Source organism: Neisseria blantyrii (assembly GCF_962747855.1).
GTDB lineage: Bacteria > Pseudomonadota > Gammaproteobacteria > Burkholderiales > Neisseriaceae > Neisseria > Neisseria viridiae.
Map to the genome: position 1 here is coordinate 1 of NZ_CAUIZY010000008.1, position 87,760 is coordinate 87,760.

The 87,760-nt window shown below is 52.3% G+C and carries 96 protein-coding genes, 8 tRNA genes and 2 pseudogenes; 34 read left to right on the plus strand and 72 right to left on the minus strand.

Annotated features, from left to right (window positions below; translation table 11 throughout):
• The coding region (locus tag Q9J80_RS07520) for a glycosyltransferase (protein WP_304672808.1) at positions 1 to 395 on the plus strand (395 nt) is incomplete at its 5' end.
• Positions 396 to 1,139: 744 nt separating this feature from the next.
• A complete protein-coding gene (locus tag Q9J80_RS07525; RefSeq protein ID WP_301673893.1) occupies positions 1,140 to 2,354 on the plus strand; it encodes an MFS transporter in 1,215 nt (404 codons plus the stop codon).
• Between the two features lie 310 nt (positions 2,355 to 2,664).
• On the opposite strand, the gene Q9J80_RS07530 is transcribed toward Q9J80_RS07525, so the two are convergent.
• The 5 genes from Q9J80_RS07530 to Q9J80_RS07550 all read right to left on the minus strand — a co-directional run bounded on the left by Q9J80_RS07530 (position 2,665) and on the right by Q9J80_RS07550 (position 5,122).
• Positions 2,665 to 2,741, minus strand: a tRNA-Asp gene (locus Q9J80_RS07530).
• A gap of 32 nt (positions 2,742 to 2,773) precedes the next feature.
• A tRNA-Val gene (locus Q9J80_RS07535) sits at positions 2,774 to 2,849 on the minus strand.
• A 39-nt stretch (positions 2,850 to 2,888) separates the two neighbouring features.
• A tRNA-Asp gene (locus tag Q9J80_RS07540) sits at positions 2,889 to 2,965 on the minus strand.
• Between the two features lie 32 nt (positions 2,966 to 2,997).
• Positions 2,998 to 3,073 (minus strand) — tRNA-Val (locus Q9J80_RS07545).
• A gap of 69 nt (positions 3,074 to 3,142) precedes the next feature.
• The gene (locus Q9J80_RS07550) at positions 3,143 to 5,122 is read right to left on the minus strand and encodes a monovalent cation:proton antiporter family protein (protein WP_304672809.1); all 1,980 of its coding nucleotides are present in this window, start codon (positions 5,120 to 5,122) and stop codon (positions 3,143 to 3,145) included.
• Positions 5,123 to 5,270: 148 nt separating this feature from the next.
• Here Q9J80_RS07550 and Q9J80_RS07555 point away from each other — a divergent pair, with 148 nt between their 5' ends.
• Together Q9J80_RS07555 and gap are read left to right on the plus strand one after the other, a co-directional pair.
• Entirely contained in the window at positions 5,271 to 6,110 is an 840-nt protein-coding gene (locus Q9J80_RS07555) for an RnfABCDGE type electron transport complex subunit B (RefSeq protein WP_301673891.1), read from the plus strand.
• Positions 6,111 to 6,296: 186 nt separating this feature from the next.
• Positions 6,297 to 7,328: a type I glyceraldehyde-3-phosphate dehydrogenase gene (gene gap, locus Q9J80_RS07560; protein ID WP_301673945.1), complete on the plus strand. Its 1,032-nt coding sequence runs from the start codon at positions 6,297 to 6,299 to the stop codon at positions 7,326 to 7,328.
• Between the two features lie 248 nt (positions 7,329 to 7,576).
• On the opposite strand, the gene aat is transcribed toward gap, so the two are convergent.
• Both aat and fur read right to left on the minus strand, forming a co-directional pair.
• Complete coding sequence (gene aat / locus Q9J80_RS07570; RefSeq protein ID WP_304671525.1) at positions 7,577 to 8,302, minus strand: leucyl/phenylalanyl-tRNA--protein transferase; 726 nt, start codon at positions 8,300 to 8,302, stop codon at positions 7,577 to 7,579.
• Between the two features lie 69 nt (positions 8,303 to 8,371).
• On the minus strand, positions 8,372 to 8,806 hold the full coding sequence (fur, locus tag Q9J80_RS07575) for a ferric iron uptake transcriptional regulator (protein WP_002216289.1): 435 nt from the start codon (positions 8,804 to 8,806) through the stop codon (positions 8,372 to 8,374).
• Between the two features lie 226 nt (positions 8,807 to 9,032).
• Here fur and Q9J80_RS07580 point away from each other — a divergent pair, with 226 nt between their 5' ends.
• Together Q9J80_RS07580 and dapB are read left to right on the plus strand one after the other, a co-directional pair.
• Positions 9,033 to 9,410 carry an outer membrane protein assembly factor BamE gene (locus tag Q9J80_RS07580; RefSeq protein ID WP_003675993.1) on the plus strand — a complete coding sequence of 126 codons (378 nt, stop codon included), beginning with the start codon at positions 9,033 to 9,035 and terminating at the stop codon, positions 9,408 to 9,410.
• A 9-nt stretch (positions 9,411 to 9,419) separates the two neighbouring features.
• Complete coding sequence (gene dapB, locus Q9J80_RS07585; protein ID WP_304671526.1) at positions 9,420 to 10,229, plus strand: 4-hydroxy-tetrahydrodipicolinate reductase; 810 nt, start codon at positions 9,420 to 9,422, stop codon at positions 10,227 to 10,229.
• Between the two features lie 248 nt (positions 10,230 to 10,477).
• Here the strand turns inward: dapB and Q9J80_RS07590 are convergent, their stop codons facing one another.
• Positions 10,478 to 10,888, minus strand: coding sequence for a hypothetical protein (locus Q9J80_RS07590; RefSeq protein WP_304671527.1), 411 nt, complete (start codon positions 10,886 to 10,888; stop codon positions 10,478 to 10,480).
• A 222-nt stretch (positions 10,889 to 11,110) separates the two neighbouring features.
• Here Q9J80_RS07590 and Q9J80_RS07595 point away from each other — a divergent pair, with 222 nt between their 5' ends.
• On the plus strand, positions 11,111 to 11,500 hold the full coding sequence (locus tag Q9J80_RS07595; protein ID WP_003709343.1) for a DUF596 domain-containing protein: 390 nt from the start codon (positions 11,111 to 11,113) through the stop codon (positions 11,498 to 11,500).
• Between the two features lie 50 nt (positions 11,501 to 11,550).
• Here the strand turns inward: Q9J80_RS07595 and Q9J80_RS07600 are convergent, their stop codons facing one another.
• From Q9J80_RS07600 to Q9J80_RS07610, 3 genes are read right to left on the minus strand one after another with little or no spacing between them, the layout of a single operon-like run.
• Entirely contained in the window at positions 11,551 to 11,709 is a 159-nt protein-coding gene (locus Q9J80_RS07600) for a hypothetical protein (RefSeq protein ID WP_304671528.1), read from the minus strand.
• A gap of 7 nt (positions 11,710 to 11,716) precedes the next feature.
• Complete coding sequence (gene lpxB, locus Q9J80_RS07605) at positions 11,717 to 12,889, minus strand: lipid-A-disaccharide synthase (protein WP_304672810.1); 1,173 nt, start codon at positions 12,887 to 12,889, stop codon at positions 11,717 to 11,719.
• A gap of 47 nt (positions 12,890 to 12,936) precedes the next feature.
• Positions 12,937 to 13,929, minus strand: a complete 993-nt coding sequence (locus Q9J80_RS07610) for an RluA family pseudouridine synthase (RefSeq protein ID WP_304671530.1) — start codon at positions 13,927 to 13,929, stop codon at positions 12,937 to 12,939.
• Between the two features lie 492 nt (positions 13,930 to 14,421).
• Between Q9J80_RS07610 and Q9J80_RS07615 the strand changes: the two genes are divergently transcribed.
• Complete coding sequence (locus Q9J80_RS07615) at positions 14,422 to 17,181, plus strand: Rne/Rng family ribonuclease (protein WP_304671531.1); 2,760 nt, start codon at positions 14,422 to 14,424, stop codon at positions 17,179 to 17,181.
• Positions 17,182 to 17,585: 404 nt separating this feature from the next.
• On the opposite strand, the gene pdxA is transcribed toward Q9J80_RS07615, so the two are convergent.
• Positions 17,586 to 18,575, minus strand: a complete 990-nt coding sequence (gene pdxA / locus Q9J80_RS07620; RefSeq protein WP_301673886.1) for a 4-hydroxythreonine-4-phosphate dehydrogenase PdxA — start codon at positions 18,573 to 18,575, stop codon at positions 17,586 to 17,588.
• Between the two features lie 158 nt (positions 18,576 to 18,733).
• Between pdxA and Q9J80_RS07625 the strand changes: the two genes are divergently transcribed.
• The 3 genes from Q9J80_RS07625 (at position 18,734) to rnhB (ending at position 22,882) form a co-directional block, all read left to right on the plus strand.
• Positions 18,734 to 20,161 (plus strand): alanine/glycine:cation symporter family protein, encoded by a 1,428-nt coding sequence (locus Q9J80_RS07625; protein ID WP_301673885.1) that lies wholly within the window; start codon positions 18,734 to 18,736, stop codon positions 20,159 to 20,161.
• A 172-nt stretch (positions 20,162 to 20,333) separates the two neighbouring features.
• Complete coding sequence (gene mnmG, locus Q9J80_RS07630; RefSeq protein WP_301673943.1) at positions 20,334 to 22,229, plus strand: tRNA uridine-5-carboxymethylaminomethyl(34) synthesis enzyme MnmG; 1,896 nt, start codon at positions 20,334 to 20,336, stop codon at positions 22,227 to 22,229.
• 68 nt (positions 22,230 to 22,297) lie between these two features.
• On the plus strand, positions 22,298 to 22,882 hold the full coding sequence (gene rnhB, locus Q9J80_RS07635) for a ribonuclease HII (RefSeq protein ID WP_301673884.1): 585 nt from the start codon (positions 22,298 to 22,300) through the stop codon (positions 22,880 to 22,882).
• A 958-nt stretch (positions 22,883 to 23,840) separates the two neighbouring features.
• On the opposite strand, the gene Q9J80_RS07640 is transcribed toward rnhB, so the two are convergent.
• The 3 genes from Q9J80_RS07640 to Q9J80_RS07650 form a co-directional block, all read right to left on the minus strand.
• Positions 23,841 to 24,614: a ParA family protein gene (locus Q9J80_RS07640; RefSeq protein WP_301673883.1), complete on the minus strand. Its 774-nt coding sequence runs from the start codon at positions 24,612 to 24,614 to the stop codon at positions 23,841 to 23,843.
• A 98-nt stretch (positions 24,615 to 24,712) separates the two neighbouring features.
• Positions 24,713 to 25,336, minus strand: a complete 624-nt coding sequence (rsmG, locus tag Q9J80_RS07645; protein ID WP_301673882.1) for a 16S rRNA (guanine(527)-N(7))-methyltransferase RsmG — start codon at positions 25,334 to 25,336, stop codon at positions 24,713 to 24,715.
• Between the two features lie 96 nt (positions 25,337 to 25,432).
• Positions 25,433 to 25,918: a hypothetical protein gene (locus Q9J80_RS07650; RefSeq protein ID WP_304674164.1), complete on the minus strand. Its 486-nt coding sequence runs from the start codon at positions 25,916 to 25,918 to the stop codon at positions 25,433 to 25,435.
• Positions 25,919 to 26,176: 258 nt separating this feature from the next.
• Between Q9J80_RS07650 and Q9J80_RS07655 the strand changes: the two genes are divergently transcribed.
• From Q9J80_RS07655 to Q9J80_RS07725, 15 genes are all read left to right on the plus strand, one after another.
• A tRNA-Thr gene (locus tag Q9J80_RS07655) sits at positions 26,177 to 26,252 on the plus strand.
• Between the two features lie 73 nt (positions 26,253 to 26,325).
• Positions 26,326 to 27,453, plus strand: coding sequence for an FUSC family protein (locus tag Q9J80_RS07660; protein ID WP_304674165.1), 1,128 nt, complete (start codon positions 26,326 to 26,328; stop codon positions 27,451 to 27,453).
• A 180-nt stretch (positions 27,454 to 27,633) separates the two neighbouring features.
• The gene (gene frr / locus Q9J80_RS07665) at positions 27,634 to 28,191 is read left to right on the plus strand and encodes a ribosome recycling factor (protein ID WP_304674166.1); all 558 of its coding nucleotides are present in this window, start codon (positions 27,634 to 27,636) and stop codon (positions 28,189 to 28,191) included.
• Between the two features lie 55 nt (positions 28,192 to 28,246).
• Positions 28,247 to 28,993 (plus strand): undecaprenyl pyrophosphate synthase, encoded by a 747-nt coding sequence (uppS, locus tag Q9J80_RS07670; RefSeq protein WP_304674167.1) that lies wholly within the window; start codon positions 28,247 to 28,249, stop codon positions 28,991 to 28,993.
• Between the two features lie 2 nt (positions 28,994 to 28,995).
• A complete protein-coding gene (locus tag Q9J80_RS07675) occupies positions 28,996 to 29,793 on the plus strand; it encodes a phosphatidate cytidylyltransferase (RefSeq protein ID WP_304672811.1) in 798 nt (265 codons plus the stop codon).
• Positions 29,794 to 29,797: 4 nt separating this feature from the next.
• Positions 29,798 to 31,033 carry a 1-deoxy-D-xylulose-5-phosphate reductoisomerase gene (gene ispC / locus Q9J80_RS07680; RefSeq protein ID WP_301673878.1) on the plus strand — a complete coding sequence of 412 codons (1,236 nt, stop codon included), beginning with the start codon at positions 29,798 to 29,800 and terminating at the stop codon, positions 31,031 to 31,033.
• Positions 31,034 to 31,067: 34 nt separating this feature from the next.
• Positions 31,068 to 32,408 carry an RIP metalloprotease RseP gene (gene rseP / locus Q9J80_RS07685; RefSeq protein ID WP_301673877.1) on the plus strand — a complete coding sequence of 447 codons (1,341 nt, stop codon included), beginning with the start codon at positions 31,068 to 31,070 and terminating at the stop codon, positions 32,406 to 32,408.
• Between the two features lie 56 nt (positions 32,409 to 32,464).
• A complete protein-coding gene (gene bamA, locus Q9J80_RS07690) occupies positions 32,465 to 34,885 on the plus strand; it encodes an outer membrane protein assembly factor BamA (protein WP_304671533.1) in 2,421 nt (806 codons plus the stop codon).
• A gap of 63 nt (positions 34,886 to 34,948) precedes the next feature.
• A complete protein-coding gene (locus Q9J80_RS07695) occupies positions 34,949 to 35,449 on the plus strand; it encodes an OmpH/Skp family outer membrane protein (RefSeq protein WP_301673875.1) in 501 nt (166 codons plus the stop codon).
• A 32-nt stretch (positions 35,450 to 35,481) separates the two neighbouring features.
• Complete coding sequence (gene lpxD / locus Q9J80_RS07700) at positions 35,482 to 36,525, plus strand: UDP-3-O-(3-hydroxymyristoyl)glucosamine N-acyltransferase (protein WP_301673874.1); 1,044 nt, start codon at positions 35,482 to 35,484, stop codon at positions 36,523 to 36,525.
• 33 nt (positions 36,526 to 36,558) lie between these two features.
• Complete coding sequence (gene fabZ, locus Q9J80_RS07705) at positions 36,559 to 37,008, plus strand: 3-hydroxyacyl-ACP dehydratase FabZ (RefSeq protein WP_002231544.1); 450 nt, start codon at positions 36,559 to 36,561, stop codon at positions 37,006 to 37,008.
• A gap of 67 nt (positions 37,009 to 37,075) precedes the next feature.
• Positions 37,076 to 37,852, plus strand: coding sequence for an acyl-ACP--UDP-N-acetylglucosamine O-acyltransferase (gene lpxA, locus Q9J80_RS07710; RefSeq protein ID WP_301911770.1), 777 nt, complete (start codon positions 37,076 to 37,078; stop codon positions 37,850 to 37,852).
• A gap of 100 nt (positions 37,853 to 37,952) precedes the next feature.
• Positions 37,953 to 40,790, plus strand: a complete 2,838-nt coding sequence (locus tag Q9J80_RS07715; protein WP_301911798.1) for a valine--tRNA ligase — start codon at positions 37,953 to 37,955, stop codon at positions 40,788 to 40,790.
• A gap of 250 nt (positions 40,791 to 41,040) precedes the next feature.
• Positions 41,041 to 41,226 carry an enterochelin ABC transporter gene (locus tag Q9J80_RS07720; RefSeq protein WP_301673872.1) on the plus strand — a complete coding sequence of 62 codons (186 nt, stop codon included), beginning with the start codon at positions 41,041 to 41,043 and terminating at the stop codon, positions 41,224 to 41,226.
• A 79-nt stretch (positions 41,227 to 41,305) separates the two neighbouring features.
• Positions 41,306 to 41,770: a hypothetical protein gene (locus tag Q9J80_RS07725; RefSeq protein WP_301673871.1), complete on the plus strand. Its 465-nt coding sequence runs from the start codon at positions 41,306 to 41,308 to the stop codon at positions 41,768 to 41,770.
• 90 nt (positions 41,771 to 41,860) lie between these two features.
• Here the strand turns inward: Q9J80_RS07725 and oxyR are convergent, their stop codons facing one another.
• The 42 genes and pseudogenes from oxyR to Q9J80_RS07935 form a co-directional block, all read right to left on the minus strand.
• Positions 41,861 to 42,781, minus strand: a complete 921-nt coding sequence (gene oxyR / locus Q9J80_RS07730; protein ID WP_003749828.1) for a LysR family transcriptional regulator OxyR — start codon at positions 42,779 to 42,781, stop codon at positions 41,861 to 41,863.
• Positions 42,782 to 42,784: 3 nt separating this feature from the next.
• Positions 42,785 to 43,048 (minus strand): cell division topological specificity factor MinE, encoded by a 264-nt coding sequence (gene minE / locus Q9J80_RS07735; RefSeq protein WP_003749826.1) that lies wholly within the window; start codon positions 43,046 to 43,048, stop codon positions 42,785 to 42,787.
• A 3-nt stretch (positions 43,049 to 43,051) separates the two neighbouring features.
• Positions 43,052 to 43,867 (minus strand): septum site-determining protein MinD, encoded by an 816-nt coding sequence (minD, locus tag Q9J80_RS07740; RefSeq protein ID WP_301673870.1) that lies wholly within the window; start codon positions 43,865 to 43,867, stop codon positions 43,052 to 43,054.
• 28 nt (positions 43,868 to 43,895) lie between these two features.
• Complete coding sequence (gene minC, locus Q9J80_RS07745; RefSeq protein ID WP_118792941.1) at positions 43,896 to 44,609, minus strand: septum site-determining protein MinC; 714 nt, start codon at positions 44,607 to 44,609, stop codon at positions 43,896 to 43,898.
• A gap of 146 nt (positions 44,610 to 44,755) precedes the next feature.
• Positions 44,756 to 45,124, minus strand: coding sequence for a 50S ribosomal protein L17 (rplQ, locus tag Q9J80_RS07750; protein WP_003713265.1), 369 nt, complete (start codon positions 45,122 to 45,124; stop codon positions 44,756 to 44,758).
• Between the two features lie 23 nt (positions 45,125 to 45,147).
• Entirely contained in the window at positions 45,148 to 46,134 is a 987-nt protein-coding gene (locus tag Q9J80_RS07755; RefSeq protein ID WP_301673869.1) for a DNA-directed RNA polymerase subunit alpha, read from the minus strand.
• 25 nt (positions 46,135 to 46,159) lie between these two features.
• Positions 46,160 to 46,780: a 30S ribosomal protein S4 gene (rpsD, locus tag Q9J80_RS07760; protein WP_003749818.1), complete on the minus strand. Its 621-nt coding sequence runs from the start codon at positions 46,778 to 46,780 to the stop codon at positions 46,160 to 46,162.
• A 19-nt stretch (positions 46,781 to 46,799) separates the two neighbouring features.
• Positions 46,800 to 47,195 carry a 30S ribosomal protein S11 gene (gene rpsK / locus Q9J80_RS07765; protein WP_002216249.1) on the minus strand — a complete coding sequence of 132 codons (396 nt, stop codon included), beginning with the start codon at positions 47,193 to 47,195 and terminating at the stop codon, positions 46,800 to 46,802.
• Between the two features lie 19 nt (positions 47,196 to 47,214).
• Positions 47,215 to 47,577 (minus strand): 30S ribosomal protein S13, encoded by a 363-nt coding sequence (gene rpsM, locus Q9J80_RS07770; RefSeq protein WP_002215453.1) that lies wholly within the window; start codon positions 47,575 to 47,577, stop codon positions 47,215 to 47,217.
• Positions 47,578 to 47,642: 65 nt separating this feature from the next.
• On the minus strand, positions 47,643 to 47,756 hold the full coding sequence (gene rpmJ / locus Q9J80_RS07775) for a 50S ribosomal protein L36 (RefSeq protein WP_003697674.1): 114 nt from the start codon (positions 47,754 to 47,756) through the stop codon (positions 47,643 to 47,645).
• Positions 47,757 to 47,776: 20 nt separating this feature from the next.
• Complete coding sequence (gene infA, locus Q9J80_RS07780) at positions 47,777 to 47,995, minus strand: translation initiation factor IF-1 (protein ID WP_002215452.1); 219 nt, start codon at positions 47,993 to 47,995, stop codon at positions 47,777 to 47,779.
• Positions 47,996 to 47,999: 4 nt separating this feature from the next.
• Positions 48,000 to 49,310: a preprotein translocase subunit SecY gene (gene secY / locus Q9J80_RS07785; protein ID WP_301673868.1), complete on the minus strand. Its 1,311-nt coding sequence runs from the start codon at positions 49,308 to 49,310 to the stop codon at positions 48,000 to 48,002.
• An 11-nt stretch (positions 49,311 to 49,321) separates the two neighbouring features.
• Positions 49,322 to 49,756 (minus strand): 50S ribosomal protein L15, encoded by a 435-nt coding sequence (rplO, locus tag Q9J80_RS07790; protein ID WP_301673867.1) that lies wholly within the window; start codon positions 49,754 to 49,756, stop codon positions 49,322 to 49,324.
• 1 nt (position 49,757) lies between these two features.
• Complete coding sequence (gene rpmD / locus Q9J80_RS07795) at positions 49,758 to 49,943, minus strand: 50S ribosomal protein L30 (protein WP_002215447.1); 186 nt, start codon at positions 49,941 to 49,943, stop codon at positions 49,758 to 49,760.
• Complete coding sequence (gene rpsE / locus Q9J80_RS07800; RefSeq protein ID WP_301673866.1) at positions 49,936 to 50,454, minus strand: 30S ribosomal protein S5; 519 nt, start codon at positions 50,452 to 50,454, stop codon at positions 49,936 to 49,938. Before rpsE ends, rpmD begins: the two co-directional genes overlap by 8 nt.
• A gap of 17 nt (positions 50,455 to 50,471) precedes the next feature.
• Positions 50,472 to 50,825, minus strand: a complete 354-nt coding sequence (gene rplR / locus Q9J80_RS07805) for a 50S ribosomal protein L18 (RefSeq protein WP_003749287.1) — start codon at positions 50,823 to 50,825, stop codon at positions 50,472 to 50,474.
• Between the two features lie 13 nt (positions 50,826 to 50,838).
• On the minus strand, positions 50,839 to 51,372 hold the full coding sequence (rplF, locus tag Q9J80_RS07810; protein ID WP_003749285.1) for a 50S ribosomal protein L6: 534 nt from the start codon (positions 51,370 to 51,372) through the stop codon (positions 50,839 to 50,841).
• A gap of 13 nt (positions 51,373 to 51,385) precedes the next feature.
• Positions 51,386 to 51,778, minus strand: a complete 393-nt coding sequence (gene rpsH / locus Q9J80_RS07815; protein ID WP_003749283.1) for a 30S ribosomal protein S8 — start codon at positions 51,776 to 51,778, stop codon at positions 51,386 to 51,388.
• Between the two features lie 14 nt (positions 51,779 to 51,792).
• Positions 51,793 to 52,098, minus strand: a complete 306-nt coding sequence (gene rpsN, locus Q9J80_RS07820) for a 30S ribosomal protein S14 (protein ID WP_003684736.1) — start codon at positions 52,096 to 52,098, stop codon at positions 51,793 to 51,795.
• A gap of 2 nt (positions 52,099 to 52,100) precedes the next feature.
• A complete protein-coding gene (gene rplE / locus Q9J80_RS07825) occupies positions 52,101 to 52,640 on the minus strand; it encodes a 50S ribosomal protein L5 (RefSeq protein WP_003749807.1) in 540 nt (179 codons plus the stop codon).
• Between the two features lie 9 nt (positions 52,641 to 52,649).
• Positions 52,650 to 52,973, minus strand: coding sequence for a 50S ribosomal protein L24 (gene rplX, locus Q9J80_RS07830; RefSeq protein WP_107819966.1), 324 nt, complete (start codon positions 52,971 to 52,973; stop codon positions 52,650 to 52,652).
• Positions 52,974 to 52,984: 11 nt separating this feature from the next.
• A complete protein-coding gene (gene rplN / locus Q9J80_RS07835) occupies positions 52,985 to 53,353 on the minus strand; it encodes a 50S ribosomal protein L14 (RefSeq protein WP_003749804.1) in 369 nt (122 codons plus the stop codon).
• A 221-nt stretch (positions 53,354 to 53,574) separates the two neighbouring features.
• Positions 53,575 to 53,838 carry a 30S ribosomal protein S17 gene (gene rpsQ, locus Q9J80_RS07840; protein ID WP_107819967.1) on the minus strand — a complete coding sequence of 88 codons (264 nt, stop codon included), beginning with the start codon at positions 53,836 to 53,838 and terminating at the stop codon, positions 53,575 to 53,577.
• Positions 53,838 to 54,029 carry a 50S ribosomal protein L29 gene (gene rpmC / locus Q9J80_RS07845; protein WP_002215432.1) on the minus strand — a complete coding sequence of 64 codons (192 nt, stop codon included), beginning with the start codon at positions 54,027 to 54,029 and terminating at the stop codon, positions 53,838 to 53,840. Before rpmC ends, rpsQ begins: the two co-directional genes overlap by 1 nt.
• Positions 54,029 to 54,445 carry a 50S ribosomal protein L16 gene (gene rplP / locus Q9J80_RS07850; RefSeq protein ID WP_003749802.1) on the minus strand — a complete coding sequence of 139 codons (417 nt, stop codon included), beginning with the start codon at positions 54,443 to 54,445 and terminating at the stop codon, positions 54,029 to 54,031. Before rplP ends, rpmC begins: the two co-directional genes overlap by 1 nt.
• Positions 54,429 to 55,121 (minus strand): 30S ribosomal protein S3, encoded by a 693-nt coding sequence (gene rpsC / locus Q9J80_RS07855; RefSeq protein WP_003749800.1) that lies wholly within the window; start codon positions 55,119 to 55,121, stop codon positions 54,429 to 54,431. Before rpsC ends, rplP begins: the two co-directional genes overlap by 17 nt.
• Before the next feature lie 9 nt (positions 55,122 to 55,130).
• A complete protein-coding gene (rplV, locus tag Q9J80_RS07860) occupies positions 55,131 to 55,460 on the minus strand; it encodes a 50S ribosomal protein L22 (protein WP_002215424.1) in 330 nt (109 codons plus the stop codon).
• 8 nt (positions 55,461 to 55,468) lie between these two features.
• Positions 55,469 to 55,747, minus strand: a complete 279-nt coding sequence (gene rpsS, locus Q9J80_RS07865; protein ID WP_002215422.1) for a 30S ribosomal protein S19 — start codon at positions 55,745 to 55,747, stop codon at positions 55,469 to 55,471.
• A 5-nt stretch (positions 55,748 to 55,752) separates the two neighbouring features.
• Complete coding sequence (rplB, locus tag Q9J80_RS07870) at positions 55,753 to 56,586, minus strand: 50S ribosomal protein L2 (RefSeq protein ID WP_301673865.1); 834 nt, start codon at positions 56,584 to 56,586, stop codon at positions 55,753 to 55,755.
• Between the two features lie 5 nt (positions 56,587 to 56,591).
• Entirely contained in the window at positions 56,592 to 56,906 is a 315-nt protein-coding gene (gene rplW, locus Q9J80_RS07875) for a 50S ribosomal protein L23 (protein WP_181874523.1), read from the minus strand.
• Positions 56,903 to 57,523 (minus strand): 50S ribosomal protein L4, encoded by a 621-nt coding sequence (gene rplD / locus Q9J80_RS07880; protein WP_002218573.1) that lies wholly within the window; start codon positions 57,521 to 57,523, stop codon positions 56,903 to 56,905. Before rplD ends, rplW begins: the two co-directional genes overlap by 4 nt.
• The gene (gene rplC / locus Q9J80_RS07885) at positions 57,523 to 58,167 is read right to left on the minus strand and encodes a 50S ribosomal protein L3 (protein WP_301673864.1); all 645 of its coding nucleotides are present in this window, start codon (positions 58,165 to 58,167) and stop codon (positions 57,523 to 57,525) included. Before rplC ends, rplD begins: the two co-directional genes overlap by 1 nt.
• Before the next feature lie 207 nt (positions 58,168 to 58,374).
• The gene (locus tag Q9J80_RS07890) at positions 58,375 to 59,046 is read right to left on the minus strand and encodes a GTPase family protein (RefSeq protein WP_304674168.1); all 672 of its coding nucleotides are present in this window, start codon (positions 59,044 to 59,046) and stop codon (positions 58,375 to 58,377) included.
• 20 nt (positions 59,047 to 59,066) lie between these two features.
• Positions 59,067 to 59,685: pseudogene (locus Q9J80_RS07895) on the minus strand (GTPase family protein); the annotation flags it as partial.
• 233 nt (positions 59,686 to 59,918) lie between these two features.
• The gene (gene rpsJ, locus Q9J80_RS07900) at positions 59,919 to 60,230 is read right to left on the minus strand and encodes a 30S ribosomal protein S10 (RefSeq protein ID WP_003675871.1); all 312 of its coding nucleotides are present in this window, start codon (positions 60,228 to 60,230) and stop codon (positions 59,919 to 59,921) included.
• Positions 60,231 to 60,247: 17 nt separating this feature from the next.
• Positions 60,248 to 61,438, minus strand: a complete 1,191-nt coding sequence (gene tuf, locus Q9J80_RS07905) for an elongation factor Tu (protein ID WP_304674169.1) — start codon at positions 61,436 to 61,438, stop codon at positions 60,248 to 60,250.
• 49 nt (positions 61,439 to 61,487) lie between these two features.
• Positions 61,488 to 61,562: transfer RNA gene (locus tag Q9J80_RS07910), tRNA-Thr, on the minus strand.
• A gap of 8 nt (positions 61,563 to 61,570) precedes the next feature.
• Positions 61,571 to 61,644: transfer RNA gene (locus Q9J80_RS07915), tRNA-Gly, on the minus strand.
• A gap of 30 nt (positions 61,645 to 61,674) precedes the next feature.
• Positions 61,675 to 61,758: transfer RNA gene (locus Q9J80_RS07920), tRNA-Tyr, on the minus strand.
• Between the two features lie 97 nt (positions 61,759 to 61,855).
• Positions 61,856 to 62,107: a YfhL family 4Fe-4S dicluster ferredoxin gene (locus tag Q9J80_RS07925; protein WP_002215364.1), complete on the minus strand. Its 252-nt coding sequence runs from the start codon at positions 62,105 to 62,107 to the stop codon at positions 61,856 to 61,858.
• Positions 62,108 to 62,228: 121 nt separating this feature from the next.
• The gene (gene rsmD, locus Q9J80_RS07930) at positions 62,229 to 62,798 is read right to left on the minus strand and encodes a 16S rRNA (guanine(966)-N(2))-methyltransferase RsmD (RefSeq protein WP_301672977.1); all 570 of its coding nucleotides are present in this window, start codon (positions 62,796 to 62,798) and stop codon (positions 62,229 to 62,231) included.
• Between the two features lie 89 nt (positions 62,799 to 62,887).
• Positions 62,888 to 63,265 carry a helix-turn-helix domain-containing protein gene (locus tag Q9J80_RS07935; RefSeq protein ID WP_301672976.1) on the minus strand — a complete coding sequence of 126 codons (378 nt, stop codon included), beginning with the start codon at positions 63,263 to 63,265 and terminating at the stop codon, positions 62,888 to 62,890.
• A gap of 119 nt (positions 63,266 to 63,384) precedes the next feature.
• On the opposite strand from Q9J80_RS07935, the gene Q9J80_RS07940 reads away from it, so the two are divergent.
• From Q9J80_RS07940 to Q9J80_RS07950, 3 genes are all read left to right on the plus strand, one after another.
• Complete coding sequence (locus tag Q9J80_RS07940; protein ID WP_301672975.1) at positions 63,385 to 63,945, plus strand: HAD family hydrolase; 561 nt, start codon at positions 63,385 to 63,387, stop codon at positions 63,943 to 63,945.
• Positions 63,946 to 63,947: 2 nt separating this feature from the next.
• Entirely contained in the window at positions 63,948 to 64,691 is a 744-nt protein-coding gene (locus Q9J80_RS07945; RefSeq protein WP_301672974.1) for a ComF family protein, read from the plus strand.
• An 89-nt stretch (positions 64,692 to 64,780) separates the two neighbouring features.
• Complete coding sequence (locus Q9J80_RS07950) at positions 64,781 to 65,773, plus strand: DNA-processing protein DprA (RefSeq protein WP_301672973.1); 993 nt, start codon at positions 64,781 to 64,783, stop codon at positions 65,771 to 65,773.
• Between the two features lie 63 nt (positions 65,774 to 65,836).
• Here Q9J80_RS07950 and topA read toward each other — a convergent pair whose 3' ends face one another.
• From topA to def, 9 genes are all read right to left on the minus strand, one after another.
• Positions 65,837 to 68,143 carry a type I DNA topoisomerase gene (topA, locus tag Q9J80_RS07955; RefSeq protein ID WP_301672972.1) on the minus strand — a complete coding sequence of 769 codons (2,307 nt, stop codon included), beginning with the start codon at positions 68,141 to 68,143 and terminating at the stop codon, positions 65,837 to 65,839.
• Positions 68,144 to 68,221: 78 nt separating this feature from the next.
• Complete coding sequence (locus tag Q9J80_RS07960; protein WP_002220142.1) at positions 68,222 to 68,683, minus strand: Smg family protein; 462 nt, start codon at positions 68,681 to 68,683, stop codon at positions 68,222 to 68,224.
• 25 nt (positions 68,684 to 68,708) lie between these two features.
• On the minus strand, positions 68,709 to 69,896 hold the full coding sequence (gene dprA, locus Q9J80_RS07965) for a DNA-processing protein DprA (protein ID WP_301672971.1): 1,188 nt from the start codon (positions 69,894 to 69,896) through the stop codon (positions 68,709 to 68,711).
• A gap of 90 nt (positions 69,897 to 69,986) precedes the next feature.
• The gene (locus Q9J80_RS07970; RefSeq protein WP_301672970.1) at positions 69,987 to 71,264 is read right to left on the minus strand and encodes a sigma-54-dependent transcriptional regulator; all 1,278 of its coding nucleotides are present in this window, start codon (positions 71,262 to 71,264) and stop codon (positions 69,987 to 69,989) included.
• The gene (locus Q9J80_RS07975) at positions 71,257 to 73,374 is read right to left on the minus strand and encodes a sensor histidine kinase (protein ID WP_301672969.1); all 2,118 of its coding nucleotides are present in this window, start codon (positions 73,372 to 73,374) and stop codon (positions 71,257 to 71,259) included. The genes Q9J80_RS07970 and Q9J80_RS07975 overlap by 8 nt, the downstream gene beginning before the upstream one ends.
• Positions 73,374 to 73,970 (minus strand): DUF4390 domain-containing protein, encoded by a 597-nt coding sequence (locus tag Q9J80_RS07980; RefSeq protein ID WP_301672968.1) that lies wholly within the window; start codon positions 73,968 to 73,970, stop codon positions 73,374 to 73,376. Before Q9J80_RS07980 ends, Q9J80_RS07975 begins: the two co-directional genes overlap by 1 nt.
• Positions 73,936 to 75,195 (minus strand): 16S rRNA (cytosine(967)-C(5))-methyltransferase RsmB, encoded by a 1,260-nt coding sequence (gene rsmB / locus Q9J80_RS07985; protein ID WP_301672967.1) that lies wholly within the window; start codon positions 75,193 to 75,195, stop codon positions 73,936 to 73,938. Before rsmB ends, Q9J80_RS07980 begins: the two co-directional genes overlap by 35 nt.
• Positions 75,196 to 75,273: 78 nt before the next feature.
• Positions 75,274 to 76,200 (minus strand): methionyl-tRNA formyltransferase, encoded by a 927-nt coding sequence (gene fmt, locus Q9J80_RS07990; protein ID WP_301672978.1) that lies wholly within the window; start codon positions 76,198 to 76,200, stop codon positions 75,274 to 75,276.
• An 86-nt stretch (positions 76,201 to 76,286) separates the two neighbouring features.
• On the minus strand, positions 76,287 to 76,790 hold the full coding sequence (def, locus tag Q9J80_RS07995) for a peptide deformylase (protein WP_301672966.1): 504 nt from the start codon (positions 76,788 to 76,790) through the stop codon (positions 76,287 to 76,289).
• A gap of 183 nt (positions 76,791 to 76,973) precedes the next feature.
• On the opposite strand from def, the gene Q9J80_RS08000 reads away from it, so the two are divergent.
• Positions 76,974 to 78,197 carry a LysM peptidoglycan-binding domain-containing protein gene (locus Q9J80_RS08000; protein ID WP_304674170.1) on the plus strand — a complete coding sequence of 408 codons (1,224 nt, stop codon included), beginning with the start codon at positions 76,974 to 76,976 and terminating at the stop codon, positions 78,195 to 78,197.
• A gap of 307 nt (positions 78,198 to 78,504) precedes the next feature.
• Here the strand turns inward: Q9J80_RS08000 and Q9J80_RS08005 are convergent, their stop codons facing one another.
• The 3 genes from Q9J80_RS08005 to pyrB form a co-directional block, all read right to left on the minus strand.
• The gene (locus tag Q9J80_RS08005) at positions 78,505 to 79,170 is read right to left on the minus strand and encodes a DUF8453 domain-containing protein (protein ID WP_304674171.1); all 666 of its coding nucleotides are present in this window, start codon (positions 79,168 to 79,170) and stop codon (positions 78,505 to 78,507) included.
• A gap of 64 nt (positions 79,171 to 79,234) precedes the next feature.
• Positions 79,235 to 79,693: an aspartate carbamoyltransferase regulatory subunit gene (gene pyrI / locus Q9J80_RS08010; protein WP_003707093.1), complete on the minus strand. Its 459-nt coding sequence runs from the start codon at positions 79,691 to 79,693 to the stop codon at positions 79,235 to 79,237.
• Between the two features lie 9 nt (positions 79,694 to 79,702).
• Entirely contained in the window at positions 79,703 to 80,623 is a 921-nt protein-coding gene (pyrB, locus tag Q9J80_RS08015; RefSeq protein WP_118787402.1) for an aspartate carbamoyltransferase, read from the minus strand.
• A gap of 229 nt (positions 80,624 to 80,852) precedes the next feature.
• Here pyrB and Q9J80_RS08020 point away from each other — a divergent pair, with 229 nt between their 5' ends.
• Both Q9J80_RS08020 and Q9J80_RS08025 read left to right on the plus strand, forming a co-directional pair.
• A complete protein-coding gene (locus Q9J80_RS08020; RefSeq protein ID WP_118787456.1) occupies positions 80,853 to 81,695 on the plus strand; it encodes a GNAT family N-acetyltransferase in 843 nt (280 codons plus the stop codon).
• Positions 81,692 to 81,817: a hypothetical protein gene (locus Q9J80_RS08025; RefSeq protein WP_258551620.1), complete on the plus strand. Its 126-nt coding sequence runs from the start codon at positions 81,692 to 81,694 to the stop codon at positions 81,815 to 81,817. The genes Q9J80_RS08020 and Q9J80_RS08025 overlap by 4 nt, the downstream gene beginning before the upstream one ends.
• Positions 81,818 to 81,865: 48 nt before the next feature.
• Here Q9J80_RS08025 and Q9J80_RS08030 read toward each other — a convergent pair whose 3' ends face one another.
• Entirely contained in the window at positions 81,866 to 82,417 is a 552-nt protein-coding gene (locus Q9J80_RS08030) for a hypothetical protein (RefSeq protein WP_045750316.1), read from the minus strand.
• Positions 82,418 to 82,759: 342 nt separating this feature from the next.
• Here Q9J80_RS08030 and pyk point away from each other — a divergent pair, with 342 nt between their 5' ends.
• Positions 82,760 to 84,232 carry a pyruvate kinase gene (gene pyk, locus Q9J80_RS08040; RefSeq protein ID WP_002235353.1) on the plus strand — a complete coding sequence of 491 codons (1,473 nt, stop codon included), beginning with the start codon at positions 82,760 to 82,762 and terminating at the stop codon, positions 84,230 to 84,232.
• 176 nt (positions 84,233 to 84,408) lie between these two features.
• On the opposite strand, the pseudogene Q9J80_RS10995 reads toward pyk, so the two are convergent.
• A pseudogene (locus tag Q9J80_RS10995) lies at positions 84,409 to 84,516 on the minus strand (IS5/IS1182 family transposase); the annotation flags it as partial.
• Positions 84,517 to 84,547: 31 nt separating this feature from the next.
• Between Q9J80_RS10995 and Q9J80_RS08050 the strand changes: the two are divergent.
• Positions 84,548 to 85,942, plus strand: a complete 1,395-nt coding sequence (locus Q9J80_RS08050; RefSeq protein ID WP_304672856.1) for an OmpP1/FadL family transporter — start codon at positions 84,548 to 84,550, stop codon at positions 85,940 to 85,942.
• A gap of 82 nt (positions 85,943 to 86,024) precedes the next feature.
• Here Q9J80_RS08050 and Q9J80_RS08055 read toward each other — a convergent pair.
• The coding region (locus Q9J80_RS08055) for a hypothetical protein (protein WP_304672855.1) at positions 86,025 to 87,760 on the minus strand (1,736 nt) is incomplete at its 5' end.

The window sequence follows — 87,760 nt, forward strand, 5'->3', positions numbered from 1 at the left end:
GGGGGGGGGGCGATTTGGAACGCCTTGCCGCCCGCGATATTATCCGTTTCCCCGGTTTTGTAAACAATGTTTCCGAAGTGATAAAGGCGCATCATATATTCGTATTGCCGTCTTATTATAGGGAAGGCGTTCCCCGAAGCACTCAGGAGGCAATGGCCGTCGGCAGGGCAGTGATTACGACGGATGTCCCCGGATGCAGGGAAACGGTCGCCGACAAGGTCAACGGCTTCCTGATCGAACCTTGGAATCCCCGCATCTTGGCCGAAAAAATGATTTATTTTATCGAAAACAGGGAAGCCGTCCGCCTGATGGGGAATGCAAGTTATGCGATTGCCAAAGATAAATTCGATGCCGAAAAAGTCGATTTGAAATTGCTCGATATTTTGAAGGCGTAAACAAGGCTGCCGACTTTTGAGTTTCGGTCATTTCTGATAAACCCCCGTCATTCCCGCCACACCCCCGTCATTCCCGCGCAGGCGGGAATCCGGGTTCGTTGAGTTTCAGATGCGTAGGATGGGCTGTAGGGTGGGCTTCAGCCCACCAAAACCAATCCAAACCACCAAACCACCCCCGCCGTCATTCCCGCTAAATCCCGTCATTCCCGCGCATGCGGGAATCTGGCTCTTTGAGTTTCAGCCGTTTCCGACAAATTGCCGCAGCGTTAAGTTTCCGGATTCCCGCTTTCGCGGGAATGACGGAATATTTTTGCATTTGATAAAAATGCCGCCTGAAATTTTTTCAGCGGTCGTCAGGTGTTGTGTAGGGGAGGACGTAGCAACTGTATTTTTCACCCCGTCGGGCAAAAATATAGTGGATTAACAAAAATCAGGACAAGGCGACGAAGCCGCAGACAGTACAAATAGTACGGAACCGATTCACTTGGTGCTTCAACACCTTAGAGAATCGTTCTCTTTGAGCTAAGGCGAGGCAACGCCGTACCGGTTTTTGTTAATCCACTATACTAACCGGAACTAACAAATACGGCACAAATATTAACCCGAACCGCAAATGCCCATTAAGCCCTTTCAGACGGCATCGGCAGGCATACCGTTGGCTATATCCAAAGAATCAGGAATTATTTAGCCCGAATCATCAGGGTTGTTAAAATCCGCAAACTTAACCGACTCAAAATACACATTATGACGCACACCGCATCGAAAACACCCAAACTCTGGGCGGTCATTGCCGCCGCCGCATTTATCCTGCTGATTACCATCGGGATGAGGATGACGCTCGGACTGTTCGTCCAACCCGTCGTCAACACCACCGAATTGAGCATTGCCCAATTCAGCCTCATCATCGCCGTTTTCCAACTGATGTGGGGCGTATCGCAACCATTGTCCGGCGCGCTTGCCGACCGTTTCGGCGCGTTCAGGGTATTAAGCGGCGGCGCCGTCCTGCTCGTCTGCGCCTGCCTGATTGCCCCCAACATCCCGACTTATTGGGGGCTGATGATTGCCGTCGGGCTGCTGCTCGCATTCGGCACAGGCTCAGGCGGTTTCTCCATCATTATGGGGCAGGTCGCCGCCCAAGTCCCCGCACACAAACGCGGCTTGGCATCCGGACTGGTCAACGCCGGCGGTTCGGCAGGACAATTCCTGTTCGCACCGCTGGTTCAAGGACTCGTCGTCCTGCCCGAAGTCGGCTGGACGGGCACATTTTACGTTTGGGGCGCAATCGCCCTGCTGATTCTGCCCGTCTCATGGTGGCTTGCCGGCGGCAACAACGCCGCCCACACCCAACACGCCCAAGCCACACACGGACAAAGCCTCGGAGAAGCAGTCAAAACCGCCTTCAAAACCCCAAGCTACATCCTGCTGCACCTGAGCTTTTTTGCCTGCGGCTTCCACATCGCCTTTCTCGTAACCCACCTACCCACGGAAGTCGCCCTGTGCGGACTGCCCGCCACCGTCGCCTCTACATCCATCGCCATCATCGGACTGGCAAACATCGCCGGTTGCGTGTTCTCAGGCTGGTGCACCGGACGCTTCAAAGGAAAACACGTCCTGTTCGGACTCTACGCCTCACGCGTCGCCATGGTGCTGATTTACATCTTCTCACCCAAAACCGACTTCAACTTCTACATTTTCGCCGCCGCACTCGGATTCACATGGCTCGCCACCGTCACACCGACCGCCTCCATTACCGGCAAACTCTTCGGCACACGCTACCTCGCCACCCTGTTCGGACTGACGATGCTCAGCCACCAAATCGGCGGATTCCTCGGCTCATACATCGGCGGCATCGTGATTACACAATTCGGCGACTACGGCTGGATGTGGTATGCCGACGCACTGCTGGCCGGAACCGCCGCCCTCCTCAACCTCCCCATCCGCGAACCCGAAACCGCCTGACAAAAATGCCGTCTGAAAACCTTCAGACGGCATTTTCAAAAACATCCGACATATCCGCCGACATTTCAACCCAAAAAATGGCAAGAAGGAAGCCATAAAATCCGCAAGCATCCTCCTGCCCATTGATACGACAGTAAGCAACATCAGAACAGCACGCAACAACTGTCCGAATCCGTATCGAAAATACCATCCAATGATAAAAAACCGGATTAAAACAGCAATATCCGGGCGAAACAGACCCAAAACAGACAAACCCATCAAATCGGGCAGACGAAAAAATACCGACCCTAAGGTCGGTATTTTCAATACTTGGCGCGGCGGACGGGGCTCGAACCCGCGACCCCCGGCGTGACAGGCCGGTACTCTAACCAACTGAGCTACCACCGCGCATCCATTGTTTGCAACAATGAAAGGAAACTTGGTGGGTGATGACGGAGTCGAACCGCCGACATTCTGCTTGTAAGGCAGACGCTCTACCAACTGAGCTAATCACCCGTGTATAAAAAATACCGACAGAGTCAGTATTTTGAAACTTGGCGCGGCGGACGGGGCTCGAACCCGCGACCCCCGGCGTGACAGGCCGGTACTCTAACCAACTGAGCTACCACCGCGCATCCATTGTTTGCAACAATGAAAGGAAACTTGGTGGGTGATGACGGAGTCGAACCGCCGACATTCTGCTTGTAAGGCAGACGCTCTACCAACTGAGCTAATCACCCTTGCGATTTGCGAAAACGCTATTAAACCAAATAACCGGAAATGGCGCAAGCCTTATTTCGGAATTTCATTTATATTCCCTGCAAACTCCAGTTTTCAAACAAAATAATTTCATCCTTTTTGCCGACGACGACCAATATGTCTCCGCCTTCCAAAACGAAGGAAGGAACGGGATTTTCAATCCTCGCGGTACGGCGGCGGACGAACAGCAGTTTGATGCCGTGCCTATCCAAAGGCAGTGCGCCGATTGTTTTTCCGACGGCATAAGCCTCTTGCACCAAAGAAAAAGCATGGCGGCAAACCGTTTTTCCGTTTTCCCCGAATCCCGCTTCGTCGTCGCTGCCGACAAACAGCCCCTCCAACGCGGCATAACGGCTGTGGCGGATATTTGCCATCGTCTGATAGACGTGCCGGTACGACGCGCCGTTGCCCAACATCGCATAGCCTGCCAGCACGAGTCCGGTTTCTTTAGTGTCGGACACAGCCTCTTCCGCGCCCATATCGGTAAACGTTTTCACATAATCGTCGTCGGTGGCGCGCGCATACACAGGCATATTAGGATACATGGACAGCACATTGTCTAAAACGTGTTGCGTTTCGTGCATATTGTTGAGCGTAACCACCACCATTTTCGCCCGTCCCAGACCGGCAGCTTCCAATACTTCCCTGCGTTTCGCATCGCCGAACGACACCGGCTCGCCCGCACTTCTGGCTACCTGCACGCGCGCGATGTCCAAGTCGAGCGCGAAATACGGAATATCCTCTTGGGCGAGGACGCGCCCGACCGTCTGCCCGCCCCTGCCGAAGCCGACAATCAGCACATGGTCGGACTTGCTCATGGTTTCTACCAGCATACTGTGCAGATCGAGCGACTTCATGTCCCAGCTCGACTTGACCAAACGTCCGACCAGCGCATCGCTGCTGCCCAAGAGGAAGGGCGCGATAATCATCGACAGCAGAACCGCCGCCGTCGCCGCCTGTTCCAATTCGGGCGAAACCATATCAAGCTGCCCGGCAATGGCCAGCATCACGAAGCCGAACTCGCCGCCTTGCGCGAGATACAAAGCCGTTTTGAGGCTGTCGCCGACCGAATGTTTCATTTTGAAGGCAATGGCAAACACAACCAGTGCCTTCAACACCAGCAGCATTGCCAACAGCATCAATACCTGCCGCCAGCCGCCGATCAAGGCCTGCACATCCAACTTCATACCAACCGTAATAAAGAAGAAACCGAGCAAGATGTCGCGGAACGGACGGATGTCGTCTTCGACTTGGAAACGGTATTCCGTTTCCGAAAGCAGCATCCCCGCCACAAACGCGCCCAACGCCATCGACAGCCCTTCCAGCTCAGTCAGATAAGCCACACCCAAGGTTACCAGCAGCACATTGATCATAAACAGTTCAGACGACTTGCGTTTGGCAACCAACCTGAACCAGCGCGACATGACTTTGCTGCCGACGAAAAACAGCAGCCCCAGCGTCAGCAGCATTTTTGCAAACGCCAAACCCAAGGCCGCCCAAATATTTCCGTCCCCTCCGCCAGCCAGCGCGGGAATCAGAATCATCAGCGGCACGACGGCGATGTCCTGCATCAGCAGCACGCCCATCGCCATCTGACCGTGCGGCTGCCCCAATTCCGTCTTTTCCGACAAAATCCGGCTCACAATCGCCGTGGACGACATCGCCAACGAGCCCGACACGGCAAACGCCCAATTGAACGGCACGCCCGTCAGCATCAGTATGCCCATTACCGACAGCATCGTAATGCCGACCTGCAAACCGCCCAGACCGAACACCAGCCGCCTCATCGCCCTCAATTTGGGCAATGAAAACTCCAAACCGATGCTGAACATCAGAAACACAATCCCGATTTCGCCTAAATAATCCGTCGCATGGCTTTTCGGAATCAGGCTGAGCATACCGGGCCCCGCCAAAAAGCCCACCAGCAGGTAGCCCAGCATGGAGGGAATGTTGAACTTGCGGCACAGGATCACCGTAATGACCGACACCAGCAAAACAATCACAATAGGGGCAAGAGAAAATTCGTTCATAGGCCGTCCGAACAGGAAAAACAGACAAAATGCCGTCTGAAACGGCACACGCCGCCGCATTATAACAAAACACTACACATCGTCCGAAACAGTTGCGGCATACAATTCTGCTAAAATACGCCCTTTCGATTTTGAGCCGCACACCGACATGACCGCCACAGCCGCCGCCATAGACCGCCTGCTTCCCCAAACCCAATGCCGCGAATGCGGCTACGACGGCTGCCTGCCCTACGCACAGGCAGTCGCAACAGGCGAAGCGTACAACCTCTGCGCCCCGGGCGGTGAGGCCGTCGTCCGCGACCTTGCCGCCCTGCTCGGCAAACCCCTTGTCGCACCCGCCAAAACCCAAGCCAAAGCACTCGCCCGGATAGACGAAACCGCCTGCATCGGCTGCACCGCCTGCATCCGCGCCTGCCCTGCCGATGCCATTATGGGCGCGGGCAAACTTATGCACACCGTCATCGCCGACGAATGCACCGGCTGCGGACTCTGCGTCGCCCCCTGCCCCGTGGACTGCATCCATATGCAGCCCGTTGCCGACACCGTCCTGCCGCGCGCACGCCGTTTCAGCCTGTCCGCCGACAGCCGTTTTGCCGCCGCCGAACACGCGCGTGCGCGCTACCTCAAACGCAACGAACGCAAACAGCGCGAAGCCGACGAACGCAAAGCCATGCTTGCCGAACGCGAAGCCGCCGTCCGCAACGCGCGTCCGCAAACGCCCGACACACCGGAAAAACCGTCGTTCAACCCCGCCGACCTCATCGCCAAAGCCATGGCAAAAGCGCAAACCCAACAAGAACGCCTCGTTGCCGCCGACAACCGCCAAGGCTATCAGGCGAAACAGATAGCCGAAGCCCGCGAACGCGCCGAGTTGCGCCGCGCCCAACGCGATATGAAATACGGCAGCGACAGCGAAAAAGCCGCCGCCCTCGAATACCTCAAACAATACAAAGCCAAGCAGGAAACCGCACAAAACACCGCCTCCTGACCCTTCCCCGAAATGCCGTCTGAAAACCGTTTCAGACGGCATTTTATCAAGCTCTCCGTCCGCCGCACCCGTGCCGCCCACCCTTCCGGCCGCGCCGTTTTCAATAAAATATTAATTACACGCCACTACAAATTTGCTATAATCCGCCCCGAAAATCTACCCAACCCCTCAACAAAGGAACAAACCATGGGCATCAAAGTCGCCATCAACGGCTACGGACGCATCGGCCGCCAGGTTTTGCGCGCCATCTACGACTACCAGATTCAAGACCAGCTCCAAATCGTCGCCGTCAACGCCAGCGGCAGCCTTGAAACCAACGCCCATCTGACCAAATTCGACACCGTACACGGACGTTTCGATGCCGACGTATCCCACGACGGCGGCCACCTCATCGTCAACGGCGACAAAATCCCCTTCTTCTCGACCCGCAACCCTGCCGAACTGCCGTGGAAAGAACTCGGTGTCGATTTGGTTATGGAATGCACCGGCGCGTTCACCAGCAAAGAAAAAGCCAAAATCCACCTCGAAAGCGGCGCGAAAAAAGTCCTCATTTCCGCACCGGGCGGCGACGATGTCGATGCAACCGTCGTGTACGGCGTGAACGACAGCGTCCTGACCGCCGACATGACTGTCGTTTCCAACGCCTCCTGCACCACCAACTGCCTCTCGCCGGTTGCCAAAGTGTTGAGCGAAAGCGTCGGCATCGTCAAAGGCGCGATGACCACCATCCACGCGCTGACCAACGACCAAACCGTTACCGACGTGCGCCACAAAGACCTGCGCCGCGCCCGCAGCGGCGTGGAAAACATGATTCCGACCAAAACCGGCGCGGCAAAAGCCGTCGGTTTGGTTCTGCCCGAATTGAAAGGCAGACTCGACGGACTCGCCATCCGCGTGCCGACCGTCAACGTATCCTTGGTAGATTTGAGCTTCCAAGCCGCGCGCGACACCACAGTCGAAGAAATCAACGCACTGATGAAAGCCGCCTCGGAAGCAGGCGCGCTCAAAGGCGTTTTGGGCTACAACACCCTGCCATTGGTTTCCATGGACTTCAACCACACCACAGAAGCCAGCCACTTCGACGCAACGCTGACCAAAGTCATCGACGGCAACATGGTCAAAGTCTTCGCGTGGTACGACAACGAATGGGGCTTCAGCTGCCAAATGCTGAACACCGCACGCCGCATGTTCGGACTTGAAGTGCGCCCGCTCAAATAAGCAATAAACCGTCAAACAAAATGCCGTCTGAAACCCGATGTTTTCAAGTTTCAGACGGCATTTTTCACCGTGATTTTACCCGGCTGTCGTCATTTCCAATTTTATAGTGAATTAAATTTAAACCAGTACGGCGTTGCCTCGCCTTGCCGTACTATCTGTACTGTCTGCGGCTTCGTCGCCTTGTCCTGATTTAAATTTAATCCACTATAATCCACTATATTTAAACCTGACCGGAGCATAAGCCGCCATCAAAGCCCCCTGCACGCCACTTCGCGCCGCCCGATTTCCTCTTTCAACGGCACGGCGTTCAACATCCGCAGACGTTCGGCAAAATCCGCAAACGGCAGCAGCTCCGAACCGAAACGGCGCATATGTTCCGTGTCCTGCTGGCAGTCTATCAGTCCCACGCCCAAATCCGCCAAAAACGGCACGGCGCAGGCAAACGCGATTTTCGACGCATCCGGCTGCAACGCAAACATCGACTCGCCATAAAACACGCTACCGATCTGCACGCCGTAAAACCCGCCCGCCAACCTCGTTTCACCGCTTTCATCGGGATAATGGCACTCGAACGAATGCGCGTGTCCCATTTCGTGCAGCTTCAAATATGCCGTCTGAAACTCGGGCGCAATCCAAGTTCCGTCCTGATTCGGGCGCGCCGCTGCCGCACAATGCGCGACCACTTCCGCAAAACAGCCGTTGACCGCAACCCGATAGCTGCCGTTGCGCAGCGTTTTCGCCAGCGAGCGCGGAACGTGCAGACGTTCGGGAACAATCACCGCACGCGGGCCGACCGCATACCAAAAAAACCAACCGTCCCGAGAAAACCACGGAAACACGCCGTTCCGATACGCCTCGAGCAGCCGCCCCGCATCCAAATCGCCGCTCACGCCGACCAGCCCGTCGCACCGGGCCAAAGCATAGGCAGGATCGGGAAAGGCATAATTGTCAGGGGCAAGCAGCGGAATACGCATGGCAGTTCTCCAAAAACACAGACGGCATCCAAAATCATGAATGCCGTCTGAACAACAAACCGTCCGGATTTAACGTTTGCCCTTGGCCTGACAGTCGCTGCACACGCCGTACATATACAGCGCGTGATCGACAATGCGGTAGCCGTTTTCTTCCGCGATTTTGTCTTGCAGGGCTTCGATTTCGGGATTGTGGAATTCCGTTACCTCGCCGCATTTCACACAGACGATATGGTCATGGTGGTCGCCCTTGTCCAACTCATAAACCGCCTTGCCCGTTTCAAAATGATGGCGTTGCAGAATACCCGCCTGCTCAAACTGGGTCAGCACGCGGTAAATCGTTGCCACACCGATTTCCACACCCTCTTCCAACAAAATACGGTACACATCCTCGGCACTCAAATGCTCTTCCGCATGAGTCTCGAACAAATCCAAAATCTTCAAACGCGGGCCGGTAACTTTCAGTCCACTGTCTTTCAGTTGCGCAATGTTGCTGAATTTTTCCATAATATTCAATATCCCTGTAAAATAATAGACGCTATAATACGCAATTTCAGCCTGCTTGCCCACTATCACACCATAGCAGTTTGCAATAGCAAAACCGCAACGGCGGACGGGCAGTCGGACACAGACAGGGTGAAATACCGCTTAAGCGTATGATTATCGTTCGCTTTTATAAAATATTCAAGCAGTGCTACACTAGACATCCCGATTTGCACAGAAAGGTTCTCTCGTGAACAAAACCCTCATACTCGTCCTTTCCGCCCTGTTCAGCCTGACCGCGTGCAGCGTCGAACGCGTCTCGCTGTTTCCCTCCTACAAACTCAAAATCATCCAAGGCAACGAACTCGAACCCCGCGCCGTCGCCTCCCTCCGCGCCGGCATGACCAAAGACCAAGTCCTACTACTGCTCGGCAGCCCCATGTTGCACAACGCATTCCATACCGACCGCTGGGACTATACCTTCAACACCTCCCGCAACGGCATTATCAAAGAACGCAGCAATCTGACCGTCTATTTTGAAAACGGCGTGCTCGTCCGCGCCGAAGGCGACGCCCTCCAAAATGCCGCCGAAGCCCTCCGCGCGAAACAAAACGCAGACAAACAATAAGGAACACACATGACACCGCTCAAAATCGCTATCGCCGGCGTCAACGGCCGCATGGGGCGCGTATTGGTTGAAGCCGTCAACAACCATCCCGACACCGTCCTTTCCGGCGCGCTCGAACACTCAGGCTCAGAAGCCCTCGGGCTGGACGCAGGCTACGCCGTCGGACTCAAAACCGGCATCGCCATTTCAGACGACGTTGACGCCGTTCTCGCACAAAGCGACGTACTCATCGACTTTACCCGCCCCGAGCCGACCCTCAAACACCTGCAAAAATGCGTTGAAAAAGGTGTCTGCATCATCATCGGCACAACAGGCTTCGACGATGCGGGCAAAGCCGCCATCCGGGCCGCCGGCGAAAAAACCGGCGTTGTCTTCGCCGCCAACTTCAGCGTCGGCGTGAACCTCACCTTCCGCATCCTCGACACCGTCGCCCGCGTATTAAACGAAGGCTACGACATCGAAATCATCGAAGCCCACCACCGCCACAAAGTCGATGCCCCCAGCGGCACCGCCCTGCGTATGGGCGAAGTCATCGCCGGCGCGCTCGGCCGCGACCTCAAACAATGCGCCGTTTACGGCCGCGAAGGCCACACCGGCCCGCGCGATCCGTCTGCCATCGGCTTTGCCACCGTCCGCGCAGGCGACATCGTCGGCGACCACACCGCCCTCTTCGCCACCGACGGCGAACGCGTGGAAATCACCCACAAGGCAAGCAGCCGCATGACCTTTGCCGCCGGCGCCGTCCGCGCCGCAGTTTGGGTAAACGGCAAAACGGGTTTGTACGATATGCAGGACGTACTCGGGCTGAACAACCGTTAACCCCCATACAAAATGCCGTCTGAAAAGATATTGTTCAGACGGCATTTTGCCGACAGGCTCCGTATCGGCATATCAATGTTTCAACACACAGGACGACACATAAAGCGTCGCCCTATGTGTTGCCCTGATTCGGAAGGGGTTACGCCCCTCCCAAATAAAGTCTGATTCTACCGCCCTAAAGGGCGGGGTTTCAACCGAAAAGGAAATACGATAAAGTTGCCTGCGCAGCATAACAAGCTACGGCTTGTTTAATTAAAACTCTCCTGATCTAAAAATTCTAACTCTATTTCCCGGCAAACTATATCTATGCTAAAACCGGTCGGAAGATCATACCTACCGCCTATCAATTCCAGCGTACCTCCATAATCCAAGATTTCATCATCCTGCTTTAATTCTCCAAGCTCCAAGGTATTATCGATATTTATATCTTGGCTCTTTGTAGCGTATCCATAGATAAATTTCAGATAGCTGAACTGCTTGAATTTAATTTTTACCCAGTCTGAATAACTGGGGGTAGGAAGCTCTTGAGGTAAATCCGGATAATCCACACAATTGACGATGATATGAAATTCATTGTTTTTCAAAGTATAGCTTAATAGAGACCCCTCAATTATATACAAAAATTGATGATCTTTTCTTGGAATGGTATAAGCTGTCATATTATTTTACCTTTTCAAATACAATGGTTTTAAGCTCGTCTGATACTAATTGTCTTCCATCACTCTTCTGAAATTTCAGTTGCTTAAACTCTTCCTTCATTTTAAGGAATTTTTCAACTAGCCGAGAACAAACTGGAGCAAAATGGACGATTGAGTTTAGGAATCAACCTGATTCAGTACGTGGGCAAAGATTAGAATTAAAATTTAGATAAAGGTTACGTTATGAATGTGAAGATAAAATATAATCTTTTAGAATATTGTGAATATTTAGGTGGTATTTTTGGTGTTTATAAAAATTATTTAAATATGGATATCAAAGATCCAAATTTAAAAATTAGATTTTTTGATTTTTTGGACGAACTTTTATCAGATGGTGTTATTGAATTATGTGATTATCGTGAAAATCCTCCAAAAATATTAACCGGTTCGCCAAAAACACAAGTAGATGAATTAAGAAAAATTTGGCCGGATATGGAAGAGATGTTGCTATATTTTCCAGATAATCCTTGGTTTTATGTAGAACATTTTTGGTGGGGCGCAACTTGCCCTATTGAACTGACACAATTGCCTAAAATAGAAATTTACGAAGAACAAATGAAACAAGGTAAGTAAGCGTATTAGTATTAGTATAAGCTATAATCATAAATCATATATAACAAAAATTAATCAGTTAACAGACCATTATATTTTAACCTTAATCCCATTCGGGCCAGTTCTGCTTCATTTGGAATTCCTCTTAAATACTTATTGTTTGATGTGCCATTAATCACAATTTCTCCCCCTTTTCTTGTAATACGTGCTGCTTCGGGAAAATAATCCATTAACCGCTCAACATCCCGCCTCTTCCAAAACCGCGCGCGCGGCCAAATCCGCCGTATCTTTTTTCAACAGCAGGTGCAACGCCCTGAAATCCTGTTGCAGCGCGGCAACCTTATCGGGGTGTTCGTACCAGTCCACCAACGCCGCCGCCAGTTTTTCCGGTTTTGCTTCAAATTGCAATAATTCCGGCACGGCCTCCTTACCCAACAGGATATTCGGCAGGCCGACATGCGGCACTTTGATTTTGCGTTTCACATAAGCATAGGTCAGCGGCGAAATCTTGTAGCTGATGACCATCGGACGCTTGCACAACGCCACCTCCAAAGTCGCCGTACCGCTCGTTACCAGCACCGCATCCGCCGCCCTGCACACCGTTTCAGACTGTCTGTCGGTTACCGTCAGCGGCAATCCGGCAAACTCCGGACGCTGCAAAACTTCCGCCAAACGCCGCTTCGTCGCCTCAGTTGCGGCAGGCAGCAGGAAGCGTGCGGCGGGATAGCGTTTCAACAACAATAATGCCGTCTGAAAAAACACCGGCGCCATATAGTCGATTTCGCTGACGCGGCTGCCGGGCAGCAGGGCGAATACGGGGATACCGGCATCCACGCCCAAAGTTTGCCGCGCCGTTTCACGGTCGTCTTCCAAGGGCATAAGCTGCGCCATCGGATGACCGACAAACTCCGCACGTCCGCCCGCATCAAGATAAAGCTGCGGCTCCATCGGGAACAGGCACAGCACGCGGTTGACCTGATGCACGATTTTGCCCACGCGTTCCCGCCGCCACGCCCAAACCGAGGGACTGACATAATGCATGGTCGGAATCCCCGACCGTTTGAGCCGCTCCGCCACACCCAGATTAAAATCGGGTGCATCGATGCCGACAAAGACATCAGGTTTCAACGACAGCAAATCCCGTACCAGCCCCCTGCGTATCCGTAAAATTTCCGGCAGCCGCCTGACCACTTCGACAAAGCCGCGCACCGCCAGCCGCTCCTGATCATAAAGGCTCTCGAAACCTTCCGCCTTCATCAGTTCCCCGCCGATACCGGTAAACCGCGCCTGCGGGCAACGCTTTCGGATGGCGCGTATCAGGTGCGCCCCCAACAGGTCGCCCGACGCTTCGCCGACACTGACGGCAATCAAAGGGCTTTTTTTATCAACCATATTCGTCTGTCCCCACATACTTTCACGTCCCGATGCCGTCTGAAGGCTTCAGACGGCATCGAGGTTCACATTTTCGTCCCGTTTTCCAACATCACCGCAAACTGCGCCAAGTCCGGCGGCAGCTCCGCCTTCAACACCAGCGGCTCACCCGTGAGCGGATGGTTCAGGTGCAGCTCGGAGGCATGCAAAAACATCCGCTTCAAACCCAACTTCTGCAAACGCCGGTTCGCCTGATAATCACCGTAGCGTTCGTCGCCCGCAATCGGACAGCCTTGAGATTGCAGATGCACGCGGATTTGGTGCGTGCGACCCGTTTTCAGCGTTGCCCGCACCAAAGTCAGGTGCGACAGCCCGACACCGTGCAAAATGCCGTCTGAAAAACGGCTTAACACACGGAACACCGTATGCGCAGCCTGCCCGTCCTCGCTGACACGCACCATCTTTTCGCCTTGTGCGCCGGTATATTTGAACAGGGGCAGTTTGACATGGAAATTGTCGTCCGGCAGTTTGCCCACCCCCAGCGCAAGGTAGATTTTTTTGGGGTGGTCGTTACGGATGGCTTCGTGCAGTTTGACGAGCGCGCTGCGTTTCTTCGCCACCATCAGCAAACCGCTCGTATCCTTGTCCAAACGGTGAACCAACTCCAAATACTTCGCCTCCGGACGGGCGCGGCGCAACTGTTCGATAACTCCGAAACTCACGCCGCTGCCGCCGTGTACCGCCACGCCGGAAGGCTTATTGACCACCAGCAGCGCGTCGTCTTCGTAAACAACATCGAACGCACGCGCCGGCACGGCGACACGCCTTTCAGACGGCATTTCCTTCTCCGCCACGCGCACAGGCGGAATCCGCACCGTATCTCCCTCCGCAATACGGCTGTCGGGTTTGCAGCGTTTCTTGTTCAACCGCACCTCGCCGGCGCGGATAATGCGGTGGATATGGCTCTTGGGCACGCCCTTGAGGATTTTTATCAGATAGTTATCAAGGCGTTGCCCCGCCTCGTGTTCGGCAACCCCTATCAGGCTGACCGAACCTTTGCTTATTTCGTGCGTTTTCATCTATAATCCGAACATCCGTTTCAGCAGAAAGCGCGCCCGCCGCGCCCCCTGAAACGGTTTACTTTAAAACGGAATTTTATATTAAAAACGCACTCCGCAAAGCATTTTCCCTGCGCCTGTTCCCAGCCGGCAGGCGCAGAACGTAATCAAGTTTGAATTGATTTTGCCGTTTCGGTGCGGAAGTAAGACGGCAGCCAGGACACGGGCCCGAACGCAAACCGCCCGAAAACACAGGCATCACGATAACAAGAAGAAGCCGGCACCCATTTTTCCGACCATACCGCTCGGAACGCGGCAGACAGACCGCCGCATCGATCTTTATTGCCTTCTTTATCCGACCCTTCCGCACACGGTTCCTCGGAACGTGCATCCCTGCGGATTTTCAACTCAAAAACTGATTACCGGTTCCATCCGAAAACATCGGAAAACCCAGCATTCCGGAGTGCCAAACCGGACCGGCGAGCCCGAATGCCGCCCGTCCACGAGGTGATCATGAAAAGAATGTTATTCAACGCAACGCAGGCCGAAGAGCTGCGCGTTGCCATCGTCGACGGACAAAACCTGCTGGATTTGGACATCGAAACGCTGGGCAAAGAACAGCGTAAAGGCAATATCTACAAAGGCATCATTACCCGCATCGAGCCGTCGCTGGAAGCGTGTTTCGTCGATTACGGAACCGACCGCCACGGCTTTTTGCCGTTTAAAGAAGTCTCCCGCTCATACTTCCAAGACTACGAAGGCGGACGCGCGCGCATTCAGGACGTGCTCAAAGAAGGCATGGAAGTCATCGTCCAAGTCGAAAAAGACGAGCGCGGCAACAAAGGCGCGGCGCTGACCACCTTCATCAGCCTCGCAGGACGCTATCTCGTACTGATGCCCAACAATCCGCGCGGCGGCGGCGTATCCCGCCGTATCGAAGGCGAAGAGCGTCAAGAACTCAAAGCCGCGATGGCGGAACTCGACATTCCGAACGGCATGAGCATTATTGCCCGCACCGCAGGCATCGGCCGCAGCGCGGAAGAGTTGGAATGGGACTTGAACTACCTCAAACAACTCTGGCAGGCGATCGAAGAAGCAGGCGAAGCGCACCACGACCCCTACCTGCTCTTTATGGAAAGCTCGCTGCTCATCCGCGCCATCCGCGACTATTTCCGCCCCGACATCGGCGAGATTTTGGTGGACAATCAAGAAGTTTACGACCAAGTTGCCGAGTTCATGAGCTACGTCATGCCGGGCAATATAGGCCGTCTGAAACTCTACGAAGACCACACGCCGCTGTTTTCCCGCTTCCAAATCGAACACCAAATCGAAAGCGCGTTCTCGCGCAGCGTCAGCCTGCCTTCCGGCGGCGCGATTGTGATCGACCACACCGAAGCCCTCGTCTCCATCGATGTGAACTCCGCACGCGCCACACGCGGCGCGGACATCGAAGACACCGCTTTCAAAACCAATATGGAAGCCGCCGAAGAAGTCGCCCGACAAATGCGCCTGCGCGACTTGGGCGGTTTGGTCGTTATCGACTTCATCGACATGGAAAACCCCAAACACCAGCGCGATGTGGAAAACGTCCTGCGCGACGCGCTCAAAAAAGACCGCGCCCGCGTGCAAATGGGCAAACTGTCCCGCTTCGGCCTTTTGGAATTGAGCCGCCAACGTTTGAAACCGGCTTTGGGCGAAAGCAGCCACGTCGCCTGTCCGCGCTGCGCCGGCACCGGCGTGATTCGCGGCATCGAATCCACCGCCCTGCACGTTTTGCGCATCATTCAAGAAGAAGCGATGAAGGACAACACCGGCGAAGTACACGCACAAGTGCCCGTCGATGTCGCCACCTTCCTGCTGAACGAAAAACGCGCCGAGCTGTTTGCAATGGAAGAGCGTTTGGATGTCAACGTCGTCCTGATTCCGAACATCCACCTCGAAAACCCGCACTACGAAATCAACCGCATCCGCACCGACGACGTAGAAGAAGACGGCGAACCGAGCTACAAGCGCGTTGCCGAGCCGGAAGAAGACGAATCCGCCAAACCGTTCGGCGGCGAAAAAGCCAAAGCCGCCCGTCCCGAACCCGCCGTCAAAGGCGTGCGCCACACCAGCCCCGCCCCGACTGCCGCCCCCGAGAAAAAAACCTCCTGGTGGGACAGCTTCAAAGCATGGCTCAAACGCATTTTCGGCGGCAGCGAAACCCAAGCCGCGCCCGCTGCCGAAACCTCCGAAAAACGCAGCACGGCAAACCGCAGCGGCAGCCGCTCCAACAACCGCCGCCAAAACCCGCGCCGCAGCAAACGCGAAGGCAGCAAAGTAGAAGTCCGCGAAGTGGCAGGCAAAACTGCCGGGCAGGAAGCGCGCGCCGACAAAGCCGAAACGCGCAACAACGGCAACCGCCGCCGCAACGAACGCGGCGACCGTGCCGCCGAACGCGCCGACGAAGCGGAAATCCAAGGCCGCAACGTACAGCCTGCCGCACCCGTTGCAGATGCCGCACCGTCCGAAACCGAAGTGCAAACCGGAAAACGCCGCCGCAACGGCAACCGCAACGAACGCGGCCAAACCGCGCCGGAAAACGCCGCCGTTGCCGAAACAGCCGTTCAGACAGCGGAAGACATGCCGTCCGAACCGCATACCGCAGAAGACAAAGGCAGCAAGCCCAAATCCGAACGCAACCGCCGCGAACGCGACAGCCGAGATGCCAAAGAACGCCGCGAGCGCAACAATCAGCGCGACCGCCGTCAAAACGGCAAAAAACGCAATATCCCGTCTGCCGCCAAAATCGAGCAGTACCTGAATATTCACGACACTGCCGACAAAGTCCGTTCCGCCGCCGCACACGTTTTCGGAGAAACCGACGCAAACGCGCCGATTACCGTCAGCATTGCCGATCCGCTCATCGCCACACCCGTTCAGACGGCATCTTCCGCCGTTTCAAACGGCGACGCACTGGTTTATGATGCGGCGGAAAAAATCCGCCGTGCCGCCGCCGCCATCCTGCCCGAAGGCGCGGCACCGAAAGCCGCAACACAGGAAATGCCGTCTGAAACCGCAACCTTTACGGCTGCGGCGGAACAGGCACGGGAAACCGCACAAATCGGCGGACTCGTCCTGATCGAAACCGACCCTGCCGCATTGAAGGCATGGGCGGCACAACCCGAAGTCCAAGCCGTACGCGGCATCCGCCGTTCCGAACAACCCAAGCTGGAAGAAGCCGCAACCGTCCCTGCCGAAGAAATGATCCAAGTCGAAACCCGGCAAGGCTGAACCGACGGCGGCAAAAAGAGGTTCTGTTCCGCAGAACCTCTTTTTTACATGGGTTCGGATACCTGCAATGCCGTCTGAAACAATTTCAGACGGCATTTTTTACGGCATACGCGAATGACGGGGCTTTTATCATCTTTAAATATTGCCGCTGCCCGAAGGTCTGGATTCCCGCCTGCGCGGGAATGACGGCGCAAAGGGTGGATGATGCCGTCTAAAGCTTCGCTATTCCCGTGCTTACCGCAACCTTTCGTCATTCCCGTGAAAACGGGAATCTAGAACCTCAAACTTTCAGATAATCTTTAAATATTGCCGCTGCCCGAAGGTCTGGATTCCCGCCTACGCGGGAATGACGGCGGAGGGTGGACGATGCCGTCTGCGCGGGAATGACGGGTCTTTTATCATCTTTAAAGGCTGCCGCGTGCCATCTCGACGGCGGTCTCCACGGCAGTTATCAGGCTGCCGGAGTCCGCCCTGCCGGTCGCCGCCAAATCGAGCGCGGTGCCGTGATCGACGGAGGTGCGGATAAAGGGCAGCCCCAGCGTGATGTTCACGCCCTGTCCGAAGCTGTGGTATTTCAACACGGGCAGCCCTTGGTCGTGGTACATCGCCAATACGGCATCCGCACCTTCGAGTATAAACGGTTGGAACAATGTGTCCGCCGGATACGGGCCGGCAAGGTTTATCCCTTCGTGACGCAGGTTTTCGAGCGCGGGGATAATGGTGTCGGTTTCTTCGTGTCCGAGGTGTCCGCCCTCGCCGGCGTGGGGGTTGAGTCCGGCGACTAGGATTTTGGGATTTTTGATGCCGAATTTGTGTTTTAAGTCGTGATGCAGAATGCGTGCGACGCTTTCAATCAGCGGCCGCGTAATGGCGGCGGCAACGTCTTTCAGCGGCAGGTGGGTCGTTACGAGGGCGACGCGCAGGCCTTTGCCGGCAAGCATCATCACGACCTGCCCCGTGCCGCTTTTTTCCGCCAGATATTCGGTGTGTCCACTGAAAAAACCTGTGCTTGCGCGCGCGTCGTTGATGATGCCTTTGTGCAGCGGCGCGGTAACGATGCCGTCGAAAATGCCGTCTGAAATGCCTGCGAGCGCGGTGTCTAGAAGTTGCAGCACATAGGCGGCGTTGGCGGGATTGAGTTTGCCCGCCTCAACCGCTTCGGCGGTCGGGATGTGCAGCACTTCCAGCTCTCCGTATGCCGCGCCGTCCCCGACCGGATCGAAATCGCGCAGGACGACGCTTTTGCCCAAGGCTTCGGCGCGCGCGCGCAATAGGTTTTTGTCGCCCAATACCGCGCAGCGGCAAGGCAGGCGTGCAAATGCCAAGTCCAAACAAATATCGGGACCGATGCCGGCAGGCTCGCCGGAAGTAACGGCAAAAACAGGCTGTTTCATCGTGTTTGCTCCAAACAAAATGCGATTCTAACGCCGCAGCCGCGCGGCGATGTAAATTTTTCTGATTTTGTTGACAATCTGCTAGAATAGGCGTTTACAAAATTTAAAGCCTGCTTACATACTGCCATATGTGCGGGTTTCAACTTTAAGGAAGCAATATGAACGGAAACTTTACCGAATGGCTGCACGGCTGGGTCGGCGCCATCAACGATCCGATGTGGTCGTACTTGGTCTATATGCTTTTGGGCACGGGGATTTTCTTCACCGTCGCCACGGGCTTTGTCCAATTCCGCCTGCTCGGACGCAGCATCAAAGAAATGCTCGGCGGCCGCAAACGGGGGGACGACCCTCACGGCATCACGCCGTTTCAGGCATTTGTAACCGGCCTTGCCAGCCGCGTGGGCGTGGGCAATATCGCGGGCGTGGCAATCGCCATCAAAGTCGGCGGGCCGGGCGCGGTGTTTTGGATGTGGATAACCGCCTTAATCGGTATGAGTTCGGCGTTTGTCGAATCTTCGCTGGCGCAGCTCTTTAAAGTCCGCGACTACGACAACCACCATTTCCGGGGCGGCCCCGCCTACTACATCACTCAAGGGCTGGGACAGAAATGGCTGGGCGTGTTGTTCGCCCTGAGTCTGATTTTCTGTTTCGGCTTTGTGTTTGAAGCGGTTCAGACCAATACCATTGCCGATACCGTCAAAGCGGCGTGGGGCTGGGAGCCTCATTATGTCGGCGTCGCCCTGGTGATTTTAACCGCGCCGATTATCTTCGGCGGCATCAGGCGCGTATCTAAAGCGGCGGAAATCGTCGTCCCCCTGATGGCGGTTTTGTACCTCTTTATCGCGCTTTTCATCATTTTGACCAATATTCCGATGATTCCGGACGTGTTCGGTCAGATTTTTTCGGGCGCGTTCAAATTCGACGCGGCAGCAGGCGGCTTACTCGGCGGTCTGATTTCGCAAACGATGATGATGGGCATCAAACGCGGCCTGTATTCCAACGAGGCGGGTATGGGTTCCGCGCCGAACGCCGCCGCCGCCGCCGAAGTGAAACACCCTGTTTCGCAAGGTATGATTCAAATGCTGGGCGTGTTTGTCGATACCATCATCGTTTGTTCTTGCACCGCCTTCATCATCTTGATTTACCAACAGCCTTACGGCGATTTGAGCGGTGCGGCGCTGACGCAGGCGGCGATTGTCAGCCAAGTGGGGCAATGGGGCGCGGGCTTCCTCGCCGTCATTCTGTTTATGTTTGCCTTTTCCACCGTTATCGGCAACTATGCCTATGCCGAGTCCAACGTCCAATTCATCAAAAGCCATTGGCTGATTACCGCCGTCTTCCGTATGCTGGTTTTGGCGTGGGTCTATTTCGGTGCGGTTGCCAATGTGCCTTTGGTCTGGGATATGGCGGATATGGCAATGGGCATTATGGCGTGGATCAACCTTGTCGCCATCCTGCTGCTCTCGCCATTGGCATTTATGCTGCTGCGCGATTACACCGCCAAGCTGAAAATGGGCAAAGACCCCGAGTTCAAACTTTCCGAACATCCGGGCCTGAAACGCCGTATCAAATCCGACGTTTGGTAAATCCCGCCCTTACCGGAGCCGCTTCCCCGCGAAGCGGCTTTTCCCTTTCCGCGCACTGTAAAAACAGGGCGAACAAGCGTACAATCCCAACCCTTTACTTTTGAATCCATTTCGTTTTTCAGACGGCATCCTGCTTGGAATGCCGTCTGAAACACCGTCAGGCAATACACACATGACCCACATGATTTACCCCAAAACCTACGATGTCATCGTCGTCGGCGGCGGCCATGCCGGTACCGAAGCCGCGCTTGCCGCCGCCCGTATGGGCGCGCAGACGCTTTTGCTCTCACACAACATCGAAACGCTCGGCCAAATGTCGTGCAACCCTTCCATCGGCGGCATCGGCAAAGGCCATCTTGTACGCGAACTCGACGCGCTCGGCGGCGCAATGGCGTTGGCAACCGACAAATCAGGCATCCAGTTCCGCCGTCTGAACGCCAGCAAAGGCGCGGCAGTGCGAGCCACGCGCGCGCAGGCGGACCGCATTTTGTATAAAGCCGCCATTCGCGAAATGTTGGAAAACCAAGAAAACCTCGACCTTTTCCAACAAGCCGTCGAAGACGTAACGCTCGACGGCGAACGCATCAGCGGCGTAATCACCGCGATGGGCGTGGAGTTTAAAGCACGCGCCGTGGTGTTGACCGCAGGCACGTTTTTGTCCGGCAAAATCCACATCGGTTTGGAAAACTACGAAGGCGGCCGCGCCGGCGACCCCTCCGCCAAATCCTTGGGCGGCCGTTTGCGCGAATTGAAGCTGCCGCAAGGCCGTCTGAAAACCGGCACGCCGCCGCGCATCGACGGGCGCACGATTGACTTTTCCCAACTGACCGAACAGCCCGGCGACACGCCCGTTCCCGTCATGTCCGTGCGCGGTAGCACCGATATGCACCCGCGCCAAGTGTCCTGCTGGATTACGCATACCAATTTGAAAACACACGACATTATCCGCAGCGGCTTTGACCGCAGCCCGATGTTTACCGGCAAAATCGAAGGCGTGGGCCCGCGTTATTGTCCGTCTATCGAAGACAAAATCAACCGCTTCGCCGACAAAGACAGCCACCAGATTTTCCTCGAACCCGAAGGTCTGACCACGCACGAATACTACCCCAACGGTATCTCCACCAGCCTGCCCTTCGACATCCAAATCGCGCTCGTCCGCAGTATGAAAGGTTTGGAAAACGCCCATATCCTGCGCCCCGGCTACGCCATCGAATACGACTACTTCGATCCGCGCAACCTCAAAGCCAGCCTCGAAACCAAAACCATCCAAGGCCTCTTCTTCGCCGGGCAAATCAACGGCACGACCGGCTACGAAGAAGCCGCCGCGCAAGGTTTATTGGCAGGCGCGAACGCCGTGCAATACGTCCGCGAACAAGACCCGCTCCTGCTGCGCCGCGAACAAGCCTATCTCGGCGTATTGGTGGACGACCTCATCACCAAAGGCGTGAACGAACCTTACCGAATGTTCACCAGCCGCGCCGAATACCGCCTGCAACTCAGGGAAGACAACGCCGACATGCGCCTGACCGAAGACGGCTACAAAATCGGCTTGGTGGGCGAAGCGCAATGGCGTATGTTCAACGAAAAACGCGAAGCCGTCGAACGCGAAATCCAACGTTTGAAAACAACGTGGTACACACCACAGAAACTCGCCGAAAGCGAACAAATCCGCGTATTCGGACAAAAGCTCAGCCGCGAAGCCAACCTGCACGACCTCCTGCGCCGCCCGAACCTCGACTACGCCGCACTGATGACGCTCGAAGGCGCGATGCCGTCTGAAAATCTCTCCGCCGAAGTCATCGAACAAGTCGAAATCCAAGTCAAATACCAAGGCTATATCGACCGCCAAAACGAAGAAATCGACAGCCGCCGCGACATCGAAACCTTAAAACTGCCCGACGGCATCGATTACGGCAAAGTCAAAGGCTTGTCGGCAGAAGTGCAGCAAAAGCTCAACCAGCACAAACCCGAAACCGTCGGGCAGGCAAGCCGCATTTCCGGCGTAACCCCTGCGGCAGTGGCATTGCTGATGGTGCATTTGAAGCGCGGGTTTAAAGACGCAAAATAAACACATCGGTACGATGCCGTCTGAAACCCTTTTCAGACGGCATTCCCACCATCCCGACAGGAAACATCATGCACATACTGACCGCCGGCGTGGACGAGGCAGGACGCGGACCTTTAGTCGGCAGCGTTTTTGCCGCCGCCGTCATCCTTCCCGAAACATTCGACCTGCCCGGACTGACCGACTCCAAAAAACTCAGCGAGAAAAAACGCGACGCGCTTGCCGAAATGATAAGAAATCAGGCGGTTGCGTGGCACGTCGCCGCCGCCTCGCCCGAAGAAATCGCCAGCCTCAACATCCTGCACGCCACCATGCTCGCCATGAAACGCGCCGTTGACGGTTTGGCTGTGCATCCCGAAAAAATATTCATCGACGGCAACCGCATTCCCGAACATTTGAACATCCCCGCCGAAGCCGTCGTCAAAGGCGACAGCAAAATCATCGAAATATCCGCCGCATCCGTTTTGGCAAAAACCGCACGCGATGCGGAAATGTACGCACTGGCGCAACGCCATCCCCAATACGGTTTTGACAAACACAAAGGTTACGGCACGAAGCAGCATTTGGAAGCCCTCAAACAATACGGTGTGCTGCCTGAACACCGCCGCGACTTCGCCCCCGTCAGAAACCTGCTCGCGCAACAGGCCTTGTTTTAAACCGGCACAAAAATGCCGTCTGAAGCCTTCAGACGGCATTTCCAGCATCGCAACTTCAAAGAGAAAGAACCCAAACCGTCATTCCTGCGAAAAACAGAAAATCAAAAAAGAAACCTAAAATCCGTCATTCCCGAGCAGACGGGAATCCAATCCGTCCGGTTTCCGTTTTTTTTTTTTGAATTTCAGGTAACTTCCCAACCGCCATTCCCGCGAAAAACAGAAAATCAAAAAAGAAACCTAAAATCCGTCATTCCCGAGCAGACGGGAATCCAATCCATCCGGTTTCCGTTTTTTTTTGAATTTCAGGTAACTTCCCAACCGTCATTCCCGAGAAAAATAGAAAATCAAAAAAAAACCTAAAATCCGTCATTCCCGTGAAAACGGGAATCCAGTCCGTCCGGTTTCCGTTTTTTTTTTGAATTTCGGGAAACTTCCAAACCGTCATTCCCACAAAAACAAAAAATCAAAAACTGAAATTTCGTCATTCCCGCAAAAGCGGGAATCTAGAAACTCAAAGCTGCAAGAATTTATCAAAAATGACTGAAACTCAAAAAACCGGATTCCCGCCGAAAACAGGAATCCGGAGTCTCAGGGTTGGAAAAACCGTTTTTCCCGATAAGTTTCCGTACCGACAGACCTAGATTCCCGCCTGCGCGGGAATGACGATATTTCAGTTTTCTGTTTTGATTTTTTGTTTTTGCGGGAATGACGATATAGTGGATTAACAAAAATCAGGACAAGGCGACGAAGCCACAGACAGTACAAATAGTACGGAACCGATTCACTTGGTGCTTCAGCACCTTAGAGAATCGTTCTCTTTGAGCTAAGGCGAGGCAACGCCGTACTGGTTTTTGTTAATCCACTATAAATGACGATATAAGTATTTTTATTTTAATCCGCCATATTAACGCACCCGGCCAAACAGCATAAAGGCACGGGCAGCCCGATTTAGATTGACCTATTTCCCCGACTCCCTCGCCGCCAGCTCGTCCGCCAAGGCAAGATACGCCTTGGTACCCTTTGCCTGCGCGTCGTAAGCCATCACCGGCATACCGTGGCTCGGCGCTTCCGCAAGGCGGATATTGCGCGGGATGACGGTTTCAAAAAGCAAATCCCCGAAATGGCTGCGCAACTGTTCGCTGACTTCGGCAACCAGCCTGCTGCGGCTGTCGTACATCGTACGCACGATGCCCGTGATGTCCAAATCGGGATTGACCGCCTGACGGATTTTGCGCACGGTCGCAATCAAATCGGAAATCCCTTCCAGCGCGTAATATTCGCACAACATCGGCACAATCACGCCGCCCGCCGCCACCAGCCCGTTAAGCGTCAAAAGCGTCAGCGAAGGCGGGCAGTCTATCAGGATAAAGTCGTAATCTTCCGCCACTGCCTTGAGCGCGTTTTTCAAACGCACTTCCCGGGCGATTTCCTGCACCAGCTCGATTTCCGCGCCGGCCAGCGCGCGGTTCGCACCCAACACAGCGTATCCGCCCTCTTTGCTGCGTACCGCCGCCGATTTCACGTCCGCATCGCCCAATAAGACCTGATAAACGCCGGACTGCAAACTCGCCTTGTCGATACCGCTGCCCGTCGTCGCATTACCCTGCGGATCCAAATCGACCACCAGCACGCGTTTGCCGCGCGATGCCAGCGAAGCCGCCAAATTTACCGTCGTCGTCGTTTTGCCCACACCGCCCTTCTGATTGGCGATGGCAAGGATGTTCACACTCATGTCCCGCCCGTGTCCCGTCTGATGTTGAAAAAAGAAAAACAGTGCGGAATTTTACCTTTATCCGCACAAAAAAGGTATTCATGTCGTCTGAAGCGCGCTCAACGCTTGCTCAGGATAACGATATGGCGTTCCGCATCCAAGCCCGGCACGTCGAGCCTTTGGACTTTTTCGACGCACACATCCTGCGGCAGGCGGTCAATTTCTTCCTGCGGATACACGCCCTTCATCGCCGCCCAGTAGCCGCAGTCTTTCAACAGATGCGCCGTCCAAGACACAAAATCCGCCAGTTCTGCAAACGCACGGCTGGTAACCACATCGGCACGCACGTCCGAAACCGCCTCCACGCGCCCCGACACCACGCGCACATTGTCCAATCCCAACTCGATAACCGCCTGCTGTAAAAAAGCTGTTTTCTTCGTATTCGCATCCAAAAGGGTTATCTGCACATCCGGACGGCACACTGCTGCCGGAATGCCGGGTTGTCCGCCGCCCGAACCGACATCCAGCATCGTCTGCACACCCTCGATATGGGGCAGCAGCGTCAGGCTGTCCAAAAGATGATGGACAATCATTTTTTCCTCGTCGCGCAGGGCGGTCAGATTGTAGGTTTTGTTCCACTTTTTCAACAAATCCACATAGGCCAAAAGCCTGTCCTGTGCCGTTTCCGAAATATCCAGCCCCATCGCGGCAATGCCTGCACGCAGGCGTTCTTTGCGTTCCATATCCCTATCCTGTCCATGTTCAGGCGTAATGTTAACGGAAAAACATGCCGTCTGAAACCGCGTATCGGCGTTTCAGACGGCATTTCCCGTTCCAACCTATTTTTTTCTGTGAAACACCACCGGCTGCACCGGCGCGCGCGTCAAGCGTTTGGGCAGCGTCAGCATAGACACCAGCCACACGGCAAACGCATATTCCAACACCGCCTCCCCGCGCAGCCCGCCCAAGGCGGCACTGCCCAACAACAGTTCGAAAATCCAAGCCACTGCCGCCGCCGCGCAAGCCGCCACGCCCGACAGGAACAGCGCGTAACGCGAATGCCGCCGCATCATCTTTTTGTACGCCAGTTTCGTCAGGCCCGCCGACACGACCAGGTTCAAAAACGCAAACACGCCATACACAAACCACACCACGCCGTCCCAGCCTCCTCGCCAGCCGAATCCGCCGTCCGACACCGACACCAGCAGCCCCGTCCGTCCGAACACAAATGCCAAGGCATCATGCACCGACAGTGCGAACGGCAGCGTCAAAAACACCAATCCCGCAAACAAAGCCGCATAAGGATATTTCTCGTTCACAAACATCGCCGTCCCCCTCTTCCGAAACAGACCGAATTATATAGTGGATTAACAAAAATCAGGATAAGGCGACGAAGCCGCAGACAGTACAGATAGTACGGAACCGATTCACTTGGTGCTTCAGCACCTTAGAGAATCGTTCTCTTTGAGCTAAGGCAAGGCAACGCTGTACTGGTTTTTGTTAATCCACTATACCGCGCACTGCCTTGCCGCCCGCCCGAAAAGTTGCACAAACAACCGTTCATATATATCATAACGAAAAAAGCCGGTGTAGCTCAGTCGGTAGAGCAGCGCATTCGTAACGCGAAGGTCGGGGGTTCGATTCCCTTCTCCGGCACCAATACCAAGCACAGACCCTCCCTACCCCGGGAAGCCTGTGCTTTTTCACATTTCCGCTTCAGACGGCAACCGATATGAACTCCTCGCAACGCAACCGCCTCGTCAGCCGCTGGCTCAACTCCTACGAACGCTACCGCCACCGCCGCCTCATACACGCCGTGCGGCTCGGCGGGGCCGTCCTGTTCGCCACCGCATTCGCCCGGCTGCTCCATCTCCAACACGGCGAATGGATAGGCATGACCGTCTTCGTCGTCCTCGGCATGCTCCAGTTTCAAGGGGCGATTTACTCCAAGGCGGTGGAACGTATGCTCGGCACGGTCATCGGACTGGGCGCGGGTTTGGGTGTTTTATGGCTGAACCAGCATTATTTCCACGACAACCTCCTCTTCTACCTTACCGTCGGCACGGCAAGCGCACTGGCCGGTTGGGCGGCGGTCGGCAAAAACGGTTACGTCCCCATGCTGGCGGGGCTGACGATGTGCATGCTCATCGGCGACAACGGCAGCGAATGGCTCGACAGCGGACTCATGCGCGCCATGAACGTCCTCATCGGCGCGGCCATCGCCATTGCCGCCGCCAAACTGCTGCCGCTGAAATCCACACTGATGTGGCGTTTCATGCTTGCCGACAACCTGACCGACTGCAGCAAAATGATTGCCGAAATCAGCAACGGCAGGCGCATGACCCGCGAACGCCTCGAAGAGAACATGGCGAAAATGCGCCAAATCAACGCACGCATGGTCAAAAGCCGCAGCCACCTCGCCGCCACATCGGGCGAAAGCCGCATCAGCCCCGCCATGATGGAAGCCATGCAGCACGCCCACCGCAAAATCGTCAACACCACCGAGCTGCTCCTGACCACCGCCGCCAAGCTGCAATCTCCCAAACTCAACGGCAGCGAAATCCGGCTGCTCGACCGCCACTTCACACTGCTCCAAACCGACCTGCAACAAACCGTCGCCCTTATCAACGGCAGACACGCCCGCCGCATCCGCATCGACACCGCCATCAACCCCGAACTGGAAGCCCTCGCCGAGCACCTCCACTACCAATGGCAGGGCTTCCTCTGGCTCAGCACCAATATGCGTCAGGAAATTTCCGCCCTCGTCATCCTGCTGCAACGCACCCGCCGCAAATGGCTGGATGCCCACGAACGCCAACACCTGCGCCAAAGCCTGCTTGAAACACGGGAACACAGTTGACGGTCAAACACGATGCCGTCTGAAACGCCTGCCGCTTCAGACGGCATCCCCAATCCGCCTACCTTGTCGTCATGCCCGAATAACGGTACTATTCGCAGTTAACAGTTTTCATGCCGTCTGAAAAGTTTGAAGCGCGTTTCAGACGGCTGCCCGCTTACCTTATCTTACCGAAAGAACAATATGATCAACGATATTCAAAAAACAGCCGAAAGCAAGATGCAGCGTTCGGTCGAAGTACTGAAAGAAAATCTGGCGAAAGTGCGTACCGGCCGCGCGCATACCGGTCTGCTCGACCAAGTGGAAGTCGAATACTGGGGCAGCATGGTCCCCGTCAGCCAGGTTGCCAACGTAACGCTTCTGGACGCGCGCACCATCGGCGTGAAACCGTTTGAAAGCAATATGGCGGCCAAAGTCGAGAAAGCCATCCGCGATTCAAACTTGGGACTGAACCCGGCAGCGGTCGGCGACCTGATCCGCGTGCCTATGCCCATGCTGACCGAAGAACGCCGCAAAGACCTGATTAAAGTCGTGCGCGGCGAAGCGGAAGAAGGCCGCGTCTCCATCCGCAACGTGCGTCGCGATGCCAACGACCACATCAAAAAACTCCTTAAAGACAAAGAAATTTCCGAAGACGAGGCACGTCGCGGCGAAGAAGTGGTTCAAAAACTGACCGACAAATACATTACCGAAGCCGACAAACTCCTGACTGCCAAAGAAGAAGATTTGATGGCAATTTAACCTGCACGGTTCGGCGTTCAGACGGCATTTGAACGCCGAACCGCGAAAGGCAGACATGAAAAGCAGCACGCAGGCCGTTTTAGAACACACCGCCATCCCCAAGCATATCGCCGTGATTATGGACGGCAACGGCCGTTGGGCGAAAAAACGTTTCCTCCCGCGCATAATGGGACACAAACGCGGTTTGGACGCATTGGAAAATATGGTGAAGCATTGCGCCAAACTGGGTGTGCAATATCTGACCGTGTTTGCCTTTTCAACCGAAAACTGGCGCCGCCCCGAAGACGAAGTTTCGTTCCTGATGGGGCTGTTTTTACAGGCTTTGCAAAAGCAGGTGCGCCGCCTGCACGAAAACAATATGCGCCTGAAGATATTGGGCAGCCGCGAACGCTTCAGCCGTCAAATCCTGAAGGGCATCGAAGAAGCGGAGGCGTTGACGGCGGGCAATACCGGCCTGACCCTGAGCATTGCCGCCGATTACGGCGGACGTTGGGACATTTTGCAGGCGGCAAACAAACTGATTGCCGAAGGCGTATCCGAGATTACGGAAGACACGCTGGCGAAACACTTGATGCTGGGCGATGCACCGGAACCGGATTTGTTCATCCGCACCGGCGGCGAAACGCGCATCAGCAATTTCCTGCTCTGGCAAATGGCTTATGCCGAACTGTATTTCACCGATATTTTGTGGCCCGATTTTGACGGCAAGGCTTTGGACGATGCCGTCGCTTCGTTCCAAAAACGCGAACGGCGGTTCGGACGCACCTCCGAGCAACTGCCTATCGAACAGCAAAGGAACTGAATATGCTGAAACAACGGGTAATAACCGCTATGTGGCTGCTGCCGCTGATGCTGGGCATGCTGTTTTACGCGCCGCAATGGTTGTGGGCTGCATTTTGCGGGCTGATTGCCCTGATTGCCTTGTGGGAATATGCCCGTATGGGCGGTTTGTGCAAAATCAAAACCAACCATTACCTCGCCGCAACCTTGGTTTTCGGCGTGGTTGCCTATGCGGGCGGCTGGATGCCGCCTAATTTGGTTTGGTATGTTGTTTTGGCATTTTGGCTCGCCATCATGCCTTTATGGTTGAGATTCAAATGGAGGCTCAACGGCGGTTGGCAGGTTTATGCCGTCGGCTGGCTTCTGGTCATGCCGTTTTGGTTCGCGCTCGTATCCCTGCGCCCGCATCCCGATGATGCCCTGCCGCTGCTCGCCGTCATGGGCCTGGTCTGGGTTGCCGATGTTTGCGCATATTTCTGCGGCAAGGCGTTCGGTAAACACAAAATCGCACCGGCAATCAGCCCTGGCAAAAGCTGGGAAGGCGCAATCGGCGGTGCGGTTTGCGTGGCAGTGTACATGACTGCCGTACGAAGTGCCGGCTGGCTGGCATTCGATACAGGCTGGTTCGATACCGTGTTAATCGGTTTGGTGCTGACCGTTGTCAGCGTATGCGGCGACCTGTTGGAAAGCTGGCTCAAGCGCGCGGCAGGCATCAAAGACAGCAGCAACCTGCTGCCCGGACACGGCGGCGTGTTCGACCGCACCGACAGCCTGATTGCCGTTATCAGCGTTTATGCGGCGATGATGTCGGTTTTAAATTGATTCTATGCCGTCTGAAAACGCTTCAGACGGCATACGGTATAAAGTTATCCTCATTATGACACCACAAGTCCTGACCATATTAGGCAGTACCGGCAGCATAGGCGAAAGCACGCTGGACGTTGTCTCCCGCCACCCCGAAAAATTCCGCGTATTCGCGCTGGCAGGGCATAAGCAGGTCGAGAAACTGGCGGCTCAATGTCAAACGTTCCGCCCCGAATATGCCGTCGTTGCCGATGCAGAACACGCCGCCCGGCTTGAAGCCCTGTTGAAACACGACGGCACGGCGACGCAGGTTTTACACGGCGCGCAGGCATTGGTCGATGTTGCGTCTGCCAATGAAGTCGGCGGTGTCATGTGCGCCATCGTCGGGGCGGCGGGGCTGCCTTCCGCGCTTGCCGCCGCGCAAAAAGGCAAAACCATTTATCTGGCAAACAAAGAGACGCTGGTGGTTTCCGGTGCGTTGTTTATGGAAACCGCCCGCGCAAACGGCGCGGCAGTGTTGCCCGTCGACAGCGAACACAACGCCATTTTCCAAGTTTTGCCGCGCGATTACACAGGCCGTCTGAACGAACACGGCATCCGTTCGATTATCCTGACCGCTTCCGGCGGCCCGTTTTTAACGACCGATTTAGGCACGTTCGACAGCATTACGCCCGAGCAGGCGGTCAAACACCCCAATTGGCGTATGGGGCGCAAAATCTCCGTCGATTCCGCCACCATGATGAACAAAGGTTTGGAGCTGATTGAAGCGCATTGGCTGTTCAACTGTCCGCCCGACAAGCTCGAAGTCGTCATCCATCCGCAGTCCGTGATACACAGCATGGTGCGCTACCGCGACGGCTCCGTGCTGGCGCAACTGGGCAATCCCGATATGCGTACGCCCATCGCTTATTGTTTGGGCTTGCCCGAGCGCATTGATTCGGGTGTCGGCGACCTTGATTTCGACGCATTGTCCGCACTGACTTTCCAAAAGCCCGACTTTGACCGCTTCCCCTGCCTGAAGCTCGCCTATGAAGCCATGAACGCAGGCAGAGCCGCGCCCTGCGTATTGAACGCCGCCAACGAAGCCGCCGTCGCCGCCTTTTTGGACGGACAGATTAAGTTTACCGACATTGCCAAAACCGTCGCCCACTGCCTCGCACAAGACTTTTCAGACGGCATAGGCGATATAGGGGGGCTCTTGGCGCAAGATGCCCGGACACGCGCACAGGCGCGGGCATTTATCGGCACACTGCGCTGATGCCGTCCGAACACCGTTATCAAAGGAAAACCATTTGCACACCCTTCTAGCTTTTATCTTCGCCATCCTGATTTTGGTCAGCCTGCACGAATTCGGACACTACGCCGTTGCAAAATTATACGGCGTAAAAGTGCTGCGTTTTTCCGTCGGCTTCGGCAAACCGTTTTTCACCAAAAAATACGGAGAGACCGAATGGTGTCTCGCCCCGATTCCGTTGGGCGGCTACGTCAAAATGGTCGATACGCGCGAAGGCGAAGTATCAGAAGCCGATTTACCCTACGCTTTTGACAAACAACACCCCGCCAAACGCATCGCCATCGTCGCCGCAGGCCCGCTGACCAACCTCGCGCTGGCGGTTTTGCTGTATGGCCTGAGCTTTTCCTTCGGCGTAACCGAAATCCGCCCCTATGTCGGCACAGTCGAACCGGACACCATTGCCGCCCGCGCCGGTTTCCAAAGCGGCGACAGGATACAATCCGTCAACGGCGTTTCCGTCCAAGACTGGGGCAGTGCGCAAACCGAAATCGCCATCAACCTTGAGGCAGGCAAAGTCGCCGTCGCTGTTCAGACGGCATCAGGTGCGCAGACCGTCCGCACCATCGATGCCGCAGGCACGGAAGAAGCAGGTAAAATTGCGAAAAACCAAGGCTACATCGGCCTGATGCCATTTAAAATCACTACCGTTATCGGCGGAGTAGAAAAAGGCAGCCCTGCCGACAAAGCAGGCTTGAAAACAGGCGACAAACTGACTGCCGCCGACGGCAAACCCATTACCTCATGGCAAGAATGGGCAAGCCTTACCCGCCAAAGCCCGGGCAGGAAAATTGCCTTAACCTACGAACGCGACGGGCAGGCGCGTACTGCCGACATCCGCCCCGATACTGTCGAACAGCCCGACCACACCCTGATCGGGCGCGTCGGCCTCCGTCCGCAGCCGGATAGGGCGTGGGACGCGCAAATCCGCCGCAGCTACCGTCCGTCTGTTGTCCGCGCATTCGGCATGGGTTGGGAAAAAACCGTTTCCCACTCGTGGACAACCCTCAAATTTTTCGGCAAACTAATCAGCGGCAACGCCTCCGTCAGCCATATTTCCGGACCGCTGACCATTGCCGATATTGCCGGACAGTCCGCCGAACTCGGCTTGCAAAGTTATTTGGAATTTTTAGCGTTGGTCAGCATCAGCCTCGGCGTGCTGAACCTGCTGCCCGTCCCCGTTTTGGACGGCGGGCACCTCGTGTTTTATACTGCCGAATGGATACGCGGCAAACCTTTGGGCGAACGCGTCCAAAACATCGGTTTGCGCTTCGGGCTTGCCCTCATGATGCTGATGATGGCGGTCGCCTTCTTCAACGACGTTACCCGGCTGCTCGGTTAGATTTTACGTTTCGGAATGCCGTCTGAAACCGCATTCCGCACCACAAGGAACTTACGATGAAACTGAAACAGATTGCTTCCGCACTGATGATATTGGGCATATCGCCTTTGGCATTTGCCGACTTCACCATCCAAGACATCCGTGTCGAAGGCTTGCAGCGTACCGAGCCGAGCACCGTATTCAACTACCTGCCCGTCAAAGTCGGCGACACCTACAACGACACACACGGCAGTGCCATCATCAAAAGCCTGTACGCCACCGGCTTTTTCGACGACGTGCGCGTCGAAACTGCGGACGGGCAGCTCCTGCTGACCGTCATCGAACGCCCCACCATCGGCTCGCTCAACATCACCGGCGCAAAAATGCTGCAAAACGACGCCATCAAGAAAAACCTCGAATCGTTCGGGCTGGCGCAGTCTCAATACTTTAATCAGGCGACACTCAACCAGGCAGTTGCCGGACTGAAAGAAGAATACCTCGGACGCGGCAAACTCAATATCCAAATCACACCCAAAGTAACCAAACTCGCCCGCAACCGCGTCGACATCGACATCACGATTGACGAGGGCAAATCCGCCAAAATCACCGATATCGAATTTGAAGGCAACCAAGTCTATTCCGACCGCAAACTGATGCGGCAGATGTCCCTGACCGAAGGCGGCATTTGGACCTGGCTGACACGAAGCAACCAATTCAACGAGCAGAAATTTGCCCAAGACATGGAAAAAGTAACCGACTTCTACCAGAACAACGGCTATTTCGACTTCCGTATCCTCGATACCGACATCCAAACCAACGAAGACAAAACCAAGCAGACCATCAAAATTACCGTCCACGAAGGCGAACGTTTCCGCTGGGGCAAAGTCTCCATTGAAGGTGATACCAACGAAGTACCCAAAACCGAATTGGAAAAACTGTTGACCATGAAACCCGGCAAATGGTACGAACGCCAGCAGATGACCGCCGTTTTGGGTGAGATTCAGAACCGCATGGGCTCGGCAGGCTACGCATACAGCGAAATCAGCGTACAGCCGCTGCCGAACGCCGAAACCAAAACCGTCGATTTCGTCCTGCACATCGAACCGGGCCGGAAAATCTACGTCAACGAAATACACATCACCGGCAACAACAAAACCCGCGACGAAGTTGTGCGCCGCGAATTGCGCCAAATGGAATCCGCGCCTTACGACACTTCCAAGCTGCAACGCTCCAAAGAGCGCGTCGAGCTTTTAGGCTACTTCGACAATGTCCAGTTTGACGCCGTCCCGCTTGCCGGCACGCCCGACAAAGTCGATTTGAACATGAGTCTGACCGAACGCTCCACCGGCTCGCTCGACTTGAGCGCGGGCTGGGTGCAGGATACCGGTTTGGTCATGTCCGCAGGCATTTCCCAAGACAACCTGTTCGGTACGGGCAAGTCGGCTGCCCTGCGCGCCTCCAGGAGCAAAACCACGCTTAACGGCTCGCTGTCGTTTACCGACCCGTACTTCACGGCAGACGGGGTCAGCCTGGGCTACGATGTTTACGGAAAAGCCTTCGACCCGCGCAAATCCTCCTCCGGCGTGAAACAATATAAAACCACCACCATAGGCGGCGGGGTGCGGACGGGCATCCCCGTTACCGAATACGACCGCGTCAATTTCGGGCTGGCGGCAGAACACCTTGCCGTCAACACCTATAACAAAGCCCCCAAACGCTATGCCGACTTTATCAAACAATACGGCAAAACCGACGGTGCAAACGGCAGCTTCAAAGGTTGGCTGTACAAAGGCACCGTCGGCTGGGGGCGCAACAAGACCGACAGCGCGTTATGGCCGACGCGCGGCTACCTGACGGGCGTGAACGCCGAAATCGCCCTGCCCGGCAGCAAACTGCAATACTACTCCGCCACCCACAACCAAACCTGGTTCTTCCCCTTAAGCAAAACCTTCACACTGATGCTGGGCGGCGAAATCGGCTATGCCGGCGGCTACGGCAAAACCAAAGAAATCCCCTTCTTTGAAAACTTCTACGGCGGCGGACTGGGCTCGGTGCGCGGCTACGAAAGCGGCACGCTCGGCCCGAAAGTGTATGACGAATACGGCGAAAAAATCAGCTACGGCGGCAACAAAAAAGCCAACGTCTCCGCCGAGCTGCTCTTCCCGATGCCGGGCGCGAAAGACGCGCGCACCGTCCGCCTGAGCCTGTTTGCCGACGCAGGCAGCGTGTGGGACGGCAAAACCTACGACGACAACAGCAGTTCCACAACCGGCGGCACCGGCACTGCCGGCACGACCGGCGGCAGGGTTCAAAACGTTTACGGCCCCGGCAATATCCACAAATCGACCTTCGCCAACGAATTGCGCTATTCCGCCGGCGGCGCGGTTACCTGGCTCTCGCCTTTGGGCCCGATGAAATTCAGCTACGCCTACCCGCTGAAGAAAAAAACGGAAGACGAAATCCAACGCTTCCAATTCCAACTCGGCACGACGTTCTAATCCCGCAAATGCCGTCTGAAGGCTTCAGACGGCATTTGCGGCAACATCCGAAGGAGTTTTACCATGACCCGTCTGACCCGCGCGCTTGCCGCCGCCCTGATCGGTTTGTGCTGCACCGCAGGCGCGCACGCCGACACCTTCCAAAAAATCGGCTTTATCAACACCGAACGCATCTACCTCGAATCCAAGCAGGCGCGCGACATCCAAAAAACGCTGGACGGCGAATTTTCCGCCCGCCAGGACGAATTGCAAAAACTGCAACGCGAAGGCCTGGATTTGGAAAGGCAGCTTGCCGAAGGCAAACTCAAAGACGCAAAAAAGGTGCAAGCCGAAGAAAAATGGCGCGGGCTGGTCGCAGCGTTCCGCAAAAAACAGGCGCAGTTTGAAGAAGACTACAACCTCCGCCGCAACGAAGAGTTTGCCTCCCTCCAGCAAAACGCCAACCGCGTCATCGTCAAAATCGCCAAACAGGAAGGTTACGATGTCATTTTGCAGGACGTGATTTACGTCAACACCCAATACGACGTTACCGACAGCGTCATTAAAGAAATGAACGCCCGCTGACCCTTTCAGACGGCATACCGAACAGGAAAACCATGATTCCGGCCACCTACACCCTGTCCCAAATCACCGCGCAGCTCGGCGGCGAATGGCGCGGCGAGGACATTTCCGTTACCGCCGTGCGCCCGCTCGCAGACGCGCAGGCGGAACACATCAGCTTCCTCGCCAATCCGAAATACAAAGCCGAAGTCCACGACAGCAGCGCGGGCGCGGTCATCGTTTCCGCCAAAGCGGCAGACGGATTTGAAGGGCGCAACCTGATTGTCGCCGACGATCCCTATCTCTATTTCGCCAAAGTCGCGCGCCTGTTTTCACCCATCGTCAAAGCGCGCGGCGGCATCCATCCGACCGCCGTCGTCGAACCGGGCGCAACCGTTCCCGCAAGCTGCGAAATCGGCGCGAACGCCTACATCGGCGCGAACACCGTACTCGGCGAAGGCTGCCGCATCTTGGCAAACGCCGTCGTCCAACACGATTGCAAACTGGGCGACGAAGTCGTCATGCACCCCAACGCCGTCGTTTATTACGGCTGCACACTGGGCAGACGCGTCGAAATCCACAGCGGCGCGGTCATCGGCGCGGACGGCTTCGGACTCGCCTTCGCCGGCGACTCGTGGTTTAAAATCCCGCAAACCGGCGCGGTAACGCTGGGCGACGACGTAGAAATCGGTTCGAACACCAACATCGACCGGGGCGCGATGAGCGACACCACCGTCGGCAACGGCACCAAAATCGACAACCAAGTCCAAATCGGACACAACTGCAAAATCGGTTCGCACACCGTCATCGCCGCCAAAACCGGCATCTCAGGCAGCGTAACCATAGGCAGCTACTGCATCATCGGCGGCGGCGTCGGCACGGTCGGACACATCGAAATCGCCGACAAAACCACCATCGGCGGCGGCACGTCCGTCACCCACAGCATTACCGAAAGCGGCAAACACCTCGCCGGCATCTTCCCGATGTCCGAGCATAAAGAATGGGCGCGCAACGCCGTTTACATCCACCGCTTAAGCGAAATGAACAAACGCCTCAAAACGCTGGAACAGCAGCTTTCAGACGGCAAAGACACGCAATAAATCCAAACCGATTTTTCCAAGGAACACAAAAACATGGACGTTCAACTCCCCATCGAAGCCAAAGACATCCAAAAACTCATCCCCCACCGCTACCCGTTTCTCCAGCTCGACCGCATCACCGCCTTCGAGCCGATGAAAACCCTGACCGCCATCAAAAACGTCACCATAAACGAACCCCAGTTCCAAGGCCATTTCCCCGACCTGCCCGTTATGCCCGGCGTACTCATCATCGAAGCGATGGCGCAGGCGTGCGGCACGTTGGCGATTTTGAGCGAAGGCGGGCGCAAGGAAAACGAATTCTTCTTCTTCGCCGGCATAGACGAAGCCCGTTTCAAACGCCAAGTCATCCCCGGCGACCAACTCGTCTTTGAAGTCGAGCTGCTGACCAGCCGGCGCGGCATCGGCAAATTCAACGCCGTTGCCAAAGTGGACGGGCAAGTCGCCGTCGAAGCCGTGATTATGTGCGCCAAACGCGTGGTTTGATGCACATGATGCCGTCTGAACATCCTCACAGGCCTTCAGACGGCATACCCACCCGAAGGAACAAAACATGACCCTCATCCACCCGACCGCCGTCATCGACCCCAAAGCCGAACTCGACTCCGGCGTCAAAGTCGGCGCATACACCGTCATCGGCCCCAACGTCCAAATCGGCGCGAATACCGAAATCGGCCCGCACGCCGTCATCAACGGTCATACCACCATCGGCGAAAACAACCGCATTTTCCAATTTGCCAGCCTCGGCGAAATCCCGCAGGACAAAAAATACCGCGACGAGCCGACCAAGCTGATTATCGGCAACGGCAACACCATCCGCGAATTCACCACCTTCAATTTAGGCACGGTAACCGGCATCGGCGAAACCCGCGTCGGCGACGGCAACTGGATTATGGCGTACTGCCACCTCGCGCACGACTGCGTGGTCGGCAACTACACCATCTTCGCCAACAACGCCTCGCTTGCCGGACACGTTACCATCGGCGACTACGTCGTTTTGGGCGGCTACACGCTGGTTTTCCAATTCTGCCGCATCGGCGACTACGCCATGACCGCCTTCGCCGCAGGCGTACACAAAGACGTACCGCCCTACTTTATGGCATCGGGCTACCGCGCCGAACCGGCGGGGCTCAACAGCGAAGGCATGCGCCGCAACGGTTTTACCGCAGAGCAGATTTCCGCCGTCAAAGACGTGTACAAAACCCTCTACCATCGCGGCATTCCGTTTGAAGAAGCCAAGGCAGACATCCTCCGCCGCGCCGAAACCCAAGCCGAGCTTGCCGTATTCCGAGACTTTTTCGCACAATCGACGCGCGGCATCATCCGCTAACCGTACCCTTTTGATGCCGTCTGAAACCTCCAAAAGCGTTTCAGACGGCATTTGCGCTATAATTCAAACCATCAAATCATCTTATTTCTCAGGGCTTCATATGTTAGACAAATACAATCCCGCCGAAATCGAATCCAAACACTATCAAAACTGGGAAACCCAAGGTTATTTCCAGCCCGATATGGATTTAACCAAACCGTCTTTCTCCATCCAACTGCCGCCGCCGAATGTAACCGGCACGCTGCACATGGGCCATGCCTTCAACCAAACCATCATGGACGGCCTGACCCGCTACTACCGCATGAAAGGCTGCAACACCGCCTGGATTCCCGGCACAGACCACGCGGGCATCGCCACGCAAATCGTGGTCGAGCGTCAGCTTGCCGCGCAAAACGTGTCCCGTCATGACTTGGGGCGCGAAAAATTCTTGGAAAAAGTGTGGGAATGGAAAGAAGTTTCCGGCGGCACGATTACCCAACAAATGCGCCGCGTGGGCTGCTCTGCCGACTGGACGCGCGAGTATTTCACGATGGACGACGTGCGCGCCGAAACCGTAACCGAAGTGTTCGTGCGCCTGTATGAACAGGGCTTGATTTACCGCGGCAAACGCTTGGTGAACTGGGATCCCGTGCTTGGCACGGCAGTGTCTGATTTGGAAGTGGAAAGCGTGGAAGAACAAGGCTCTATGTGGCACATCCGCTATCCGCTGGCCGACAATCCTGCCGAAGCCGTTATCGTGGCGACCACCCGTCCCGAAACGTTGCTGGGCGACGTGGCCGTTGCCGTCAATCCCGAAGACGAACGTTACACCCACTTAATCGGCAAAGAATTAATCCTGCCGCTGACCGGCCGTACCATCCCCGTGATTGCCGACGAATACGTTGAAAAAGACTTCGGCACCGGTTGCGTGAAAATCACGCCTGCACACGACTTCAACGACTATGAAGTCGGCAAACGCCACGACACGCGCCTGATTAATGTGTTCGATTTGGAAGCCAAAGTGCTGGCAAACGCCGAAGTGTTCAACTTCAAAGGCGAAGCGCAATCAGGCTTTGCCCTGCCTGAAAAATATGCAGGTTTAGACCGCTTTGCCGCGCGCAAACAAATGGTTGCCGATTTGCAGGAACAAGGCTTGTTGGTCGAAATCAAAGCGCACACGCTGATGACGCCAAAAGGCGACCGTACAGGCTCAGTGATTGAACCTATGCTGACCAGCCAATGGTTTGTCGCCATGTCCGCCACGCCAAACGGCGGCGAACCTGACAGCGAATACAAAGGCTTGAGCCTCGCAGACAAAGCCAAAAAAGCCGTCGACAGCGGCGCAGTGCGCTTTATCCCCGAAAACTGGGTCAACACTTACAACCAATGGATGAACAACATCCAAGACTGGTGTATTTCGCGCCAACTGTGGTGGGGGCATCAAATCCCCGCGTGGTACGACAACGAAGGCAATGTGTACGTCGCCCGCAATCAGGAAGAAGCTGAAAAACAAGCCGGCAAAACAGGCTTGACCCGCGAAGAAGACGTATTGGACACATGGTTCTCCTCCGCGCTCGTGCCGTTCTCCACGCTCGGCTGGCCGTCTGAAACCGACGAACTCAAAGCCTTCCTGCCGTCTAACGTCTTGGTAACCGGCTACGAAATCATCTTCTTCTGGGTGGCGCGCATGATTATGATGACCACCCACTTCACCGGCAAAGTACCGTTTAAAGACGTGTACATCCACGGCATCGTGCGCGACCACGAAGGCAAAAAAATGTCCAAATCCGAAGGCAACGTCATCGACCCCGTCGATTTGATTGACGGCATCGACTTGGACAAGCTGCTGGTGAAACGCACCACCGGTCTGCGCAAACCCGAAACCGCGCCGAAAGTGGAAGAAGCCACGAAAAAACTCTTCCCAGAAGGCATTCCGAGCATGGGCGCGGACGCATTGCGCTTCACCATGGCGAGCTACGCCAGCCTCGGCCGCAGCGTGAACTTCGACTTCAAACGCGCCGAAGGCTACCGCAACTTCTGCAACAAAATCTGGAACGCCACCAACTTCGTCTTGATGAACACCGAAAACCAAGACTGCGGCTACGGCGCAACCGCCACCGAACCGCGCGGCTATTCCTTCCCCGATATGTGGATTGTAGGCCGTCTGAATCAAACCATCGAGCAGGTTACGCAAGCCTACGAAACCTACCGCTTTGATTTGGCGGCAGAAACCCTGTACAGCTTCGTGTGGAACGACTATTGCGACTGGTATTTGGAACTCGCCAAAGTGCAGCTCCAAACCGGCTGCGCCAGCCGCCAGCGCGCCACACGCCATACCTTATTGCGCGTACTCGAAGCCGCCCTGCGCCTGCTGCACCCGATTATCCCGTTCATTACCGAAGAACTGTGGCAAACCGTCGCTCCTATGTGCGACGCGAAAACCGCCGACAGCATCATGCTCGCCCGCTTCCCCGAAGCTGACGGCGGCGATATTGTTCAGACGGCATTCGAGCAAATGACCGTGTTGCAGGATTTGATCGGCGCCGTCCGCAACCTGCGCGGCGAAATGGGCATCCAGCCTAATGTCAAAGCTCCGCTGTTTGTCGAAAGCGCGGACGACTTGGCGGACTACCTCAAATACCTGCCGATGATGACCCGCCTGACCGAAGCACGGCAAGTCGCCGCCCTGCCCGAAAGCGAAGACGCGCCCGTCGCCGTCTGCAACGGCGCGCGCCTGATGCTGAAAGTCGAAATCGACAAAGCCGCCGAAACCGCCCGCTTGAGCAAAGAAGCCGAGAAGCTGCAAAAAGCCTTGGACAAACTCAACACCAAACTCTCCAAACCCGGCTACACCGAAAAAGCCCCGGCGCATCTGGTGGAAAAAGACAAAGCCGATTTGGTGGAATTGGAAGACAAAATGGCAAAAGTGCAAACTCAGTTGGCGAAGTTGAAAGACTGATTTGATTGAATAGACAAGGCCGTCTGAAAACCTGAAACCAGAGTTTTCAGACGGCCTCATCAAAAGGAAATCAAATGATGGACTTCATCGTGCCTATATTGTTCGTCGTAGCCATCGTCGTACTTCATCGTGTTTCCTTTTCGGTTGAACCCCGCCCTTTAGGGCGGTAGAATCAGACTTTATTTGGGAGGGGCGTAACCTCTTCCAAATCAGGGCAACACATAGGGCGGTGCTTTATGTGCCGCCCTGTGTGTTGAAACATATTCATACCTGCTTTACCGAAGCCGTCCACCTCAACAAATGGCGGTCGTGGCTGATTATTCTACTGTTGATTCTGACCGGCACTTGGTTTATCTACTTCGTCAGCCGTACCGCACTGATAAAGTTGGGTGTCCGGCTGGCACTGATTGCAGGTCTCGTGATTTATATTTCTTAAACGTCCGCCTGCAGTAAAATACCCGCAAAGGCCGTCTGAAAAATGTTTTTCAGACGGCCTCTTTTCAAAAAGGAAATAGATGAAACGCTTTATTCTGCCGATGCTTTTATCCGCAACAACCGCCACGGCTTCTCCGATTGTCGGTACATGGCATTGCATCGGTACTGATGAAAATGTTCAAGGGGATACCAAAATCGAATATCTTCCAAATGGCAGCTTCCGTGGCGACGCTAAGCTCAAAGTGGATGATGACGGCAATGTCTTGGCATACCGTGTTGTCGGCTCAGGGAAATGGCGTTTTGCGAACAATACCTTAACCCAAAGCCAAATCAAGTACAGCGAAGTTTCACGACTTCACAGCCCTGAAACATTGGCATGGTTGGAAGAATCAGAAGACGGCCAATTCTTGGAAAGCATGATATACACCGGATTGGTCGCGCAGATGGACAAAGCCGGAAAAGATGAAGTGTATCAACTGGATAAAACAGGAAAATTGGTGTCTGAAGGCGGAACTTCCCGTGAGGTATGTACGAAAGTGAAATAAAAAACGATTGCAGGTCAAATCGGTTTGCCTGATTGACGGCAGAGATAACAAATGCCGTCTGAAACCCGTTTCAGACGGCATTGCCCGCGCCTAGTCGTGGATAAAACTTACCCCGTGAAGCTGCGACTGCATAATCGCCGCCTTCATCGCCGACAACGCCTTCGGACGGACAAAATTGCGGCGGTACGCCAATACGACCCGCCGGCTTGGCGGCGTACCCTCAAACGGAATAATGCTGAACAGCATATGATCGTTCTCGGTCAGTGCGGTTGCCGGCAACACGCTGATTGCCAAACCGCTGGCGACCATATGGCGGATTGTATTGATCGAGCTGCCCTGCAATGTATTGGTCAGCCCCTGTATGCGCTGTTTCGCCGCCAATTCGGAACAGCTTGAGAGTACCTGATCCCGCATACAGTTGCCTTCCGTCAGCAGCAAAACCTGCTCCTCACCCAGCATCCGAGGCGAAACGGCATCCAGTTCCTCAAATGAATGCCCTTTCGGGACAATCACGAAAAACGGTTCGTCATACAAGGGTTCGGTAACAATGCCCGGCTCTTGAAACGGTTCGGCAACGATAATCGCGTCAACGTCCCCGCGTTTGAGCGACTCGGTCAAAGTATGCGTGTAATTCTCTTCCAACATCAAAGGCATTTTCGGTGCAGTACGGCGCAACGAAACAATCAATTTCGGCAACAGGTACGGCGCAACCGTAAAAATCAGCCCGAGTTTGAACGCACCCTCCAGCTCGTTTTGTTCTTCATTTGCCAAATGCCTGATAAGCTCCGCCTCTTCCAATACCTTACGCGCCTGTGCAACGATACGTTCCCCCGCCTCGGTCGTAATAATATCGTTGCTGCTACGGTCAAACAAAGAGACGGCAAGCTCTTCTTCCAATTTCTTAATGGCAATAGACAAAGTGGGCTGGCTGACAAAACAACGCCGCGCCGCCCTGCCGAAATGACGTTCTTGGGCGACTGCGACGATGTACCGCAATTCGGTTAAGGTCATGTCCTATACCTTTTTCTGTTCCGGCAAAGTAATGTTCAACTCAAGCACATCCATACCATCCTGCTTTTCTTGGGAAATACGGATATTGTCTAATGAAACATTCACATATTTGGACAGGACTTCCATCAACTCTTTACGTAAAGTCGGCAGGTAATCCGGAGCCTGACCTTCTTGGGCGCGCTCTTGGGCAATGATGATTTGAAGGCGGTCGCGGGCAACGGTTGCCGTTTTCTGCTTTCTGCCGAATAAAAGTTCGATCAATGACATACCTTATCCTCCGAACAGACGTTTGAAGAAGCTTTTTTTCTCAGCTTCCAAGAAACGCATTTCACGGTTCTCGCCCAAAAGACGGGCAATAACGTCCTTATATGCCTCGGAAGCCGCTACGCTGTCCTGATGGATGACCGGTTCTCCGGAATTGGATGCCTGCAAGACGTTTTGGGATTCGGGAATCACACCCAGCAAAGGAATACGCAGAATATCGCAAATATCCTGTACAGACAGCATTTCGCCTTTTGCCACACGTTCGGGAGAATAACGCGTAATCAACAGATGTTCTTTAACCGAACCGCCTTGCTCTGCCTTAAGGGATTTGCTTTGCAAAATTCCCAAAATCCTGTCGGAGTCACGCACACTGGAAACCTCAGGATTGGTCGTTACAATGGCTTCATCAGCAAAATACAACGCCATCAATGCACCCTGCTCAATACCGGCGGGAGAGTCGCAAATAATATACTCAAAACCCATTTTCTTGCCGGACAGCTCCTGCATCACTTTTTCGACACCCTCGCGTGTCAAAGCGTCTTTATCCCGAGTCTGGGAAGCCGGCAAAATAAACAGGTTTTCACAATTTTTATCTTTAATCAAAGCCTGGTTGAGTGTCGCCTCACCCTGAATGACATTGATCAGGTCATAAACGACACGACGCTCGCAACCCATAATGAGGTCGAGGTTACGCAAGCCCACATCAAAATCAATTACCGCCGTTTTATATCCGCGTAATGCCAAACCTGTCGCAATACTGGCACTGGTAGTCGTTTTACCGACACCGCCCTTACCTGAAGTTACTACAATAATTTTTGCCACAATATTTCCTTTTTAAAATATCAAACAATTACTCTGAGCCAATTGCACTGATAACCAACCGGTTATCCTGCAACAATATCTGTACCGGCTGCTTGTGCAGATGATCCGGCAAATCCTGTTCAAAATTACGGTAAATCCCCGCGACAGAAACCAACTCCGCCTGCATGGAGTGGATAAATATGCGGGCAGAAGTATCGCCTTTGGCACCGGCCAAAGCACGCCCCCTCATCGGCGCATAAATATGTATATTGCCATCCGCAATCAATTCCGCCCCCTGACTGACCGCCCCTGTAACAATCAAATCGCCATCTTCGGCATAAACCTGCTGACCGGTACGGACAGGGGATGTAATCAATACTGTTTTCCTTGCTTTCTGACCATCCTCCGTTTTCTGCACCTCAACCTGACCCAGTTCTTTAACATTTTCCGAATGAGACAGACAAAACAGCAAATGATACTTCATAGCCACAGCAGCCCAACGTTCATCAGAATGCTTCAGACCCAAAATTTGCATACCATGCCTTGAAAACAACGAAACCAATGCAGCAAGATCCAAAGACTCGGGATAATCAAACTCTTGAACATCCAGAACAAATGGAACAACACCAGACTCTTGAAACTTCTTGCCCAATTTGACCAGTACATCTTCCAAATCAAACAAGTCTGATGTATGCAAAGATATAGACAATACGTCCATCTTTGTCGACTTTATATCGAAGGCATTCATCATATAGACCATCATAGAATTTTTTAATGATATAAGTTTACCGCGCAAACCTTAGCTATTCAATTAATATTTTAAACATGATAGCCAATACCCTATTACCTATCAGATATTGCAAAAATAACGCCACCTGCTTTTCGGCAGATGGCGTTATATGACTAAAATTACTCAGCAACCGGTTTGTCAACCAATTCAACCAGTGCCAGAGGTGCATTATCACCTTTACGGAATCCGTATTTCAACACTCGAACATAACCACCGTTACGAGCAGTAAAACGAGGACCCAAATCGCCAAACAGTTTTACTACAACATCACGGTCGCGAGTACGGTCAAATGCCAAACGGCGGTTTGCCAATGACGGTTTTTTACCCAATGTAATCAATGGCTCTACTACACGGCGCAATTCCTTGGCCTTAGGCAGAGTTGTTACAATAGTTTCGTGAGTCAATAATGAATTCGCCATATTACGCAGCATTGCAGCACGATGACTGCTGGTACGGTTTAATTTGCGATTGCCATTACGATGACGCATATCAATTATCCTTTAATTCTTCATTAAGGCTTTTCCAAGCCTACAGGTGGCCATGCTTCCAACTTAGAACCCAGTGTCAAACCTTTAGATGCCAATACTTCCTTAATCTCATTTAAAGATTTACGTCCCAAATTCGGCGTTTTAAGAAGCTCGGTTTCAGTGCGTTGAATCAAATCGCCAATATAATAAATATCCTCAGCTTTCAAACAATTAGCTGAACGTACTGTCAATTCCAGATCATCCACCGGACGCAAAAGAACAGGGTCGATAGGAGGTGCTTTTTCTTCAACCTCCTCCACAGGAGTACCCTGCAAATCAGCAAAAATAGACATCTGATCAATCAAAATACGTGCCGCACTGCGTACAGCTTCCTCAGGATCAATAGAACCGTCGGTTTCGATATCCAAAACCAACTTATCAAGATCCGTCCGCTGCTCTACACGTGCAGGTTCAACCTCAAAGCTAACACGGCTGATGGGCGAAAAACTCGCATCCAACTGGATTGCACCAATCTGACGGTTCTCATCACGAACTACCTGACGACCTGAAACAGATTGATAACCACGACCTTGCTCCACTTTAATTTCCATCTCAATTTGACCGTTATCAGCCAAATGACAAATGACATGACCAGGATTCAGAATTTCTACATCATGCGGCAACTCAATATCACCGGCAGATACGACACCTGAACCTGATTTCTTCAACACAAGTTGAACTTGGCTACGACCATGGAGTTTAAACACAATACCTTTAATATTCAGTAAAATGTCAACAACATCTTCCTGAACACCATCAACAGTAGAATATTCGTGTAATACACCGGCAATAGCTACTTCAGTAGGAGCAAAACCATTCATGGATGACAGTAAGATACGGCGCAAAGCATTACCTAAGGTATGACCGAAACCACGTTCAAATGGCTGCATAGATACTTTTGCACGAGTTGCAGAAAAAGTATTTACATCAATTTGACGAGGTTTCAAAAATTCGGTTGTGCTATTCTGCATTTAACTGTCCCTCACTGAGCTAGCATTATTTAGAGTAGAACTCTACCACCAGCTGTTCATTAATATCACCGGTCAATTCCGAGCGATCCGGCATGTTTTTGAACACACCCTCAAGTTTATCTGCATCTACAGAAACCCAACCCGGCAAGCCGATTTGAGTTGCCAAACCCAATGCTTCTTGAATACGCACCTGTTTTTTGGCTTTTTCACGAACTGAGACAACATCACCAGCTTTCACTTGGAAAGAAGGAATATTGACAACTTGTCCATTTACAGCTATCGCCTTATGAGAAACAAGCTGTCTTGCTTCAGCTCGGGTAGAACCGAAACCCATACGATAAACGACATTATCCAAACGAGATTCCAGCAATTGCAACAGCAACTCGCCAGTAGAACCTTTACGACGATCAGCTTCTGCGAAATAACGACGGAACTGACGTTCTAATACGCCATAAATACGGCGGATTTTTTGTTTTTCACGCAACTGCAAACCATAGTCTGACAAACGCGGTTTTTTTGCACCATGCTGACCAGGAGCGGAATCAATTTTACATTTAGAATCCAAAGAGCGGCGCGCACTCTTCAAAAACAAATCCGTACCTTCGCGACGTGCCAACTTACATTTAGGGCCAATATAACGTGCCATGTTTCAAATCACTCCAATATTAAATACGACGTTTTTTAGGCGGACGGCAACCGTTATGAGGCAACGGGGTAACGTCAGTAATGCTGGTAATCTTGAAACCAAGAGCGTTTAAAGCACGTACAGAGGATTCGCGACCAGGACCTGGACCTTTAATACGAACCTCTAAATTTTTAACGCCATACTCTTGGGCAACTTTACCAGCTGCTTCTGCTGCAACTTGTGCTGCAAATGGTGTACTTTTACGAGAACCTTTAAAACCAGCGCCGCCAGAGGTAGCCCAAGACAACGCATTGCCTTGACGGTCAGTGATTGTAATGATGGTATTGTTGAAAGATGCATGAACGTGCACAATACCCTCACTCACGGTTTTACGTACTTTTTTACGTACACGTGAAGCTGTGTTTGCTTTAGCCATTAATAAAATTCCTTAAAATTTATTTCTTACCAGCAATCGCTTTACGCGGACCTTTGCGGGTACGCGCATTTGTACGAGTGCGTTGACCGCGGCATGGTAAGCCGCGACGATGACGGAAGCCACGATAGCAGCCCATGTCCATCAATCGCTTGATACTCATAGTTACTTCACGACGCAAATCACCTTCTACTTCATACTTGGCAACTTGATCACGTAAAGCATCTAATTGAGTCTCGTCCAAATCTTTTGCTTTAGTATCAGGCGCAATATTTGCAGCCTCACAAATCAATTTAGCACGAGTAGCACCAATACCGTAAATAGCCTGAAGACCAATTACGATGTGTGCGTTATTAGGGATATTTACCCCTGCAATACGAGCCATATTTTTTCCTTTTTAGGGCAAAGTGTGTCACTATATCACAGAATCACATTAAAAGAAATATTCCATTAACCTTGACGCTGTTTGTGACGGGGATCAGTACAAATTACACGAACTACACGATTTCGACGAATAATCTTGCAATTTCGGCAAATTTTCTTAACAGATGGTTGTACACGCATTTTATTTTCCTTTTATTGGTTTATCTTGCTCTGAAAACAATTCGAGCCCTAGTTAGATCATAAGGTGTCAGCTCTACTGTGACCTTATCTCCCGGAGAAATACGAATGTAATGCATCCGCATCTTCCCAGAAATATGACCCAATACAATATGGTCATTCTCAAGTTTTACTTTAAATGTTGCATTAGGTAAAGTTTCAAGAATTTCACCTTGCATTTGGATAGTATCTTCTTTCGCCATAATTCTATTTCCGAGAAAATGATTTCATTTCTGAACGAGTCATTAACTTATCATACTGTTGAGTAAGCCTATACGAATTTATTTGTGTACTAAAATCCATCGTTACAACAACTAGAATCAACAAAGACGTGCCACCCAAATAAAAAGGTACATTTAAAACCGTAGTTAAGAACTCTGGAATTAAACAAATAGTTGTAATATAAAGAGCTCCAAACAATGTCAAACGTAATACAACTTTTTCTAAATACCTAGAGGTCTGCTCACCAGGTCTAATCCCAGGAACAAAAGCACCACTCTTTTTTAAATTCTCTGCCATTTCTTTAGGGCTAAAAAACAAAGCCGTATAAAAATAACAAAAGAAAATAACTGTCGCTGCAAATAAAGCCATATACAGCAATTGACCGTGTTGTAACAATCCAGCTATTTTGTGCAAAACACTATTTGTATCAGCCGAACCAAACCAACCTAAAAGAGTAGATGGAAATAGAATAATACTGGAAGCAAAAATTGGGGGAATAACACCAGCCATATTCAACTTGAAAGGCATATGCGTATTTTGACTCCCCACCCTACCATTAAACTGGCGTTTTGCATAATGAATAGGAATCTTCCGCTGTGCGCTTTCAAAGTATACAACCAAATAAATTAATAATAAGGCACCAAATACAATAAGCAACGCCGTAAGCATGCTCATAGAACCTTGGTTCGTCAGTGTAACCAGCTTTGCAATACCCGAAGGAATACCTGAAGCAATACCTGCCGTAATAATTAAAGAAATACCGTTCCCGATACCCCTTTCAGTAATTTGCTCCCCAAGCCACATAAGAAACATGGTTCCCGTTACCAAAGAAACTACCGTGGAAACATGAAACTCAAATGAACTTGTTACAACAACTCCTTGCTGAAATACGAAAGATGCAACACCTAGACTTTGAAGAATTGCTAACAAAACAGTACCATACCTAGTATATTTCGTAATTACCTTTCTACCAGCCTCCCCTTCTTTTTTTAAAGCCTTCAATGATGGCAAAATTTCAGAAGCGAGCTGTACAATAATAGAAGCTGAAATATATGGCATGATTCCTATTGCAAATATACTAAAGCGCTCTAACGACCCACCGGAAAACATATTCAACATTCCCAGGATGCCGTTTCCAGCGCTTTCGTATAATTTAGCTAAAGCAACAGCATCAACTCCAGGTACGGGTATATGGGCACCAATTCGAAAAACAATCAATGCTCCAAATAGAAACAAAAGACGTTTCTTAAGATCTCCAAACTTGGATAAACCTGATGACGTTTGTTGATTAGCCACAATATTAAACCTTACATTTCAATCTTACCACCAGCAGCCTCGATAGCAGCTCTCGCACCTTTGGTAACTTTAATACCCTTCAAAGTAACTGCCTTAGAAATTTCACCAGAAGCAATAACTTTAACATTAGAGACTGTAGATGCAATCAGACCTGCTTGCTTTAAGACCAAAATATCAATCTCATTAACAGCAATTGATTCCAGTTCACTTAAACGAAGCTGTGCATTAGCTGATGCTGTTAAAGATTTAAAACCTCTTTTAGGGAGGCGTCGTTGCAAGGGCATTTGACCACCCTCGAAACCCACCTTATGAAACCCACCAGACCGGCTTTTTTGACCTTTATGACCACGACCACCTGTTTTACCCAAGCCGCTACCAATACCACGGCCTACACGACGACCAGCATGCGTAGCACCCTCAGCAGGTTGAATAGTATTCAAAAACATATTAAGACTCCACTTTCAACAAGTAGCTGATTTTATTAATCATACCACGGTTTTCAGGGGTATCTAAAACCTCTACCGTATGCTCGCGACGACGCAAACCTAAACCGCGTGCACATGCACGATGAGATTCAATTGTACCAATCAGGCTTTTAACCAATGTAACCCTAATCTTTTTTTGCTCAGCCATGGTTAACTCCCAAAATGTCTTCCACTGTCAAGCCACGTTTGGCTGCGATATCAGCAGGAGTATACAACTTAGATAAACCATCTAATGTTGCACGTACGATATTATATGGGTTAGTAGATCCGTGTACTTTGGCGGAGATATTATGAATGCCCATGGCATCAAAAACCAAACGCATAGGTCCACCGGCTTTTACACCGCTACCTTCTTTAGCAGGTTGCATAAATACTTTAGTAGCACCATGACGACCAATAACTTCATGATGAATCGTACCATTTTTCAAAGGTACTTTAATCATAGAGCGGCGTGCTTGATCCATTGCTTTTTGAACAGCAACTGGCACTTCTTTTGATTTACCCTTACCCATACCGATGCGACCATCGCCATCACCAACAACAGTCAGTGCAGAGAAAGCCATAATACGGCCACCTTTAACTACTTTAGTCACGCGATTAACTGCGACCATCTTTTCAATCAGGCCGTCACCGCGTTCTTCAATTTCATGTTTTGCCATCTGAAAGTCTCCAAATATTAGAAGCTTAAACCATTTTCACGTGCAGCTTCAGCCAAAGCTTTCACACGACCGTGATATTGGAAACCTGAACGGTCAAAAGCAACTTTTTCAACACCTACTGCTTTAGCTTTTTCAGCAATACGCTTACCAACTACAGCTGCTGCTTCAACGTTGCTACCTGATTTCAGGCTACTACGTACTTCAGCTTCCAATGTAGAGGCTTGAGCCAATACTTTATCACCTTCAGCACTAATTACTTGAGCATAAATATGATTATTGCTGCGGAACACACATAATCTTACCATTTTCAAGTCCGCAATACGCGCACGGGTTTTGCGTGCACGACGGAGTCGGGTTGTATGTTTATCCATTAGTGAACCTCAATTATTTTTTCTTGGCTTCTTTCATCACTACTACTTCACCTACATAACGAACACCTTTGCCTTTATAAGGCTCAGGAGAACGGAATGCACGAATTTCAGCAGCGACTTGGCCAACCACTTGTTTATCTGCACCAGTCAAAACGATTTCTGTTTGGCTAGGAGTTTGAACAGAAACACCTTCAGGCATTTCGTATACGATTGGATGAGAGAAACCCAAAGACAAGTTCAAAACTTTGCCTTGCGCTTGGGCACGATAACCCACACCAATCAATTGAAGTTTTTTCTCAAAACCTTCAGAAACACCCTTAACCATGTTATTAACCAATGCACGAGCAGTACCAGACATAGCATTAGCCTGTTTACTGTCATTTTTTGCAGCAAAAGTCAATTTACCATCGTTTAGTTCAATAGCAACATCGGAATGCAAAGGAAAGGACAGTTCGCCATGTTTACCTTTGATTACCAATGCATCTGTTCCGAATTTTACTTCTACACCAGCAGGAACAGTCACTGGGTTTTTTGCGACGCGTGACATTTACATTTCTCCACTAGGCTACGATGCACAACAACTCACCACCAACACCCTCAGAACGGGCTTTGCGATCAGTCATCACACCTTTAGAAGTACTAACAATAGCGACACCCAAGCCATTCATTACGCTAGGGATCTCGCTTGATGCTTTGTAAATACGCAAACCAGGACGTGAAACACGTTTAATTTGCTCAATCACAGGGCGACCTGCATAGTATTTCAATTGAATTTCCAATACCGGTTTTGCATCAGCAGAAACCGTAAAATCCTCGATATAGCCTTCATCTTTCAGAACTTTTGCAATTGCACATTTCAATTTTGAAGAAGGCATGGCAACAGTTGCTTTATTAGCACGTTGCGCATTGCGAATACGAGTCAACATATCGGAAATAGGATCATGCATACTCATTATTTATACTCCTATTACCAGCTAGCTTTAACAACACCAGGAATCTCGCCACGCATAGCGATTTCACGGATTTTAATACGACCCAAACCAAATTTACGGAAAGTGCCACGAGGACGACCTGTTAAAGCACAACGACGACGTTGACGTACAGGTGCTGCATTACGCGGAATGGATTGAAATTTCAAACGTGCTTCAAAGCGTTCTTCTTCAGTCGCATTAGCATCATTAATAACAGCGAAAATTGCCTCACGTTTAGCTGCAAACTTTTTCGCCAATGCTTGACGTTTCAGCTCACGATTAATAAGTGCTTTCTTAGCCATAATTATCCTTTAAACGGAAACTTGAACAGTGACAACAAAGCTTTCGCTTCTTCATCAGTTTTTGCAGTAGTTGTAATAGTAATATTCAAACCACGCAAAGCATCAATTTTATCGTACTCAATTTCCGGAAAAATGATTTGTTCGCGAACACCCATATTGTAATTACCGCGACCATCAAATGACTTACCGCTTACACCACGAAAATCTCGAACACGAGGCAATGCAATAGTAATCAAACGGTCCAAAAATTCAAACATTTGATCACGGCGCAAAGTAACTTTACAACCGACAGGGTAGTTGTCACGAATTTTAAAACCAGCAATAGATTTACGGGCTACAGTTACAACAGGTTTCTGACCGGCAATTTTTTCCAAATCAGACACAGCGTGTTCCATTACTTTCTTATCAGCAACCGCTTCGCCAACACCCATATTTAAAGTAATCTTTTCAATACGGGGCACTTCCATAACCGATTTGTAACCAAACTGTTTAACCAACTCAGGAACAACAGTACTTTTATAAAACTCTCTCAAACGAGCCATGTTATCTCCTTATGCTCCAATGATAGAGCCATTAGATTTGAAGAAACGAACGCGCTTAATTTTGCCTTCAGTTTCAATCAATTTAATACCAACACGGTCTGCTTTGTTTGTCTCGGGATTCAGAATTGCAACATTAGAAATATCCAAAGGCATTTCTTTTACAATAATACCACCCTCAACTCCGCGCATTGGATTCGGCTTCTGATGACGCTTAACAACATTTACACCAGAAACAATTACCTTACCACCAAGTACACGGATGACCTGACCCCGCTTACCCTTGTCTTTACCTGCGATAACAACAACTTGATCGCCTTTAACAATCTTATTCATTCCACCACCCCTTATAATACTTCAGGAGCCAATGAAACGATTTTCATAAATCGCTCAGTACGCAGCTCACGAGTTACAGGACCAAAAATACGAGTACCCAGAGGTTCGAGCTTATTATTTAACAATACAGCAGCATTGTTATCAAACTTAATCAAAGCCCCATCAGGACGACGAACACCTTTTGCAGTACGAACAACAACAGCATTGTAAACATCGCCCTTCTTGACACGACCACGCGGAGCCGCATCTTTAATTGCAACTTTAATAATATCGCCAACCGAAGCATAGCGACGCTTAGACCCACCCAATACCTTGATACACATTACTCTACGCGCACCAGAGTTATCAGCCACATCTAAGATGGTCTGCATTTGAATCATGTTATTACCTTTAAATTAACCAACTTAATTTACCACTTTCAGATAACTTACAGCAAAGCCGCTGCTTATTAAATGAAACCTTACGGTTCAAGTAAACCAGTCTTGGACCCCGAGAGGGAAGAAACTTCCAGAAGAAACTGAAAGACAGGAAACGAAGTTTACACGCAAATTAAATTTGCTGCAATACTTCGTTTCCCATTTCAAGCACGTTGCTTTAATTCTTAAACAGAACGTGCTTTCTCAACCAGCTCACTGACAATCCAAGATTTAGTTTTTGATAATGGACGGGATTCCGATATAACAACTACATCACCAATTCCATATTGATTATTTTCATCATGGGCATGGATTTTAGTAGATAATCGAATAATCTTACCATACAGCGGATGTTTTACTTTACGCTCAACCAATACTGTTACGGTTTTATCCATTTTGTCGCTTACTACTTTGCCTTGCAAAGTACGAACATTTTTAGTTTCGCTCATTACTTAGCACCTTTTTCAGTTAAAACGGTTTTAATACGAGCAATATCGCGACGTACACGTTTCAATTCACTTGGTTTGCCTAATTGACCAGTAGCGTTTTGCATACGTAAGCCAAACTGAGCTTTCAACAAGTCCAACAAATCTGCATTCAACTGCTCAACGGATTTGTCTTTCAATTCATTTGCTTTCATTATTGACCCACCTGTCTTACTACAAAGGTTGTAGGAATAGGCAATTTGGCAGCAGCCAACTCGAATGCTTCACGAGCCAGTTCCTCTGGAACGCCATCCATTTCATACAACACTTTACCTGGTTTAATTTCGGCAATGTAATATTCCACGTTACCTTTACCGCCACCCATACGAACTTGAATAGGCTTCTCAGTAATCGGTTTATCAGGGAATACACGAATCCAAATACGACCACCACGTTTGATGTGACGGGTCATTGTACGACGAGCAGCTTCGATTTGACGGGCAGTCAAACGACCACGACCTACGGCTTTCAAGCCGAACTCACCGAAACTTACCTTATTACCGCGAGTAGCGATGCCGGTATTACGACCCTTTTGTTGCTTACGGTATTTCAGTCTAGTTGGCTGCAGCATTACGTCTACCTGCCTTTCTTTGTTTACTCTCATGTTCAGGTTTGGAAGATTTAATATTGCCTTCCGTATAAACCCAAACTTTCAGACCCAATACACCATATGTGGTGTGCGCTTCGCTGGTTGCATAATCTACATTTGCACGTAAAGTATGCAGTGGCACGCGACCTTCACGATACCATTCACTACGGGCAATATCCGCACCATTCAGACGGCCTGAAGTCATAATCTTAATGCCTTTAGCACCAGAACGCATTGCATTTTGCATTGCTCGTTTCATAGCACGACGGAATTGAACACGTTTTTCCAACTGCTGGGCAATTCCGTCAGCAATAATTTGAGCATCCAACTCAGGACGGCGAATCTCTTCAATATTTACATGAACAGGCACACCCATCAAGGCTTGCAAGTCACGTTTCAAAACTTCGATATCCTCGCCTTTTTTACCGATAACCACACCCGGACGAGCGGAGTGAATGGTAATGCGTGCAGATTTAGCAGGACGCTCGATCACTACGCGACCAACTGAAGCATTAGCCAATTTTTGACGCAAATAATTGCGAACATCGATATCCTGCTTCAAAACAGTAGAAAAGTCGGTGCTTTTAGCAAACCATTTTGAAGCCCAGTCTTTAGTTACCGCCAGGCGAAAGCCTGTAGGGTTAATCTTTTGTCCCATAGCTTTTCCTTAATTACCCACTGTCACATTGATATGACAAGTTTGTTTTTCGATGCGGTTACCGCGACCCTTGGCGCGAGCTTGAAAACGTTTCAAGCTTGGGCCTTTGTCAACAAAGATAGTTACCACTTTCAGTTCATCAATGTCCGCACCGTTATTATGCTCGGCATTAGCAATAGCTGACTCCAATACTTTTTTGATCAGCTCGGCACCTTTTTTAGGACTGAAAGCCAAAATATTCAAAGCTTGGGCAACGTCTTTACCACGAATCAAATCAGCTACCAAACGAGCCTTTTGAGCAGAGATACGGGCATTTTTATGTTGTGCATTTACTCTCATGATTCACCTTATTTCTTTTTAGCCTTTTTATCGGCCAGGTGGCCTTTAAAGGTACGGGTCAATGAGAATTCGCCTAATTTATGACCAACCATATTGTCGCTGATAAACACAGGCACATGGGTGCGACCGTTGTGCACGGCAATGGTCAGACCGATAAAATCAGGCAGAATGGTAGAACGACGAGACCAAGTTTTAATCGGGCGTTTGTCGTTGCTTGCGCGAGCAGCATCTACTTTTTTCAGCAAATGCAGGTCTACATATGGGCCTTTTTTCAATGAACGAGCCATACTAATTAACCTTTATTTGAGTAACGGCGACGAACAATCATGTTATCCGTGCGTTTGTTATTACGAGTGCGGTAGCCTTTAGCAGGAGTACCCCATGGGCTAACCGGTTCGCGAGCTTCACCGGTACGACCTTCACCACCACCATGCGGGTGATCGACAGGGTTCATGACAACACCACGAACGGTCGGACGAATACCGCGCCAACGATTGGCACCGGCTTTACCGATTTTCTTCAGGCTTTGCTCTTCGTTACCGACTTCACCGATGGTTGCACGGCAATCTACGTTGATTTTACGAACTTCGCCAGAACGCAGACGGACTTGAGCGTATGCGCCTTCTTTAGCCAGCAATACCGCAGAAGCACCGGCAGAACGTGCAATTTGTGCACCTTTACCAGGCTTCATTTCAATACAGTGGATAGTCGTACCAACCGGAATGTTGCGGATCGGCAGGGTGTTACCTACTTTGATGGCAGCTTCAGCACCGGAAACCAATACAGCACCGACTTGAATACCGCGAGGAGCGATGATGTAGCGACGTTCGCCGTCTGCATAGCACAACAGTGCAATGAAGGCAGTACGGTTAGGATCGTATTCGATACGCTCTACTTTTGCAGGGATACCGTCTTTGTTACGTTTAAAGTCTACAACACGGTAATGGTGTTTATGACCGCCGCCTTTGTGACGGGTGGTGATATGACCATTATGGTTACGACCGGCAGTAGAATTTTTCTTTTCGAGCAAGGGTGCATAAGGCGCACCTTTGTGCAAACCTTCTGTTACCACGCGAACCATGCCGCGACGGCCTGCAGAGGTCGGCTTCATTTTAACGATTGCCATTTTGTTTATTCCTTATCTGCAGCTGCAGCAGCGGCTTCCAAATCCAACTCTTGACCGGCAGCCAAGCTTACATAAGCTTTTTTAACATCGCTGCGGCGGCCCAAAGTACGACCAAAACGCTTAGTTTTGCCTTTAGTTGTAACTGTAGTTACAGAAGCAACTTGAACACCGAACAGCAGCTCAACAGCCGCCTTGATTTCAGGTTTGGTTGCATTTGCCAAAACTTTAAACGTCATTTGGTTGCGTTTTTCAGCCAATACGTTGCTTTTTTCAGAAACGACAGGTGCCAAAATCACTTGAGTCAAACGTTGTTGATTCATACCCATTGCTCCTCTAATTGTGCAACCGCATCTTTAGTGATGATTACTTTTTTGTAACGCAGCAAGCTGTAAGGATCAACTTGTTGAGCTTCCAAAACCAATACGTTAGGCAAGTTGCGTGAAGCCAAGTAAACATTCTCATCGAGCTGTTTGGTTACAAACAGCACTTGCTCCAAACCCAGATTTTTCACTTGTTCAGCAAAAACTTTGGTTTTAGGAGTTTCGGCAGTCAACGCTTCGATAGCAAACAAACGCTCGTCACGGGCCAATTGGGACAGAATAGTCGCCATACCAGCACGGTACATTTTACGGTTTACTTTTTGAGTGAAGTTTTCGTCGGGCTTGTTCGGGAACGCGCGACCACCTTTACGCCACAGCGGAGAAGAAGTCATACCGGAACGGGCACGGCCGGTACCTTTTTGACGCCATGGTTTTTTGGTTGAGTGTTTTACTTCGGCACGGGTTTTTTGAGCGCGGTTACCGGAGCGGGCGTTTGCCAGGTAGGCATTTACCAGCTGATGAACCAACGCTTCATTGTATTCGCGAGCGAACAAAGCATCAGAAACAGACAGACTACCTGAAACTTGTCCTTTAGCGTCAATTACTTTCAATTCCATTACGCACCTACTTTCACGCTAGGACGAACTACAACATCGCTGTTGACCGCACCCGGAACAGCACCCTTGACCAACAGCAGTTGGCGTTCTGCATCAACACGTACAACTTCCAGTTTTTGGACAGTTGCTTTGGTGTTACCGTATTGACCGGCCATGCGCTTACCGGGGAACACGCGACCCGGGTCTTGCGCCATACCGATAGAACCTGGAACGCGGTGAGAACGGGAGTTACCGTGGGAAGTACGTTGGGCACCGAAGTTATGACGTTTGATCGTACCGGAGAAACCTTTACCTTTAGAGGTACCGGTTACATCAACCAGTTGACCGACTTCAAACATAGAAACGGTGATTTCGTCACCGGCTTTCAATTCAGCCAGTTTTTCTTCAGCCAAAGCAAACTCGATCAAACCGCGACCGGCTTCAACACCTGCTTTTGCAAAATGCCCGGCTTCGGCTTTATTGACACGGTTAGCTTTTTTCTGACCAAAGGTAACTTGAACGGCAGTATAACCGTCAGCATCTTTGGATTTTACTTGTGTAACGCGGTTGGCAGACATATCCAAAACGGTTACCGGAACAGAAACACCCTGTTCGTCGAACACGCGGGTCATACCAACTTTGCGTCCAACCAGACCTAAAGTCATGATTATTTTCCTTTTAAAGTAAAGGGACAGGCTACGATTGGCCTGTCTTTCAGACAAAGTTAAACTTGGTACGAATGTACCAAGTCAGACATTATATCCGACAAGTCAAAGAAATATCAACAAAAATATCTAAATATGCCGCCTGAAACATTTTGAATCTTCAGACGGCATAGGGTCGGACTCTTTCAAAAGGCCTGTATCCAATCATCACAGCGTATTCATCTTTCTTCGACAAACCGGAATATGGTTGATGACTGCATCCATTATTTCTTTGAGATGGTAGTTTTCGTATGCCGAATAGTAAACGGGTTTGGAAATCTGCAAACCTGTCGCTTCCAGAAGCCTTTTTTGTACCGATTCGGCCTTCTCGTCTAGAAACTGTTGCAAATTCGGCAGCGGCTGATGCGGCACCCTATCCCAATAACGTCCTTTCATCCCCATATCCACCTGATTAATCGCAACAATAGCCCTATCCGGATCAATCATTTTCCTCAACAAATCATAGGTCGTACCCAAATCGCGAGAACTGCCGTCAAGGATAACGAACACCAAATCTATCCAGCCACACTGCCCATCCGAATGAGTGTAGGTTTTGGACAGGACATCAATCAGTTTTTTCCGATGTGCGCGGTCAGTCTCCTTCCCGTCGCCCAAACCTGAGCTGTCCCAAAACCGCAACACATCGTTCAGCATATAACTTTCGACCAATTGCGTTTCGGGATCCACGCCTGTACCTACCTTGGCTTTTTGTTCGCCAAACAAGGCATTTAAGGTTGAGGACTTGCCGACACCTGTCGCACCGACAAGCAAGACATCCAAAGGACGGAAATCGGCTGCTGTGACCTTTTGCCCGATTTCGGAAATACGGCAACGATGCATATGTGCTCCTACCAGCCAAACTAAGAGGCAAACGTGCTAATCATCCCTCCAATCGCTTTTGCAGCACCACCGATCAGCGTCCCGACGCCGCTCGCTATCGTTGAAACAACTTCTTTAACCGCGCCTCCCGCAGTCCCCAATATTTTCTCCAGCGCACTGCCGATACTGCTGTCAATTTCTTGCTGCTCCTCCTGTTTGCGGCGACTGGTATCTCGTTCGATTTCTTCCACATTAATCTTCTCTGCCACAATCACCCGTTTTTCAGACGGCATAGCAGTAACGATGTAACGCAACAGACGGGTTATGTTATAGGGACGCTGCTCCTCATCCTCACTCTTAAAGCCTGCTGAAAAATAAATCGGATTGACCGTAACGCCGGTAGCTTCCTGAATGCGCTTGCGTGTCGAACACACTTTCTCCTCCAAAAAGTTTTCCAAGGCGGCGTTCGGACGGCCGGCTTCCGCATCCCAATTCCGCCCCTTCATCGCCATATCACACTGATTAATCGCAACCAGCAACCGCTGTACGACCTTCCCTGCTCTTCTTCAATGTATTGACGATTACATTGTTCATCAGTTCGTATGATGTCCCCAAGCTCCAGGAGCCGCCGTCAAGCAGTACCAAAACCAAGTCGATTATAGGGCAAGCCTTCGAAAGGCGATGGATAAAACATATCCTGTTTTGTTCACTAAAAAATATCGGGTAATGCCGTCTGAAAATTTTTGAAACAAAAAATAAACCGACTTCTCCGGCATGTACTTTTTTAATTTTACCGTTTTGTCTTGAATCTGTTATTCCACCGCATATTTTCAAACGGCATAAAATAAAAAATCCCCAAGCATTTATTGCTTGGGGATTCTCAGTAGTCCTGATTATTGAACTTTGATTTCTACATCAACACCTGCAGGTAAGTCCAGCTTCATTAGTGCTTCAGTAGTTTTATCAGTCCAATCCACAATGTCCATCAGGCGCAAGTGGGTGCGGATTTCCAATTGTTCACGAGAAGTTTTATTCACGTGTGGAGAACGCAGAATGTTGAAGCGCTCGATTTTAGTCGGCAACGGAATCGGGCCTTTTACAACGGCACCAGTACGTTTTGCAGTTTCAACAATTTCTTGGGCAGAACGGTCGATCAGGCTGTAATCATAAGCTTTCAGGCGGATACGGATTTTTTGGTTTGCCATTTATCAATATCCCTCAATTAAGCGATTACAGAAGAAACCACACCGGCACCTACGGTACGGCCACCTTCGCGAATCGCAAAGCGCAGACCTTCTTCCATAGCGATAGGAGCAATCAGTTCTACAGTAATGGTTACGTTCTCACCCGGCATTACCATTTCTACACCTTCTTCCAAAGTAACCGCGCCGGTTACGTCGGTGGTACGGAAGTAGAATTGTGGACGGTAGTTAGCGAAGAACGGAGTGTGACGACCACCCTCTTCTTTGCTCAGTACGTATACTTCTGCTTTGAACTTGGTGTGAGGAGTGATTGTACCCGGTTTAGCCAATACTTGACCACGCTCTACGTCTTCACGTTTAGTACCACGCAGCAATACGCCTACGTTGTCACCTGCTTGACCTTCGTCCAGCAGTTTGCGGAACATTTCAACGCCGGTACAAGTTGTTTTTTGGGTTTCTTTCAGACCTACGATTTCGATCTCGTCACCAACGTGGATGATACCGCGCTCTACACGGCCCGTTACCACAGTACCGCGGCCGGAAATGGAGAACACGTCTTCAATCGGCAGCAGGAACGGTTTGTCCACGGCACGCTCCGGAGTGGGAATGTAACTATCCAAAGCGTCTGCCAACGCAAAGATGGCAGTCTCGCCGATTTCGGAAGTATCGCCTTCCAATGCCTTCAGCGCAGAACCTTTGATAATCGGTACGTCATCACCCGGGAAATCGTAGCTGCTCAACAGATCGCGGATCTCCATCTCAACCAGTTCCAACAGTTCGGCATCGTCAACCATGTCGCATTTGTTCATGAACACGATGATGTAAGGTACGCCTACTTGGCGGGCCAGCAGGATGTGTTCGCGGGTTTGCGGCATAGGGCCGTCGGCAGCGGAACATACCAGGATTGCGCCGTCCATTTGTGCGGCACCGGTAATCATGTTTTTAACGTAGTCGGCGTGGCCCGGGCAGTCTACGTGTGCGTAGTGGCGGGTTTCGGTTTCGTATTCTACGTGCGAGGTATTGATGGTAATACCGCGTGCTTTTTCTTCGGGCGCGTTGTCAATTTGGTCGTAAGCTTTTGCAGCACCGCCGAATTTTTTAGCCAAAATAGTAGTCAAAGCGGCAGTCAGGGTGGTTTTACCATGGTCAACGTGACCGATGGTGCCAACGTTTACGTGCGGTTTGCTACGTTCGAATTTTTCCTTAGCCATGGCAATATCCTATATATCTAAGCTTTAAAGAAATGAATAATCGAAGAGATGGTGCCCATGGGCAGATTTGAACTGCCGGCCTCTCCCTTACCAAGGGAGTGCTCTACCCCTGAGCTACATGGGCCTAATTGTTGGAGCGGGTGAAGGGAATCGAACCCTCACCGTAAGCTTGGAAGGCTTCTGCTCTACCATTGAGCTACACCCGCATTACTCGCTACTGCTCCAAGTAAGAATTTTGGTGGAGGGAGAAGGATTCGAACCTTCGAAGCTTTCGCAACAGATTTACAGTCTGCCCCCTTTGGCCGCTCGGGAATCCCTCCAAAAGAGAATGCTAGTTTATTAGCGGCTTGCTTTTCCGTCAAGTTTTTTTTTGATTTTATTTCAAAACAAACATAATTTGATGTTTTAAAGAAGAATTTATTTAAACTGGATAATCTTTTCGTATTTCGCCATCAACTCGTCATGCGTTTCGGGATGTTCTTCGTCAATCAAAATGCAATCAACCGGACAAACCTGCTGGCACTGCGGCTCATCGTAGTGTCCGACGCACTGCGTGCAGAGGTTGGGGTTGATTTCGTAAATTTCCTCGCCTTGCGAGATGGCATCATTCGGACATTCGGGTTCGCATACGTCGCAGTTGATGCACTCGTCGGTAATAAAAAGCGACATTTCTTTTCCTTTTCCACTAAATTATCAAAACCGGTCGGGCGCGGATTATAGCACAAAGCTTTTTTAAACCATGCTGACGCAAACGAATGTTTACAAACCAAAAATGATAATCAAGCACATATTATTCAGCCACTTGGAAAACCCTTAATTCGAATGTACTCTGCCCTGATTTCCCCCCTCTATATTCCGTCAGCCAAACAGGTTTGTCCGGCTGCCTGCCTGCCTCGATATAGACGTATGCACCGTCATTCAGGCGTGTACCCAATGCATTGAAAAGGCTTTCCCAACTTTGCCACGCAAACGGCGGATCAAGGAAGACGACATCGAATTTCTCTTTTAGGTTTGCCAAATAGGCAATGCCGTCCGAACAGACAATTTGCACCTGCCCCAAACCCAGTTCGCGACTGTTTTTCTCAAGGGTTTGTACCGTTTGACGGTTGTTGTCTGCAATCACGACCCGTTTTGCATGACGCGATGCCGCCTCCATACCGAGTGCGCCGCTGCCTCCGAAGAGATCCAAAACCGTTTTGCCCGTCAAATCCTGTCCCAGCCAGTTAAACAGCTTTTCACGCACGCTGTCGGGTGTCGGACGCAGTCCGTCGGCGGATGTGAAACTCAATTTCCTGCCCCGACATTGCCCGCCGATAATGCGTACCCGGTTGCTGTGTTTGGTATGTTTGCCTGCCGCCATAATCAAAAACCTGAAAGTTCAAACGGTATTATACAAGACCTGTCAAAGAATATGCCGTCTGAAAACTTTTTTCAGACGGCATATCTGTTTTAAACGGTCTCGGTCAGCTTGCGGAGCAGCTCAATTTCTTTGTCTTTCTGTTCCAACATTTCTTTACAGTGCTTCAATTCCATTTGTAAAAACTCTATTTTCATCGGAACATCACCCGACGCATACAACGCAATATCGCCGCCACTATCCCCTTCATTAATCTGAAACACCATCCCGCCGCCGCCCGATTTGAGCAAGTCCCACATATCGATTTTGAAAATCTGAGCCAACTGCTCCAAACGCGGGATATTCAACTGCGTCTCGCCCCGTTCGATTTTGGCATACCCGCCTGCCGACATCGCCAGCTTTTCCGCCATATCCTCCTGCGACCATTTGTTCAATTCGCGCATCAGGCGGATTTTTTCGTGGATTTCCATAAGCTGAACTTTCTGTATAGGTAGTTGAATTATCGGGACAGATTTTAAACTATGGTTGACTGGCTAAACAAGAATGTTTTTCATATTATTCAAATAAATAATGATTATGCACCATCTTTATGACTTACTCAAATATATCTCAACAGGATATTTTGCACTCTCCTTACAAGAATTTCCTTGTTGACTTAGATAACACTCTTATTTTTACGGATGCAGCTAATAATGCTGCGTATTTGTCTGCTGCCAATTCGTTGGGGTTCTCTACACTTTTTTCAAAGCATAATCAATTTAGGATTACTCGTACAGATTTAACATCACTATCAGAATCTGTGCAGCAAAAGATTATTATTCAAAAACAAAAAATTTATCACTTTTTTCTAAACCAAACTATCCTTAATGAGGCTTTATTCCAATTGCTCAAAAATAGCAATCGAGATGTTTTTCTCGTCAGTAACGCTGATGAGAATCGAGCCAGCTCACTTATTGAATATCATCATCTTCACGATTTGTTCAAAGAAAAAATATTTTGCCCCTCTATCCCGAACAAATATGAATTTGCCCTTAAAAGGCTAAACCTCCTGCCAAATAGTGTTCTAATTTTTGATGATGACAAATTACAGCTTCAACAAGCCGCTGCTTTAGGCTTGCAGACTTCACAACTTTATTTAATTGGAGAATAACAATGTCCGTTCACGATTTTATTAAAGATTATCCATATAATAACCTTCCCCTTAAGCATCATATTATTCAGAAAAATCGCTTTCTGAAAACAAATATTGATGCATACTATTGTCTAGACTATACCAGATATCGTAATCAGGGAAATCCTGATTTCCTTGTTGTATTTAAAAATACCTATAAAGATTTTCCTGAGGAAGAGTTATATAATGCTGCATACGAACTTTTTCCATTTTATCATCAAATACTGGAACTTCTTGACAAAGAGAATCTCAATACCATCTGTGTTGTTCCACGTTCTAAAGCAAGGTCTTCTTATCAGATTAGCCAATTATTTTTCTTAGAGGCTGTTCGCAAAATAATCACTGTAATCCAATCAAAACATAATGAGATGTTTTGTGAGGTTTCATGTTTTGATGGTTCTGACTATATTATTCGACATACGGATACCCGTACAACTCATTTGAATAAATCAGGTTATGGCGGAGATGGGGATTTGCCCTACCCGGGCATAACGACAGATACTTGTTCTTTATCGGATGAAATCCGAGGAAAACGTATTTTACTTATTGATGATATTTACACCAAAACGGTTAATGTCGATGAAGACTGCATACAGGCTTTATTGGATAAAGGTGCAGAAAAAGTAATCCTATTCACTATTGCCCGAACCAAATCCTACTTAGAGCATGACATAAATAATAAAGAATCCATTCGAGCCAAAGCAATAAGTATATTCAGCAGATAACCAGCTAATACCGAAGTCCCTTAGGGGGTAAAGATAATTTTGACTTGAACAACTTGTTTTAACTTCTAAAAAACAAACAGGAATTTCTCATGAAATATACAGAACATAGCTTGAATATATTAACTGCTTTAGAATTTAACGGCATCGGAAACGCATGGATTATACGAAACTTAAGTCATCGCACCCCATACGAAGAAATTGTAACTTTGCTAAATAACAAACTTCCTAAAGAAGAACAAGCAACAAATGAGACTTTTATAAGAGTAAGAAAACAAATCGAACAAAAGTTTATTGAGATTGAAAATTACTGTGATGGCGTTACTGCCATAGGAGAACCTGACTTCCCATTAATTCGTGGTAATGTACCCGACAGTGACAAACCTGTTGTCTTATTTTATAAAGGTGACTTATCACTTCTCAACAAAAAAAATTCCAATGTTGCAGTTATTGGTTTATTAAATCCAGATAACCATACTTGTGATGATGAAAGAAAAGTTGTCCAAAAATTAGTGGAAAAAAATGCCGTTATCGTTAGCGGACTAGCGATGGGCTGTGATACAGTGGCACACAAACAGGCACTACTGTCATCAGGTGCGACCGTTGCCATTTTACCAAGTCCGTTAACGGATATTTTACCTGCCGGTAATCGAGATTTAGCAGAAGAAATTGCATCAAACGACGGATTGTTGATTACTGAATATTATGAACCACCAAAAAATCATAATGACCTTATCAGCCGTTTTATCAAGCGAGACCGTCTGCAGGCACTGTTTAGTGATGCGGTTATTTTAAGTGCCAGCTACACACCTGAAAGCATTGATAAAAAAAGCAAAAAAATTGATAGCGGCTCACGCCATGCACTTGAGAAAGCAAAACAGTATGGGATTTCACGAGCTGTTATTTATGATGAAAACAACAAAGAAAACCCCAAATACGATTTAAATCGTGAATTAATTAAGGATAAAACAACACTTGTGATTAATCCTCATCAGCCTGAAGATGCAATAAATCAAATTTTCCAAGGATTTGAAAAAACAACAATTTCTTCATCGAGCCAAGGCATCCAAGGTGATCTATTTTAATAAACAAAATGCCGTCTGAAACTCCTTTCAGACGGCATTTCTTTCATCTCAATCCCAACCGCCTCACTCTTTCGGTGCAGGCGGTTCGATTTGTTCTTTCCAGCCGCATTCTTTTTGCGGACAGACTTTTTCCACGCCCCAGCGTTTGGTGGTTTTGATGGTCAAAACCGGCCACGCGCATTTTGGACAGGTTTCTGCAATGGGCGGGTTCCAGGTGGCGTAGTTGCAGTCGGGATAGGTGCTGCAACTGTAAAACAGTTTGCCGTAGCGGGATTTGCGTTCGACGAGGTTGCCTTTTTTGCATTGCGGGCATTGGACGCCGGTATCTTTCGGTTTTTCCAGCGGCTCGACGTGTTTGCATTTCGGATAGTTGGCGCAGCCGATGAATTTGCTGCCGGTACGGCTATATTTGTACACCAGCCGTCCGCCGCATTTGGGGCATTCGCGCCCGTCGAGTTCGGCTTGTTCGGCTTCCGCTTTGGCAATGCGTTCGGCAGCTTCTTCGGCAGTTTCATTAACATTACGCGTGTAGCTGCACTCGGGATAACCGGCACACGCGACGAAACGGCCCATTTTGCCGAATTTTATTTGCAGTTTGTGTTCGCCGCATTTCGGGCAGGTTTCGTCAAGTTCCTGCGTGGTAAATTTGGCGCGTTCGATGCCCTCTTTTTCTTCCACTTGCTTGATAAACGGTTTCCAGAATTTGTCCATCACGGGAACCCATTGGCGTTTGCCACCAGCGATTTCGTCAAGCTGGTCTTCGAGTTTGGCGGTAAAGTGGTAGTCGACGTATTGGGCGAAGTGTTCGGTCAGGAATTTATTGACGATGTCGCCTGTGTCAGTAGGCATGAAACGTTTTTGCTCAAGGGTAACGTATTCGCGGTCTTTGAGCGTGGAGATGATGCTGGCGTAGGTCGAGGGACGGCCGATGCCGTATTCTTCGAGGGCTTTAACCAGCGTGGCTTCGTTGTAGCGCGGCGGCGGGGTGGTGAAGTGTTGTTCGCCGTAGAGTTTGTCCACGGGCAATTTATCGCCTTCGCTCATTTCGGGCAGTTTTTTGCTGTCTTCGCCTTCTTCGTCATCGCTGCTTTCTTCGTAAACGCTGAGGAAGCCTGCGAAGGTTTGCACTTGTCCGGTTACGCGGAATACGCCCTTGCCGACGGTAATATCGACAGTGGTTTGGTCGAATTTGGCAGGCGTCATCTGACAGGCAACGGTGCGCTGCCAAATCATTTGATAGAGTTTGAACTGGTCTGCGCTCAGGAAGGGTTTGACGCTTTCGGGCGTGCGGTACACGGAAGTCGGACGGATGGCTTCGTGCGCTTCTTGGGCGTTTTTGGATTTGGTTTTGTATTGTTTGGCGGCACTCGGCAGATATTCTTTGCCGATTTTGTTTTCGATGTAATGGCGGATTTCGGTTAACGCTTCATCGGCCAAATTCACGCTGTCGGTACGCATATAGGTAATCAGACCGATGGCACCCTGCCCTACGTCTATACCTTCGTAAAGCTGTTGGGCGGTACGCATGGTGCGGTCGGTGGTGAAACCAAGTTTACGCACGGCATCCTGCTGCATGGTGGATGTGGTGAACGGCGCGGCGGGATTGCGGCTGCGCTTTTTCTTTTCAATGGCGGTAACGACAGCTTCTTTGCCTTCGAGTTCTTTCAACACGTCGGCTTGCGCGGCCTCGTTCGGCAGGTCGAATTGTTCGAGTTTCGCGCCGTTGTATTGGGCAAGTTTGGCGGTGAACTTGCTGCGGCCTTTGTGGCTGTCGAGATGTACCGTCCAATATTCCTGCGCTTCAAACGCGCGGATTTCGTTTTCGCGTTCGCAAATCAGGCGCAGGGCGGGGCTTTGCACGCGGCCCGCGCTCAAACCGCGTCGGATTTTTTTCCACAGCAACGGCGAGAGGTTGAAACCGACCAGATAGTCCAAAGCGCGGCGGGTTTGTTGGGCATCGACCAAGTCCATTTCGATTTCGCGCGGATGGGCGACGGCTTCGAGGACGGCGTTTTTGGTGATTTCGTGGAACACGACACGCTGCGGTTTGATGTTTTTCAGGCCGCGTTTGGATTTGAGGATTTCCAAAAGATGCCAGGAAATGGCTTCGCCCTCCCTATCCGGGTCGGTAGCGAGGTAGATGTTTTCGGCTTCTTTAGCGGCGGCGACGATGGCATCGACGTGTTTGCCGTTGCGGCCGATCAATTGGTATTTCATGGCAAAGCCGTTGTCGGGATCGACCGCGCCGCTTTTGGGGACGAGGTCGCGGACGTGGCCGTAGGATGCGAGGATTTCAAAATCGCCGCCCAAATATTTTTTCAGGGTTTTGGCTTTGGACGGGGATTCGACGATTAAGAGGTTTTTCGCCATTTGTCGTTCTCTGGATGGTGGTTTTGATGCCGGCGTTTCAGACGGCAGGTTAGCAGGATAATGCCGTCTGAAGCCGCTTCAGTTCATCGTGGGTTTGTTGTCGAGTAAAAGCGCGCTCATCAGCTCGTCGCCGACCAACACGGGCAGCTCGCTCTTGTTTGCCCATAAAAGCAGCAGGGTCAGCACTTTGGCGGTATCTACGGTAATTTCGTCGCCGGGGATGTGCATCAGCGCGTGGATGATGATTTCCCGCTGTTCGCAGCTGACGGCTTTTTCTTCAATCAGATACTGCATCAGCCCCATCACTTCCTGCGGCAGATTGTCGGTTTCTTCTTTGCTGTACACGCGCAATGCGCCGCTGTCGGCAGGTTCGGTGGAAAATTCCGAGCTGTTGAGCAATACTTCCATCATCATCAGGGTGTTGCCGATTTCCATGGTATCGAAACCCGCTTCTTCGAGCAGCATACCCAAGTCTTCGGGCGGCGGGCAGGTATCGAAATCTTGGAAATGTTCGATGAGGTAGGCGATGACTTCGGTCATTCGTGTTCCTTAATATAAAGTGCGTTCAAGTTCGGATACGCTGGTATCTGCCGCCGGGCATTGCGGCAACGCTGCCGTCCAATTCCAATTCCAACAGTGCGGCATACAAATCTGCGGCAGGCATAGCGAGCTGCCCGGCAAGCACGTCGGGATGGACGGGGTCGAAACCCATTTTATCCAGTATGCCGCCGTGGGCTGTGCCGCCTGCCGCCCCTTCAGACGGCATTTTTGCGGCAGGCGGCGGGGCGTATGCCGTCTGAACGGCGCGGCGGCCCGTGTCGGGCGTATCCTTATTTATAGAATATGATGAAGCACCCGTATTTTGCAATAGCCCCGGGCATTCGTTCAGGATGTCGTCCAAACATTCCGTCAGTTTCGCGCCGTCTTTAATCAGTTTGTGGCAGCCTTTGCTGTGGGGGTTGTCTATCGAACCGGGTACCGCCATCACCTCGCGCCCCATTTCTGCCGCCAGGCCGGCGGTAATCAGCGAACCGGATTCCAAGGCGGCCTCGACCACCAGCGTAACCTGCGACAGCGCGGCAATCAGGCGGTTGCGGCGCGGAAAGTTGCCGGCATACGGGTGCGTGCCGATGGGGAACTCGCTGACAATCAGTCCTTTTTCGGCGATTTCATAAGCAAGGTTTTTGTTGGCCGGCGGGTAAATTCGGTCTATACCCGTCCCCCACACGGCGATGGTGCCGCCTTCTGCCTCCAGTGCGCCCTGATGGGCGGCGGTATCGATGCCCGAAGCCATACCCGACACAACGGGAATGCCTTTCCCAGCCAACGCCCTGCCGAAATCTTTGGCAATCCGCATGGCCTGCGGCGTGGCATGGCGGCTGCCGACGATGGCGGCGGAAGGCTTGTGCAGCAGCCGCACGTTGCCGCGCAAAAACAAAACCGGCGGCGCGGTCAGCCCCTGCGTCAGCATTTCGGGGAAATCTTCATCCTGAAGCAGCATCAGACGGCATCCGTCCCGCATTTCCCATTCCAACGCCGCTTCTGCTGCCTGCCGCGCCAAAGCGCGTTTTTCCGCATTGCACCAAGCCTCAAGCGCGTGCTTATGCCGCACCGCCGGGGCAACCTGTTCCGCCGGTGCGGACAAGGCATTTTGCGCGCTGCCGAAACGGCGCAGCAGCAGCAGGAAACTTTCCGCGCCGATATAGGGCGTAAACGCCAATTGCAGCCACGCGAAACGTTCGTCCTCTGTCATAAAATCCGTCCCCTTACGATTTCAGACGGCATTTGCACCAAATGCCGTCTGAAAACAAAAGCCCGCAGCCGGAAAACCGGCCGTCCGGGCCTATTCTTCGGTTTTTTCCCCCGCCCGGCGCGAAACGCCGATGCCGAGCTGTTTGAGTTTGCGGTAAAGGTGCGTGCGTTCCAAACCGACCTTCTGCGCCACTTTGCTCATATTCTGACCTTCTTGGGCGATGTGGTACTCGAAATAACGCCGCTCCACCTCCTCCCTCAATTCGCGCAGCGGCAGATTGAAGTTGAAGCCGCCCGCCATATCTTCCGCCCCCTCGGCAGGCACATTCTGCCCCAAAAGGGAAGAAACCGCCCCTGCGCCGATTTCCTGTCCGTCCGCCTCCAACAGCAGCGTTGCTACGACGCTTTGCAGTTGGTCGAAATTTCCCGGCCAGTCGTAACGGGTCAGCACGGCAAGCGCATCTTCACTGAATGAGGCAGGCGCAATCTTTTGGCTTTCAGCCACGTTGCAGGCAATCCCCTGAATCAGGAAGGCGATGTCCTCATGCTGCATACGCAGCGGCGGAATGCGGACGACCGACTCCGACAGCAGTTCCGACAGCTTTTCCTCGCAGGCAATGCCGTCTGAACCTGCCGCGTGGCTGCCCGATGCGACCACCCTGACGCGGCAGCGTTCTGCCTTGCCGATGATAAAGGCAATGCCGGTTTGGATATTGCGGCTGTATTGGGCGATATCTCCGACATACAAAACGCCGCCCTCCGCCTTCTGCAACAGTTCCATCGGCATATCGATCAGATATTCGACCCTTGCCGGACTGACCCACGGCGTACCGTTTTTATGGAAATAGCGCGCCACGGTTTCAAACGGCGAACCCGCCTCGCCCGTCAAAAATACAGGGGACGTGCGTTTTGCCGCCGCTTCGACTTCGCGGTTCATCTCCTGAATCGCGGCACTGTTGCCCAGCTTGTCGAACACCGGTCCCGTTTCGATTTGAGCCGCACCGTGTTTCAACGCGTTTTCGACGGCAGACAGCAGCTTTTGCAGGGAAATCGGTTTTTCCAAAAAGTCGAGCGCACCGATTTTGGTGGCTTCCACTGCTGTGTCGATGCTGGCGTGCCCGCTCATCATCACCACCGGCATATTGAGCTGCCCGTTTTTCGCCCACTCCTTCAAAAGGGTGATGCCGTCGCAATCGGGCATCCAAATATCCAGCAGCACCATCGCCGGGCGTACCTGATGGCGCAGCTTGCGCGCCTCTTCGGCATTTTCCGCCAACGCGACCGAATAGCCTTCGTCCTGCAGGATTTCCGACAGCAGGTCGCGGATGCCGACTTCGTCGTCTACAATTAAAATATCGCTGCTACGCATAAGTTTCTACCGTTTTTGGCAAGATTATTCTGATACACGCCCCACCCGCATCCTGATTGCTCAGGCTGATGCGGCCGCCGTGTTCTTCAATGATTTTTTTCACCACGGGCAGTCCCAATCCCGTTCCCGCCGGTTTGTCCGTCACATACGGCTCGAAGGCGTTGTGCAGCATTTCCCTGCCGAACCCTTTGCCGTTGTCGCAAACCGTCAGGACAATCCGTCCGTCCTGCCCCACTTCCGATTTTACCCTGACTTCGGGCACATCGGCTTCTTCCGCCGCTTCGGCGGCATTTTTGAAAATATTGTGCAGCACCTGCCGCATGGCGGTCGTATCCGCCGCCATCATCAGCGGTTCGCCGGCAAGTTCCGCCTCAAACCGGCACGGACCGGCTTCGTACAGAGCCAAAACATCGCCGATTAAGGCGTTCAAATCCTGATTTTCCAGTTTGAGCGAAGGGGCGCGCGCGTAATTGCGGAATGCCTCGACCATTTCTTTTAACGCCGCCACCTGTTTGATGATGGTGTCGGTCGAACGCGTCAGGATTTGCGCGTCCTGCTCGTCCAGCTTCCCGCCCAATTTCCACGCCAGCCGTTCGGCGGAAAGCTGGATGGGCGTGAGCGGATTGCGGATTTCGTGTGCCAGCCGTTTCGCCACTTCGCCCCACGCCGCTTCTTTTTGCGCGTGTATCAGCACGGTGATGTCGTCAATCACCATCACCACGCCGTTGCCGTTGTCTTCAGGCAATACCGTCGCCTTGCCCAGCAGGATTTTGGCATCGTCCGGCGCGGCATATTCCACCTGGACCGGTTTGTCCGTACCCGCCGCCGCACCGATGGCGGCAAACACTTCGGCAAGCAGGGACTGCTGCGCCGAAACGCCGTGCCAACCGTGCCGGTTGCTGCCCCACAGCGGCACGAGCGACATACCCAAGATATGTTCCGCAGCTTTGTTGAAGGTTTTCAGACGGCCTGTTTCGTCAAATACCACCACACCCGTGGTCAGGCTCTCCAACACGCATTCGAGATAATGCCTAGCGGCTTCTTCGCGCTTCCTGTTGCGCTCGTCCGCTTCTTTGGCAATGGAAAGCTGCTCGGTCATATGGTTGAACAACTTGCTCAAACGCCCGAACTCATCGTTGCGCAGTACAGGGCGCATCTGGCTGAAATCGCCCTGTGCGACCGCCTTCGCCCCTTCGGCAAGCGACAAGATGGGCTCGACGAAACGACGGGCAAAATACAGCGCCATCACCAGGGCAAGGAAAATCGACAGCAGTGAGGCGGCAAGCAGCGTCGCCAGAAAAAAGGTCTGCAAACCCTTTTTGCTGTAACTCAACTCAGCATATTTCGCCCTTGCCTTTTCGATTAAGACGGTATCCTCTGCCACGTCTTTGGGAATCGGCTGGCGGAAAAACAAGGCGTAATCGCGCCCGTTGTGCGTACCCGCCGACAGCCAGCCCTGCGCGTACAATACGCCACCTATGCTTTCCAAATCCCTGACCGAACCCGCCTGTTGGATTTTTTCCCAACGCGCCTTATCCGGAAACGGCTGGTCAAGCTTATGCGGATTGATGCTTTTTTCGATTTTACCGCTTGCCGCATTGTAAAGGGACAACTGCGTAAACCCGCCGGCATAATGTTCCAGCACCCTGCCCATATTACCGGATAGGGAGGCGGTGCTGATGAGGTCTATCTGGACGGGGACGGCATTGCTGAGGGCATTGTCTGCCGCCAGATTCAATGCGGACTTGCTCAAATTGAGGCTGCGTTCGAGGGCTTCGTGGGTGTCGTTGCCGAACCACGAATTAATCGTCCCGTTGATAAACTGCGCGGAAACGCCGAACAGAAACACGCCGGGCAATACGGCGACCAGCGTGAACATCCCAGAAAGGCGTTTGGCAATCTGCGAACCGAATACGCCGTTGCGCCTGTCTTTCAACAGCAATATGACATAACGTGCCAAAACGGCGGACAACACCAGCAGCAGCATTGCGCTGAATGCGACTATCCACCAGAAATAATCCGCCAGCGCACTGGTGCTGCCGGTTGCCGCCGTCAATCCGTACAACAGGACGACGGCGCATATGGCTGCTATCAGTAGAAAACGGCGCATTATTTGTTCCCGATAATGTTTAAAGGTTTCCAACCCGAATCCAAATGCCAGTTTTGAGAAGTCAATGCGTTGATTTGAAAAGGCTTGGGCAGTTTTGAAGTGGACAGCAGCAGGCGGATTTCCGCCTTGGTTTCCCCTGCTTCCGCACCGGACAACGCGCCTTTGTGCAGGACTTTCCAGTTGGCAACCGCGCCGGTCGCGCGCAATGCCGCCGCCAAAGTGTCGTAGTCTGTCGAAAACGCGCCGACGGTAACACGGTAGCGGTTGGTCAGCGGATGAAAGGTCAGTTTGTAATAGATATCGGCATCGCCGCCGATAAGCTGGTCGAATTTGAACCGGTAGGCGGCGATTGTCGGGGCAGAAAGCTGCCAGCTCAGGGTAAAGTTGAGCGGTACGCCTTGGCGCAACGCCTGTTGGAGCTGATCGGGCAGTTCGGTTTGGAAGCGGCTGCTGACTGAGAGCTGCCCGCCGTCGGTTATCCTTGCTTCGGCACGGCTCACATCTATCCCCTCCGCCGCCACATTCTGAAAGGCGGGGAGCATCAGCGGCACAATCAGCCATTTACTGCTTTTGAATAAGCGCGTAATAAAAGCCATCTTGGTGTTTGTTCGGTAAGAGTACCCGCGATTCGATCAGTTCTGCATCGGCATGGCGGTTGAGGAATTTTTGCAATTGTCCGTCGTTTTCCTCGACGAACACGGAACAGGTGGCGATCAACATCCTTCCCCCGCTTTTCAGCGTCTGCCAAAGTGCATCCAGCAGGGCTTCCTGCTGACGGGCGGTTTTGAACGCGTCGGTCGGTCGGCGCAGCCATTTCACGTCAGGATTGCGCCGCGCCACGCCGGACGCGGTGCACGGCACGTCGGCAAGGATTGCGTCGAAAGGCTTTCCATCATACCACGCCGCCAAATCCCGCGCATCGGCACACGCCGTCGATGCCGTCTGAAAGCCCAAACGGGCGATATTGTCCTCCACACGCTTCAGACGGCCTGCATCAATGTCCAAGGCGGTAACGCGGCAATCCGCCAGTTCCAAGATATGCCCCGTCTTGCCGCCCGGCGCGGCGCACGCGTCCAAAATCCGTTCGCCGTCTTTCGGGTTAAGAAGATAAGCCGCCTGCTGCGCGCCGAAGTCCTGTACCGAAACGATGCCGTCTGAAAAGCCGGGCAGGCGGTTCACCGGCACGGCTTCTTCCAACATAACCGCATATTCGTCCAAGTCCTTAGCCGCGATACCTTCCGCAGCCAGTTTTTCCAAATAGCTTTCGGCATTGCCGTGTCGGCGGTTGACGCGCAACGTCATCGGCGGATGGGATTGCAGCGCGGCAGTGATGTTGTGCCAGTGTTTCGGATAATGGTTTTTCAAGTAAGCCACCCACCACAGCGGCAGGTTGTGTTTCGCCACATCGTCTTTTTTACAGGAAGCCGCAAGCTTGTCGCGTTCGCGCAAAAAGCGGCGCAAAACCGCGTTGGCAAACGAACGGTACTGCCCGCGTCCGATTTTGGCTATGCTCTCCACCGCTTCATTGACCACGGCGTGCGGCGCGTTGCGCGTGTAATGCAGTTGGTACAACGCCGCCAAAAGCAGGCTTTCGAGCTGCGGATTGCCAATCGGTTTTTTCAGCATCTGCGCGAGCATATGTTTCAAACTGCCCAGATAACGCTGGCAGCCGTAGGCGATGTCCTGCAACGCGCCGTTTTCCTGCGCCATAAGGTCGGGATGCGCGGTGCGGATTTGCGCCAACACGTCCTGAAGGTTACGTCCTTCGGCAACCGCCGCAATGCTGTCGGCGGCAAGTTTTTGGGCAAGTGCCATACTCATATTATGTGATTCGCTTTCTTCGACTGATGGTTTCAGACGGCATTCCCGTTTGCGGATCGGAATGCCGTCTGAAGGGATTTACAGCTTCGCCCCTGCTTCGATATGCCGTCCTGCTGCAAACGCCGCGATATTCATCCGCCTGCCGCCGGCAGGCTGCAATTCGGTAATCTTCAGCGCGTTTTCGCCGCAGGCAACGACCAAACCGTCCGCCGAACAGGACAACACTTCGCCTGCCGCGCCTTGTTGCGCCACCACTTCCGCCCGCCGGATTTTCATCGGCTTGCCCTGATACTCAACCCACGCGGCAGGCACGGGGTTGAAGGCGCGGATTTTGCGTTCGATAACCGCCGCGCTTTCGCTCCAATCGATACGCGCTTCTTCTTTGCTTAGTTTTTGGGCGTAAGTAACACCTTCTTCGGGCTGTTTGACCGCGTTCAGACGGCCTTTGCTTTGAAGCTGTTGCAAATCGGCAACAACCGCCGCCGCACCGATTTCCATCAGCGCGTCGTGGACTTCGTTGGCGGTATCGGTAGGTCGGATGGCGTAGCGGTGTTCGCTGACCACATCGCCGGTGTCCAAACCGATGTCCATCTGCATAATGCACACGCCGGTTTCGGCATCACCGGCCTCAATCGCGCGCTGAATCGGCGCCGCGCCGCGCCAACGGGGCAGCAGCGAGGCGTGGATGTTGAGGCAGCCGTGTTTCGGCGCATCCAACACGTCTTGCGGCAGAATCAAACCATACGCGGCAACCACCATTACGTCTGCCTCAACCTCTTTGAGCATTTGCAGGGCTTCGGCGTTGTTGCGCAGTTTTTCGGGCTGTGCCACGCGCAAACCGAGTTCCAGCGCGGCTTGTTTGACAGGCGGGGCAGTCAGTTGCATACCGCGCCCTTTCGGACGGTCGGGCTGGGTCAGCACCAGCGGGATTTCAAAACCGGCGGCGGCAACGGCTTTTAAGGCGGCGGCGGCAAAATCGGGCGTGCCGGCGAAGATGACTTTCATAGCGTGTTCCTGCGTGTGCGTAAAGTTGTCGGATAATGCCGTGCCGTCTGAAAACCTTGCAGCGTTCAGACGGCACGGCAAAAGGGTCAAATCGTATGTTTCTGACGTTTTTTCAGTTTAGTCTTAATCCGACCCTGCTTAAGCTGGGAAAGGTGTTCGACAAATACGATACCCATCAGGTGGTCCAACTCGTGCTGTACGCAAATCGCCAATAATCCGTCCGCCTCCAGCGTGAATTTCTCGCCTTTTTCGTTCAAAGCCTCGACCTTGACGCGTTCGGCGCGGGTTACGGTGTCGTAAATGCCCGGTACGGACAGGCAGCCCTCTTCGTAAGTGGTTTCGCCGTCTTTTTCGACGATGACGGGGTTGATGAACACGCGCGGTTCGCTGCGGTCTTCGGTCAAATCCATCACGACGATGCGCTCGTGCACATCGACCTGCGTCGCCGCCAGCCCGATGCCGCGCGCCTCGTACATCGTTTCAAACATATCGGCAACCAGCTTTTGGACGCGCTCGTCAACTTGTTCGACAGGCTTCGCCACCGTGTGCAGACGCTCGTCGGGATATTGGAGGATATTCAGTAAAGCCATAATTTTCTCTTTCCTTAGGCGGATACGCCGCCTGTTTTTCATAATTACCGTGATGGTGCGGATAATTCGATGTTAAAATGCGGGACATTTATTGTCATGCGGCACGTCCCGAAAAGACCGCCGCCGCTTTTCCAACCCAATCAGGCAAGACAAACCGACATTCATCAGATAAGGGGAACGGTTATGCAACGTCGTATTATAACCCTGCTCTGCGCGGCAGGTATGGCATTCTCAACACAAACTTTGGCGGCAAATCTGAAGGTGCGCCCGAACGCGCCGCAACGCTACACGGTCAAACAGGGCGACACCCTGTGGGGCATTTCGGGCAAATACCTGTACAGCCCGTGGCAATGGGGCCGCCTGTGGGGCGCGAACCGGGGTCAAATCCGCAATCCCGACCTGATTTATCCGGGTCAGGTATTGGTGTTGCGCTACGTTAACGGCGAACCGCGCCTCGGCTTGGAACAGACAGACGGCATCCCCGTCGTCAAAATGAGTCCGGATAAGGAAGTGTCCGGATACGGTATTCCCGCCATCGATGTCAACTTCTACCGCATCTTTATGCAGCACCCGCAAATCGTTTCCCGCAAAGAAACCGCTGCCGCACCGCGCCTGCTCTCTGGCCCGGAAGGCAGGCTGCTGTACACCAAAGGCACCAGGGTTTACACCAAAGGTCTGAAAGAGCCGGGCCGCTACCTGACCTACCGAATCAATAAAAACATCACCGATCCGGATACGGGCAGATTCCTCGGGCAAGAAGTCGCATTCAGCGGCATCGTGCGCTCCCTCGACTATACCGACTCCGCCCTCGAACAACGCTCGAAACAGACTGAAGAACGGCTGAAAGACAACGAATACTATACCCGCACCCATCCTTTGATTACCCCGCTGCGTACCCATTCGATACAGCCGCTGGTGGTTGAAACCGCCATTTCCGAAATACAGCAGGGCGACTACCTGATGAAAATGCCGGAAGACACCGACCGCTTCAATATGGTGCCGCACGAGCCGTCCCGCCCGGTTCAGGCGAAAATCGTTTCCGTGTTTGAAGGCGCGGGGGTCGGCGGACAGTTCAAAACCATTACGATAGACAAAGGCGAGGCGGACGGATTGGACAAAGGCGCGGTAATAAGCCTCTACAAACGCAAGAAAACGCTGCAGGTCAACCTCTCCAACAATTTGGCGGAAGAACCCAAAAGCAGGGATACCGTCGAACTGATTTCGACACCCGCCGAAGAAGTGGGTTTGGCAATGGTTTACCACACTGCGCCGAACTTGGCTTACGCCATTATTTTGGAAAACATCTCCGATATTGCCGAAGGCGACACCGCCGCCAATCCGGGACGGGATTTGGACAATATGCCGGATCAGGGTCACGCCCGCGTCGATTCCGACCCTTTCCAATAACCCCTCGGCAACAATGCCGTCTGAAGCCTTCAGACGGCATTTTTATTGAGGCTGCGTTTCCATATTCCGTTGATGCACAACTTTAATTAGCCGGACAAAATGTCTTTTATCCGATAGAACCGGTTTCCGTCCGAACGGAAATCAGCGGCTTGCCCTTGCAGACAGCCGGAAGCGGCCGGGTATCCAAACCCAATCTTGCCGCTTTGCCGCCGCGCCCTGAAACAATGCCGTCTGAAGCCTTCAGACGGCATTGTTGCCGGGAAAAGCCGCCGCGCCGCCGGTGCGCGCCCCGCGCATCGGGACACCTTCAATAAAATATCCGCTTGGGCTTTTCCGGCGTTTTTGAAATCTCCTGCAACGCCTGATTGAGCGCGCCCAAATCCAACGCCGTTTCCGAACGGCAGGCATCGCCGAAGATGTTTTTATATTCCGCCGTTAGTTTCAGTATCCCTTTGAACGCGCGCCCTTCCAAAGCCGCCGACAACTCGAAAATATCGGCGAACACGCGCCCGTAGGTTTCGCCCGAGGCGACCGCATCCGTCCCCAACGCGAACATATCCATTTTTGCCAACTCGGCGGCAATCGTGCGCGCGTCTTCGTCGTCGGGCAGCACTTCCGCCTTGAACCTGACCTGTTCCGCCATCCCTTTGCCGTGGTTTCTGACCAGCAGGGCGAGCATTTGCGGCTTGTGTTCCAAGTGTTGCAAAGAAGCGTGCAGGACGGGGTGTATGCTTTCGTTCTGTATCATTTTTTCGCGGTAGAACTTTTCCGCCTTAGCCTTTGAACGCGCCGACACGAACGCCCACGCCAGCCACACCAGCGCGACGGCGGACAATGCGGACAGAAGCGGAGGCAGCTCTTCAGTATAGGCTTTCTGATTGAACCAGATTTGCGCGGTCAAAAAACCGGCAAAGAAAATCAAAACATAAAGTATCGGTGCGAAACGGCTTTGGACAGAAGCGTGCATCATCATTCCATTTCAGATTGGCAAAACAGGCGGCAGACGAAATGCCGCCCGCTCGGTTTAAGGGAATCCGTCAGGCTTCCGCCACCGAATCCCGGCTGTAGGTTTTTTCGCAGTAGTGGCATTTTAGCCGCGTCTGCCCGTTGTGTTTTTTAACATAAAACCGGCTTTTGACCGGCTCGCCGTGGCCGGCGCAATTGGGGTTCGGGCAGCGGAACACTTCGGCGATTTCGTCGGGCAGGTTCAAATGCCGCTTCTGCACGACCTTGAAATTGTCGATGGTGTTGACCACCGCTTCGGGTGCAAACAGGGCGAGGCGGTCGGCGGCTTTGTCGTCCAAGCACACGCCTTTGATTTTGATGATGTCTTTGCTGCCTTGGGTTTTGCTGGGCAGGTTGAAGCCCACGGTTACCGCGTTGCCGTAGTGCAAAAGTTTGAACTGGCGCAGGATGGCCAGCCCCCTGCCAGCGGGAATATGGTCGATCACCGTACCTTTTTCAATGGCTTCGACACTGAGTTTCGGGGTTTCCATATCGGTTCCTCACACTTCTTCGTTCAACACCAGCGACAATATCGCCATACGCGCATAAACGCCGTTGGTCGCCTGCTCGAAATAATAGGCGTGCGGCGTGGCATCGACATCGGGATGGATTTCGTCCACGCGCGGCAGGGGGTGCAGCACGCGCAGGTTCGGTTTGGCGCGGGCGAGCATAGACGCTTCGAGGTTGAATTTGCCTTGGATTTTGGCAAATTCCTGTTCGTCGAAACGTTCGCGCTGGACGCGGGTCATATACAGGATGTCCGCCCATTCCGCCGCCTCTTCCAAACTGCCGAGGGCGCGGTATCGGCAGCCGGCTTCTTCCAACTCTTCGGTAATGTAGTCGGGCATCGCGAGGCTGGGCGGCGAAACGAAGGCAAATTCGCAGCCCCAGCGTTTCAACGCCTGACAAAGCGAATGCACGGTACGTCCGTATTTCAAGTCGCCCGCCATTGCGATTTTGAGCTTGTCCAAACGCCCCTGCGTTTCATAAATGGTAACCAGGTCGAGCAGCGTCTGACTGGGATGCTGGTTCGTACCGTCGCCGGCGTTGATGACGGGGACGCGCGAAAACTCCGCCGCCACGCGCGCCGCGCCGTCTTTGGGATGACGCTGGATGATTGCGTCGGTGTAGCCGGAAATGATGCAGGCGGTATCGGCAAGCGTCTCGCCTTTTTTGGCACTGGTATTCGCGCCGTCCGAAAAGCCGATGACCTTGCCGCCCAGCCGCTGCACCGCCGTTTCAAACGACAGCCTCGTGCGCGTGGACGGTTCAAAGAAGCACGAACCGATAAGTTTGCCTTCCAACAAATCGCCACGCGGATGCGCCTTCAGCTTCAATGCCGTCTGAAGCAGGCATTCCAACTGTTCGCGCGACAAATCCGAAATCGAGATGATGTGCTGTCTGTAAAGCGGATTAGGCATTTTTGCCCCCCCTTCCGTAAAAAACCCGCGTCAGGCGGGTATCCGGTTATACGTCGTCCACGCCGCCCGTATGTTTGCGGAACAGCTTCGCAAAAGCGGCAATACGGCGCGCATTATCGCATATTTGCCGCCGCAGCGTCCTGCACGGCGCGGCTCGGACGGCATCTCCAAACACGCCCCCGCAGGCATAAGGTATAATCGCGCCGCCCCCTTCTTTCAGGAGCCCGCTATGTTAATCTGCAACCCCTACGAAGTCGTCATCCACGGCACAACGAGTTCCGGCAAGATTTTCCGCCCCAGCGACTGGGCGGAACGCCTGTGCGGCATCCTGTCCTCGTTCACCAAAGACAACCGCCTCTCCTATTCGAAATGGGTGCGCCCGATTTTAGTGGACAACATCCGCTGCGTCGCCGTCGATAAAAAACTGGAAACCGACAACCCACAAATGTTCCGCTTCCTGATGGACTTTGCCGCCGACAACGACCTGCGCGTCATCGACTGCAAGGCACTGATCGAAGAGCGCGAACACGGAAAAGCAGACGAAGACGAAGCAGGAAACGTCCCACTGGCACAGGCAATCGAAGAAAAACACGCCGCCGAGAAAGCACAGGAACAGACCGTCTCGGGCGCATCCTACGTTTTGCGCGAAATCGGCACGGAAGACACGTCCTCCGCCTTTGCAGCCTTGAGCGTTTTGCGTTCCGCCCTGACCGACATCGGCCGCTTTACCGAACAAATCGACAAAATCCAACGCCCCCAAGGCTACCGCCTGCTGGGCATTTTTGAAGAAGGCAAACACAACGCCGTCGCCGTCTGCGGATTCCGCGAAGCCTGCACCCTCGCCGGCGGCCGCCACATCCACATCGACGACATCGTAACCCTGCCGCAAAGCCGCCGCAAAGGCTACGCCTCGCGCCTTTTGGAAGAAGTCCGCAAAATCGGCGCGGAAACAGGGGTAACCAAAATCCACCTCAACGTCCACGTCAACCACGATCGCGCCGACGCGCACCGCCTGTATTTCAAAAACGGTTTTGAAATCTGCGCCTACCACTTCCGTTGCGACCCCAAATGAAAACACTCATCCTCATCTGCACCCTGTCGGCACTCGCCGCCTGCGCCACCCCGTCCGAACAAGGCGGCAGCAGGGTTTACGGCGAAATCAAAGCCGGTATCGAAACCCGTTACAGCCGCTGAGAAAATGCCGTCTGAAGCCCTTTCAGACGGCATTTCAAAATATGCGTCCTATCCGTCCGCCTTGCCCGCACCCCCTGCCTTTGCCGCCCTGCCCGATGCCGTCTGAAGCCTGAACCGCCCTACCAGCCCGATGACGCACGACACCGCCGGAAAGGGCATACACAAAGCCGTCAGCACATAACGCGCATTGCCCGTATTGACCACGTCCGCGCCCTTCAGCAGCAGCGGCAGCGCGTTCGCCCACTCCCACAGCGAAGGCGCGCTGAACGCCAACACCGCCACCAGCCCCAACATCCGGAACACCCCGATTTCCAAGACCTGCCGCCGCCGCACCGAACGGTTGAGCAGAAACACAACCGCCAACCCGAAACAGACCACCGCCGCCATACCGCCGTTGGCGACAATCTGCAAACTGTTGAACGCAATATCAGGCGTAACCGCCAACACGCCTTCCGAATCCGGCACGGCACGCTGCAAATCCAAACCCTGCAACACATTCAACACAAAACCGTAGATCAAATCAAAAAACACCACGCCTATCGGCAAAGCACTCAAAACTCGCCACATCTTCCTATCCGACCAACCGTTCAAAACCTTCATTTTATAGTGGATTAAATTTAAACCAGTACGGCGTTGCCTCGCCTTGCCGTACTATTTGTACTGTCTGCGGCTTCGTCGCCTTGTCCTGATTTAAATTTAATCCACTATACCCGACCGCGCAAGCCGCCGAACAAAAAATAAATTTAGCCTAAGTCATAAAACCGTGTAATTTTGCACCAAAAAAGGCGGTTTGCAGGTAAAATATCAAACCATTAATTTAAATCATATTTTTACAGAATATTCCGCCGCGTTCATCAAATGGACATCAAACCGGTTCCAAATTTCTGTAATTTTGCAACAAAATACCGCAAAACACCCGATTGAGACCGAAAGGACTTTCATATGAACCAGACAAGCCGCGATCTGACCCGCATCAGCCACAACACTAAAATCGTCGCCACCCTCGGGCCGGGCAGCAACAACGTCGAACTGTTGGAAGATATGATCCGCGTCGGCGGTCTGAACGTCGTCCGCTTCAACTTCAGCCACGGCACGCCCGAATTCCATCAGGAAAACGCCCGCATCGTGCGCGAGGCGGCAAAACGCGCCGGACAGGAAATCGCCATCATTGCCGACCTGCAAGGGCCGAAAATCCGCGTGGGCAAAATCGCCGGCGGCGGCATCGAATTGAACAAAGGCGAAACGCTGGTACTGGATGCCGCGCTTGAAGGCGAAGGCACGCGCGAGGCGGTCGGTTTGGACTACCGCGACCTGCCCGACGACGTTGCCGCAGGCGATGTCTTGTGGCTGGACGACGGCCTGCTGACCCTGACCGTGGAATCCGTCGAAGGCAGCAGGATTATCACAAGGGTGGAAAACAGCCACGTCCTGAAAAGCAACAAGGGCATCAACAAACGCGGCGGCGGCCTGTCCGCAGGCGCGTTGACCGAAAAAGACTTCCGCGACCTGAAAACCGCGATTGCCATCGGTTGCGACTACCTCGCCATCAGCTTTGTGAAGTCCGCCGAAGATTTGCACATCGCGCGCGCCAAAGTCGAAGAGGAAATGAAAGGCAGCACTGCCGTGCGCCCCGGTTTGGTTTCCAAAATCGAACGTGTGGAAGCGATTGAAAACTTGGACGAAATCATCCTCGCCGGCGACGGCATTATGGTTGCGCGCGGCGACTTGGCGGTCGAAGTCGGACACGCCGCCGTCCCCGCCCTGCAAAAACGGATGATCCGCCGCGCCCGCGAGTTGCGCCGCTTCAGCATTACGGCGACGCAAATGATGGAATCGATGATTACCAACCCCGTGCCGACCCGCGCGGAAGTCAGCGATGTGGCAAACGCGGTATTGGACGGCACCGATGCGGTGATGTGTTCCGCCGAAACCGCCGTCGGCGCGTATCCGTTTGAAACCGTCAGCCAAATGGCGATTATCTGCGCGGCTGCCGAAAAAGAACAGGATTCGCTCAACGGCGTTGCCGAACAGGTTGAGTATCCCGAAGCCGTCAGCACCAACCTGGCGGTTGCCGGCGGCGCGGTCAGCGTGGCGCGCGCGGTTCACGCCAAAGCCATCGTCGCCCTGACCGAAAGCGGTTCGACCGCCTTTGAAATCAGCCGCCACAACATCACCCTGCCGATTTTCGCGCTGACCCCAAGCGTTTCCGCCCAACGCCGTATGGCGATGTACCGGGGCGTGCGCCCGCTGATTTTGGCAACCAGCACCGACCACGACACGGCGTTGAACGAAGTCGAAACGATGCTGGTGGAACACAACATCCTGCATTCCGGCGACCAGTACATCATCACCAGCGGCTCGCAAATGCGCGAATCCGGTTCGACCAACACGCTGGAAGTGCTGCGCGTCAAATAATCCGCCCTGAGTGGAAAATGCCGTCTGAAGCCGATGCCCGGGGCTTCAGACGGCATTTTTTGCGGCGGCGCGGCGGTTCGGGCAAACTCTGAAAAAATTGTGCAAATCCGGCAACATCGGATAAAATCGAGTACCTATACTAAAGCGAAACAAGGCATTTCCGACTGCCTTTTTTATAGTGGATTAAATTTAAACCAGTACGGCGTTGCCTCGCCTTGCCGTACTATCTGTACTGTCTGCGGCTTCGTCGCCTTGTCCTGATTTAAATTTAATCCACTATATTTGTCCACCATCCGCCTTTTTACGGAAACCGAAATGACCCCTTCCACACTGAAAAAAACCGTCCTGCTGCTCGGCACTGCCTTTGCCGCCGCATCCGTCCACGCATCCGGCTACCACTTCGGCACACAGTCGGTCAACGCGCAAAGCACGGCAAATGCCGCCGCCGCAGAAGCCGCCGACGCATCGACCATCTTCTACAACCCCGCCGGCCTGACCAAACTCGACAGCAGCCAGATTTCCGTCAACGCCAACATCGTGCTGCCCAGCATTCATTATGAGGCGGATTCCGCCACCGACTTTACCGGGCTTCCCGTCCAAGGTTCTAAAAACGGCAAAATCACCAAAACCACGGTTGCGCCCCACATCTACGGCGCATACAAAGTCAATGACGACCTGACCGTGGGCTTGGGCGTGTACGTCCCCTTCGGCTCCGCCACCGAATACGAAAAAGATTCCGTGTTGCGCCACAACATCAACAAACTCGGGCTGACCAGCATCGCCGTCGAACCTGTCGCCGCGTGGAAATTCAACGACCACCATTCCTTCGGCGCAGGCATCATCGCCCAACATACTTCCGCCGAGCTGCGCAAATATGCCGACTGGGGGATTATGGAAAAAGCGAAAGCGCTAAAAGCAACACCTTCTAATCCTACTGCCGCTGCTCAAATCAAAGCCGACGGACACGCCGATGTCAAAGGCAGCGATTGGGGCTTCGGCTACCAACTGGCGTGGATGTGGGACATCAACGACCGCGCGCGCGTGGGCGTGAACTACCGTTCCAAAGTTTCACACACGCTCAAAGGCGATGCCGAATGGGCGGCAGACGGCACGGCTGCGAAAACAATGTGGGATGCAAACAAACTCGCACCGCTCGGTTACACGCCAAGCGAAAAAGCCCGCGTCAAAATCGTAACGCCTGAGTCTTTGTCCGTACACGGCATGTACAAAGTGTCCGACAAAGCCAACCTGTTCGGCGACGTAACCTGGACGCGCCACAGCCGCTTCAATAAGGCGGAACTGGTTTTTGAAAAAGAAAAAACCATCGTCAACGGCAAATCTGACCGCACCACCATCACGCCCAACTGGCGCAACACCTACAAAGTCGGCTTGGGCGGTTCTTATCAAATCAGCGAACCGCTGCAACTGCGCGCCGGCATCGCTTTTGACAAATCGCCCGTCCGCAACGCCGACTACCGCATGAACAGCCTGCCCGACGGCAACCGCATCTGGTTCTCCGCCGGCATGAAATACAATATCGGTAAAAACCACGTCGTCGATGCCGCCTACACCCACATCCACATCAACGACACCACCTACCGCACGGCGAAGGCAAGCGGCAACGATGTGGACAGCAAAGGCGCGTCTTCCGCACGTTTCAAAAACCACGCCGACATCATCGGCCTGCAATACACCTACAAATTCAAATAAACGTTCCACCGTTTGAATGTAGAAATGCCGTCTGAAACAGATTTCCGTTTCAGACGGCATTTTTATCCGGCAGCCGATACGCCTATCTCGGTATTCGGGAGAATATATACAGAACCTCCTTCATATCAAAATGGTAGGGACGCTCGGGCAACAGGACGGCAGCAGGCAGCTTGGTGATGCCGTTCAAACCGCGCGGGAACAGCGCGATCCGCTCTTTGCCCTTTTCCGCATAATCCGCCTTGCGGTTGTGGACGGAAACCACTTCGCGATGGCGGTAAAGCAGCGTGTTCATTTCGATATAGGCTTCGTTGTGGATGGCTGCCGACTGTTTCTGCAACACATCCAACCGCCTGTTGAGCTTGTCGTTGGTTTTCATCAGCCTGTTGAAGAACGACGGTTGCTCCTGCAGTTTGGCGGTACAGGCTTCGATACTTTCCGATACCGGCCCGAACTGTTCGAGGTATTTTTCCAGACAGTTTTCCAAGTCGGTCAGGCAGCCGGCCATCTTGCGGGAAAATTCTTCTTCCGGCTTTCCCTGCCGAATGGACAATATCTCGCGGCGGCGGTCTTCCATTGCGGAAATATAGGCGTTCATGCGGTCGGACATATTTTCCGCATCCCTGCTCATCCACAGCGCGGGCAGCAGGCGGAAGTTTTCAAACGAATTGAAGATGCCGCCGAAAGACTGGCGGAAGGCGATATAAATATATTTCAAATCTTCCTCGCCCTTCGCCATACGCGTCAGGCAATAGTAGAACGGATCGAGGACGGTGTCGCCCAACAGCCGCTCGAATTGGTCCAATCTGGCGGCAATCGCCTGCGTGCGTTCGACTTGCGCGGGGAACGGCGAAAACAGCAGCGGCAGGGCTTTTTTGTCGTAGTTTTCCTCTATCCTGTCCATCATATCGATGATTTCCCAGCTCACGCCGGATTGCAGCGAAAGAATCTGTTTCAAACCGTTGGCAAAACGCAGGGCATCATTCTGAGTGATGTTGCGGACGGGGATATGGATGGCGGTGTAATAGCGGTTGTAGCTGGTATAAAGTTTGTCTTCCGACAGGAAGCGGCGCAGGGAAAACGGAATATCGTCGGTGTAATAAGGCGCGATGGCAAACAAGTATTTCGACGTTCGGATAACTTCCAACTGGCGGGCGCGCTGTTCGGCAAACAATACTTTGTCAAACACCGGTTCGGGCATCTGCTTCACTTCGCGCGGGCGCATCATCGGAAAACTGTTGCCGAGCAGGTGCGATTTTAGGAACACTTCGCAGATATAGGTGCAGATGATGTCCGAATCGAGATTGCGGGTATTTTCGGGGATTTCCCATTTGGTTTTGTTTTTCAATACCGCAGCGGCGGCGTAAATAAATTCGGTTTTCAGAATCTGTTTGAAATTTTCCCGTGCGCGCTTGCCCCCGGTATCGACGTTTTTGATAACGGACAGCACGCTTTCGAGAATGTCGGCAATATAAACCGGCGATTCGCATTGCGCCAATACATCCAGGCGTTCCGCGATATGCCCCGCCAGCCGTTTGAGGTCGGGGATGGGAATGTCTGCCGCCAGCGATGCGAACGAAATGCGTTTTTTGGGAAGGCAAGTGAAAGAACCGTCGGCTTCGTTATAGCCTATGCCTTTTCGGGAAAGGATTTGCGTACAGGCGGCCTGCCCGGCTTCGGGAGAAAGTGTTTTGAAGATTTCTGTCAGATTTTCCTGCCAATGGCAGTCGAGTTCGGGAAGGATTTGATTGAGTCTGAAACGGACGGCGTAAGGGATAGGGTCTTGCTCGAAATATTCATTTTGCGGGGGGGGGGGGGGGG

What these genes read in the sequence shown, in the direction of transcription:
- Q9J80_RS07945 (WP_301672974.1), top strand. Translation starts at nt 63,948, where the DNA reads ATGTCCGTTCACGATTTTATTAAAGATTATCCATATAATAACCTTCCC.
- rplN (WP_003749804.1), bottom strand. Translation starts at nt 53,353, where the DNA reads ATGATTCAAATGCAGACCATCTTAGATGTGGCTGATAACTCTGGTGCG.
- Q9J80_RS08030 (WP_045750316.1), bottom strand. Translation starts at nt 82,417, where the DNA reads ATGAAGGTTTTGAACGGTTGGTCGGATAGGAAGATGTGGCGAGTTTTG.
- topA (WP_301672972.1), bottom strand. Translation starts at nt 68,143, where the DNA reads ATGGCGAAAAACCTCTTAATCGTCGAATCCCCGTCCAAAGCCAAAACC.
- uppS (WP_304674167.1), top strand. Translation starts at nt 28,247, where the DNA reads ATGAAAAGCAGCACGCAGGCCGTTTTAGAACACACCGCCATCCCCAAG.
- rpsJ (WP_003675871.1), bottom strand. Translation starts at nt 60,230, where the DNA reads ATGGCAAACCAAAAAATCCGTATCCGCCTGAAAGCTTATGATTACAGC.
- fmt (WP_301672978.1), bottom strand. Translation starts at nt 76,200, where the DNA reads ATGAAAGTCATCTTCGCCGGCACGCCCGATTTTGCCGCCGCCGCCTTA.
- ispC (WP_301673878.1), top strand. Translation starts at nt 29,798, where the DNA reads ATGCCGTCTGAAAACGCTTCAGACGGCATACGGTATAAAGTTATCCTC.
- Q9J80_RS08000 (WP_304674170.1), top strand. Translation starts at nt 76,974, where the DNA reads ATGCAACGTCGTATTATAACCCTGCTCTGCGCGGCAGGTATGGCATTC.
- Q9J80_RS07600 (WP_304671528.1), bottom strand. Translation starts at nt 11,709, where the DNA reads ATGGATTATTTTCCCGAAGCAGCACGTATTACAAGAAAAGGGGGAGAA.
- fur (WP_002216289.1), bottom strand. Translation starts at nt 8,806, where the DNA reads ATGGAAAAATTCAGCAACATTGCGCAACTGAAAGACAGTGGACTGAAA.
- rpmJ (WP_003697674.1), bottom strand. Translation starts at nt 47,756, where the DNA reads ATGCGTGTACAACCATCTGTTAAGAAAATTTGCCGAAATTGCAAGATT.
- Q9J80_RS07925 (WP_002215364.1), bottom strand. Translation starts at nt 62,107, where the DNA reads ATGTCGCTTTTTATTACCGACGAGTGCATCAACTGCGACGTATGCGAA.
- rplC (WP_301673864.1), bottom strand. Translation starts at nt 58,167, where the DNA reads ATGACTTTAGGTCTGGTTGGACGCAAAGTTGGTATGACCCGCGTGTTC.
- Q9J80_RS08005 (WP_304674171.1), bottom strand. Translation starts at nt 79,170, where the DNA reads ATGATGATGCACGCTTCTGTCCAAAGCCGTTTCGCACCGATACTTTAT.
- Q9J80_RS07970 (WP_301672970.1), bottom strand. Translation starts at nt 71,264, where the DNA reads ATGCGTAGCAGCGATATTTTAATTGTAGACGACGAAGTCGGCATCCGC.
- bamA (WP_304671533.1), top strand. Translation starts at nt 32,465, where the DNA reads ATGAAACTGAAACAGATTGCTTCCGCACTGATGATATTGGGCATATCG.
- rpsS (WP_002215422.1), bottom strand. Translation starts at nt 55,747, where the DNA reads ATGGCTCGTTCATTGAAAAAAGGCCCATATGTAGACCTGCATTTGCTG.
- rpmC (WP_002215432.1), bottom strand. Translation starts at nt 54,029, where the DNA reads ATGAAAGCAAATGAATTGAAAGACAAATCCGTTGAGCAGTTGAATGCA.
- Q9J80_RS07650 (WP_304674164.1), bottom strand. Translation starts at nt 25,918, where the DNA reads ATGTTTGTGAACGAGAAATATCCTTATGCGGCTTTGTTTGCGGGATTG.
- rpsH (WP_003749283.1), bottom strand. Translation starts at nt 51,778, where the DNA reads ATGAGTATGCATGATCCTATTTCCGATATGTTGACTCGTATTCGCAAT.
- rplB (WP_301673865.1), bottom strand. Translation starts at nt 56,586, where the DNA reads ATGGCAATCGTTAAAATGAAGCCGACCTCTGCAGGCCGTCGCGGCATG.
- rsmD (WP_301672977.1), bottom strand. Translation starts at nt 62,798, where the DNA reads ATGGCGGCAGGCAAACATACCAAACACAGCAACCGGGTACGCATTATC.
- def (WP_301672966.1), bottom strand. Translation starts at nt 76,790, where the DNA reads ATGGCTTTACTGAATATCCTCCAATATCCCGACGAGCGTCTGCACACG.
- Q9J80_RS07550 (WP_304672809.1), bottom strand. Translation starts at nt 5,122, where the DNA reads ATGAACGAATTTTCTCTTGCCCCTATTGTGATTGTTTTGCTGGTGTCG.
- pyrI (WP_003707093.1), bottom strand. Translation starts at nt 79,693, where the DNA reads ATGGAAACCCCGAAACTCAGTGTCGAAGCCATTGAAAAAGGTACGGTG.
- rpsQ (WP_107819967.1), bottom strand. Translation starts at nt 53,838, where the DNA reads ATGAGCGAAACTAAAAATGTTCGTACTTTGCAAGGCAAAGTAGTAAGC.
- pyk (WP_002235353.1), top strand. Translation starts at nt 82,760, where the DNA reads ATGAACCAGACAAGCCGCGATCTGACCCGCATCAGCCACAACACTAAA.
- rplW (WP_181874523.1), bottom strand. Translation starts at nt 56,906, where the DNA reads ATGAATCAACAACGTTTGACTCAAGTGATTTTGGCACCTGTCGTTTCT.
- Q9J80_RS07675 (WP_304672811.1), top strand. Translation starts at nt 28,996, where the DNA reads ATGCTGAAACAACGGGTAATAACCGCTATGTGGCTGCTGCCGCTGATG.
- rplP (WP_003749802.1), bottom strand. Translation starts at nt 54,445, where the DNA reads ATGCTGCAGCCAACTAGACTGAAATACCGTAAGCAACAAAAGGGTCGT.
- Q9J80_RS08020 (WP_118787456.1), top strand. Translation starts at nt 80,853, where the DNA reads ATGTTAATCTGCAACCCCTACGAAGTCGTCATCCACGGCACAACGAGT.
- rplX (WP_107819966.1), bottom strand. Translation starts at nt 52,973, where the DNA reads ATGAATAAGATTGTTAAAGGCGATCAAGTTGTTGTTATCGCAGGTAAA.
- fabZ (WP_002231544.1), top strand. Translation starts at nt 36,559, where the DNA reads ATGGACGTTCAACTCCCCATCGAAGCCAAAGACATCCAAAAACTCATC.
- rpsE (WP_301673866.1), bottom strand. Translation starts at nt 50,454, where the DNA reads ATGGCAAAACATGAAATTGAAGAACGCGGTGACGGCCTGATTGAAAAG.
- Q9J80_RS07525 (WP_301673893.1), top strand. Translation starts at nt 1,140, where the DNA reads ATGACGCACACCGCATCGAAAACACCCAAACTCTGGGCGGTCATTGCC.
- Q9J80_RS07980 (WP_301672968.1), bottom strand. Translation starts at nt 73,970, where the DNA reads ATGGCTTTTATTACGCGCTTATTCAAAAGCAGTAAATGGCTGATTGTG.
- rplD (WP_002218573.1), bottom strand. Translation starts at nt 57,523, where the DNA reads ATGGAATTGAAAGTAATTGACGCTAAAGGACAAGTTTCAGGTAGTCTG.
- rpsC (WP_003749800.1), bottom strand. Translation starts at nt 55,121, where the DNA reads ATGGGACAAAAGATTAACCCTACAGGCTTTCGCCTGGCGGTAACTAAA.
- rpsN (WP_003684736.1), bottom strand. Translation starts at nt 52,098, where the DNA reads ATGGCTAAGAAAGCACTTATTAATCGTGAGCTGAAACGTCAAGCATTG.
- Q9J80_RS07960 (WP_002220142.1), bottom strand. Translation starts at nt 68,683, where the DNA reads ATGACCGAAGTCATCGCCTACCTCATCGAACATTTCCAAGATTTCGAT.
- minC (WP_118792941.1), bottom strand. Translation starts at nt 44,609, where the DNA reads ATGATGGTCTATATGATGAATGCCTTCGATATAAAGTCGACAAAGATG.
- rpsD (WP_003749818.1), bottom strand. Translation starts at nt 46,780, where the DNA reads ATGGCACGTTATATTGGCCCTAAATGTAAGTTGGCACGTCGCGAAGGT.
- Q9J80_RS07660 (WP_304674165.1), top strand. Translation starts at nt 26,326, where the DNA reads ATGAACTCCTCGCAACGCAACCGCCTCGTCAGCCGCTGGCTCAACTCC.
- rplO (WP_301673867.1), bottom strand. Translation starts at nt 49,756, where the DNA reads ATGTTTTTGAATACTATTCAACCTGCTGAGGGTGCTACGCATGCTGGT.
- dprA (WP_301672971.1), bottom strand. Translation starts at nt 69,896, where the DNA reads ATGACAGAGGACGAACGTTTCGCGTGGCTGCAATTGGCGTTTACGCCC.
- gap (WP_301673945.1), top strand. Translation starts at nt 6,297, where the DNA reads ATGGGCATCAAAGTCGCCATCAACGGCTACGGACGCATCGGCCGCCAG.
- rplE (WP_003749807.1), bottom strand. Translation starts at nt 52,640, where the DNA reads ATGGCTCGTTTGAGAGAGTTTTATAAAAGTACTGTTGTTCCTGAGTTG.
- pyrB (WP_118787402.1), bottom strand. Translation starts at nt 80,623, where the DNA reads ATGCCTAATCCGCTTTACAGACAGCACATCATCTCGATTTCGGATTTG.
- infA (WP_002215452.1), bottom strand. Translation starts at nt 47,995, where the DNA reads ATGGCGAAAGAAGATACTATCCAAATGCAAGGTGAAATTCTTGAAACT.
- rplR (WP_003749287.1), bottom strand. Translation starts at nt 50,825, where the DNA reads ATGGATAAACATACAACCCGACTCCGTCGTGCACGCAAAACCCGTGCG.
- Q9J80_RS07950 (WP_301672973.1), top strand. Translation starts at nt 64,781, where the DNA reads ATGAAATATACAGAACATAGCTTGAATATATTAACTGCTTTAGAATTT.
- Q9J80_RS07595 (WP_003709343.1), top strand. Translation starts at nt 11,111, where the DNA reads ATGAATGTGAAGATAAAATATAATCTTTTAGAATATTGTGAATATTTA.
- Q9J80_RS07640 (WP_301673883.1), bottom strand. Translation starts at nt 24,614, where the DNA reads ATGAGTGTGAACATCCTTGCCATCGCCAATCAGAAGGGCGGTGTGGGC.
- Q9J80_RS07715 (WP_301911798.1), top strand. Translation starts at nt 37,953, where the DNA reads ATGTTAGACAAATACAATCCCGCCGAAATCGAATCCAAACACTATCAA.
- Q9J80_RS07755 (WP_301673869.1), bottom strand. Translation starts at nt 46,134, where the DNA reads ATGCAGAATAGCACAACCGAATTTTTGAAACCTCGTCAAATTGATGTA.
- oxyR (WP_003749828.1), bottom strand. Translation starts at nt 42,781, where the DNA reads ATGACCTTAACCGAATTGCGGTACATCGTCGCAGTCGCCCAAGAACGT.
- lpxD (WP_301673874.1), top strand. Translation starts at nt 35,482, where the DNA reads ATGATTCCGGCCACCTACACCCTGTCCCAAATCACCGCGCAGCTCGGC.
- Q9J80_RS07555 (WP_301673891.1), top strand. Translation starts at nt 5,271, where the DNA reads ATGACCGCCACAGCCGCCGCCATAGACCGCCTGCTTCCCCAAACCCAA.
- Q9J80_RS07590 (WP_304671527.1), bottom strand. Translation starts at nt 10,888, where the DNA reads ATGACAGCTTATACCATTCCAAGAAAAGATCATCAATTTTTGTATATA.
- rsmG (WP_301673882.1), bottom strand. Translation starts at nt 25,336, where the DNA reads ATGGAACGCAAAGAACGCCTGCGTGCAGGCATTGCCGCGATGGGGCTG.
- rpsK (WP_002216249.1), bottom strand. Translation starts at nt 47,195, where the DNA reads ATGGCTAAAGCAAACACAGCTTCACGTGTACGTAAAAAAGTACGTAAA.
- Q9J80_RS07625 (WP_301673885.1), top strand. Translation starts at nt 18,734, where the DNA reads ATGAACGGAAACTTTACCGAATGGCTGCACGGCTGGGTCGGCGCCATC.
- lpxB (WP_304672810.1), bottom strand. Translation starts at nt 12,889, where the DNA reads ATGTGGGGACAGACGAATATGGTTGATAAAAAAAGCCCTTTGATTGCC.
- rplQ (WP_003713265.1), bottom strand. Translation starts at nt 45,124, where the DNA reads ATGCGTCATCGTAATGGCAATCGCAAATTAAACCGTACCAGCAGTCAT.
- Q9J80_RS07695 (WP_301673875.1), top strand. Translation starts at nt 34,949, where the DNA reads ATGACCCGTCTGACCCGCGCGCTTGCCGCCGCCCTGATCGGTTTGTGC.
- Q9J80_RS07940 (WP_301672975.1), top strand. Translation starts at nt 63,385, where the DNA reads ATGACTTACTCAAATATATCTCAACAGGATATTTTGCACTCTCCTTAC.
- rsmB (WP_301672967.1), bottom strand. Translation starts at nt 75,195, where the DNA reads ATGAGTATGGCACTTGCCCAAAAACTTGCCGCCGACAGCATTGCGGCG.
- Q9J80_RS07725 (WP_301673871.1), top strand. Translation starts at nt 41,306, where the DNA reads ATGAAACGCTTTATTCTGCCGATGCTTTTATCCGCAACAACCGCCACG.
- rnhB (WP_301673884.1), top strand. Translation starts at nt 22,298, where the DNA reads ATGCACATACTGACCGCCGGCGTGGACGAGGCAGGACGCGGACCTTTA.
- pdxA (WP_301673886.1), bottom strand. Translation starts at nt 18,575, where the DNA reads ATGAAACAGCCTGTTTTTGCCGTTACTTCCGGCGAGCCTGCCGGCATC.
- rpmD (WP_002215447.1), bottom strand. Translation starts at nt 49,943, where the DNA reads ATGGCTGAGCAAAAAAAGATTAGGGTTACATTGGTTAAAAGCCTGATT.
- dapB (WP_304671526.1), top strand. Translation starts at nt 9,420, where the DNA reads ATGACACCGCTCAAAATCGCTATCGCCGGCGTCAACGGCCGCATGGGG.
- rplF (WP_003749285.1), bottom strand. Translation starts at nt 51,372, where the DNA reads ATGTCACGCGTCGCAAAAAACCCAGTGACTGTTCCTGCTGGTGTAGAA.
- Q9J80_RS07890 (WP_304674168.1), bottom strand. Translation starts at nt 59,046, where the DNA reads ATGCATCGTTGCCGTATTTCCGAAATCGGGCAAAAGGTCACAGCAGCC.
- frr (WP_304674166.1), top strand. Translation starts at nt 27,634, where the DNA reads ATGATCAACGATATTCAAAAAACAGCCGAAAGCAAGATGCAGCGTTCG.
- rplV (WP_002215424.1), bottom strand. Translation starts at nt 55,460, where the DNA reads ATGAGAGTAAATGCACAACATAAAAATGCCCGTATCTCTGCTCAAAAG.
- Q9J80_RS08050 (WP_304672856.1), top strand. Translation starts at nt 84,548, where the DNA reads ATGACCCCTTCCACACTGAAAAAAACCGTCCTGCTGCTCGGCACTGCC.
- lpxA (WP_301911770.1), top strand. Translation starts at nt 37,076, where the DNA reads ATGACCCTCATCCACCCGACCGCCGTCATCGACCCCAAAGCCGAACTC.
- Q9J80_RS07610 (WP_304671530.1), bottom strand. Translation starts at nt 13,929, where the DNA reads ATGAAAACGCACGAAATAAGCAAAGGTTCGGTCAGCCTGATAGGGGTT.
- minE (WP_003749826.1), bottom strand. Translation starts at nt 43,048, where the DNA reads ATGTCATTGATCGAACTTTTATTCGGCAGAAAGCAGAAAACGGCAACC.
- Q9J80_RS07975 (WP_301672969.1), bottom strand. Translation starts at nt 73,374, where the DNA reads ATGCGCCGTTTTCTACTGATAGCAGCCATATGCGCCGTCGTCCTGTTG.
- Q9J80_RS07935 (WP_301672976.1), bottom strand. Translation starts at nt 63,265, where the DNA reads ATGGAAATCCACGAAAAAATCCGCCTGATGCGCGAATTGAACAAATGG.
- mnmG (WP_301673943.1), top strand. Translation starts at nt 20,334, where the DNA reads ATGACCCACATGATTTACCCCAAAACCTACGATGTCATCGTCGTCGGC.
- rpsM (WP_002215453.1), bottom strand. Translation starts at nt 47,577, where the DNA reads ATGGCTCGTATTGCAGGGGTAAATATCCCTAATAACGCACACATCGTA.
- tuf (WP_304674169.1), bottom strand. Translation starts at nt 61,438, where the DNA reads ATGGCTAAGGAAAAATTCGAACGTAGCAAACCGCACGTAAACGTTGGC.
- aat (WP_304671525.1), bottom strand. Translation starts at nt 8,302, where the DNA reads ATGCGTATTCCGCTGCTTGCCCCTGACAATTATGCCTTTCCCGATCCT.
- Q9J80_RS08025 (WP_258551620.1), top strand. Translation starts at nt 81,692, where the DNA reads ATGAAAACACTCATCCTCATCTGCACCCTGTCGGCACTCGCCGCCTGC.
- Q9J80_RS07615 (WP_304671531.1), top strand. Translation starts at nt 14,422, where the DNA reads ATGAAAAGAATGTTATTCAACGCAACGCAGGCCGAAGAGCTGCGCGTT.